The sequence below is a fragment of the Xanthobacter sp. SG618 genome (assembly GCF_012932745.1).
Lineage (GTDB): Bacteria > Pseudomonadota > Alphaproteobacteria > Rhizobiales > Xanthobacteraceae > Xanthobacter > Xanthobacter flavus.
In genome coordinates, this window is the sequence record NZ_JABBHL010000005.1 from 224511 (window position 1) to 337528 (window position 113018).

Here is a 113018-nt window from a genome sequence, read left to right on the forward strand (position 1 = left end):
GGCCTTAACGGCGCCCGATCATTGCGGGATGGCGAAGACCGTCAGCTGACCGCCGAGAGCGGTGTAGTTGCTGAGGGCCGCATAACCGCCCACCGCACCGAGGCCGGCGTTCGGGTCGGTCAGACCGGCCGCGAGGCCGATGCCGGCCCAGCCGCCGACACCCGAGAGCACAGCCACGTACTGCTTGCCCTTGTGGGTGTAGGTCATGACGTTGCCGATGATGCCGGACGGGGTCTTGAACTTGTAGAGTTCCTTGCCCGTCTTGGCGTCGACCGCCTTCAGGTAGCCTTCGAGGGTGCCGTAGAACACCACGCCGCCAGCGGTGGAGAGAGCGCCGGACCACACGGAGAACTGCTCCGGGTTGGACCACACGATCTTACCCTGCTTGGCGTCCCACGCGATGAAGTTGCCCATGCCGCCATGGCTGCCGGGAGCCGGGAACATGGAGAGCGTGGCACCCACATAGGGCTGGCCGGGGGTGTAGCTGACACGGAACGGCTCGTAGTCCATGCACACATGGTTGGTGGGCACGTAGAACAGGCCGGTGTCAGGCGAGAAGGCCGCAGGCTGCTGGTCCTTGGTGCCGAGCGCCGCCGGGCAGATGCCGGTGGTGTTCACATCCTCGCCGTTCTTCTCGGTGGAATACTTGTCCACGACCAGCGGACGACCATAGGTCGGGCTGTTCTTGTCCATGTCCACCTTGGTCGCCCAGTTCACCGCCGGGTCGAACTTCTCGGCCACGAGCAGTTCGCCGGTCTTGCGATCGAGCGTGTAGCCGAAGCCATTACGGTCGAAATGCACCAGCGTCGGGCGGGTCTGTCCGCCGATCTGCTGGTCGGCGAGGATCATCTCGTTGATGCCGTCGAAGTCCCACTGGTCGTGGGGCGTCATCTGATAGACCCACTTGGCGACACCGGTGTCGGCGTCACGGGCGAAGATGGTCATGGACCACTTGTTGTCGCCCGGGCGCTGCTTCGGGTTCCAGGTCGAGGGGTTGCCCGAGCCGTAATAGATCAGGTTCAGCTGCGGGTCGTACGAATACCAGCCCCAGGTGCAGCCGCCGCCGGTCTTCCACTGGTCGCCCTGCCAGGTGGCGAGGGACGAATCCTTGCCCACGGGCTTGCCGAGTGCAGTGGTCTTCTCGTCGAACAGGATCTGGCTGTCCGGGCCGACGGAATAGGCGCGCCACGCCTGCTTGCCGGTGTTGATGTCGTAGGCGGTGACGTGGCACTGCACGCCGAACTCGCCGCCGGAGATGCCCACGAGGACCTTGTCCTTCACCGGCATCACGGTGGCGGTGTTGGTCTCGCCCTTCTTGGGATCGCCGTTCACCACGGACCAGGCCACCTTGCCGGTCTTGGCGTCGAGCGCCACGACCTTGGTGTCGGCCTGATGCAGGAACACCTTGCCGTCGGCATAAGCGAGACCGCGGTTCACCGTATCGCAGCACATCACCGGAATGACGGTGGGATCCTGCTTCGGCTCGTACTTCCAGATGATCTTGCCTTCGTTGTTGAGGTCGAGGGCATAGACGATGTTCGGGAAGGGCGTGTGGACATACATGATGTCGCCCACGACCAGCGGAGAACCCTCATGGCCGCGCAGCACGCCGGTCGAGAACGTCCAGGAGACCTGGAGCTTGTTCACGTTGTCCGTCGTGATCTGCTTGAGCTTGGAATGGCGGGTGTTGGCGTAGTCGCCGGTCTGGAGAACCCACTGGTTGGGGTCCTGGGTAAGCTTGAGAACACTGTCATTCGCGCTGGCGGGCGCGCCGAAAAATGCGGTTGCCGCCGCCGTGGCGGTCAAAACCAAAAGACGTCTCATCCGGGCTTCCTCCGATGGATGCGGGTCCGCCTCCACGCGCATGTGGAGCGGGAAACGCACTGAGCGTTTGTTTTCGCCTTGGGGGACTCCATCTACTTCGGCAGCGTGTCACGACCGGCGTGATGCCCTGAAGCCTTGCGGTGACAAGTGCGTCCCGCAGGCCTGCGAACCAACCCCGCGTTCCCCGCACGGAGCTGTTGAAGCCGAAGCTGTGAGGAACGTAAGCAATGTTTTCGCCCAAGGCAATACGCCAAATGTCCGGTTGACGAGGCGATTTGTACTGCATGCGCGAAGTTGCGTTGGGTAATATTGCGGCGCAGCAATATTCGCACTCGGCGAACCCTCCCGCTTATTCCCACTCGAGTTCGTGGTAGGCGGACGTCGCGTTGCGGGCGTTGAAGTCGTCGAACAGCTTCCAGTCGGGCGCTTCCTCGCGGCCGGCCGCGCGGGCCGCCTCGGCCATGGTGCCGCCGGCCTTGACCGTGGCACGCACGTCGGCGACGAGGCGTTTGAGATAGCGCTCGGTGGGTGCCGCAGCGTCCGGCCAGGGGGCGGAGGCGGGGCCATGGCCCGGCACCACCCGAGCCGCAGGCCGGCGCTTCATCTCCTCCAGGATCGCGATCCAGCCCAGGGCCTTGCCGTCGAGGGCGGGGACGTGGCCAAGGAAGAGGAGATCGCCGAGGAACCACGTGCTCGTCTTTTCGTCGAACACGGTCAGGTCGGTGGCGGTATGGGCCGTCCGCCAAGCTTCGAGGCGCAGCGGGCGCTCCCCGAGATCGATGGTCCGCACCGTGTCCACCGTCTCGTCGGGCAGGATCACCCGCGTGCCCTCGGCCGCCGCCGGCCCGATCAGGCGCTCGGTGGCGGAGAGGTAGGAGGCGGCGCGGGCGGAGAGCGCTTCCGGCAGGTTGTGATGGCCGATGAAGGTCACGCCCGGCCCCACGAACGCGGCATCGCCGAGCACGTGATCCGGGTGCATGTGGGTATTGATGACGTAGCGGATCGGCAGCGCCGTGCGCGCGCGGATGGCCGCCTTCAGCGCCTCCCCCGCTGCCTTGCTGCCGCCGGTGTCGATCACCGCCACCGCATCCCTGCCGATGACGAAGCCGGCATTGCCGACGAAGCCGAGATTCTTCGGCAATGCAAGGGCATAGGGCGCCTGGTGGACGAAAACCCCGGGGGCGACCTCGCTCACGGCGAGCGGCTCCGGCTGCGCTTGCGCCGCTGCCGGAATCGCGCCGGCCAGCAGCACCGCGAGAGCCAGACCTGCGGTGACGCGCTGCACCGTCCGGGGTTCGCAGCCGTGGGCTCCGGAACGCTCCATCTCACCCCTCCCGCAGTAGAGGAAAACGCGCAGCCAGTGCCGCGCGCTCGGCCTCGATCCACGGACCATCGCGCATGGCCCGCGGCAAGGCGAGACACAGCTCCTCGACGACATGGGTGGGCCGAGGCGCCAGCAGCACCACGCGGTCCGCCAGTTCCAGCGCCTCGCGCACATTGTGCGTCACCATGAGCACGCTGGTCCCGCCGTCTGCCGTCAGCGCCACGTAGCGGCGCAGGTCTGCGGCGGCCTGGGCATCAAGGGAGACGAAAGGCTCGTCGAGCACCAGCAGGTCCGGCTCCAGCGCCATGGCGCGCGCCAGCGATACCCGCCGAGCAAGACCGAGGGACAGCTCGCCGGGATAGCGCGCCGCATGGGCCGAGAGGCCGAAGCGCGCGATCAGCGGCGCAAGGTCCATGGCCCGACGCGCCTTCGGCAGCACGAGGCGGATGTTCTCCTCCACCGTGCGCCACGGCAGAAGACGCGGCTCCTGGAAGGCGACTCCGATGGAGAGGTTCGCGGGATCGGGCGTCACCTCGCCCTCGAAAGCGCGGTCGAGCCCGGCGAGGATGCGCAGCGTCGTCGTCTTGCCACAGCCGGAGGGACCGATGAGGCAGACGAATTCGCCGCGCGCGATGGCCAGCGTTATCCCGCGCACGGCCTCCATCTCGGCACCGTCGGGCCGCCGGTATGTCTTGGCGCGGATGACCGCATCAATGAGTGGCGAGGCGCCAGCGTCGGACATGGGCTTCATAGGGCTGCAGAACGCCGTATTCGATGGCCAGCATGACCGACATGAAGGCCAGCGAATAGCCAAGCACGGCGGTCACGTCGAACAGTTGGAAATAGACCGAGATGGCGTAGCCGACGCCGTTGGGGCGCCCGAGCAACTCCACCACGAGCACGATCTTCCACACCAGCGCGAGACCCGAGCGCGCCGCCCCCGCGATGTGCGGCTGCAACTGCGGGATCAGCACGTGGCGCAGCCGGTCCATGGGCGATAGGCGAAAGGCGCTCGCCATCTCGTCGAGTTCCGGGGAGAGCGCGCGGGTGCCCTCGCGCATCAGCACCGCGACGGTGGGAATCTTGTTGAGCGCCACGGCGAGCACCGCCGCCGCCTCGGTGAGGCCGAGCCAGATGTAGCAGAGCACGGTGATGACGAGGGCGGGCGTGTTGAGCAGCACGATCACCCAGGTGTCGAAGGCGGTGTCCAGCCTGCGCGAGCGGCCGAGCGCGACGCCGATGGCGCAGCCGAGCGCCATGGCCACCACGAAAGAGACGACGACCCGCGCAAGCGTGATGGCGATGTTGGAGACAAGATCGCCCCCGCTCGCCTCACGCGCGATGAAGGCGAACACCGCATGCGGCGCCGGAAGAGACCGGCTGTGCGCCAGGGTCGCCGTGATCTCCCACGCCAGCAGCAGCAGGACGAGCGAGGCCGCCCGCGCCGCGGTGCCCGAGGACAAGAGCTTCATCGCGCCGCCGGCGCCTTGAAATAGAGGTCCGCCGGCAGGCGCGTGGCGCTGCCCACCAGCTTCGCGCCGCCGAGCTTCACCAGAACGGCATAGAGCTGCTCTGCCAGCGTCTGCTCCTCGGCGAGCGACAGCCGGGGAATGCCGGCGAGGAAGCCGCGCCGCAGGGCCTCGAAGGTGGCTTCGTCGCCCGCCTGCATCTGCGCCCGCGCCGCCACCCAGCCGGGCCCGGAGCGGGCGGGATCGGCCAGCGCCATCTTGGTGGCGCGGGAGGCGGCGGCAAAGGCGGCGACCGTACCGGGGTTCGCGCGGGCGAAGGCGCCGTCGAACACGTAGCCCACCAGCGTCGGCTCATGGGCGAGGCCGAAGCCCTTCACCATCTCCTCCACGGTGAGCATCTGCCGGAAGCCTTTGGGTTCGAGCCGCGCGGCGAAAGTCCAGTAGATCAGCGCGGCATCAAGATTGCCGGCCTCAAGTTCGGCGGCAAGCAGAGGCGGGGCGGCGAACACCGGCTGCGCGGCGGTCTGGAGATCGAGCCCCGCCTTTTCCTGCGCGGTCGCCTTGAGCATGAGCCAGCTCTTGTCCAGCGGGCCGCCGGCGACGCCCAGCCTCTTGCCCGCGAGGTCCGCGACGGAGCGAATGGGGGAGCCCTTGGGCACCATCACCGCCCCTTCCGAGGAGGAGAAGGGGATGTAGACGAGATCGCGCCCGTCGGCCTTCACCCGTGCCGCCCAGAGCAGGTCGCTGACGATGGCGTCCGCCGCCCCCGCCATGAAGGCGACCCGGCCGGCGTCATTGTTGGCATAGCGGGTGACATCGAGCGTCACGGCGTTGGCGGCATCGAGCCCCAGCGCGCCCATGGCCGCGATTTCCCAGGCGGCCGAGCCGAATTGCAGGATGCCAAGGCGAATGGGCGGCGTTGCTGCGCGCGCAGGAGAGAGCGGCCCGCCGGCAAGCGCCACGGCAGCGCCGGACAGCGCGGCGCCCGAGAGCGCCAGCAGGCAGCGGCGCGTGAGCATGGCCTTCCTCCCGAAATCCTCCAGCCGGCGCCGCGCCTGCGACCCGCCCGATGCGCCGCCACTGTGGCGGCGCCGGGAAGAAGTGTCCATAACGATCTGAAACAAAAGGCTTTTCTGAGAGGAATTTAAGAAGTCGAGCGGGAAAGAGTTCCCGCCTCACACGGGGCGTCGATCCTCGATGGTCTTGGCGTCGGCGGGCAGCGTGCCCGGCGAAAGCACCACGAGCCGGCCGCGTAGCTTGGTGGCGGAGCGGATGTCTTCCAGCAGGGCATCCTGCGAGAGCGCGGCGGCGTCGGCCACCTCGATCTCCAGCGCCATGTCGTCCTGGTCGCCGGCGCGATCCACCACGAGGCGGGCCTTCGCCACGGCGGGATGCTTCTTCACCGCCGCCTGTACCTGTACGGGGTGCACGAACATGCCGCGGATCTTCGTGGTCTGATCGGCACGGCCCATCCAGCCCCGAAGGCGGATGTTGGTGCGCCCGCAGGGGCTCGTGCCCGGCATCACGGCGGAGAGGTCGCCGGTCGCGAAGCGCACGAGGGGATAGTCCGGCTCGAACAGGGTGACGACCACCTCGCCCACCTCGCCCTCGGCCTCCACGGGATCGCCGGTGCCGGGGCGCAGGATTTCCACGAGGCAGCCCTCATCCACGATCATGCCGTCCTCGGCCTCGCTCTCATAGGCGACGAGGCCGAGATCGGCCGTGCCGTAGCATTGGCGGGCGGTGATGCCGGCGGCCTTCAGTTCGGCCCGGTGGGCCGGCAGGAACGCCTCGCCCGACACCAAGGCCTTGGTAAGGGAGGAGATGTCGGTGCCGGTCTCCCGCGCCTTGTCCACGAGGATCTTCAGGAAGGAGGGCGTGCCACCGTAGCCCTGCGGGCGAATGTCGGCGATGGCGCGCAATTGCAGGTCGGTCTGGCCGACGCCGGCCGGCACCACGGCGCAGCCCATCGCATGGGCGCCGCTCTCGATCATCGAGCCGGCGGGGGTCAGGTGATAGGAGAAGGAATTGTGCACGATGTCGCCGGCGCGGAAGCCGGCCGCGAACAGGCCGCGGGCGAAGCGCCAGAAATCGGGGCCGTGGCCCTCCACGTCATAGATAGGGCCGGGCGACATGAAGATGCGCGCGAGCCTGCCGGGCGGCGTCGCGTTGAGCCCGCCGAAGGGGTAGCTCCTCGGCTGGATCTCCAGAAGGTCCGACTTGCGGGTGACGGGCAGCTGCGCCAGCGCCGCCCGCGTGGTGATGGCGGCCGGGTCCACATCCTTGAACAGCGCGGCGAAATAGGGCGCCTTGGCCTTGGCGTGGGCGACCTGCGCGGACAGCGCCTGCATCAGCGCCTGCTCGCGCGCTTCAGGGTCGCGGGTCTCGCTGGCGTCGTAGTGGCGGTTCGGATCGGTCATGGTGTCTTCCTGTCCCGCGCCCTGTCCCTTTTGGTGCCGTCATGGCCGGGCTTGTCCCGGCCATCCACGTCGGACCGCCGGAGAAATGGTTCGTAGTGTTCCCAGCCGCTCCACGTGGATGGCCGGGACAAGCCCGGCCATGACGCAGTGCTATTCAGATCGCGGCGCCCCCCCGCAGGCCTCAGAGCCACCTCTTGCGGCGCTTGAAGCTCTTCAGGTTCTTGAAGCTCTTGCGCTCCTCACCGCCGCCCTGGCCGAGGTAGAATTCCTTCACGTCCTCGTTGGTCGCCAGCATCTCGGCGCTGCCATCGAGCACGATCTTGCCCTGCTCCATGATGTAGCCGTAGTCCGCCACGGAGAGCGCCACGCGCGCGTTCTGCTCCACCAGCAGGATGGTGACGCCGAGATCCTGGTTCAGCTTCTTGATGATGGAGAACACCTCCTTCACCAGAAGCGGCGACAGGCCCATGGAAGGCTCATCCATGAGGATGAGCTTGGGACGGGACATGATGGCGCGGCCGATGGCCAGCATCTGCTGCTCGCCGCCGGAGAGATAGCCGGCGAGGCCGGTGCGCTCCTTGAGGCGGGGGAAGTATTCGTAGACGCGCTCGATGTCGCTCTTCACCTCGTTGTCGCGCCGCGTATAGGCGCCGAGGCGGAGGTTCTCGAGGCAGGTCATGTCGGCGATGATGCGGCGCCCCTCCATCACCTGGAAGATGCCACGGCGGACGATCCTGTCCGGCTCGATGCCGTTGATGCGCTCGCCCATGAAGGTGACGTCGCCGCGTGTGATCTCGCCGTCCTCCGTGCGGAGCAGGCCGGAGATCGCCTTCAGCGTGGTGGACTTGCCGGCGCCGTTGGAGCCAAGCAGGGCGACGATCTGGCCCTTCGGCACCTTCAGGGACAGGCCGCGCAGGACGAGGATGACGTCGTTATAGACCACCTCGATATTGTCCACCGACAGGAGCGGGGGCGCGGTCTCGGCGGCGGGTTCGAACTTCAGTGCGGCCTCGGCCATGGCGGTCTCCGATTCCTTGCCAGACCGTCATCCCCCGGCTTGACCGGGGGATCCACCTCTGAGGCAGGGCCGTCCCTGAAGGACGTTGACCGCTGCGGCGGATGGGTGGATGCCCCGGACGCGCCGGGGCATGACGTCGATCAAACGGGAGGCAGGCGCGCCTGCCTCCGTGACCTCACCAGCCCTGCAGTTCCGTCTTGCGTGGCAGGTCGATGGTGGCAACCTTTTCCAGCTTGATGGCGCCGCTCTTCACCAGATCGGCGACCGAGGCGTCGGTGGGGCCGGTCACGACGGAGCGGTAGAGGTCCACGCGGGTGGTGGGGCGATGGTCGGTGGCGCTCCAGGTGGAGGGATTGCACACGCCGTCCATGCCCTTCGGCACCCAGTCCTTCTTCTGGTACATGCCGTCGCGGATCTTCACGCCGGTCACGCCGCCGTTCTTGTCCGCCCACTCCATGGCTTCCTTCATGTAGAGGGCCGTGCAGATGGCGGAGAGATAGTGCACCGGGCGATAGGCATTGCCCGACGGATCGGAGATCTTGGAAATCTCCTTGGCGGTGGCAAGGCCGGGCGCCGAGCCGTTCCAGGTCACGGCGGTGCGCACCGGGAAGACGACGCCGTTGGCGGCTTCGCCCGCGGCCTTCATGGCATTCTCGTCCATGCCCCACACGTTGCCGAGGAACTGCACGTCCACGCCCGCCGTCTTACACGCCTTCAGCACCGAGATGTTGGAGCCGGCAGTGTTGCCGAGATAGGCGTAATTGGCGCCGGACTGCTTCAGCGTCAGGCACTGGGGCGTGTAGTCACCCGGCGTGAGGGCGAAGGTGATGGGATCGAGCACCTCGAAGCCCAGCGACTTGGCATATTCCGCCGCCGCTTCCTTGGGCGAGTTCGGATAGGGGTGGTTGGCGCCCATGTGCACCCACTTCGGCTTGCCGGGCTTGCCCTTCTTCTTCCAGTCGTCGGCGGCCCACTGCACCATGGCGCGGGCGGCGTCCGAATAGGACGGTCCATAGAAGAAATTGAACGGCGCGGCGCGCTCGCTCTTGGCGTTCACCTTGCCCACGGGATCGGTGAGGGAGGCGGAGTAGGAGCCGGAGTAATAGGGTATCTCTTCCTTCGTCACCATGCCCACGAGGGCTTCGGTGTCGGCGGTGCCCCAGCCCTGGATAGCGACCACCTTGTCGGTGCCCACCCACTTCTTGAAGGCGGCCAGCGCGCGCGGCACCTGGTAGCCGTATTCGTTGAAGTCGGAATTGATCTTCTTGCCGTTCACGCCGCCATTGGCGTTGATCCAGGCGATGGTGTCCTGGATGCCCTGTCCGTAGGGCTGTCCCACGTCCGAGGTGCCGCCGGAATAATCGGCGAGGTGGCCGATGTTGATCGACTGCGCGAGCGCGGGCGTCGCTGCGGCGAGCGCCAGCGCAGAGACGAGGGAAAGGGTCAGTCGCTTCATCTGTGGCTCCTTGGGTTTCCTCTTGCGCCGGGCGGTCTGCGCCGCCTCGGCTCGGGTTTCGTCGGGACCTGAACGCGTCAATAGGAGAAGGGATAGAGCTTCCAGTAGGCCTTGATAAGGCGCCAGCGGTGGGCGAGGCCGTCCGGCTCGAAGATGAGGAAGAGGATGATGGTGAGGCCGATCAGCATCTCGCGCATGTAGGTGATGCCGTCCTTGAGGTGCAGCACCTGGTCGATGACGCTGCCGGAGAGCGCGGACGCGAGCCAGCCGGTCGCCTCCGGCAGCAGCACCATGAACACCGTGCCCATCAGCGAGCCCATGATGGAGCCGAGCCCGCCGATGATGATCATGCCGAGGAACTGGATGGAGAAGAGGATGTCGAGCCCCTCCACCGACATGAAGCCCACATAGTGCGCGTAGAGCGCCCCGCCGATGCCGGCGTAGAAGGACGAGATGCCGAACGCCATGGTGCGATACTTGGTGAGGTTCACGCCCATCATCTCGGCAGAGAGATAATGGTCGCGCACCGCTATCAGCGCCCGCCCGTCGCGGCTGCGCATCAGGTTGGTGGCGCCGATATAGCCGACGACCACGAAGAACAGCACCACGTAGAAATAGCGCGCATCGCCCGAGAGATCGTAGCCGAACAGGGTGAAGGGCGCGGCAATGGCGCCATGGGTGCCGCCGGTGAACCATTCGGCGCGCACGAAGAAGTCCTGCAGGATGAACTGGGCGGCGAGCGTGGCGATGGCGAGGTAGAGCCCCTTCACCCGCGCTGCCGGCAGGCCGAAGATGAGGCCCACCACCGTGGTCCACAGCCCGGCCAGCACGATGGCGAGCGGCACCGGCACGCCCTTGTCGGCGAGGAAGGCTGAGGCGAAGCCGCCGAAGCCGAAGAACACCGCGTGGCCGATGGAGATCTGGCCGGAAAATCCGACGAGGATGTTCAGCCCCAGCGCGGCGATGCCGAGATAGCCGATCTGGATCATCAGGCTCAGCACGTAGCGCGAGGCGAACAGCGGCGTGCAGCACAGGGCCGCGATGGCGAGGATGACGAAGACCAGCGTCAGCCGCGTCTGGAAGATGGTCTGGTCGGCCTTGTAGCTGGTGCGATAATCGCCGCACGGCCGCAGGGAGGTGAGCGCCATGACCTCAGACCCTCTCGATGTCGCGGGTGCCGAACAGCCCGTAGGGCTTGATCATCAGGATGATGATCAGGGCGTAGAAGGGGATGATCTCGTAGAGGTTGCCCCACTTCAGATACTGGCTGTCCACGTATTGCCCGAGGTTTTCCAGCAGGCCGACGATGAGGCCGCCCACCACCGCGCCGAACACGCTGTCGAGGCCGCCGAGGATCACGGCCGGGAACACCTTGATGCCGAAGTAGGAAAGCGCCGACGACACGCCGTTGACGATGCCCACCACCACACCGGCGACCGCCGACACCGCCGCCGAGATGCCCCAGGAGAGCGCGAACACCTGGCGCACCGAGATGCCGAGGGACTGCGCCACCTGCTGGGAGAAGGCGGTGGCGCGCATGGCGAGGCCGAGCCGCGAATATTTAAAGAACCAGGCGAAGCCCGCCATGATCGCGAGGCTGACGCCGGTGGACATGAGATAGGCCGTCTGCACCTGCAGCCCCAGGATATTCACCTGCGCCACCGGGAAGATGGGCGGGAACGGCTGCGCGAAGGTGCCGAACATCCACTTCATCAGCGCCTGGAAGAAAATGGAGAGGCCGATCGTCACCATGATGACCGAGATGATCGGCTCGCCGATGAGCGGGCGCAGCACGATCATCTGCACGGCGATGCCGAACACCATCATGAAGCAGACGGCGATGAGGAAGCCCCAGAAGAAGGGGATGTTCCATGCGGTGAGCAGCCACCAGCAAGTCCAGGCGCCGATGAGCAGGAACTCGCCCTGGGCGAAGTTCACCACCTGCGAGGCCTTGTAGATGAGCACGAAGCACATGCCGACCACGCCATAGAGCGTGCCGATGATGAGCCCGTTGATGATGAGCTGGAGAAGGAGCTGGGATTGCATCAGACGGGCTCCGAAAGAGGCGCAACGTCGCTCCCCTCTCCCCGGGCGGGAAAGGGGCTGGTGATGAGGCGTAAATGGGCAGGCCGGCTGTTGCGGATGTCATCCATTACGCAGCCCTCCTCTTGCCGTCGTCCTTCACCGGCGGCGGGGCGCCGAGGTCGATGACGTCGAGCTTGGTCTTGATGCGCTGGCGGGTGCCGTCCTGGAAGGTGATGGTGGTGTCCACGTCGATCACCTTCTGGCCCTCGTACATGGCGTCGATGATGGTGCCGTAGCGCTCGTTGATGACGCCGCGGCGTACCTTGCGGGTGCGGGTCAGCTCGCCGTCGTCCGCGTCCAGCTCCTTGTAGAGGAGGAGGAAGCGGCCGATGCGCTGCTTCTCGGCGAGCGTGCGGTTCACCCCCTCCACTTCCTTCTTCAGAAGCGCGATGACTTCGGGCCGCGCCGAGAGGTCCGTATAGGTGGTGAAGGAGATGCGGTTCTTCTCCGCCCATTTGGAGACGATGGAGAAGCGGATGCAGATGAGCGCCGCCAGGCTGTCGCGCCCGTCGCCCAGCACCACCGCCTCGGCCACGTAGGGCGAGAACTTCAGCTTGTTCTCGATATATTGCGGCGAGAAGCGATCATTGTGCGAGGTCTTCGCCATGTCGCGGATGCGGTCGATGACGACGAGATGGCCCTTGCCGTTGAAGAAGCCGGCATCGCCCGTGCGCATCCAGCCTTCCTCGGCGAAGGACTTCCTCGTCTCGTCCTCGTTGCGGAAATAGCCGGTGAACATGTTGGCGTGGCGGGTGACCACCTCGCCGAGGCCGTTGGGATCGGGATCATCGATGCGGATCTCGACGCCCTCGAACGGTACGCCCACCGTGTCGAAGTCGACGTCCTTCTCCTTGTGCAGCGTGTAGGCGCCTAGGAGTTCGGTCTGGCCATAGAGCTGGCGCATGGGCACGCCCAGCGCGAGGAAGAAGCGGAAGGTGTCCGGCCCCAGCGCCGCGCCGCCGGTGGCAGCGGACTTGAGGTTGGAGAAGCCGAGGCGGTCCCGCAGCGCGCGGAACAGGATGAAGTCGGCAAGCGGCGAGCGCCGGCCCTCGTCCAGCGCCTTCAGGCCGAGCTTCATGCCCAAGTCGAACATGCCGCGCTTGAGGGCCGACGAATCCATCATGCGCGAGCGCACATCGGCGGCGATCTGCTCCCACACGCGGGGGGCGAACAGCACGAAGGAGGGGCCGATCTCCCGCATGTCGGCCATCAGCGTCTCCTGCTCCTCCACGAAGTTCACCTTCATGCGGGAGATGAGCGCCTGACCGAAGGCGTAGATCTGCTCCATGATCCACGGCATCTGCAGAACACTGACATATTCGTCGGTGGGCAGGCGCGGATCCATGTCCAGATAGGCCCGGCAATGCCTCAGCAGCGCACCGCCGGTGAGCATGGCGAGCTTGGGGTGCGAGGTGGTGCCCGAGGTGGTGCAGAGGATGGCGACGTCGTCGCCCTTGCCGGCATCCACGAGGCGGTCATAGGCGCCGGCATCGCGGGCAGCCACCTCCGCGCCCCTTTTCTCCAGCTCCTTCAGCGAGATGAGGCGCGGATCGTCGTATTTGCGGATGCCGCGCGGGTCGGAATAGACGATATGCCGGACGGTTGGGATCTTCTCGTCAAGCGAGAGAAGCTTGTCGACCTGCTCCTCATCCTCGGCGAAGACCACCGCGACGTCCGCATAAGTGACGAGATAGGCCACCTCGTCGCCCAGCGCATCGCGATAGATGCCGAGGCTCATGCCGCCGATCGCATGGGCGGCGATCTCGCCCATCAGCCATTCCGGCCGGTTGTCGCCGATGAGGCCGATCACGTCACCGCGGGAGACACCCAGCGTGGTGAGCCCGAGGGTCATGTCGCGCACGCGGGTGGCGACATCGCCCCAGGTATAGGAGATCCAGATGCCGAGATCCTTCTCGCGCAGCCACGTCTCGCCGGCATGGGCTTTCGCGTTCAGCCGCAGCAGCTTCGGCAGGGTGTCGTGGACCGTGACGTCCGGATAGGCGGGAATGGGAGCCATGGCGCGCCTCAGCTTTGTCGCATCACGCGGACACGGCGGCGGGCGCCGCCTCTTCGATCTCAAGATCCTCCTCGCCGAGGTAGGCCTTGCGAACATGCGGATCGGCCAACACGGCGGCGGGCTCCCCCTCCACCAGCTTGCGACCGAAATCGAGCACCATCACCCGATGGGAGATGTCCATCACCACGCCCATGTCATGCTCGATCATGATGATCGTCATGCCCCATTCCTCGTTGAGATCGACGATGTAGCGAGCCATGTCCTCCTTCTCCTCGAGATTCATGCCCGCCATGGGCTCGTCGAGGAGAATGAGCTTGGGCTCCAGCGCCACCGCGCGGGCGAGTTCCACGCGCTTGCGAAGCCCGTAGGAGAGGGTGCCGGCGGTGGCCTTGCGCACATGCTGGATATCAAGGAAGTCGATCACTTCCTCCACCTTGCGGCGATGCTCCAGCTCTTCCTTCTGCGCGCCGCCGATCCAGTAGAGCGCACCCGTGAAGAAGTTGTTTTTCAAGAGGTGATGGCGGCCGACCATGATGTTGTCGAGCACGCTCATGTGACTGAACAGCGCGAGGTTCTGGAAGGTGCGGCCGATGCCGATCTCCGCGCGCCGGTTGGGCTTCAGCTTGGTCACGTCCCGACCGTCGAACACCACGCGCCCGTCGCTCGGCGTGTAGCGGCCGGAGATGCAGTTCAGCATGGATGTCTTGCCGGCGCCGTTGGGGCCGATGATGGAGAACAGCTCGCCGGGCCGCACATGGAAGCTCACGTCGGACAGGGCCTTGAGGCCCCCGAAGCGAAGCGAGATGTTCTGCACATCAAGCAGGGCAGACACGCCCGTTGCAGCCCCGGCCGAAGCGGCAGGTAGCGACATGGTCCCCTCCCTATCCCGCATCGCGGGTTTGGCTTCTATGAGCCGCTATCTCATATTATGAGACGCTGATTGACTTCATTATCGAACGACCGATTGAATCTTTCAAGCACCACTTTCTGTGAGGAGAAAAATATTGCCGCCCGTCCGATTTCGTCTCACATAATAAGACATGACAGCGTCTTCCGATCCGGATCCGGGGCCAAAGGGCGCCCAAAGCTTGTCCCGGGCCATCTCGGTCCTGCGGGCGGTCGCGGATGCGCCGCCCCATGGCGCGCGCCTTGCTGATCTGATGGGGGGCACAGGCCTGTCCAAGGCCACGGCCCATCGCCTCGCCGCGGCACTCGTACATGAGGGCCTGCTGGCCTACGACGCGGCGAGCCGCTTCTACACCTTCGGCGCATTCCTGAAGGAGATCGGGCAGCGGGCCGACCCGCCCCAGGGCCCCGGCGCGCTGCCGGCGGATGCGCCGCCCAATCCGAGCCTGTACCAGAGGCCCGAATACTGCGGAAACGCCATATCCCTCGCCCACCTGCTCTGCGACCGCCATCTGCCGGGCAAGCGCGCGCACCCGGCCATGATCCACGAGTCGGTATCGGGCCAGACCTCGGAACTGAGCTTTGGCAGGCTTTCGGACTATTCATCGCGCTTTGCCCGAGTCCTCACATCTGTCGGGATCCGGAAGGGCGACCGCGTCGCCGTCATGCTGCCCAAGGGCGTCGAGCTGATCATTGCAGCCCTCGCAATCTGGCGGGTCGGCGCGGTCTACATGCCGCTCTTTTCCACTTATTCCGCATCGGCGGTGAACGCCCGGCTCGAGGCCGGCGGCGCGAAGGCGATCGTCGCCGATCGCGTGCTGGTCGAGCGTGCCCGAAAGTACATCACATCATCAACTCCGGTCTTTCTCGTGGAAGGAGACCACATCAACCGCATAGAAGGTCGCGTCACCCAGTTCTGGTCGTCGATCTACGAGGCCGAACCGCTGACGGAGGCCACGACCTACGGCGAGAACGACCCGTTCATCATGACCTATTCGGCCAAGGTGGTGGAACCGAGATACGGCCTGCTCACCCCCGTCCGCGCCCTGGCCGAAATCGAGCAATACATGCGCCACGGGCTCGACGTCCGCGACGAGGATGTGTTCTGGAACATGACCGACCAAGGCTGGGAATACGGCGTCTTCTACGGTCTCGTCGGCCCGCTCCTGATCGGCAAATCCATCCTGTTCTGCGATGGGCCGTACGATGTCTCGCAAGGCTATCGCGTCCTGTCGAAGTTCCGCGTCACCAACCTCACCGCCGCGCCGTCACAGATCAAGGCCTGGCGACGGGGCGACCCCGCCGCGGCCTCGCACCGCCTCGCACTGCGGATCGTCACCGTTGGCGGCGAGCCCCTGCCCCAGGACATCATCTCCTGGGTCACGCAGAAGCTCGGCGTGCCGCTGGTGAACCAGTACGGCCATCGCGAAGCGGGCATGATCGTCGGCATGAAGCATGACCCGCATGATCCGCGCTCCCTCAATCGTGTGTCCGTCGGCCGGGTGGCACCCGGCTTCTCCCTCGTCGTCCTCGACGAGGCGGGCACTGAGCTGGGCGTGGGCGCGGAGGGAATACTGGCGATCCACGTTCCACGCTCGCCGCTCTTCTGGTTTCGCGCCTACAGCCAGGACGAAACGGCGACGGAAGCCAGATTTCGGTTCGGCCGCGACTATTACATCACCGGAGATACCGGCCACGTGGATGCGGACGGCTGCGTCCACTACGCTGGAGAAGCGTCCCACGCCATTTCGATGCACAAGGATTGAGAGGTCACGCCTGCAGGGTGGCCATGTCGTCATCTCCCTATCCGGCGCCCCGCGCTGTGCGGCGGACCGGGCGCCTTGTCCGATTTCTCGGCCCGATCGTTTTGCCGGGTTCGTTAAACAATCAAGCGTTCTTTTTTATTGTGGTCAAGCGGCATTTGGTGTCGCAAGATGATCTTGCATCGCGGGGGCGGGGCTCGCACTCTGCCACGCGGATCGCAGCCGGATCGCGCGTTCGCGCAGTCCGCTCGCGCAATGAAGGCACCCGGGCCGGACCTTTGAAGGGCCGGGACATCGAACGTTAAAAGGCAATGGCGCGCACCATCGGTTCCAACGGCGCACGCACCGCCGAAGCCATCCGGCAGGCGGGCGTGAAGCTCATCTACAAGCACGGCTACGAGGCCATGAGCCTGCGTCAGCTGGCGGCCGAGGTGGGCCTGCAGTCCGGCTCGCTCTACAAATATTTCGACAACAAGCAGACCCTGCTGTTCGACATCGTGCGCGACCACATGGAGGATCTGCTGGGCAAGGCCGAGGCGGACCTCGCCGGCATCGAAGACCCGCTGGCGCGCCTCAGGGTCTTCTGCGCCTTCCACCTGCGTTACCACATGACGCGGCTCGCCCACGTCTTCATCGCCAACATGGAAATCCGCAGCCTCGACGAGGCGCATCGCGCGGTCGTGGTCGGCCTGCGCCGGCGCTATGAGGGGCTGCTGGAGGGCATCCTGCGCCAGGGTGCGGCGCAAGGCGTGTTCGAGGTGCGCGAGCCCAAGGTCGCCACCTACGCCATCATCTCCATGCTCACCGGCATCTGCATGTGGTACCTGCCGGGCGGCCGGTTGAGCCAGGACGAGATCGTGGACACCTACACGGCGCTCGTCATCGGCGGCGTCACCGGAGGAGCCCCTCTTCAGCCCCTCGGGGTCCCCGCGGAGCTGCCGGAGCGCGAGAAGCCCGCGCGCAGGCCTGCCTCGGTTGCCAAGGCCGCGCGGACGTGATGGGACGGCGCGCCGTCCATCCAAAATGACCGCGCGAAAGCCCTTGCGCCTCCAATAAAAAAACGTACGATCGTTTCCAAGCCGGCATCGACCGGCGCCGAGGGAGACGCCCGAGCCGCCTTGCGCCCAGCTGCGCGGGCATCGGCGCGCTTTGCCTCCGGCTGCCCCGCTGCCGGTTCGCGAGAGCCGGGCTTCTCGAGGATCGTCGGTCCTTGTGGAGACCGTTTCTCTTGAGGCGAGAGGAGCGTGCGCATCCGGCCGATCATCGGGCCGGTCGGCCGCGCGCCCGGGCATTTGGGGGCGAGAGCGCTCATGGCGATCATCGAGGATGCGGTCGACCGCCGCTCCGACGCATTCCGCCGCAACCGGGAGGCGCTGGAAGCCTCCGTCGCGGAGCTTCGGTCCGTCGTGGAGAAGGTGGCGGAGGGCGGCGGCACCGTCGCCCGCGAGCGGCACCTGAAGCGCGGCAAGCTCCTGCCGCGGGATCGCATCCGCACGCTGCTCGACACCGGCTCGCCCTTCCTGGAGTTCAGCCAGCTCGCCGGCTACGGCATGTATGACGACGAAGTGCCCGCCGCCGGCATCATCACCGGCATCGGCCGCGTCTCGGGCCGCGAATGCGTCATCGTCGCCAACGATGCCACGGTGAAGGGCGGCACCTATTTTCCCATGACGGTGAAGAAGCACCTGCGCGCCCAGCGCGTCGCGCAGGAAAACCACCTGCCGTGCATCTACCTCGTGGATTCGGGCGGCGCGAACCTGCCGAATCAGGATGAGGTTTTCCCCGACCGCGAGCATTTCGGCCGCATCTTCTTCAACCAGGCCAACATGTCGGCGCAGGGCATCCCGCAGATCGCGGTGGTGATGGGCTCCTGCACCGCCGGCGGCGCCTATGTGCCGGCCATGGCCGACCAGTCCATCATGGTGAAGAATCAGGCGACCATCTTCCTCGGCGGCCCGCCGCTGGTGAAGGCGGCCACCGGCGAGGTCGTCACCGCCGAGGAGCTGGGCGGGGCGGACGTCCACACCCGCACCTCCGGCGTCGCCGACCACATGGCGGAGAACGACGCCCATGCGCTCGGCATCGCCCGCTCCATCGTGGCCGACCTCAACACCACCAAGGCCCACTCCCTCGACATCCGCGAGCCGCGCGCGCCGCTCTACGATGCGAAGGAGATCTACGGCATCGTCTCGGCCGACCCGAAGCAGCCCTTCGATGTCCGCCAGATCATCGCCCGCATCGTCGATGCCTCCGAGTTCGACGAGTTCAAGCCGCTCTATGGGCCGACGCTGGTGACGGGCTTCGCCCGCATCTTCGGCTATCCGGTGGGCATCATCGCCAACAACGGCATCCTCTTCTCCGAGAGCGCGCTGAAAGGCGCGCACTTCGTGGAATTGTGCTGCCAGCGCAATATTCCCTTGGTCTTCCTGCAGAACATCACCGGCTTCATGGTGGGGCGGAAGTATGAGGCGGGCGGCATCGCCAAGGACGGGGCGAAGTTCGTCACCGCCGTCTCCTGCGCATCCGTGCCCAAGTTCACGGTGGTGATCGGCAATTCCTTCGGCGCCGGAAACTACGGCATGTGCGGCCGCGCCTTCGATCCGCGCTTCCTGTGGATGTGGCCCAATGCCCGCATCTCGGTGATGGGCGGCGAGCAGGCGGCCAATGTGCTGGCGCAGGTGAAGCGCGACGGCATCGAGGGCCGTGGCGGCAACTGGCCGGCAGAGGAGGAGGAGGCCTTCAAGGCCCCCATCCGCCACCAGTACGAGGTGCAGGGCCATCCCTATTATTCCTCGGCCCGGCTGTGGGACGACGGTGTGATCGACCCCGCCGACACCCGCATGGTGCTGGCCCTCGCTTTGTCCGCCGCCCTCAACGCCCCCGAGCAGGAGACACGCTTCGGCGTGTTCCGCATGTGATGGACGGGCACGAAAGGCGGAACACATGAGCGCCTCCAGCACCGGCCTCACCACAACCATTGAAGATGGCATCGCCATCCTCACCCTCGACCGGCCGGAGGTGCGCAATGCCTTCGATGATGCGCTGATCGCGGCGCTGACCGAGGCGTACGAGGCGGCCATCGCGGACCCCTCGGCCGTCGCCATCCTGCTGCGCGCCAACGGGCCGGTCTTCTGCTCCGGCGGCGACCTCAACTGGATGCGCCGCATGGCCTCCTATTCGCGGGAGGAGAACCTCTCCGATGCCATGGGCCTCGCGAAGCTCATGCGCACCATCGATCTTTCGCCCAAGCCCACCCTCGTGCGCATCCACGGTTCCGCCTTCGCCGGGGCGACCGGGCTCATCGCGTGCAGCGACATCGCAGTGGCGGTGCCGGAGGCGGAATTCGCCGTCACCGAGGTGCGCATCGGCCTCATCCCGGCGGTCATCAGCCCCTATCTGGTGCGCGCCATGGGCGCGCGTCAGGCGCGGCGCTATTTCCTCACCGCCGAGCGGTTTTCCGCCGCAACGGCGCTGGAGCTGGGCCTTGTCCATGAGGTGGTGCCCGCCGGGGAACTGGACGCGGCCATCGCCCGCCATCTGAAAGCGCTGAAGGCGGCGAGCCCCGCCGCGCTCGGCGCCACCAAGGCCCTCGTCGCCGCCGTGGACCGTCCCCTCGACGACGCCGTCATCGCCGACACCGCCCGCCGCATCGCCGACCAGCGCGCCAGCGCCGACGGCCGCGAGGGCGTCACCGCCTTCCTCGAAAAAAGAAAACCCAATTGGGGGGCCGCATGATCCGTCCCATCCGCACCCTGCTCGTCGCCAATCGCGGCGAGATCGCCGTGCGCGTGATGCGCACCGCCAAGGCCCTCGGCCTGCGTACCGTCGCGGTCTATTCGCAGGCCGATGCCGACGCGCTGCACGTGGCGGTGGCGGACGAGGCCTATCCCATCGGCCCGGCGCCGGCGCGCGAAAGCTATCTCAAGATCGACGCCATTCTCGAAGCCGCAAAGAAGAGCGGGGCGGATGCCATCCATCCCGGCTACGGCTTCCTCTCGGAGAACGCCGCCTTCGCCGATGCCTGCGAACAGGCCGGCATCGTCTTCGTCGGCCCGCCGGCCTCGGCCATCCGCGCCATGGGCTCCAAGAGCGCCGCCAAGGCGCTGATGGAGAAGGCGGGCGTGCCGCTTGTGCCCGGCTATCACGGCGAGGATCAGGATGCCGCGCTGCTCGCCCGCGAGGCGGAGCGCATCGGCTTCCCGGTGCTCATCAAGGCCTCGGCCGGCGGTGGCGGCAAGGGCATGAAGGTGGTGCGCGCGGCGGAAGATTTCCCCGAGGCCCTCGCCTCCGCCCAGCGCGAGGCGAAGAGCGCCTTCGGCGACGACAAGGTGCTGGTGGAGAAATATCTCACCACCCCGCGCCACATCGAAGTGCAGGTCTTCGCCGACAGCCACGGCAATTGCGTCTATCTCCACGAGCGCGACTGTTCCATCCAGCGCCGCCACCAGAAGGTGGTGGAGGAGGCCCCCGCCCCCGGCATGACGCCGGAGCGCCGCGCCGCCATGGGCAAGGCGGCGGTGGATGCGGCCAAGGCGGTGGGCTATCGCGGCGCCGGCACAGTGGAGTTCATCGCCGAGGGCGATCATTTCTATTTCATGGAGATGAACACCCGCCTGCAGGTGGAGCATCCGGTGACGGAGGCGATCACCGGGCATGATCTCGTGGCGTGGCAGATCCGCGTCGCGCAGGGCGAGACGCTGCCGCTGACGCAGGAAGATATCCCCCTTCAGGGCCACGCCATCGAGGTGCGCCTCTATGCGGAGGATCCCGCGCGGGACTTCCTGCCCCAGGTGGGCCGGCTGGATCATCTCGTGCTGCCGTCCCACCTCGATCACACGCGGGTGGATACCGGCGTGCGGGCCGGGGATACGGTCTCCATCCATTACGATCCGATGATCGCCAAAATCATCGTCTCCGGCGCCGACCGTCTGGAGGCGGTGCGGCGGCTGGAGGCGGCGCTCGCCGCGACGGAGGTGGTGGGGCTCGCCACCAACCGGGTGTTCCTGAAGGCCATCGCGGCTCATCCGGCGTTTGCGGCGGCCGAGCTCGACACCAATTTCATCGCCCGCCATCAGGACGTGCTGCTGCCCCCGCCGGCGCCGGTGGATGACACGGTGCTGGCACTCGCCGCCCTCTTCGTCCTGAAGGAGGAGGCGCGCCAGTCCGCCGAGACGGTGGATGCGGCCGATCCCTGGTCGCCCTGGGGCCTCGCGCCCGGCTGGCGGCTCAACCGTGACGCCCATGTGGACCTCACCTTCGCCGACCGCGATGAGCGCATCGCCATCCGCGCCCATTTCCGCCCCCACGGCTTCATCCTGGCCCTGCCCGGCGGCGACGTGGCGGTGGAGGGCGAGGCGGAGGCGGACGGCAGCCTGCGCGCCCGCCTCGACGGGGTGGCCCTGTCGGCGCGGGTGATCCGCACCGGCAATCGCCTCACCGTGTTCGTGCGCGGCGGGGAACATGCGGTGGACTTCATCGACCCACGCCTCGCCTCGCAGGCGGCCACCGGCACCGCCGGCCGGCTCGTCGCGCCCATGCCCGGCACCATCATCCGCATCGCGGTGGAGGAAGGGCAGGAGGTGACGAAGGGCGCCGCCCTCGTGGTTGTGGAGGCGATGAAGATGGAGCACACCGTCGCCGCGCCCCGCGACGGAAAGGTCAAGGCGCTGAAATTCGCCGTGGGCGACCTCGTGGACGAGGGCGCCGAGCTTCTGGTTCTGGAGGACGCCTGATGGCCCGCCCCGCTTCCGTTCGTATCGTCGAGGTCGGTCCTCGCGACGGGCTGCAGAACGAACCCGGCATCGTGCCCCTCGACGCCAAGGTGGCGCTCATCGATGCCCTCGCCGATGCCGGGCTGAAGATGATCGAGGCCGGCTCCTTCGTCTCGCCCAAGTGGGTGCCGCAGATGGCCGACACGGCCGAGGTGCTGGGCGCCATCAACCGCCGGGCAGGCGTGCGCTACACCGTGCTGGCGCCCAACCTGAAGGGGCTGGAGCTGGCGCTCGCCTGCGGCATCGAGGAGGTGGCGGTGTTCACCGCAGCCTCGGAGGCCTTCACAAGTAAGAACATCAACTGCACCATCGCCGAGAGCCTGGAGCGCTTCACCCCGCTCATCGATCTCGCCCGCGCGCGCGGCGTGGCGGTGCGCGGCTATGTGAGCTGCGCACTCGGCTGTCCCTATCAAGGCGAGGTGCCGGTGGCGAAGGTGGTAGAGGTGTCGGAAGCCCTCACTGCCATGGGCTGCTACGAGGTCTCGGTGAGCGACACCATCGGCGTCGGCACGCCCGACAAGGCGCAGGCGGTGACCGGCGCCGTGGCCGAGCGCATCGGCCTTGAGCGCACCGCGATCCATTTCCACGACACCTACGGGCAGGCGCTGGCCAATGTGCTGGCCTGCCTCGATATCGGCGTGGCGTCGGTGGATTCGGCCGTGGCGGGGCTCGGCGGCTGTCCCTATGCCAAGGGCGCGTCCGGCAATCTCGCCACCGAGGATCTCGTCTACATGCTCAATGGCCTCGGCATCGAGACCGGCGTCGACCTCGATCGCCTCGCGGCTGCCGGGCGGGCCATCACCGCGGCGCTCGGCCGCACGCCGGCCTCCAAGGTGGCGCAGGCGCTGGCCGCCAAATGTGCGTGAGCCGTGGCCGATGGCGCATGGTGACCTTATCCCGTAACCTTAACGGCGGTTGAAGGGGTCGCTCCGTTGCCTTGACGGGATGCAACCCCTAACTGTCGCAGGTGAAACCGGCGCAGGGTCTGCCGGTCAGTCCGGGATCGCGCTCATGCCCGCGTCCAATGCCGCTTTGACCGTTTCGGGCCGTACCGTGCGGCGGTTCGCTCTGGCAGCCGCCACGCTCGCCGTTTTCGCGGGCACGGCCGATGCTCAGGAGCTGACGCGCCTCTATGCGCCGAAGCCGCCCACCGGCTCGGCCTATGTGCGCGTGGTGGATCTTGCCGCCAGCGGCGCGCCCATCGGCATCGGCAGCGCGGCGGCGGCGCCTGTCCCGGCTGGCGACACCGCCACCATCTACCGCATCGTGAAGGGGGGCGCCCCCCTCGCCGTCAGCCTCGCGGGGAAGACCGCCGAGGGCAGCATCGTGCCGCCCGCCGATGCCTTCTCCACCGTCATCGTCCCGGCCGCCGGGCCGGCGGTGGTGATCGCCGACCCCACCGAGGGCCGCAACGATCTCAAGGCACAGCTGCGCGTCTACAATCTGGTCCCCGGCTGCGCGGCGAGCGTGGTGGTGGCGGATGGTGGCCCCGTCGTGTTCGAGGGCGTCGCCACCAACGACACCCGCCAGCGCGCCATCAACCCCATCGAGGCGGTTCTGGCGGCGAGCTGCGGCGCGGCCGTGTCGCAGCCGCTGAAGCTGCCGCCGCTGAAGGCCGGCGATCATTACAGCCTGTTCCTGCTGCCCGGCGCCAACGGACCGAAGCTGGCCGGCCAGCGCGACGAGACCGAGCCCTATCGCGGTCCGGGCAACTGATCCGGCCCCATGGTTTTCGCTTCCGACAGCTTCCTCTTCCTGTTCCTGCCGGTCTTCCTCATCGTCTATGCGCTGACGCCCGGCATGGCGCGCAACCTCGCCATCCTGGCCTTTTCCTGGCTGTTCTATGCGTGGTGGCGGGCGGACTTCCTGCCGCTCATCGTCTCCATCGCCATCTGGTCGTGGGCGACGGGCCTGTGGATCTCCCGCGCGGAAGGGCGGGCACGGGGCTGGGCTCTCTTCATCGGCATCGTCTGGCCGCTCGCATCCCTCGTCTGGTTCAAATACGCCAACATGCTCGTGCATTCGACCGAGGTGCTCACCGCCTCGGTCTGGGGCTGGCCGGACGTGCTCCTGCCCATCGGGCTTTCGTTCTTCGTGTTCGGCGCCATCTCCTATTCCACGGATGTGTTCCGCGGGACGGTGAAGGCCGAGCCCTCGTTCGTGAACTATGCCACCTACCAGTCCATGTTCGGCCATCTCGTGGCCGGCCCTGTGGTGCGCTACGAATGGGTGGCGCAGCGCCTGAAGGAGCGCACCTTCCACCGGGCCGAATTCATGTTCGGCGTCGAGCGCTTCATGCTCGGCTTCGCCCAGAAGGTGCTGATCGCCGATACGCTGGCCCCCCTGGTGGATGCCGGCTACGCCATCGCCCATCCCACCACGGCGGATGTGCTGCTCGCCGTAACCGGCTACACGCTCCAGCTCTATTTCGACTTCTCCGGCTACAGCGCCATGGCCATCGGCCTCGGCCTCATGGTGGGCCTCAAATTCCCGGAGAATTTCGACAACCCGTATCTGTCCACCTCGCTCTCGGAGTTCTGGCGGCGCTGGCACATTTCGCTGTCGAGCTGGCTGCGGGACTATCTCTACATTTCGCTGGGCGGCAACCGCGGCTCCACCACCCGTGTCTCCACCAACCTCCTCATCACCATGGGGCTCGGCGGCCTGTGGCACGGGGCGAGCTGGACGTTTCTGATCTGGGGCCTGTGGCACGGCTTCGGGCTGATGGTGGGGCGGGTGTGGAAGAATCTCCGCCTGCCGGGGACCGGAGCGTTCGCCGGCCATATCCTCACGCTGGCCTTCGTCATGGTCGGGTGGGCGCTGTTCCGGGCGCAGAGCTGGGCCGAGGCGGGGGTGATCTTCTCCGGCCTCGCCGGCACCAACGGCGTCGCGTTGAGCCCGGCCATGGGTGCGGCCATCCGGCCGGTGGAGATCGCCACCATCGTGCTCGGCATCGGTCTCGTCTATCTGCCGAAGGTCATGCGCATCGACCCGTCCGCGCCCAATCCCGGCCATTGGCTGAGGGCATGGGCGGCGCTGCCCCTGTTCCTGTTCGCCGTGCTGGTGCTGCAGGGGCGCATGGTGGTGCCCTTCCTCTATTTCCAGTTCTGAGGGGGGCCGATGCCGCATCTCGCCCGCACCCTCGCAACTTTCGCCTTTCTCGCGCTGATGCTGACCGGCCTCGGCTTCGTCGCCGTGCATCTCAGGGGTGAGGAGGCGCGCACCGCGCTCGCGGCGGCGGCAACCCGCGAGAATGTCCTCGACGGCCGCTTCACCGCGGTGCTCGACAAGCAGATCACGGCGGCGCTGCCCAAGCTGACGGGGCTGGAGGATGTGGTCTCCGGCCTCGCCTACAAGGTGCTGGGCGATGCCGGCGATCTCGTTCGCGCCGGCTGCCCCGGCTGGCTGTTCTACCGTGAGGAACTGATCGAGACGCCGCAGGGGCGGGCGAATTTCGAGACCCGGCTGAAGATCGCGGCGAAGATCCGCGACCAGTTCGCGGCGCGAAACCTCGCTCTGGTGGTGCTCCCCGTTCCGGACAAGGCGCTTCTGGCGGCGGATCATCTGTGCGGCACCTCTGTCTCCGGCGAAGCGCGCTGGCGGTCGGATGCGTGGTGGGCGCAGAGCCGTGCGCTCGGGCTCGATCAGGTGGAGATTGCCCCGGGATTCCCCGGCGCAGACGGTTTCCTGCGCACCGACACCCACTGGAACGTCGCCGGCGCCAAGCTTGCCGCCGGCCGGGTAGCGGAGGCGATGCGCAAGCGCATCGGTCCGGGCACGCAGAAGATCACCCTTGCGGAGAGCCCGCCCCAAACGCGCGTCGGCGACCTCATGCGGCTCGCCGGGCTGGAACGCACCTGGCGCTGGTCCGGTCCCCAGCCGGACCGGGAGCCGGAAGTGTCGGCCACCATCGCCCGCAGCGGCGGCCTTCTGGATGACGTACCGGGCCCCCAGGTGGTGCTCGCCGGCTCCTCCTTCTCGCGCAATTCCGGCTTCCTCGAATTTCTCCAGGCCGCCTCAGGTTATGAGGTGGCGCAGAAGAGCCGCGACGGCTCCGGCTTTGCCGGCCAGCTTCTCGAACTTCTGATGGACGAGCCGCAGATTCTGGCTGAAACCCGCCTCGTGGTGTGGGAATTCCCCATGCGGGCGCTCACGCGGCCGCTGACGGATGTCGAGCGCCGCTTTCTGGGAGATGCGAAATGACGACGTTTGCCGGCGCTGGACGCGCCTTCACCCGCCGCCGCTTCCTGGCGGGGAGCATGCTGGCGGGCGGCCTGATGGCGGCGGGCATTGTCGGTGCACCGCTGCCGGCCGCGGCACAGAACAGCGGCGTCATCACCGGCAAGGACGGCTGGCTGTTCCCGGGCTGGGAGAGCATCTCCGTTCTCAACCGGGCGGGCATCACCGCAAACGTCGCCCTTCTGCAGGAGACGAAGGCGGCCCTTGCGGCGCGCAACGTGACCCTGATGGTCATGGTCGTGCCCATGAAGGCGCCCTTCTACAAGGAGAAGCTTCCCGACGGGACGACGGTCTCCGCCGATGTCGCCGGCCAGTACGACTTCATCGTCGACCAGCTCCGGAAGGCCGGCATCGACACCGTGGACCTGCGCCCGGCCTTGAAGTCGGTCCAGACGGGCAAGCAGACCAGCTTCTACCGCGCCGACTACCACTGGACCGCCTGGGCCTCCGAGGCGGCGGCGGATGCGGTGGCGCAGGCCATCAAGGCCAAGGTCGGCAAGCTCGCCGGCAGCCCGCCCGGCGACAAGCTCGGCGAATGGGTCACGCAGCGCCATCTCGGCGATCTGGCCCAGCGTTTCCTCACGCCGGATCAGCAGAAGCTGATCGGGCCGGACCTCTATACTGTGCGCACGCCGGCGCCGGCCAAGACATCGCTGGTGGATTCGGCTCCCGCGCCGGTGCACATCATCGGCAACAGCTTTGTGCAGCCCTATCTCGGCTTCCCGCAGAAGCTCTCCAATGCCCTCGACCGGCCGGTCTCGCTCACCTGGAACCCGGGCAATGTCGGCCCGTGGGCGACCTTCCTGCAATATGTGAGCTCGCCCGACTTCGCGAAGAGCCCGCCCCAGGTGCTGCTCTGGCAGTTCAACGAGGGGCCGTTCCACAGCGGGCCGCAGGCGACCGACCAGTGGGACGTGCCCTCCATCATGCCGCCCCAGACCTGGCGCGACCGCATGCTGGCGACGGTGCGGCGATAGGATTTCCGTTAAGGTCTCCTGCCGAAGTGTTAACGGCGCGCGAGGAAAGCCCCCCTCGCGCGCCGTTTCTGTTTACGCTTTGGCAACGAACGGGCCGACAAAGTAAATGATCCGTTTACGGTGCGTGATTATTAACTCTACCCGTTAAGGTTAACTGCGATTTAAGTAATCGCTGCGATGGTAGCCACATGACCACCGCGATTCACTTCCGCACCTGCCCTGCGCCTGCCCTCGACCGGGATCGGAAGAGGCTGCTGCGCGACATCGCTCTCGGCCACCTGCTGGCGACATCGATCGCGGCGCTGACGCTCGCGGCGGGACCGGCATGGGCGCAGTCGCCCCAGCCATCGCAAGCGCCGCAGGCTCAGCAGGCACCGCAGTCTCCGCAGGCGACCCCGGCCCCGCAGCCGCCGGAACTGACCGGAGCGGCGTGGGTGGCGGCCGACCGCGCCTACGCCGCCCAGCGCGAGAAGAGATATGCGGATGCGGTGACCTACGCCCGCGAGGCGCTCAAGCTGCGCCCCGACGTGGCCCGGCTCTGGCTGCTGCTGATGGATGCGCTGGATGCCCAGGGCAAGACCGCCGAAGCAGTCGTCGCCGGCAACGCGGCCATCGCCGCCGGCATCACCGATCAGGCGCTCACGGCCCGGGTTCGCTCCCAGAGCCGCGTGCTGGCGCAGGAGCCCTCGGTCGCCGCCAACAAGGCGCTGGAGGCATCCAATCCGAAGGCCGCCATCGAGCAGGCCCGCAAGGCCGTCGCGCTGGTGCCCGACGATCTCAGCTATCGCGTGCTCCTCGTCTACACCCTGCTGGCCGACGGCCAGCTGGAGGCGGCCGACAAGGCGGCGAGCGAAGCCATCCAGGTGGATCCGCAGTCCTTCCTGCCGCGCACTCTGCGCGGCTATGTCCGCATGCGCCTCGGCAAGGTGGCGGAGGCGGAGCAGGATTTCGATACGGCGCTGAAGGACGAAGTGCTCACCGGGCCCACCGCCCACGATGCGCGCCTCGTTATGGCAGACGCCGCCATTGCCGCCGGCCACCCCCAGCGGGCGATCAAGCTTCTGGAACCGGTGGAGCCCGATGCGGCGGTGCAGGCGCGCCTGCGTGTCGCCCGCGCGCAGGAGCGCAATCCGAAAGTGGTCCCGGCCAACGCGGCCCAGACGTTGCCGGTGCCGTTCCAGAAGTGCATCGACACGCCCTATGGCCCGTCCTGCAGCCTCATCCCGGCCACCACGCCGCCGGGCGGGGGGGTCAGCGACACGCCCGGCTACGACGCCGCGCTCGAGGCCTTCGGCGCCTATCGCGAGGGTAATGACAACCTCTCCGAAGCCCGCATCCGGGAAGCGCTGAAGGAAAATCCCGGCAATGCCCAGTGGCGCCGGCTGCTGATCGATTCGCTTGATCGCTCCAAGAAGTACAAGGAGCTAGATGTCGCCATCCGCGACGCCATCAGCCAGGGCGACAACGACCCCTCCTTGATCGCCCTGCGCGCGGCCAACGACAAGCGCCTCGCCGAGCCGATGGCCGTGCAGGCCATCAAGGACATCGGCCGCGGCAAGGCGACCAATGCCGTCACCTCGGCCCGGCAGGCGGTGGACCGGGCGCCCGATGCGCTCATCTTCCGCATCGTCCTCATCGACGCGCTGATGGCCGCCGGCCAGTTCAAGGACGCCGAGACGGCGGCCTCGGGCGCCGTGGCGGACAATCCGAACGAGCCGCTGCCGCACATCCTGCGCGCCTGGCTGCTGCAGAAGACCGGCCAGCGCGCGGAGGCCGTGCAAGAGTTCGACACCGTCCTCAACAGCAACCTCCTGACCGATCTCGAGGAGCTGAACTACCGGCTGATCGCGGCCAATGCGGCCATGGCGGCCGGCCAGCCCGAGCAGGCGCTGAAGGCGCTGGAGCCGCTGGACGCGGGCAAGAACAAGGAGGTCGGCGTCCTGCGCAAGCAGGCGGAGACGCAGGTGAAGGCGCCGAACGCCGCCAAGCCGTCCCTCCAGCAGCCGGCGGTTCTGTGTCAGCCGACGAGCTATGGCGTCATCTGCTCGGTGTTCGCCAATCCGCAGATGCAGGCACCGGGCGTCGCCGGCCTCAATCCCGGCTCCCCCGGCTATGCCGCCGCCAGCGCCGCCTATGCCGCGTTCGGCCGCAAGGACTATGCGACCGCCATCGCCGAGGCGCGCCGCGCGGTGGATGCCGAGCCCGGCAACCGCAATTACCAGACGCTGCTCCTCAACGCTTTGTCATCGGCCGGCCGCTACAGCGAGGCCGAGGCGGTGGCCAACCGGCTGCTGGCGGCGAGCCCGCGCGATGCCACCCTGCTGGTGCAGCGGGCCAACCTGCGCATGCAGGCCAAGGACTTCTCCGGGGCCGTCGCCGACTACAAGGCGGCGCTCGGCTCGCCCAACCTGCCGCCGGCCCAGGTGCGCATCGTGCGCCTCGGCCTCGCCGATGCGGCCCTGTCCGCCAAGCAGCCGGAAGTCGCGATCTGGGCGCTCCAGCCCTACGCCAACGAGGACAGCTACGAGGTTCAGGCGCGGCTCGGCTTCGCCTCCCTCGCCCTCGACGACAAGGAAGGCGCCCTTGCCGCCTTCACCCGCGCTGCGGCCCGGGCGCGCACTTCGCAGGAGCGGATGGCGATGCTCTCCGCCCGCATCGGCGTGCTCTCCCAGCTCGGCCGCAAGGACGAGGCGCGGGCGCTGTTCCAGAACGCCTACAACAGCGGCGCCCTGCGCGGCATGAAGGCGGTGGACCTCGCGGTTCTGGCGAGCCAGGCGGGCGACGACGAACTCGCCTACGAGTATTTCTCAGAGGCGAACAGCCGCTGGCGGCTGCGCGGCACCAACCTCATCAATGCCGCCTACAATGCGCGGCGCACCTATCACAATGCGGAGGCGGTCGATTACTTCAAGTCGGCCATCGACGAGGCGCGCGAAGGCAAGCTTCAGCTCGACCCGCAATATCTCTTCGGCCTGAGGCGCGAGGTGGCCGAGCTGACGCGCACCTGGGGCGCCTATGCCTCGGTGAGCTACGGCCCGGTGGGCGTGGCGCCCGGGTCCTACCTCGTCCCGCAGACATCGAACGGCGCCAACCACACGGTGGGCACGGGCGGCGAAATCTACTGGCGCCCGCCCGGAATCGGTTATCGCGACGGCTCGATCTTCGAGCTGTTCGTGCGCGGGTTCGGCACAGTCTATGCGGACAATGGCGGGGCCACAGGCTTCGACACCATCCAGGGCTCCGTCGGCGCGCGCTGGAAGCCGTTCTCGACCGAGAACCTGGTGTTCGAAATCTCCTACCTCTTCCCCGTCGGCCAGTTCTCCCGCAACGATCTTATGCTGCGCGCCGCCTATTCCAAGGCGGAGGGTACGGATCTTCGGGTGGACGTGGACAATTGGCGGGCCTGGCAGATCTATGCCGACTACAATTACTTCGTGAGCCAGCCGCAGACGGTGGCCACCTTCGAAGGCCGCTACGGCCAGGCCTTCCGGATGGACGCCATCTCCGACCATCTGGTGCTGTGGCCCTACATCGCCATCGGCGGCGGCTACGACACCGCCTATGCGACGCCGTTCGCCATGGGCATCGGTCCGGGCATCACCGCCCGCTACTGGTTCAACGAGGACGAATACACCGCTCCGCGCTCCTACCTCGACTTCACGCTCCAGTATCGCTGGAAGCTTGCGGGCGACGACCGGGCCCAGGGCATCTTCGCCGGCGCCTTCCTCTCCTACTGAGCGGGGACGGCGGAACAAGCGCGTGAGGGAACAAGGGCTTGCGCCACATCAAGGCGCAGGCCGGAAGCCGGCGGCATGGTCGCTGGCATGACCTGCCCCGATACGAACACCCTTCTCGCCCGCTACGGGCAGCCGGTGCCGCGCTACACCAGCTACCCCACCGCGCCGCACTTCTCCCCCGAGGTCGATGCCGCGACCTACGCCCGCTGGCTCAAGGAGCTGCGGCCGGACGGAACGGTCTCGGTCTATATCCACGTTCCGTTCTGCGCCGAGCTTTGCCTCTATTGCGGCTGCCAGACCGCGGTGGCGCGCAGCCGCACCCCTGTGAAGGCCTATGCCGACCGGCTCGTGGACGAAATCGGCCTCGTCGCCCGCCACCTGCCGGGACGGATGAAGCTGAGCCATCTGCATTTCGGCGGCGGCACGCCCACCATGCTGGCGGATGAGGACTTCGCCGCGATCATGCTGGCCCTGCGCGATGTCTTCGCCTTCGCCGACGATGCCGAGATCGCCATCGAGATCGATCCGCGGGTGATGGATGCCGACAAGGTGGCGGTGCTGGCCCGCGAGGGCTTCAACCGCGCCAGCCTCGGCGTGCAGGATTTCGACCCGCAGGTGCAGGAGGCCATCGGCCGCCACCAGTCGCTGGAGGAGACGCAGGCGGTCGCCGACGCGCTGCGTGCGGCGGGCATCGACGCGCTGAACCTCGATCTCATGTACGGCCTGCCGCATCAGGATCAGGCCTCCGTGCGGCGGACGGTGGAAGCGGCGCTGGCGCTCGATCCCGACCGCATCGCCGTGTTCGGCTACGCCCATGTGCCGTGGATGAAGAAGCATCAGGCGCTCATCCCCGAGCACGCCTTGCCCGGCCCCGCCGAGCGGCTCGCCCAGGCGGAACTGGTGGCCGGTATCCTCGCGGGCCACGGTTATCGGGCGGTTGGGCTGGACCATTTCGCCAAGGCCGGCGACCCCATGGCCCAGCGCGCGGCGGACGGCTCGCTCAAGCGCAATTTCCAGGGCTACACCACAGACGACGCGCCGGTGCTCATCGGCTTCGGCGCCTCGGCCATCGGGGCGCTGCCCCAGGGCTATGTGCAGAATCTCGCCGCCACGCCCCAGTGGCACAAGGCGGTGGAGGCCGGCGCGCTCCCCATCGCCCGCGGCATCGCGGTGAGCGACGAGGACCGGCTGCGGCGCCATGTCATCGAGCGCCTCATGTGCGACCTCGCGGTCGATCTCGATGCCGCCTGCCAGAGCTTCGGCTTCCCGCCGGAGACGTTCGCGGACGAGATCGAAGCGCTGGAACCCCTGATGGCCGACGGGTTGGCGATGCGGCGCGGCGCAATAGTTGAAGTGCCGGAGGCGGCGCGCCCGTTTACCCGGGTGGTTTGCGCCGTATTCGACGCGCGCCTCGTGGCCAGCCGGGCGGCGGCGCCGGAAAAGAAGCGGCACGCGGCCGCCGTCTAGGCTGAGCTCCCCGGCCGGGACAGCTCGGCCGGGACACCAACGGCCAACACACCGGAACGCACGGGCACAAAAGAAAAGGCCCGCCGAGGCCAGGGGCCGGAGCGGGCCTAAGGGGGAACGCTGCTAATCGGAGAGAGCGCAGCGTGCCGGGGGAAGAGTCAGGAATTCAGGCGCTTCAGCGTCGCACCGTCACGCAGCACCACGCGGCGCGAGGACGGCAGGGCGATGGCGGAAATCTCTTCGAGATGGGTCAGGGTGCGCGACACGGTCTCGATGGTGAGGCCGAGGAAGTCCGCGATGTCCTGACGCGACATGGGCAGCGTCACCTCGACCCCGTTCGGACCCTGGCCCGCGCCAGCGCGCTCGGCCATGTCGAGGAGGAAGGTGGCGACCCGCTCCTGAGCGGTCTTGCGGCCGAGGACGAGGAGGTGATCCTGGGCGCGGCCAAGCTCGGCCGCGGTCAGCGCCCACAAGGCATGGGCGAGTTCCGCGTCGTCGGAGGCGCGGGAGAACAGGATCGAGCGCTTCACCCGCACGATCTTGCATTCGCTCACCGCCTCGGCGGAGAAGCGATGACGTCCGGTCATCTCCCAGCCGAACACGTCGCCGGGGAGGCAGAAGGTCTCGATCTGGCGCCGGCCGTCGCCGAGCAGCTTGCAGATGCGCACGGCACCGGACAGAACGATGTAGAGATTTTCGGCCGGCTGATCCTCGCCGAAGATTTCGGCGTTGCGGGCGTAGCTCGCAACCACTCCGAGGCGCGCGACCACTTCAGTGGGGGTTCGCGTGTCAGCCTCCTCGGTCCAGCGATGGGCGGGCCGTGCAGAAGACAGGGGCTCGGCGAAAGACTTGCTGTCGTAAGCCCGGGGCTGGGCGTAGGTCTTGTGGGCGATCGCTGCTGCGGGGCTCGGCATCGGTTGACCCTTCCATCGGAGTTGAGAAAGGGATAACCGGCGGAACGCACGGGAAAAATTCGGATCGAACACTTAAGTCGGTCCCCTTAGGTACTATTACGTAGCGGCGGGACGTCGCATAAAGTGACGGGCGGTATGGCATTGGCGGCGGCGGAGGGGCCTGTGGCGCACAGGAACAAGCAGATGCTCGGCGATGCCGCGCGCGGCGCTGCCGCGGCGCTCGTCGCCCTTCTGCTTTGCCGTCTCGCCGGGCTTCATCCGCTGAGCGGCGAAGCGCTGCTGCTGCAGCTCGCGGTCATCATCCTGGTATCCGGACGCGGCCTCGTGGCCGGCGGTGCGGCGGTGGCCGTGGCATTTGCCGGCGGCGTCGCGCTGCGCGGTCTTTCCAGCATCGATGCGCGGCTTGATCTGGCGGCGCCGGCCCTGTTCCTCGCGGTGGGGCTCGGCATCGCGGTGCTCGGCGAGCGCCTGCGCCGCACCCGCCTCGACGCGGCGGCGCGCGATCGCGATTTGCTGGCCCGCGAGGCGCACCTCTCTTCCATTCTCGACACCGTGCCGGATGCCATGGTGGTGATCGACGAGCGCGGTCTCATGCGCTCCTTCTCCACCGCGGCGGAACGCCTGTTCGGCTACACCGCGGCCGAGGCGGTGGGGCAGAATGTCTCGGTGCTCATGCCCTCGCCCCATCGCGAGGGGCATGACGGCTACATCGCGCGCTATCTTGCCACAGGCGAGCGGCGGATCATCGGCATCGGCCGCGTGGTGGTGGGCGAGCGCAAGGACGGCAGCACCTTTCCCATGGAGCTGGCGGTGGGCGAGATGCGCTCCACCTCGGAGCGGTTCTTCACCGGATTCATCCGCGACCTCACCGAACGGCAGCAGACCGAAGCGCGCCTTCAGGAACTGCAGGCCGAGCTGGTCCACATCTCCCGCCTCACCGCCATGGGCGAGATGGCCTCGACGCTGGCCCACGAACTCAATCAGCCACTGTCCGCAATCGCCAACTACATCAAGGGCTCGCGCCGTCTTCTCGACAGCGGCGCGGTGCGGGTGGAGCTGTTGCAGGGGGCGCTGGAAAAGGCGGGCGAGCAGGCCCTGCGCGCCGGCCAGATCATCCGCCGCCTCAGGGATTTCGTCTCCCGCGGCGAGAGCGAGCGGCGGGTGGAGAGCCTCGCCAAGCTGGTGGAGGAGGCGAGCGCCCTTGCTTTGGTCGGGGCGAAGGAGCACGGCATCCAGGTGCGCTTCCTCTATGATCCCAAATGCGACCTCGTTCTGGCCGACAAGGTTCAGGTCCAGCAGGTCCTGCTGAACTTGATGCGCAACGCCCTGGAGGCAATGATGGAGACACCGCGTCGCCAGCTTCTGGTCCGGACGGAGGCGGTAGAGGACGACATGGTGATGATCAGCGTCTCGGATACCGGGCACGGCATCTCAGCGGAGATGGGCGCGCAGCTGTTCACGCCGTTCGTGACCACCAAGCGGCACGGCATGGGCGTGGGGCTTTCCATCTCGCGCACCATCATCGAGGCACATGGGGGCCGCATCTGGGCCGAGCCCAACCCCGGCGGCGGCGCCGTATTCCGTTTCACCCTCCGCGCCGTGGGCGATGCGGAGGCGGTGCATGATTGAGCAGGAGACAGCGGTGATCCACGTCATCGACGACGACGATGCGGTGCGCGAATCCCTCGCCTTCCTGCTCTCGACCGCCGGCCACGTGGTGCACGAGCACGCATCCGCCCGCCTGTTCGTGGAGGCGGGGCTGCCCGCCGCCGACCCGGCCACGAGCTGCATCATCACCGACGTGCGCATGCCGGGCATGACTGGCATCGATCTGCTCCAGCATCTGAAGGACAAGGGCTCCAGCGTCCCGGTCATCGTCATGACCGGCCACGGCGACGTGCCGCTGGCGGTGGAGGCCATGAAGCTCGGCGCCGCCGATTTCCTGGAGAAGCCGTTCGACGACGTGGCGATCCTCGACACCGTGAAGTCCGCGCTCGACCGCCGCCAGAAGACCAGCCAGCACGATGCCATGCGCGAGCAGGTGGTGGACCGCATCGGCGGCCTGTCCCAGCGCGAGCGGCAGGTGCTGGAGTGTCTGGTGGCCGGACAGGCCAACAAAACCATCGCCTACGAACTCGGCATCAGCCCCCGAACGGTGGAGGTCTACCGGGCCAACGTGATGACCAAGATGAAGGCGCAGAGCCTGTCGGAACTGGTGCGCATGGCGCTGCTCGCCGGCATCGCGCCGCGTCCGACCTGACCAAGGTACCGTCCCCGCGGTATCTCCCACTGCTCCTTGGCGCGCTTGATCTAACGCAAGGCCCCGGAGCCCCCTCCCAAAGTAGGTTATGACGCACCGACCACGCGGACCCGCGAACGGGTCGTGGGAGAACCGTTGGGATGATGGCGTTGGAAGAGCCGCCCGCGTTCGTCGTCCATATCGTCGACGATGACCCGGCGGTCTGCAGTTCACTGAAATTCGCCCTGGAGGTGGACGGCTTCAACGTGCAGACCTATGCGCGCTCTGAAGATGTGCTCGCGGCCGACCTCTCCTGCGGAGGTTGCATGATTGTGGACTACAATCTGCCGGGGATCAACGGCCTCGACCTGCTGCGGGAACTCGACCGGCGCCACGTCCATCTCCCGGCCTTCCTCATCACCAGCAACCCGGCCCTGCATGTGCGTCGGCGCGCTACCGACCAGGGCGTCGCGATCATCGAGAAGCCGCTCCTCGGCAACCAGCTGGCCGAGGCGGTGCGCGACAGCTTCGTGCGCTCCCGCCCCTGCTGAGACGAATTCGCCTTCCCCACCTGCCCCGTTTTCCCTAGCGTTACCGACGGACCGCCGCGCCGAACCTTTGGCCGGGGTCCGAAGCATCGAGGCCGCCATGACCACGCGCAATCTCGACGCCCTCTTCCATCCCCGTGCCATTGCCCTGGTGGGCGCCAGCAACCGCACCGGCACGGTCGGCGCGCTCGCCGCGCGCAACCTGTTCGAGGCGGGGTTCGAGGGGCCCATCCTCTCCGTCAACCCGAAGGAGCGGGCCATCCGCTCCTCACTCAACTACGCTTCGGTGGCGGACCTGCCGATCCCGGTGGACCTCGCCGTCGTCGCCGCGCCGCCCGACGAGGTGCCGCGCGTGATCTCGCAACTCGGCGAGAAGGGCTGCCGCGCCGCCGTGGTGCTTCCGGCCGGTTATGGCCCGGGCGAGCAGTTCGAGGGCGCGGAGCAGCGGCAGGCTCTGCTGGATGCGGCGCGCCCGCACCTCCTGCGCATCATCGGCCCCAACGGCCTCGGCTTCATCTCCACCCGCGCCCACGTCAATGCCAGCATCGCCCATCTGATGCCGGCCAAGGGCGACGTGGCCTTCGTCAGCCAGTCCGACACCATGACCGCGGCGGTGCTCGACTGGGCCCACGCCCGCGGCTTCGGCTTTTCCCACGTGGCGGCACTGGGCGAGAAGGCCGACGTGGATTTCGGCGACCTGCTGGACTATCTCGCCCTCGACAACACCACCCGCGCCATCCTGCTCTATGTCGAGAGCATCGCCGACGCCCGCAAGTTCATGTCGGCCGGGCGGATCGCGGCCCGCGCCAAGCCGGTCATCGTCATCAAGGCGGGGCGCAGCGTGGCGGGCGCGCAGGCCGCCTTGTCCCACACCGGCGTCCTCGCCGGCAGCGACCTCGTGTTCGACGCCGCGCTGCGGCGCGCCGGCATGCTGCGCGTCCACGAGATGCGTGAACTGTTCGAGGCGGTGACGACGCTCTCCGCCGGCATCCGCCTCGCCGGCGAGCGTCTCGCCATCCTCACCAATGGCGGCGGCGCAGGCGTGGTGGCGGTGGATGCGCTGGAAGGCAGCGCCGGCCGGCTCGGCACCCTCCTTCCGGCGACGGTGGAAGCCCTCGACAAGGCCCTGCCCCGCACCTGGTCGCGCTCCAATCCCGTGGATATCCAGGCGGATGCGGACGGCGCACGCTACGGCGCCGCCTTGAAGGCGCTTCTCGCCGACAAGGGCTCTGACGCCGTGCTGGTGCTGCACGCGCCCAACGCCCTCTCCGACAGCAGCGCCGCCGCCGACGGGGTGATGGCGGTGCTGGAGACGCGCCCGCGCGCGCCCGTGCTCACCTGCTGGCTGGGCGAGAGCGCCGCCGCCAGTGCCCGCCGCCGTTTCGCCGGCCGCCGCATTCCCACCTACGACACGCCGGACGAGGCGGTCCGCGCCTTCGGCCATCTGGTGGCCTACCAGCGCAACCAGACGCTCCTGATGGAGACCCCGCCCGCGCGCTCCTTCGACGAGCCCGACCGCCCCGCCGCCCGGCGGCTGGTGGAGGGGGTTCTCGCCGCCGGCCGCTCCGCTTTGACCGAGGTGGAAGCGAAGGCGGTGCTCGCCGCCTATGACATCCCGGTGGTGGACACCCGCATCGCCACCAGCCCAGAGGAGGCCGGGCGCCTCGCGCAGGACATCGGCTTCCCGGTGGTGGTGAAGGTGCTGTCCCACGATCTCACCCACAAGTCGGACGTGGGCGGCGTGCGGCTGGATTTGCGCACCTCCGCGGCCGTCGAGGACGCCTGCCGGGCCATCATCGCCTCGGTCGCGGAGAAGCGCCCCGGCGCCCGCGTCGAGGGCTTCACGGTGCAGGCGATGATCCGCCGCCCCAATGCCCAGGAGCTGATCGCCGGCATCGGCTATGACAAGACCTTCGGCCCGGTGGTGCTGTTCGGACAGGGCGGCACGGCGGTGGAGGTCATCGGCGACCGGGCGGTGGCGCTGCCGCCGCTCAACGGGGTGCTGGCCCGCGAAATGATCGAGCGCACGCGGGTGGCGAAGCTGCTCGCCGGCTATCGCGACCATCCGCCCGCCGACATGAATGCGGTGGCCGGCACGCTGGTGAAGGTAGCGGAGTTGCTCGCCGACCTGCCTCAGATCGCCGAGCTGGACATCAACCCGCTGCTCGCCGACGAGCACGGCGTCCTTGCCCTCGACGCCCGCATCGTGGTGCATCCGACGCGGGTGGAAGGCACCGACCGCTTCGCCATCAAGCCCTTCCCGTCCGACCTGTCGAAGACGCTGGAGCTGACCGATGGCTCGACCGTGGCGCTGCGCCCGATCCGGCCGGAGGACGAGCCCGGCCTGGTGGATGTGGTGCACCGCTCCGATCCGCAGGACGTGCGGATGCGCTTCCTCGGCTCGGTGAAGGACTTCCCGCACCTGATGGCGGCTCGCCTGTCGCAGATCGACTACGACCGCGAGATGGCCTTCGTGGCGCAGGAGGACAATGGCGACATTTGTGGCGTGGTGCGCATCATCGCGGACCCCGATAATGACGCCGCCGAATACGCGATCATGGTTCGGTCGGATTTCAAGGGCAAAGGCCTCGGCTTCCAACTGATGAGCGAAATTCTCGCCCATGCCAGGAAGCGGGGACTGCGGCAGGTATTCGGAGACGTCATGCGCGAGAACGGCCCCATGCTGCGCCTCGCCGAGGATCTCGGCTTCAAGGCAACGCCGGGCAGCGACGATCCCTCGGTGATGCGGGTCGTGCTCAACCTTGACGTGCCATCGGTCGCAGGTGTTCAAATACCAGAGGAAGCTTGACGACTGTGAACCTTACGGCGATATCCCTATTGCCACCGCTCGGGGGAGGCCCCACGATGCCGGCGGTTTCCGAGCTCGGACAACCGGCGACACAGAGCGCTGGAGGGGTTCGGGGGAGGAAAAGATGCGCCGGAGGCCGCCCGGCCACCCTCGTGGTGGCAGGGAACGGGAACGCCGTCGCCATGAGCGGCAAGAGTGAATCGTGAGCGATGCCAATGAAGTAGCGCGAGGCCCCTGGCAATCGGAATATCTTGCGCTGCATGATCCCGTAACCAGCCTGCCGAACCGCCTACTGATGATGGAGTTCCTCGCCGGCGCGCTCAGCTCGCCGCAGGAAGGCCGGCGCACGCTTGCGGTGTTTGCGCTCGACATCGATAATTTCCGCCAGCTCAACGAGATGTACGGGCTCGCCTCCGGCGACCTGATCCTCGCCGAGACCGCGCGCCGGTTGCGCCGCTGTGTGCGCGACAACGATCTCGTCGCCCGCGTCGGCGCCGATGAGTTCATTCTGGTCGCCACCGGCCTCGCCGATTCGAAGGCCGTGGACGGGCTCCACCGCCGGTTGCAGGCGGCACTGAGCGTGCCGGTGGCGCTGCCTTCCGGCGCCGTCGCCTATCCGCAGGCCGACATGGGCATCGCGCTCGCGCCTCTGGATGCCCACGAGCCCGACAGCCTGATTCATTGCGCCGAACTCGCCCTCAACCGCGCGAAAGAGGAGGGGCCGGGCGCCTGCTGCTATTTCGCGGCCGACATGAACGACGAGATGGCCGGGCGCCGGACGCTGGAAGGCGACCTGAGGCGTGCCATCGTATCCGATGAATTCGTGCTGCTGTTCCAGCCGCGCTGCGACGCGCGCACGCTGGAACTGCTCGGCGTCGAGGCGCTGATCCGCTGGGACCACCCCCAGCTCGGCCGCCTCGCCCCCGACGAGTTCGTGCCCATCGCCGAGAAGAGCGGGCTGGTGATCCCGCTCGGCGAATGGGTGCTGCGCAAGGCCTGCGACACCATCTCCCGCCTGCCCGAGCTGAACGTCTCGGTGAACGTCTCCGTGGTCCAGTTCCGCAACGGCGAACTCGTGGGCACGGTGGAATCCGCGCTCCGGGCCACCAGCCTGCCGGCCCACCGGCTGGAGCTGGAGATCACCGAGAGCGTGCTGATCGAGAACACCGACAAGGCCCTCGACATCCTCGAAGGGCTGAAGAAGCTCGGCGTCCGGCTGTCCATGGACGATTTCGGCACCGGCTATTCCTCGCTCGGCTATCTGCGCACCTTCCCGTTCGACGCGCTCAAGATCGACCGCCGCTTCGTCGGCGACCTCGACCAGAGCAAGGGGGCACTCGCCATCGTCCAGGCCATCCTCGGCCTCGGCCGGGCGCTCGGGATGCAGGTGGTGGCGGAAGGCGTGGAGACGGAAAGCCAGCTCGCCGTCCTCAAGGCCGATTCCTGCGACGAGGTGCAGGGCTTCTATCTCGGCCGGCCCATGACGGAAGAGGCGCTGCGCGCCTATATCGCCGAGCGGCGGCTGGCGAGCTGAGCGTCTTTCCCCTGTCAGGCTGCGTACGGACGGCGCGCTGAGCCGCCGCCCGGCGCAGGCCTCCTGCAAGCCAGCCTCTCAGGACGCGGGCGGCCCCCGCCTTTCACCCCGCCCCCGCCCGCGCTAGGCTCCCGTCGTCGCAACGGAAATCGCCTGCCGCATGTGGTCCCGCCTCTATTGGCTCGCCGTCGGCGGCCCCCTTGCTGCCGGCCTTCTGGTGATGGGGGCCGATCCCGCGCCCTTGCAGGACCTGCGCAACGGCCTGTTCGACCTCTACCAGCGCGCCGCCCCTCGCCCCTACGACCCTGATCTGCCGGTGCGGGTGGTGGACGTGGACGACGTCTCCCTCGCCCGCGTGGGCCAGTGGCCCTGGCCGCGCACCACCATCGCCGCGCTGACGCAGAAGCTCGCCGGCCTCGGCGCGGCGGCCATCGCCTTCGACATGGTGTTTTCCGAGCCGGACCGGCTCGATCCTGCCGCCGTGGTGAAGCTGTTGCCCGCCGAGGCCCGCGCCCCGGCCGAAGCCGCCCTCGCCGGCCGCGACAGCTCCGACCATCAACTCGCCGCGGCGCTGGCCGCCAGCCCCTCGGTCCTCGGCGCCATCCTCACCCACGGCAGAGGCGGTGCCTATGCTGAGAAATGGGGCATGGCCAGCGCGGGCGACGATCCGCGCGCGTTCGTGCCGCGCTTCTCCGGCGCGGTCGCGCCCTTGCCGGAGCTGGCCGCCGCGGCCCGCGGCATCGGCGCGCTGAACTGGCTGCCCGACCGTGATCAGGTGGTGCGGCGGGTCCCCATCCTCCTCGGCCTCGACGGAAAGCTGGTGCCGAGCCTGTCGGCGGAAGCGCTGCGCGTGGCGCAGGGCGCGTCCACCTATGTGGTGCGCGCCTCCAATGCCAGCGGCGACCAGGCCTTCGGCACCAAATCCGGCATCACGGCGGTGAAGATCGGCGCCCTCGATGTGGCGACCGATGCCGCGGGCGAGGTGCGGGTGCGCTTCACCGCCACTGATCCCCGACGCTTCCTCTCGGCCGCCGACGTGCTGGACGGCAAGGTTCCGCCCGCCGAGGTGGAGGGGCGCATCATCCTCGTCGGCTCCAGCGCGCCGGGGCTGATGGACACCCGCGCGACGCCCCTCGATGCGGCGGTGCCCGGCGTGGAGATCCAGGCGCAGCTCATCGAGCACATCATCGCCGGCGCCCGCCTCGTGCGGCCGGACTGGGCGCGCGGGGCCGAGATCGTGCTTACCGGCCTGCTTGGGCTCCTGCTGGCGCTGGCATTGCCCCGCGTTTCCGCGCCCATTGCCGGGGTGCTTGGCCTCGCCGTCGTGGCGGCGCTTGGCGCAGGCGCCTGGCTGGCCTTCACCCGCTTCGACCTGCTGCTCGACCCCATGGGGCCGGGGGCTGCGGTGCTCGGCATCTACGGCATGGGCGTGCTCGCCCTCTATCGCGACGAGCAGCGACAGAAGAAATGGGTGCGCTCGGTGTTCGGCCGTTTCGTCTCGCCCAAGGTCGTGGAGCGGCTCGCGGAAAACCCGGAACGCCTCGTGCTGGGCGGCGAGACGCGCGAGATCACCATCCTGTTCTGCGACCTGCGCGACTTCACCTCCTTGTCCGAGACCATGGACGCGCAGGCCCTCACCCGCTTCATGAACGCCTATCTCACGCCCATGACGGAGGTGGTGCTCGCCCATGGCGGCACCATCGACAAATATATCGGCGACGCCATCATGGCCTTCTGGAATGCGCCGGTGGACGACGCCGCCCACGCCCGCAACGCCGCGCTCTGCGCTCTCGCCATGTCCGCCCGGCTGGAAGCGCTGAACGAGGAGTGGCGCCGCGCGGCGGAAGCGCAGGGGCGGCCATGGCACCCCGTGCGCTGCGGCGTCGGGCTCGCCACCGGGCCGTGCTGCGTGGGCAATCTCGGCTCGGCGCAGCGTCTCGAATATTCCTGCCTTGGCGACGACGTGAACCTCGCCTCCCGCATCGAGGGTGCCACCAAGTCCATGCGGGTGGACATTCTGGTCTCGGAGGCGACGCACGAGGCGGCGGGCGACCTCGCCTTCCTCGAAGCCGACCTCCTCATGCTCAAGGGCAAATCCAAGGCGAGCCAGCTCTATCTCCTTGCCGGCGGCCCGGATTTCTCGCGGTCTGAGGCCTTCTCCCGACTGGAAGAGCGGCACGGCGCGCTGATGGCAGCGTACGGTGCCGGAAGCTTCGGAGAGGCGGCGGCCCTCGCCGAGGCGCTGGCGGCGAGCGCGCCGGCGCGACTAGCTCGCTTCTACGGCCTCTATGCCGAGAGGTGCCGGGGTGCGGCGAACCCCACGGACACCCACGCCGCCTCCGCCTGAAGAGCCCGGCCCACCGGCCTTGCCCCTTGCCAACACGCTATGGGGCCTGCAGAAAAGTCGTGATGAGCGGCGCGGATTCCCCCAAGGGTGGAACGATCCCGGCGACGCGGGAGACGCTCCCGCGCGACGTGCTCACCTATCTCTGGCGCGCCGAGCCGCTGTCCCATATCAAGCTGTTCGCCCTCGTCCTCCTGCTGCTGCCGTTCAACTATGCGTCGCTGGAACTGCCGCGGCTCATCGTCAACGGCGTCACCGACTCCATCGGCGGGACGGTGCCCAAGCTGTTCGACTTCGACCTCACCTGGCCGGACTTCCTCGGCGGTGGGGTGATCCTCGATCTCACCGGCTTCGAGGTCTCGGCCTTCGGGCTGCTCGCCGGGCTCGCGGCGCTGCTGTTCGCGCTGCAGCTCATCCAGCAGCACATCACCCGCCTGATCGAGATGGCGAAGGCCCGGCTCGGCGAGCGCATCCTCGTCGGGCTGCGCCGCCAGCTGTTCGACATCATCCAGCGCCTGCGCCCCGAGGCGCCGATGAAGAGCAAGGCGATGGAAGTGGGCAACATGCTGCGGTTCGAGGTGGGGCCGATCTCCCCCTTCGCCGGCATGGCCTTCGCCCAGCCCCTGAAGTCCGCCGGCCTCATCGGCTCGGCGACTTTGCTCATCTTCACCCAGAACGCGACCCTGGGCGGCTGCGCCATCGGCATCCTCGCCCTCAACTACGTGCTGCTCGGCATCCAGCGGCGCGACAACGCCACCAAGCTGCAAATCTACCAGCGCGAGGCGGTGGCGCTGGGCAAGAGGGTGATGGCGGGCATCGACCGGCTGCCGCTGGTCCATGGCTTCGCCACCAGCCCCTGGGAACGCGCGGCGGTGGACGGACGGCTGGCCGTGGTGTCCGAGGCGAGCCTCGACCTCAAGCGGCAGAACTTCACCGACCGGGTGCTGAACCTCCTGATGTCGGACGTGCCGACGCTGGTGTTCTATTTCGTCGGCGGCTGGCTGGCGCTGACCGGGGCCATCAATATCGGCCAGCTGGTGGCCGTGGTCGCGGCCTATGGCCAGATCCCCGAACCGCTGAAAGAGCTGATCGAGTGGGACGAAAAGCGCGTCGTCGCCCAGGTGCGCTACGACTTCGCCCGCTACTATCTCGAAACGCAGGAAGTCTGGCCCAAGGGCTCGCAGGACGACACGGGCTGGGAGGGGCTCCCCTTCGACGGCGGGTTGAAGATCGCCGACCTCGGCGTGGTGGACCCGGCCGGCAGCCTGCTCCTCGATGGGGTGAGTCTTGAGGTGCCGGCCGGCACCGCGGTGGCGCTCAAGGGGCCGGACGCCGGCGGCAAGCATGCGGTGGCGCGGGTCTGCGGCCGCGCCATTTCGCTCTACAGCGGATCGGTGCGCATCGGTGGGCACGACCTTTCGAGCGTGCCCGAATCCGTCATCGGCCGACACGTCGCCTATGCCGGCGGCGATCCCATCGTGCTCAACGCGTCCCTGCGCGACAACATGCTGTGTGCGCTGGAGCGCCGCCCCGGCCGGCCCGCCCCCGGCGCCACCGAGCCCGAGCCCGCCGGCCTCGACGATGCAGCCCAGCTCGACCGGGCGATCCTCGGCGCCTTGGGCCTTGCCGGGCTCGGCGATCTCGTGGTGCGGCTCGGCCTCGAACGCCGTCTCGATCCCGAGGCCAGCCCGGCGCTGGCGGAGCGCATCGTGACCGCCCGCGCCGCCGTCACCGATGCCATCTCCCGCCGCCAGCAGGAAACGGGGCGGGTGCTGATCGAGCCGTTCCGCTTCGCCGCCTTCAACCGCTTCATGACGCTGGCGGAGAACATCCTGTTCGCGGCGCCGCTGAACGACACACGCGGTGCCGCCTCGCTCCTCTCCGACCCCGGCCTGATGCCCGAGCTGGAACGGCTCGGCGTCGCCGACGATCTCACCGCCCTCGGCCTCAGCGCCCTGCGCACCCTCGCCGAGCTCGCCGGAGGGCAGGACGCCATCGCGGACATCGACACCAAGGGCCTGCTGCGCGCGGAGGAGATGACCGCCGCGCGCACCCTCCTCGCCCATGCCGGCACCGGCGTCGGGTTGGCAGCGGACGAGCGGGCCCTGCTGCTGCGCGTCGCCGGACGCTACTGCGAGCCGCGCCACCGCTTCGGCCTCATCGATGAGGACTGGCAGCAGCGAGCGCTCGGCACCCGCGCGCAGCTCGCCCACCTGAAGGAGGTGTCCGGCATACCCCTCGCCCGCTACCAGCCGGACAGCTACTGCCGGGCGCTGACCATGCGCGACAACCTGCTGTTCGGCCGCATCGCCGCCGACCGCGCTGGCGCCGCCGCCACGGTGGACGATCTGGTGCGCGAATGCCTGAAACAGGACGGCTTCATCGCCCAGGTGGAGCGCCTGAGCCTCGACGTGGCGCTGGGCGAGGGCGGCCTGCCCCTCTCGGCCGCCGAGCGGGGAAAGCTGACCCTCGCCCGATGCCTCGTGGCGGAGCCCGATCTGCTCATCATCGACGACGCTCTGGCCCCGCTGGCGCCGTCCGAGCAGAGCCGGCTGATCGAGACGGTGCTCGCCCGCCGCGAAGGGCGTACGACGCTGGTGGTGCTCGATTCCGCCGAGCCGCTCGAACTGTTCGCACAGGTCATCGTGCTCGCCCACGGGCAGGTGGAGCGCATCGAGGGGGCGGCGGAGCTGTCCGCCAACGGGACATGAGGGGACGATAAGGATCAGGTCATGAGCATTGAAGACGAGGCCCGCGTCCTCTCCCGCATCCCCATGTTCCGCGATCTGGAGCCGAGCCAGCTCAGGCTGCTCGCCTTCTCCGCGACGCGGCTCGACGTGGCGCCGGGGGACGTGCTGTTCCATCAGGGCGAGGCGCCCGACGCCGCCTATGTCATCCTCGACGGCACCGCCGTCATCGAGGTGACGGCCGGCGGCACCACCCATGAGATTACCCGCCTCACCAAGGATACCGTGGTGGGCGAGATGGGCGTGCTCACCGGCGAGGCGCGCAGCGCCACGGTGCGTGCCGGCGCGCCCATGAGCGTGCTGCGCATGGACTCGGACCTGTTCCTCGCGCTGCTGGACAAAACACCCTCCCTCGCCCGCTCCGTGCTGCGCGACCTCGCGCTGCGCCTTCAGGAGACGACGCGGGCGCTGGTGAAGGCGCGGGGCTGACCGCGCCCCGGCGGCGTCTCGCAAACCCCTGAGCCGGATCAATTTTTGACCGTCCCGCCGACGCTCTCATCCCTTGCGTACCGCAAGGTAAGACGCCACCATGGAACACCCAATCAGAAGGTCCATGGGGGGTACACATGAGAATGGTGAAAGCCGTGGTGGGTCTCGCGCTGGCCCTCAGCCTCGCCGCCTGCTTCGAGGGCAAGCCGGGCCCGGCCGGCCCCGCTGGAGCTGCGGGCGCGCAGGGGCCCGCCGGCGTTGCCGGTCCAGCCGGCCCGGCCGGGGCGCCTGGTCCGGCTGGCCCCGCAGGTCCGGCCGGTCCGCAGGGCGCGCAAGGTCCGATCGGCCCGACCGGTGCCGCCGGTGCCGCGGGCTCGGCCAACATCACGCTCCGCGCTTCGGCATGTCCCGAGGCCGGCTGCCTCGCCTCCTGCGAGACCGGCGAGAGCGTCATCGGCGGCTATTGCGTGAACGTGGACCGCGGCATGCAGCACATCGCCGTCTTCTCGGCCCGCGGCGACAAGACCGAGGTGGAATGCCTTCATCCGGTGAAGCAGGTGGTGGCGGTCTGCCTCAAGCCGTGAGAGCGGGACGCCGCCCTCTCAGCCACGGCGCCGGAGAATCTTGAGGCGCCCCAGCAGCTCGGCCACCGCTTCCTGCGGCAGGTGGCCGATCTCGCGGGCGAGCAGATTGGCCAGCTCGGTGGCCTGCGGCGACAGATCGGCGGTATCCACCACCACCCGCGGCTGCGACAGCTCGGCGAGGCGCTGGAGATCCTCCGCCTCGTCCCAGATCACGTTGAAATAGGCGATGATGCGCTGGGTGAGCGCCCAGGTGGGCTTGCCGCGCTTGCCCGTCTCCAAAGCGGACAGATAGGTGGGCGTCACGCCGATGGCCCGCGCCATCTCGGTGAGGGTCACGCCGCGTTGGGCGCGCAGGTCGCGCACCCGGCGTCCGAAGGGCGTCATGCCGGGGTCCTTGTGGTTCCACCCATTTTCGTGGTGCGGCGGCGGGCCGGAGGGCCGCGCCCCGCACATCAAACCGGATAGCCCCATCACGAGCGGCAAGTCCATGGGCAAGCTTGGGGGAAAGCCTGCCGGCAAACGAAAACGGCGGCGCAGGGCGCCGCCGTTCGTTCACACATCGATCCTGTGGGGATGTCAGGTCCAGCTGCTGTCGTCGCCGCCGCCGTCATCCCAGCCGGCTTCGTCACCGGCATCGTCATAGCCGGTGTCTTCGGGCCCGGCTTCCTCATAGCCCGCTTCTTGTTGGCTCGAGCCGTTCCAGAAATTGTCGGTGCCGGCGTTCTGCCCGCCCAAAGCCGCCTGGGCGTCCTGGCCGAGATTGCCGGTGCCGGGGGTTTCGGGCTTGCCGAGATCGGCCGCCGCCGCGTGAGCCACCGCACCGCCACCGCCGGTCATCATGTTCTTGATGCCGTCATAGAGCAGCGCGCCGCCGGCGACACCCGCCGCTGTGGCGAGCGCACCCTGCAGGAAGCCGCCGCCGCTGCGCTGCGGCTGGGGCGCGGCCTGCTGGGCCCACGGTCCGCCCTGTTGGCCGTAACCACCCTGCTGGGGGTAGCCCTGCTGCGGATACCCGCCCTGCTGGGCGTAACCCTGCTGTCCATAGCCCGCCTGCTGGCCGTAGCCGGACGGCAGGCCCATGGGCTGACCCGGTTGCTGCTGGGTCGCAGACTGGCCCCAGGGCTGGCCCGAAGAAGGCTGGCCCGAATAAGGCTGGCCCGAATACTGACCACCCTCCCGCGCGCCAGCGGATGGAACGGAGGAGCGCCCGCCACCGAACAGGCCGCCCAGGAAGCCGCCGGACGAGCCGGACGAACGCTGCTGCACTTCGGCCGCGCGGGCCTCGGCATCGGCGAGCTGGGCCTCCAGATCCTGCACGCGGCCATAGGCCTGCTGCAGGGCATGCTCCTGCACCAGAACGCTCTGGGCGAGGGCATAGGTGGCGTGGGGTGCCTCGGCGACGCGGCGCGCGATCAGCGCCTCGGCCTCCGCATCGCGCGGCTGGCTGGCAACACTGCGCATGCGATCGAACAGGCCGTCGATCAGGGCACGTTCCTCGGGGGTCATTTCCGCCTCCGGTGAGTGGATGGCTGGGATATGAGCAGACGAGCATGGCCGGGGAAGGGCTCCCCGCATGAAATTTTTGTAACGCCGCGGTAGCGGAGCAGGGTCACTCCGCCGCGTCTGCCGGGGTGCCGCTCTTGGCCACGTCGGCCCCGCCGCCGATGCCGAAGCGCTTCTCCACATAGGCCTCCACCATCTGGCGGAACTCTTCCTGGATGTTGGCGCCGCGCAGGGTCGCGACCTTCTTGCCGTCGATGAAGACGGGGGCGGAGGGCGTCTCGCCGGTGCCGGGCAGCGAGATGCCGATATCGGCATGCTTGGATTCGCCCGGCCCGTTCACGATGCAGCCCATGACCGCCACATTCAGCGTCTCGACGCCGGGATATTGCGCCTTCCAGACCGGCATCCGGGTGCGGATCATGTCCTGCACCGACTGGGCCAGCTCCTGGAAGACCGTGGAGGTGGTGCGGCCGCAGCCGGGGCAGGCGGCCACCAGCGGCACGAAGGTGCGCAGGCCCATGGTCTGCAGGATTTCCTGCGCCACCTGCACCTCACGGGTGCGGTCGCCATTGGGCTCGGGGGTCAGCGACACGCGGATGGTGTCGCCAATGCCCTGCTGGAGCACCACGCCCATGGCCGCCGTGGAGGCGACGATGCCCTTCGATCCCATGCCCGCCTCGGTGAGACCGAGATGGAGCGCATAGTCCGAGCGGCGCGCCAGCTCGGAATAAACCGCGATCAGGTCCTGCACAGCCGACACCTTGGCGGAGAGGATGATGCGGTTGCGGCCGAGGCCGATCTCTTCCGCCAGCGCCGCCGAGAGCAGCGCCGAACGCACCAGCGCCTCGCGCGTCACCGCCCGCGCTTCGGCGGGCCGGGGCAGGCGGGCATTCTCGTCCATCAGCCGGGTCAGCAATTCGCCGTCCAGCGACCCCCAGTTGGCGCCGATGCGCACCGGCTTGTCATGCCTGATGGCGGTTTCGACGATGGCGGCGAACTGCCGGTCCTTCTTGTCGCCGAAGCCCACATTGCCGGGATTGATGCGGTATTTGGCCAGAGCTTCCGCGCAGGCCGGATGATCGGCCAGGAGCTTGTGGCCGATATAATGGAAATCGCCCACGAGGGGCACGTCGATGCCCTGCGCCAGCAGCTTCTCATAGATGTGCGGCACGGCGGCCGCCGCCTCGTCGCGATCCACCGTGATGCGCACGATCTCGGAACCGGCGCGGGCGAGCGCCGCGACCTGACGCACGGTGCCGGCGATGTCGGCCGTATCGGTGTTGGTCATGGACTGGACCACCACCGGCGCGCCGCCGCCGACCATCACCCGGCCGACAGGAACGCCCACCGTGGCGTGCCGGCGGGCAGGCCCGGCCTCGAGCAGCTCGACGGGAACCACGGGCGCGGCGCTGGTGAGGGTTTCGGCGCTGGTCATGGGTCTGGTCCTCGAACGACGGGCGATCCGCAGGTGTACGGCGCCGGGGCAGGCGTGGACCGCATTACGGACGTCGATGCGGCCGGGTTTCGAGTAGGCCGGGGGCGGGAAAGAATCAACCGCCAGCGGTTTCCTTGGCCGCGCCCTTGGTCACGGGCGCAGGGGCAGCGGATGCCGCCTCGCGGCAATGGGCGCAGGTGCCTGCCACTTCCAGCACCCGCTGGCGCGGCTCAAACCCTGCGGCCCGCGCCGCCCAGGCGAGATCGCGGCCGATGGCATGGGAGCCCACCTCCCGCGTCAGGCCGCAGCGCTCGCAGATGAGGAAGACCACCACGTCGGTATCATCGTGGGTATGGGCGCAGACGAGGTAGGCGTTGCGGCTTTCGATCCGGTGGGCGAGCCCCTCCGCCACCAGGAAATCGAGCACGCGGTAAACGGACATGGGCGGAGCCGGATCACCCGCATCGGAGAGCTTCTGCACGATCTCGTAGGCACCGAGCGGAACGTGGCTCTCCGCCAGCGCCTTCATGACGTTGCGGCGCAGCGGCGTCATGCGCAGGCCCTTGCGCGCGCAGCATTCCTCCACGCGCGACATGGCGCCTGCCACGCATTGGCCGTGGTCGTGGTCCTTGGTATGGGCGTCGGTGCGGGTCACCCTGCAAATCTAGTGGATGTCACCCGGTTTCGCCACGGGTCCGGCGCGCGAAGGGAAGGGGAAGACCGGGCAGCCGCATTGCACCGCACCGGACGGCGTTGCAATCTGCCGCCGGCAGGCGCCCTCGGGGACGCCTGCGCGTGACGCCAGCGTCACACCGTTCCGCTACACCGTGCCGCCGGCTCCGCAGGGGCCGTGCCGCCTTTTCGGGGAATAGCCATGCTCAAGGGGAAGGTCGCCGTCGTCACCGGGTCCACCAGCGGAATCGGGCTCGCCTATGCCCGGGCCTTCGCCAAGGAAGGTGTGAACGTCGTCATCAACGGCCTCGGCGACGCCGCCGCCATCGAGAAGGAGCGGTCCGCCATCGAGAGCGAGTTCGGCGTGAAGGCGCTCTATTCGCCGGCCAACATGCTGAAGGCGGACGAGATCGCGGACATGGTGAAGCTCGCCGAGACCGAGCTCGGCGCCTGCGACATCCTCGTGAACAATGCCGGCATCCAGCACGTGGCGCCGATCGAGGAATTCCCGATCGACACCTGGAACACCATCATCGCCATCAACCTGTCGGCGGCCTTCTTCGCCATGCGCGCAGCCATTCCCGGCATGAAGGCGCGCAAATGGGGCCGCATCATCAACACCGCGTCGGCCCACGCGCTGGTCGCCTCGCCCTTCAAGTCGGCCTACGTCTCGGCCAAGCACGGCATCGCCGGCCTCACCAAGACCGCCGCACTCGAGACCGCGACCTTCGGCATCACCGTGAACGCCATCTGCCCCGGCTACGTCTGGACGCCCCTCGTGGAGAAGCAGATCCCGGACACCGCCAAGGCGCGCGGCATGACCGAGGAAGAGGTGAAGAAGAACGTGCTTCTCGCCGCCCAGCCCACCAAGGAGTTCGTGACGGTGGAGGAAGTGGCGGCGCTGGCCGTGTTCCTCGCCTCCGACAACGCCCGCTCGATCACCGGCTCCATGCAGCAGATCGACGGCGGCTGGGTGGCGGAGTGACGCCGGGGCTCCGGCCATGACGCGACGCGACGGCGTGAAGCCGATCAGCCTCGCGCTCCAGGGGGGAGGCGCCCACGGCGCCTTCACCTGGGGTGTGCTGGATCGTCTGCTGCAGGACGAGCGCATCGCCATCGCCGGCATCACCGGAACCAGCGCAGGCGCCATGAACGCGGTGGTGCTCGCCGCCGGCCTCGCCAAGGGCGACCCGGAGGAGGCGCGCCACGCCCTCGCGCAGTTCTGGAAGGACGTGTCCCGGGACGGGCGCATGTCGCCCATCCAGCGCTCGGCCTTCGACCGGCTCATGGGCAACTGGTCGCTGGCCAAGAACCCGGTCTATCTCGCCTTCGAGGTGGCCTCGCGTTTCCTGTCGCCGTACGACTTCAATCCGCTCAACATCAATCCGCTGCGCGAGATTCTCGAGGCCCATGTGGACTTCGAGGCCATCCGCCAGGCGCAGGTGAAGGTGTTCATCTCCGCCACCAACGTCCATACCGGCCGCGCCCGCATCTTCGGGCATGAGGAGATGACGGCGGACGCGGTGATGGCCTCCGCCTGCCTGCCCTTCCTGTTCCAGGCGGTGGAGATCGACGGCGTGCCCTATTGGGACGGCGGCTACATGGGCAACCCGCCGCTCTTCCCGCTTTACGAGATGGCGGACGCCGACGACATCCTGCTGGTCCAGATCAATCCGGTGGTGCGCGACACGACGCCCCGCACCGCCAGCGAAATCCAGAACCGCATCAACGAGATCACCTTCAACGCCTCGCTGCTCGCCCAGCTGCGCGCCATCGACAATGCGGCCAAGCTGATCGAGCAGGGGCTCATCAGCCGCTGGACACTCGGCGGCTCGCCCTTCCGACGGGTGCGGCTGCACCGCATCGGCGGCGAGCACCAGCTGGCGGCGCTCGACGCCACCTCCAAGCTCAATGCGGAATGGTCTTTCCTCCAGCACCTGCGCGACCTCGGCCGGGCGGCGGCGGAGAGCTTCCTGTCCGAGCATTTCGACGACCTCGGCCGCCGCTCGACGCTGGATCTCAGGCTGGAACTGGCGGATTGAGACAGGCCCGCCGGAGCGGGCCTGCCGAAGCCATCGTCAGCCGCGCGAGTCCTTCTTGGCCTGCGCCACCGCCACGAACTTGGTCACGCGGCCAGCCTCGCCGGAAGCGGAGCCGATGCGCTGCAGCCGCGTGCGCTCCTTGACCGTCATGCCGGTATTGGGGCGCGGCAGGTTCGCCGGGCGCTTGGCGCGCTTGGAATCGCGCTTCAACTCCAATGCCTTGTGCGCATTCTCCACCAGCTCGGCCCGGGCCGCCTGGGTGCGGCGGCGCGTCTGCTCGCGGCGGGCGCGGGTGAGCGCATCGGTGAGCACGGAGGCCTTCTGGCGGTTGCCGGAATCGGCCTTCTCGAACGTCACCTCGCCGCGTCCACCCTTGCCGCGCAGGGCCCGCCGCTGGTTGTTGGCGATGGTGAGGGCGCGGTCCCGGCGCTCGCGCAATTGGGCCACGAGGTCATTCACCTCGCCGTCGCCGAGCGCGGTCACCACAGGCTGGCGGGACTTCTCCACCAGCTCCAGTTCCGAATCCGTGAGAAGGCGGCGTTCCGTCTTGCGGGGATGGGCCATGGGGCGGATCTCCTTCTTGTTTTCCGACCCTTATGGCTACGCCGCCGATTATGTGGATTGTGAGACTGCCGCAGGATCGCCAGCCATGAACGAGACACCCGTCCTTGACCCCGCGGGGCCGCGTGGCGCCACGGATTGCGTGGTGATCGTCGCCGACATCACCCGCCTTGCCACTGACGCCATCGTGAACGCCGCCAACGCCTCCCTGCTCGGGGGCGGCGGCGTCGATGGCGCCATCCACCGGGCCGCCGGGCCGGAGCTCGTCGCCCATTGCCGGACGCTGGGCGGCTGTCCCACCGGCGAGGCGCGCCTCACCCCTGGCTTCCGGCTGCCGGCCCGCCATGTCATCCACACCGTCGGCCCCGTCTGGCGCGGCGGCGGCGCGGGCGAGGATGCGCTGCTCGTCTCCTGCTACAGGGAAAGCCTTCGGCTCGCCGACGAAGCCGGCCTCACCTCCATTGCCTTTCCCGCCATCTCCACGGGCATCTATGGATTTCCGCCCGAGCGCGCCGCCCCACTGGCGGTCGGCGCCGTCCTCGCCCATCTTGGAGGCCCCGGCAGCGTGACCCGCGTGGTTTTCTGCTGCTTCTCGCAAGGCTCCGCCGACCTTCATCATGACGCCCTCCGCGCCCACGGCATCGAAACCCGCCCCTGACACCGGGCGGGATCTCCCCCTCCTCCACCGCGACGGGCTGATGCTCATCATCGACAAGCCCTATGGTCTGCCGGTCCATGCCGGGCCGAAGGGCGGGGAGACGCTGGCCGATCATCTCGATGCTTTGCGCTTCGGCCTGCCCCGCGCGCCGGAGCTGGCGCACCGGCTGGACAAGGACACCTCCGGCTGCCTCGTGCTCGGCCGCCACGGCAAGGCGCTGGCGCAGCTTGGGAAACTCTTCGCCAGCGGCGCCGTGGGGAAGACCTATGTGGCCGTCACCCTTGGCGCCCCGGCGGCGGAGGCGGGGCGGATCGACCAGCCGCTGGCCAAGCGGTCGCCGCATCGCGGCTGGTGGATGCAGGCGGTGCCCAAGGGATCGCCGGGCGCACAGGAGGCGATCACCGATTTCCAGGTGCTGCACCGGACGGGCGACCTCGCGGTCATCGCGCTATCGCCGGTGACGGGGCGCACCCACCAGTTGCGCGCGCACCTCTCCCATCTCGGCACGCCCATCCTCGGCGATGCCATCTATGGCGGCGCCTCGCGCCTCCCGGGCGGACCGAAGCTGCATCTGCACTCCCGCCGCGTCGTCGTGCCCCTCAAGGCGGGCGCGCCGCCGGTGGATGTGAGCGCCCCTTTGCCGCCGCATATGTGCGAGACGCTTTCCCTCCTCGGCCTCGATCCGGTTGCCGTGGGCGCCGCCGCCGATCAGGTCGCCTTCGCCAAGCTCGGGACGCCTGAGAGCAAGGCCTGACCCATTTGTGAAGCGGGTTCCGCTAGGGCAATCTGGCCCGGAACTTGCTGCGTGTTAAGCTGGCTGACGAAGGGCAGGAAAGGGAGAGGGTGTGAGCGCATCTCGCGACGGAAAGCTCCCGCGCAGGCCCCAGGACCGCACGCCGGAAGAGACCGCGCGTGACCTGCTTGAGCGCGCCATCGGCCGCGCCCGCTACGCCGTGTTCTGGGAACGGGCGTGGCCCGCGTTCGCCCGCGTCGGCGTTCCGCTGGCCCTGTTCCTTGCCGTTTCCTTCGCCGGCGTGTGGGTGTCGGCACCGGTGTGGGCGCGGATCCTCGGCGTCGTGCTGTTCGCGCTCGCCATCCTGCTCGCCGCCCGCCCGCTGCTCGCCTTGCGCTGGCCGAGCCGGGAAGAGGCGGTGGCGCGCCTCGATGCTCGGAGCGCCCTCGCCCACCGTCCCGCCACCGCCATTTCCGACAGCCTCGCCACCCGCCCGGACGATCCGGTCGGCGCCGCCTTGTGGCGCGCGCACCTTGCCCGCGCCCTCGCGGCCGCCCGTTCGCTGAAGGCCGGCACGCCTTCACCGGGTCTCGCGCGGCTCGATCCGCGCGCCGTTCGTGCGCTGGCGGTGCTGGCGCTGGCGGCCACCATCTTCATGGCGCCCGGGCAACATCTCTCCCGCATCGGCGCGGCCTTCGACTGGAAGACCATCGTCCCGCCCCCGCCCTACCGGCTCGATGCCTGGATCGATCCCCCCGCTTATACCGGCCGGCCGCCCGTGGTGCTGCCGGGCCTGCGCTCGGACGATCCCACCTCCCTCAACGCCGCCGCTTTGCAGGTTCCGGTGGGCAGCACGTTGGTGGTGCGCGGCTCCGGCATCGACACCGCCGCCATCAAGCTCGACGGCGGCATCGCCGAGGCGAAGCCGGAGGCCGATGCGCCGACGACGACCGGCGAAAAGCGCTACGTGATCCGCGAGGATTCCGACGTCACCTTCCTCGGCCCCGACCAGCGCCGCCTTGCATGGCATTTCAAGGTGCTGGCGGACCAGAAGCCCACCATCAGCTTCGCCAAGGATCCGCAGACCGGCCAGCGCAACGCGCTGGTGCTGTCCTACCGGATGGAGGACGATTACGGGGTGAAGGAAGCCGATGCGCTGTTCACGCCCCTGCCGCCCGAGCAGCCGCTCTTCCCTCGCCCCGGCGCATCGCCGCGCAAGATGGCGCAGCCGCTGATCCCGCCGCCCGACTTCAAGCTGACCCTGCCCGCCGGCGGGCGCACCGGCGCGGCGCAGACCACCAAGGATCTCGTCGCCCATCCGTGGGCCGGCGCCCGCGTGGAGGTCCAGCTCAAGGCCCGCGACGAGGCGGGCAACGAGGGCGTCAGCGACACCAAGGTGGTGCGGCTGCCCGCGCGCGCCTTCTCGAAGCCTCTCGCCAAGGCGCTCATCGACGAGCGCCGCCGCCTCACCTTCGACGCCAGCAACCGCCGCCGGCTGGTCACGGTGCTGGAAGGCCTCACCATCGCCCCCGCCCAGTTCGCCCCGAGCGCGAGCGAATATCTCGGCCTGCGCACCGCGCTGGCGCGCGCCAAGAATGCCCGCAACGACGACGATCTCAGGGCGCTGGTGGATTATCTCTGGGAAGTGGCGGTGCTGATCGAAGACGGCACCCTCTCCGATGCCGAGCGCGAGCTGCGGGCCGCCCAGGAAGCGCTGCGCGAGGCGCTGGAGCGGGGCGCCAGCGACGAGGAGATCAAGCGCCTCACGCAGGATTTGCGCGCGGCCATGGAAAAGATGATGCGCCAGCTGGCGGAGCAAGCGCGCCGCGACAGCGGCACCGACGCCCGCCCGCTCGATCCCAACACCCGCATCGTCCGTCCGCAGGACCTGCAGAAGATGCTGGACCGCATCGAGAATCTCGCCCGCTCCGGCAACAAGGACGCGGCCCGCGAGCTGCTCGACCAGCTCCAGGCCATGATGGAGAACATGCGCCCCGGCAGCCGTCAGGCCGGCCGCCAGCAACAGGGCCAGCAGCAGCAGAGCGAAATCGGCAAGATGATCCAGGAGCAGCAACGCCTGCGCGACCGCACCTGGCGCCAGAACCGGGAAGGCCAGCAGGGCCAACAGGGTCAGCAAGGGCAACGCGGCCAGCAGGGGCAGCAGGGCCAGGGTCAGCAAGGCCAGCAGGGTCAGGGACAGCAGCCCGGCGAGAACGGCTTCTCGGACTTGCAGCAAGGCCAGCAGGAGCTGCGCAAGCGCCTCGGCCGCATGCTCGACCAGATGCGCCGCATGCAGGAAGGCCAGCAGGGACAGGGCCAAGGTCAACAGGGCCAGAACGGCGAAGGCGGGGAAGGCGACGCCATGGGCCGGGCCGGCGAGGCCATGGGCCGGGCGGAGCAGGCCATGCGCGAGGCGGAGGAAGCCCTCGGCCGCGGCGAGGGCCAGGGCGCGCTCGACGCCGAGGGCCGCGCCCTCCAGTCGCTCCGGCAGGGTGCCCAGGCCATGGCCGAGGCGCAGCGCGGCCAGCAGGAGGGGCAGGGCCCCGGTGGCCCGGGCGAGGAAAGCGCCCAGCGCACCGATCCCCTCGGCCGCCCCCTGCGCAGCCAGGACTATGGCGACGATTTCACCGTGAAGGTGCCGGACGAGGTGGACGCCCAGCGCGCCCGTCGCGTGCTGGAAGAGCTGCGGCGCCGGCTGGAGCAGCCGGAGCGTCCGCAGATCGAGCTCGATTATTTGGAGCGCCTGCTGCGCGGGCTGAACTGAGGCAGGGTCGGAGGCGTCAGCCCTCGACCGGTTCAACCTTCAGTGTCGCGCCATCGGCACCGGTGACGCGCACGTCGCGGCCGGCGGCGACATCCGGGCCTTCCACGCGCCACACCGTGTCGTCGATGCGCACCCGCCCGACCCCGCCGAGGATCGGCGCATCGAGCGTGAAGACCCGGCCCACGAAGCCTTCCGGGCGGCGGTTCAGGAACGGCCGGTCGGAGGCCTTGCCCGGGGCCGGGGTAACGCGGCGGCCAACCAGCACCGCCACCACCGCCAGCGCCGCGAACACCAGCACTTCCACCTGCCACGCGAGCGCCACCGTGTAGGCGATGGCGCCGGTGACCAACGCCGCGAGCCCGAGCCACAGAAGGAAGGCCCCCGGCGCCGCGATCTCCGCCACCAGCAACACACCGCCGAGGACGAACCACGCCCAGGGACCGAGATGGGAGAGAAGGGGCATGGGCTCAGCCCTCTCGCGGCTGCATGGTCGCGGGGCCGGTGGGACGCCGGCCGGGTGAACGGGGCGCGGGCGCGCCCTCCGTCCCGAACGCGCCCTTGGCGATCTCGCCGATGCCGGCCAGGGACGAGAGCAGCGCCGTGCCCTCATAGGGCATCAGCACCACCTTCTGGTTCGGCGCAGCACCCATAGTCTCGAACGCCTTCACGTACTTCTCGGCGATGTAATAGTTGAGCGCCGCCGGATCGCCGTTCGCCACCGCGACGGACAGCATCTCGGTGGCCTTGGCGTCCGCCTGAGCGAGCCGCTCGCGCGCCTCGGCGTCGCGGAAGGCGGCCTCGCGGCGGCCTTCGGCCTGCAGGATCTGGCCCTGCTTCTGGCCCTCCGCCTTGAGGATTTCCGACTGGCGCAGGCCCTCGGCCTCGAGGATCACGGCGCGCTTCTCGCGTTCGGCCTTCATCTGGCGGCCCATGGCGTTCACGAGGTCGGCGGGCGGCACGATGTCCTTGATCTCGATGCGCGTCATCTTGATGCCCCAGGGCGAGCAGGCCGCATCCACCACCGTCAGCAGGCGCACGTTGATCTCGTCGCGGTGGGACAAGAGCTGGTCGAGGTCCATGGAGCCCATGACGGTGCGGATGTTGGTCATGGTCAGCGCGAGGATGGCCGCGTCGAGCCGAGCGACCTCGTAGCTGGCGCGGGCGGCGTCGAAGACCTGGAAGAACACCACGCCGTCCACCGTCACGGTGGCATTATCCTTGGTGATGACCTCCTGGCTCGGAACGTCGATCACCTGCTCCATCACGTTCACGCGGTTGCCGATGCGGTCGATGAACGGGACGATGAGGTTGAGGCCGGGCATCAGCGTCTTGGTGTACCGGCGGAAGCGCTCCACCGTGTACTGGTAGCCCTGCGGCACCGTCTTCACGCCGGAGAAGACCACCGCCACGGCCAGCACCAGCAGCACCAGCACGAACAGGTTGGGACCGATCTCGATCATGGGACGCCCCTCAGCCGGCCCCCTGCGGCCGGTGGCGCATATGGCCACGGGGAAGGGGGCGGCGGCAAGGCGACGGCAGCAAGCAGACGGAACGGAAGGGGAAGACCGGGCCCGATCCGATTCGCGCGCGATTCGTTCGCGCGATGTTCCGGTTTGCCCCGGGTCGACGTCCCGTTTCGGGACAGCTCCGCCCATGCCGTTTCGTTGACGGCCCATGTCAGCCCATGATAACCCATAAGCACCCATGAACAGGATGGACGGCTTCTGCCGTCACGCGGGCCGCCTTGAACGGCGCCCGTTGCAACACGAGGGCACCCGGGCGCCATGGACCGCTTCGTGTCCACCTACACGATGCGCCTCGACGCCAAGGGCCGGGTCTCCATCCCCGCGCCCTACCGCATGGTGCTGACCAAGGACGGCGCGGACGGCCTCTATTGCCATCCGAGCCTTGCGGAACCGGCGCTGGATGCCGGCGGCAACCGTCTGGTCGGCGAGATCGACACGCTGATCGACAGCTACCCGCCCTATTCCGAGGCGCGCGAGGAGCTGGCCGCCGCCCTCTACGGCACCAGCGAGACGCTGCGCATCGATCCGGAGGGCCGGGTGGTGCTGACGGAGACGTTGAAGGCCCATGCGGCGATCACCGACCAGGTGGCGTTCGTCGGGCTAGGACACAAGTTCCGGATCTGGGAACCGGAGCGGCTGAAGGCACATCTCGCGGAGGCCACCCGACGGGTGCGCGAGTTGCGCCAGGCCATCGGCTCCCGAGCGGAGAACACGCGGAGCGAACGGACATGACGACGGGCCACGGGGTCGGCCCCGCCGACGCCGCTGGCGGACCGGCCCGTCATCTGCCGGTGATGCTTCGCGAGGTTCTCGCGCACCTCGCGCCGAAGGACGCCGGCCATTATGTGGACGGCACCTTCGGCGCGGGAGGTTACACCTCCGCCATCCTCGGCGCGGCGGACTGCCGGGTGCTCGCCATCGACCGCGACCCCACGGCCATCGCCGCCGGACAGACGCTGGTCGAAGCCAGCGGCCAGCGCCTCCTCCTCGTCCATGACCGCTTCTCCCGGCTCGACGAGATCGCGGCCGAGCAGGATTTCATGCCCCTCGACGGGGTGGTGCTCGACATCGGCGTCTCCTCCATGCAGCTGGACGAGGCGGATCGCGGCTTCTCCTTCCGCCGCGACGGGCCGCTCGACATGCGCATGGGCGGCGACGGGCTCTCCGCGGCCGACCTCTGCGCCACGCTGGACGACGTCCGCCTCGCCCACATCATCTGGACCTTCGGCGAGGAGCGGCATTCGCGCGCCATCGCCAAGGCCATCGTGAAGGCGCGGGAAGAAGCGCCCATCACCCGCACGGCGCAGCTGGCCGAGATCGTGTCGCGCGTGGTGTGGGCGAAGCCCGGCGAGATGCATCCCGCCACCCGCACCTTCCAGGCACTGCGCATCGCCGTGAACGAGGAATTGTCGGAGCTGGTGGAGGCGCTTGCCGCCGCCGAACGGGCGCTCCGGCCGGGGGGACGCCTCGTGGTCGTCACCTTCCATTCCCTCGAGGACAGGATCGTTAAGACTTTTCTGTCACACCGGGCTAAGGCACCGTCCGCCTCGCGCCACCAGCCGCAAGCGGAAGGGCCGGAGCCCTCCTTCCGCCTCGTGGCGAAAGGAGCCGTAGAGCCCGGTCCCGACGAAGTGGCAGGCAACCCGCGCTCAAGGTCCGCGAAACTTCGCGCGGCCGAGCGCACGGACGCCCCGGCGCATCCGGGCGGTGACTTGATGGGGCTGCTTCCGCCCCCATCACCGCAACGCCACGGGCGGAGACGCTAGTCGAGATGTTTCGGGTCGCCAATGCCGTGATGATCGTCGCGCTTCTGGTGACCGCCGCGGTGGTCTACCAGCTCAAGGTCTCGTCCACCGCCGAGGCCGAGCGGCTCGCCACCCTGCGCACCCAGATTCGCAAGGAGCGCGATTCCATCGCGCTGATGCGCGCGGAATGGGCGCGCCGCACCTCGCCCATCTACATCCAGGGCCTCGCCGAGCGGCATCTCGACATGAAGCGGCTCGATGTCGATTCGATTTCCAGCCTCGACGACCTGCCCGCCAAGCCCGCCTCCGGCGGCGATGGCATCGGCGGCATGATCGAGGCGCTGGTGGACGCCCCCCTCGTCACCTCCTCGGCCGGCTCCAAGCCGTCGGCCTCGACCACCGCACCCACCAGCTCGGGCGGCGCCACCGTGCCGGCGACCTCGGCGCTGCGCCCGGCCAATGCGCCGGTGTCGAAGCCGGCCGCGAGCGCGTCCGCCGCGCCCCGTCCCCCGGCGGCACGCCCCCTGCCCCCCATGCAGCCGGCACCGGCCGCTGCCGCACCGGCGCCCGCCCCGCCCCCGGAGCCCACCAATCCCCTCGAAAAGCTCTCCGGATTCCTGGCCGGTTTCCGCTGACGAGGTCCGAAATGGCTGATCTGTCTTCCATCTCCGCCCGCCTCGCCCGCTTGTGGGCCGGCATCGTCGCCACCGTCGGCCCCGTGCTCCGGGATGCCGACGCCGCCTGCGCAGTGCTGCTCGATCGTCTTGGTGCCGGCAGCAAGGCCGCTGGCCGTGCCACCGCCCGCGGCTCCGCGCGGGCTGCCCTCGCAAGCTGGAACGTGCTGTGGCCGTTCACGGTGCGGCTCGGATATCTCGCCTGGCGCGGCGTCCGCCACGTGGTGCGCGGCCTGTTCGGCCTCGACCGTGGAGATCCCGATACCGTGGCGCGGGGCCGCATCCGGCTGGTGATGCTCGCCTTCTGCTGCCTGTTCGTCGCCATCGCGGTGCAGCTCTCCCACCTCGCCATGACCGCGGACGGCGGCGGCGGGCGCGGGCGCGGCTCGGATGCCGTGGCCTCCGCGCGGCCGGACATCATCGACCGCAACGGCGACATCGTCGCCATCGACGTGAAGTCGCCATCCCTGTTCGCCGAGCCGCGCCGCCTCATCGATCCCGACGAGGCGCTGGAAGGCCTGCTCAAGGTGCTGCCCGATCTCGATGTCGAGGAAGCCCGCAAGCGCCTGAATTCCGGCAAGGGCTTCGCCTGGCTGAAGCGCGAGATCACGCCGGCGCAGATGCGCGCCATCCACCGCCTCGGCTTTCCCGGCATCGGCTTCCTGAAGGAAAACCGCCGCATCTATCCCGACGGCCCGATCATCTCCCACGTGATGGGCGGGGTGAACGTGGACAATCAGGGCATTTCCGGCATCGAGAAGTGGATCGACAGCCGCGGCCTCGCCGAACTCCACCTCGCGGGCTTCGCCACCGACCGGCAGCAGGAGCCGGTGCAGCTCTCCATGGACGTGCGCGTGCAGCACGCCGTGCGCGACGAACTGGTGAAGGCGAAGAACAAGTTCCAGGCCCTGCACGCCATGGCCGTCGTGACCGAGGTGAACACCGGCGAGATCATCTCGCTGGTGTCGATCCCCGACTTCGACCCCAACACATCCGGCAACCCCAAGGACGACGCCTATCTCAACCGGCTCACCACCGGCGTCTACGAGATGGGCTCCACCTTCAAGGCGCTGTCCTTCGCCATGGCGCTCGATTCGGGCAAGATCGGCCTGAACTCGACCTTCGATGCCCGCGGCGCGCTGCATTTCGGCAAGTTCGCCATCCACGACTACCACGCCGAGAATCGTGTCCTCACCGTGCCGGAGATCTTCCTCGTCTCGTCCAACGTGGGCACGGCGAAGATGGTGCTCTCCCTCGGGGTGGAGGCGCACAAGGCGTTCCTGAAGAAGATGGGCCAGCTCGACCGGCTCAAGACAGAGCTTCCGGAAAGCTCCGAGCCCATCGTGCCGAAGCGCTGGGGCGAACTGAACTCGGCCACCATCGCCTTCGGCCACGGCCTCTCCGTCGCCCCGCTGCAGGCGGTGATGGCGGTGAATTCCATGGTCAATGGCGGCTTCCTCATCCCGCCGACCTTCATCAAGCGGACGCCGGAAGAAGCGCAGAAGGTCGCGGTGCGCGTGCTGAAGCCCGAGACCTCGGACAAGATGCGCTACATCATGCGCCTCAACGCCGAGAAGGGCACCGCCACCAAGGCCGAAGTGCCCGGCTTCCTGGTTGGCGGCAAGACGGGCACCGCCGAGAAGGTGGTGAACGGGCGCTACGCCAAGAACAAGCTGCTCACCTCGTTCACCGCCGTCTTCCCGATGGACAAGCCGCGCTACCTCGTCCTCGTGATGTTCGACGAACCGAAGGCGACCTCCGAGACGTACGGCTTCGCCACCTCGGGCTGGAACGCTGCGCCCACCGCCGGCAAGATCGTTGAGCGCATCGCCCCCATGCTCAACATCGCGCCGCGCCAGAACCTGCCAAATGCGGAGCAGCTGCTGCGCATGCCGCTCAAGGTCGCCGACCGCAATTGATGTCACCGCTGCGGGAGCACGTTACCGCCACCGCAGCGACAGCCCGCGCGGGGTGACAACCGGGGCGGGCGAATGCCAAAAAGGGGTCCGATGACCACACATTCCCTCGGACAGCTCCTCGACGGCCACGCCCGCATCCTGACGCCCGACGGCGCCGAGGAGCCGATCACCGGCCTGTCCTCCGACAGCCGCCGCATCACGCCCGGCGACCTGTTCGTCGCCATTCCCGGCACCCATGCGGACGGCACGCGCTTCATCGCCGACGCCATCGCGCGCGGCGCCGCCGCCGTCCTGATGGAGCCGACCGCCCCGGCCCCCATCCTGCCGCCGCAGGTCGCCCTCGCCTTCACGCTGGACGCCCGGCGCTCCCTCTCGCTCGCCGCCGCGCGCGTCTATCCGCGCCAGCCGCAGACCATCGCCGCCATAACGGGGACCGCAGGCAAGACCTCCGTCGCCTTCTTCCTGCGGCAGATCTGGGAGCGGCTCGGCCATCGCGCGGCGTATCTCGGCACCATCGGGCTGGTGAAGCCGGACGGCGCCACCTATGCCAGCCTCACCACGCCCGACCCGGTGGAACTGCACGCCACCCTCGATGCGCTCGCGGGAGAGGGCGTCACCCACATGGCGCTCGAGGCCTCCTCCCACGGCCTCGACCAGAAGCGGCTCGACGGCGTGCGCCTCTCCGCCGGCGGCTTCACCAATCTCGGCCGCGACCATCTCGACTATCACCCGACGATGGACGCCTACTTCCGCGCCAAGCTTCGCCTCTTCACCGAGGTGATGCCGCTGGACGCCGCCGCCGTGACCGTTACCTCCGCCCCCTTCGCCGCGACCGCGCTGGCCTGGGCGCACACGCGCGGCCTCAGGCTCCTGCCCATCGGCGAGGGACGGGCGGATGGCATCGACGTCGCCGCCGCGACGGGTTCACCAGCGGGGCAGAAGGTGATGTTCGCGGACGGGACCAGCGCGGTGGTGCCGCTGGTCGGGCGCTTCCAGCTGGACAATGCCCTGCTGGCCGCCGGCCTTGCCATCGCCTGCGGTGCCGACCGCGCCGAGGCATTCGCCGCCCTCGCCCACCTCAAGGGTGTTCCGGGCCGGCTGGAGCGCATCGGCGACGACCCGCGCCGGCCGGTGTTCGTGGACTACGCCCACAAGCCCGAGGCTTTGGCCACCGTCCTCGATACCCTGCGCGCGGCCATCCCCGGCCGGCTCGTGGTGGTGGTCGGCTGTGGCGGCGACCGCGACCGGGGCAAGCGGCCCATCATGGGTGCCATCGCCGCGATGAAGGCGGACACGGTGATCGTCACCGACGACAACCCGCGCAGCGAGGATCCGGCGGCGATTCGCGCAGAGGTACTGGAAGGTGCGCGCGGCGCCGGCATCGGCAATGTGCGCGAGATCGGCGACCGCGCGGAAGCCATCCGCGCCGGGGTCGGCCTCATCGAAAGCGGGGATGCGCTGCTCGTTGCCGGCAAGGGTCACGAAACCGGCCAAATCATCGGCGACCGGACATATCCATTCTCGGATGCGGCGGAAGTCCTCGCCGCCCTCAAGGAGGTGGCGGCATGAATTCGGGCACGGGTATGGGCGAAACGGAAGGCCGGGTTCTCCACACCGTCGCGGAAATGGCGGCGGCCATGGGGGCGGAGGTCCGCGGCACGCCGCGCGATGCCACCGGCATCTCCATCGACAGCCGCTCGCTCGCGCCCGGCGACACCTTCTTCGCCATCGCCGGCGAGAACAGCGACGGCCACGCTTATGTAAGCAAGGCGCTGGAGGCCGGCGCCTCGGCGTGCGTGGTGGCGCGCGAAAAGCTGGACCAATTCCCCACCGACGCCCCCCTCCTGGTGGTGGACGACGTGCTCGCCGCCCTGACCGACCTTGCGCGCGCCAGCCGTGCGCGCTCCCTGGCCGGCATCGTCGCGGTGACAGGATCGGTGGGCAAGACCACCACCAAGGAGGCGCTGCGCATCGCGCTTGGCGCCGATGGCGAGACCCACGCCTCGGCCGCCTCCTACAACAATCACTGGGGCGTGCCCCTCTCCCTCGCCCGGCTGCCGCGCGAGGCGCGTTACGGCGTGTTCGAGATCGGGATGAACCATCCCGGCGAAATCACGCCCCTGGTGAAGCTGGTGCGCCCGCAGGTCGCCATCATCACCACCGTGGAGCCGGTTCACATCGCCCAGTTCTCCGGGATCGAGGAGATCGCCGACGCCAAGGCGGAGATCTTCCAGGGGCTGGAGCCGGGCGGCGCCGTGGTGCTGAACCTCGACAATCCCCTCTTCCCCCGGCTCAAGGCCGCCGCCGAGGCGCTGGGCATCGACCGCATCATCACCTTCGGCGAGACCGCCGGGGCCGACGTGCGGCTGAAGGAGGCGGCGCTGCAATCCTACTGCTCGGTGGGGGTGGCGGACGTGATGGGCACGCCGGTGACCTTCAAGGTGGGCATGCCCGGCCGCCACATCGTGCAGAACATGCTGGCGGTGCTCGCCGCGGCGAAGCTCGTCGGCGCCGATCTCGCGCTGGTCGGCCTCGCCCTCTCCCGCATGAAGGCGCCTCCCGGCCGCGGCGTCGCCCTGCGCCTGCAAGTGAAGGGCGGACAGGCGACGCTGCTGGACGAGAGCTACAACGCCAATCCCGCCTCCATGCGCGCCGCCCTCGACGTCCTCAGCCGCACCCCGGTGGGTCCGCGCGGCCGCCGCATCGCGGTGCTCGGCGACATGCTGGAGCTCGGCCCCGACGGCGAGGCCCATCACGCCGAGCTGGCCGAGGCGATCCGCACGGCCAAGATCGATCAGGTCTTCTGCTGCGGGCCGCAGATGCACGCGCTCTGGCAGGCCCTGCCTTCCGAGCGGCGGGGCGGTTATGCGATCCACGCCTCCCACCTCGAGCCCATGGTGGCGTCCGCCATCCGGGGCGGTGACACGTTGATGGTCAAGGGTTCCAACGGCAGCCGCATGGGACCGCTGGTCAAGAGCCTCGCCGAGCGCTTCCGCGCCGCCGAGGATGCGCTGCTCGAAGGATAGAATTCAGATGCTCCAGTGGCTTACCGAACTCCACCAGTCCTTCACAGCCTTTAACGTCTTCCGCTACATCACCTTCCGCACCGGCGGCGCCGTGATCACGGCGCTGCTGTTCGTGTTCCTGTTCGGCCCGGCCATGATCTCCATGCTGCGGCTGAAGCAGGGCAAGGGCCAGCCCATCCGCACCGACGGGCCGCAATCGCACCTGCTCACCAAGAAGGGCACGCCCACCATGGGCGGGCTGATGATCCTCGCCGGCATCACAGTGGCGACGCTGCTATGGGCGAATCTCTTCAACTTCTACGTCTGGGTGGTGCTGCTGGTGATGCTCGGCTTCGGCATGATCGGCTTTTATGACGATTATCTCAAAGTCACCAAGCAGACCCACAATGGCCTGTCCGGCAAGGCGCGCCTCGCCATCGAGGCGGTGATCTCCGGCGTCGCCGTGGTGGTCATCATGACCATGGGCAAGTCGGGCCTCTCCACCTCCGTGGCTTTCCCCTTCTTCAAGGATCTGCTGCTCAATCTCGGCGTCTTCTTCGCCATCTTCGGCATGTTCGTCATCGTCGCGGCCGGCAATGCGGTGAACCTCACCGATGGTCTCGACGGCCTCGCCATCGTGCCGGTGATGATCGCGGCCGGCACCTTCGGCCTCATCGCCTATCTCTCCGGCAACGTGCGCTTCGCCGATTACCTGCAGATCCACTACGTCGCCGGCGTCGGCGAGCTGGCGGTGGTCTGCGGCGCGGTGATGGGGGCCGGCCTCGGCTTCCTCTGGTTCAACGCCCCGCCCGCCCAGGTCTTCATGGGCGACACCGGCTCGCTGGCGCTGGGCGGCCTGCTCGGCACGGTCGCGGTGGCCACCAAGCACGAGATCGTGCTCGCGGTAGTCGGCGGCCTGTTCGTTCTGGAGGCGGTCTCGGTGATCGTGCAGGTGGCCTCGTTCAAGCTCACCGGCAAGCGGGTGTTCAAGATGGCGCCCATCCACCACCATTTCGAGCAGCTCGGCTGGACCGAGCCGCAGGTGGTGATCCGCTTCTGGATCGTCGCGGTCGTGCTGGCGCTGGCGGGCCTCGCGACGCTCAAGCTGCGGTGAGGGCTTCCATCTCACACTAAAAGAAGGCCCGCTGGAGCGATCCGCGGGCCTTTTTCACGACATGACGCCGAAAGACGTCACCGCCCGCACGTATTGATGCCCAGCAGCGGATAGGCCGGGCAGAAGCGGAAGGCGGCGGTGAGCAGCATCACCACGCCCACGGCGCCGATCAGCCAGGCCCAGTTGCCGAGTCCGCCCAGCGCCGGCACGGAGGGCGCCACGAACGGCACCAGGATCAGCACGACCCCGGCGACGAAGCGCAGCACGCGATCAAATCCACCCACGTTCGCAACCATCTCGTTCTCCCAATTCCAGCCTGCAAGTGCAGCGGAGACATCGGCGGGGCAAATCCGGCGCGGCAGGCCCCGGCGCCCCCGTCCCCTACATTCAATAATATGAATGTCGGATCAGGCAAGCAGGGGATTTCCCTTAAGGCGACCTCATCGGGAAATCTGCCTGCGAAAGGGGTTCGCACTTTTTCGCATCATGCTCTAGACGGAAACCCGGACTGCATTGCCGCAACGGACGATTTTACCGCCATGATCCCCGTCACCGTCTTCAAGGATGCAACCGTCGCCCTTTTCGGGCTGGGTGGCTCGGGCCTTGCCACCGCAGAGGCGCTCAAGGCCGGCGGCGCCACCGTCGTCGCCTATGACGATTCAGAGGCCTCGCGCCGCAAGGCCGGAGAGGCCGGCATCCTCGTCCAGGATCTCCACGACATCGACTGGACCATCGTCCAGGCACTCGTGCTCGCCCCGGGCGTGCCGCTGACCCACCCCGAGCCGCACTGGTCGGTGAAGCTGGCGCAGGCGGCGGGCGTCGAGATCATCGGCGACATCGAGCTGTTTTGCCGCGAGCGGCAGGCGATTGCGCGCCGCTCGCCGTTCGTCGCCATCACCGGCACCAACGGCAAGTCCACCACCACGGCGCTCATCACCCACATCCTGCGCGTCGCCGGCCGCGACGTGCAGATGGGCGGCAATATCGGCACCGCCATCCTCTCCCTCGCCCCGCCGAAGCCCGGCCGGGTGCATGTGGTGGAGTGCTCCTCCTACCAGATCGACCTTGCCCCCGGCCTCGACCCCTCCGTGGGCGTGATGCTCAACATCACCCCGGACCATCTCGACCGACACGGCACCATCGAGAACTACGCCGCGGTGAAGGAACGCCTCGTCACCGGCGTCGAGCAGACCGGCACCGCCGTGGTCGGCGTGGACGACGATTTCTCCGCCGCCATGGCCGACCGGGCGGAGCGCGCCGGCAAGCATGTGGTGCGCATCTCGGTCAGGCGTCCCCTGCCCGACGGCATCTGGCGCGAAGGCGAGACGCTCGTGGTGTCCGAAGGCGGCGCCGAGGTGTTCCGCCTGCCGCTGGGCGGCATCGGCTCGCTGCGCGGGGCGCACAATGCGCAGAATGCCGCCGCCGCCTATGCCGCGTGCCGCGCGCTCGGCGTCGCGCCGGAGGTCATCGCGGTGGCCATGAAGCGCTTCCCCGGCCTTGCCCACCGCATGGAAGAGGTGGGCAACAAGGGCAAGGTGCTGTTCGTCAACGATTCCAAGGCGACCAATGCGGATGCCGCCGAGCGGGCGCTGACGAGCTTCACCGACATCTTCTGGATTGCCGGCGGCAAGCCCAAGGCCGGCGGCATCGCGCCACTCGCCCCCTTCTTCGACCATATCGCCAAGGCCTATCTCATCGGCGAGGCGGCGCAGGAATTCGCCGCGATGCTGGCGGACAAGGTGCCGCACGAGATCGTCGGCACCCTCGACAAGGCGGTGGAAGCCGCCGCACGGGACGCCGAAGCCGCCGGGCGCGCGGATGCGGTGGTGCTGCTCTCGCCGGCCTGCGCCAGCTTCGACCAGTATCCCAATTTCGAGGTGCGCGGCGACGCCTTCCGCACGCTGGTGCAGGCGCTGCCGGGCATCGAGGCCCGCACCCGGTCCACCACGCCGGTCGCCCAGAAGGAGCCGCCCAAGGGCAGTGGCCATCCGCACGGCACCCCCCATGGCAACCCCCACGGCGGCGGACACCCCCATGGCATGGGCGGACATCCCGGCGGTCACCCCGGGGGCCATCCCGGCAAGGGGCATCCCTGACCCCCGCCCCGGCTTCGTCCGCCGCCCCGAAATCCGCCCGGAACCGGCGGCCGGCCTTGTGATTCAAGGTCTTCCGTGGCATTTGTGCGCCGCACAATGGAGAGATCGATGGCCGAGACCGGCACCCGTACGCCCCTGCACGCCCCGCCGCTGGTGGAAGGCCTCTCCGCATTCGCGGGGGACTACGACCTGATCCTCTGCGACGTCTGGGGCGTGCTGCACAACGGCGTCGCCGCCTTTCCCGCCGCCTGCGAGGCGCTGACGAAGGTGCGGGCGGGCGGCGCCACGGTGGTGCTGGTCTCCAACGCGCCGCGTCCCAACCGCTTCATCATGGGCATGCTGGACGGCCTCGGCGTGCCGCGCACCGCCTATGACGCCATCGTCACCTCCGGCGACGTGACGCGCGACATGCTGGAGGCGCGGCCGGGTGCCCGCGTCTACCACCTCGGCCCCGCGCGGGACGTGGGCACGTTCGACGGGCTGGACCTCACCCTCAGCGGCCTTGAAGAAGCGGACCTTGTGGTCTGCACCGGCCTCCTCGACGACGACGTGGAGACCCCGGAGGATTATGCCGACGCCCTCGCCGCCATGAAGGCCCGGGAGCTGCCGTTCATCTGCGCCAATCCCGACCTCGTGGTGGAGCGCGGCGACAAGCTGATCTTCTGCGCCGGCGCCATCGCTCAGGCCTATGAGCAGATCGGCGGCAAGGCCTTTTGGTGCGGCAAGCCCTACCGGCCCATCTACGACACCGCCTTCGCCCGCGCCGAGGTGATCCGCGGCGAGGCGGTGGAGCGTTCCCGCGTGCTCGGCATCGGCGATGCGCTGCGCACCGACATCGCCGGCGCCAACGATGCGGGTTTCGACAGCCTGTTCATCTCCGGCGGCATCCATGCGCAGGAGCTGAAGTCCATCGACGGCGCCGTTCCCGACACCGAATCCCTCGCCGACCTCTTCACCGGCCACGCCCATCCGCGCGGCGTCATGCCCCGTCTCGCCTGGTAGCGGCGACCGGGCGACATTCGGTTCCTTGAATTTGCCCGCGGTTTGACCGATCTCGAAGGCCGAATATCCTGTCCCGGTGCCATCGAGGTTCCGGGCATCCCGCCGAACACCAAGGCAAGGCTTGCGCCCGCCGATGACCGTGTCCCTTCCCCCCGATTTCGTGCTGGTCCGCGGCCCCGAGCCCCTGCCGCCGACGCTGGCGCGGCCCGTCATCGCCATCGGCAATTTCGACGGCGTGCATCGCGGCCATCAGGCGGTGTTCGCCGCGGCCCGCGCCATGGCGGCTGAGGCGGGAGGGCCGGCGCTGGCGCTCACCTTCGAGCCACACCCGCGCACCTTCTTCAACCCCGCCACGGCCCCCTTCCGCCTGACGCCGGCGATGGAAAAGCTGCGCCATATCGCCGAAAGCGGCCTTCAGGGCGCCATCGTGCTCGACTTCGACGCCGCCCTCGCCGCCATGGAAGCCGAGGACTTCGTGCGCGAGGTCCTGGTGGATCGCTATGGCGTCGCCGGCGTGGCGGTGGGCTTCGATTTCCATTTCGGACGCCAGCGCGCCGGGTCTCCCGCCTTCCTCAAGGAGGCGGGCGAGCGGCACGGCTTCGCGGTGACCGTGGTCGAGCCCATGCGCGATGAGAACGACGCGATTTCCTCCACCGCCGTGCGCCGGGCGCTGGCTTCGGGGCAGGTGGGCCATGCCGCCCACATGCTGGGGCGCCCCTTCGCGGTGACGGCGGAGGTGATCCACGGTGACAAGCGGGGCCGCACCATCGGTTTTCCCACCGCCAATCTCGCCTTGCCGCAGGATCTGGAGCTGGCCTTCGGCATCTATGCGGTGCGTGCCGTGACGCCCGCTGGCCGGTTCGATGGCGTGGCGAACTATGGCCGGCGCCCCACCTTCGACAATGGCCGGGCGCTGCTGGAAGTCCACCTGTTCGATTTTTCCGGCGATCTCTATGGCCGGTCCATCGAAGTGGAATTCCACGCTTATATCCGGCCGGAGCTGAAGTTCGAGGGCATCGACGCGCTGGTCGCGCAGATCAGGGCCGACGCGCAGCAGGCACGAGAGGTTCTGGCACGCGAGGTCTGACGGATCGCTGGGTTAAGTTAGCCACACCTTAACCGGCTGGTCCCATTCTGGAGCGGATGACGAAGTCCGCCAGAAAAGACCGCAAAGCCGTGCCACCCGCTCCTGCCGCCCCCCCGGAAGACCGCCGCTCGCCCTTCATCCGGCTTGCCGACCTCCTCGCGGGGATCGAGCCGGGTCGCCAGCCGCTGAGCGCCGCCGTGGGCGAGCCGCAGCACGCCATGCCGGATTTCGTCGGCCCGGTTCTCACCAACAATCTTGCCGGTTTCGGTCGCTACCCGCGCGCCGAGGGCACGCCCACCTTCCGCGCCGCCGCCGCCCGCTGGCTGGCGCAGCGCTACAAGCTGGCGAAGCCGCTCGATGCCGACCGCGAAGTGCTGGCGCTGAACGGCTCCCGCGAGGGCCTGTTCTCTGCCGCCATCGTGGCGCAGCGCCTTGCCGACCCGGCCAAGGGCGCCAATGGCAAGCCGGCCATGCTGCTGCCCAACCCCTTCTATGCCGCCTACGCCGCGGGCGCGGAAGCCGCCGGCTGCGAGGCCGTGGTGATGCCGACCACGAAGGAGAGCGGCTGGCTGCCGGACCTCGACGCCCTCGATCCGGACCTGTTGAAGAGGACGGTGGCCATCTACATCGCCTCCCCCGCTAATCCGCAGGGCGCCATCGCCTCCGCCGACTATCTCGGCAAGGCGCTGGAGCTGGCGCGGCGCAACGGCGCCTTCCTGTTCTCGGACGAGTGCTATTCGGAAATCTATCTGGGCGCGGAAAAGCCGGCCGGCATCCTTGAGGTGGCCGGCACCGACCTGACCCGCGTCGTGGCGTTCAACTCCCTGTCCAAGCGCTCGTCCCTGCCGGGGCTGCGCTGCGGCTTCTGCGCCGGCGATCCCGCCTTCCTGAAGGATTTCCTCGCCTTCCGCTGGGTCGCCGCGCCGCAGGTGCCGGAGCCCTTGCAGGCGGTCGCCGTGGCCGCGCTGGAGGACGAGGCCCACGTCGCCCTCTCCCGCGACCTCTATGCCGCGAAGTTCGACCTCGCCGACCGGATGCTCGCCGGCCGCTTCGGCTATGAGCGCCCCGGCGGCGGCTTCTTCCTCTGGCTCGACGTGTCCCACCTTGCCGACGACCACCTCACCGGTGGCGAGGCGGCGGCGGTGAAGCTGTGGCGCGAGCAGGGCCTGCGCACGGTGCCGGGGGGCTATCTGGCCCGCCGCGACCTCACCGGGGCCAACCCCTCCGCCGGATTCCTGCGCGTCGCGCTGGTCCAGGATCTGCCCACCTGCGAGGAGGTGCTGAAGCGCCTCGTCGCGGCCCTCTGAAGGGAGCCGCGCCCATGCCCATGGCCCGCCGACGCCCGAAGGCTGCCGCCACCGCCGATGCCGTCATCAACAGCCGGATGGATGCGCCTCACCACCACATGCCGCGCATCGAACTGATCCCCGAGAGCATCCGCCTCGTGGTGCGCCGGCGCGGGCGGGAGATTGTCGGCACCGGACTGATCCTCGCGACGCTGATCTCCTTCGTCGCGCTCGGCACCTGGTCCGCGGCGGATCCGAGCCTGTCGAACGCCACCCATGCGCCGGTCACCAACCTGCTGGGGCGGCCGGGCGCGATCATCGCCGATCTGCTGGTCCAGTTGTTCGGCCTCGCCGCGCTCGCCGTGCTGCTGCCGCCGCTCTATGCCGGCTGGCGGCTCGTGACGCATCGCCCGTTCGCGCGCGAACGCCTGCGCATCACCTGCTGGCTCATCGGGGTGCTGGGCGCCACCGCATTCCTCGGCGCCATCCCGCAGCCGGACCACTGGCCGGGCCTCACCGGCCTCGGCGGCGCTTTGGGCGATCTGTTTCCCCGCGCCTTCGGCGTGATGCGCGGCGGCGCCCTCGCCGCCCTCGATTCGATGCTGATCGGCGCGGCCGGGCTCGCCATCGGCGCCGCCGGCCTGTTCTTCGCCCTGAGCGGCGGCCGGCGCACGCCCCTGAAGCTTGCCCCCGCCTCCGAGCTGCCGGGCGAGGTGGGTGACGAGGACGAGGAGGACGACGGCACCGCCGTTTCCCTGGGCGCCCTCACCCACACCTTCCTGTCGTGGAAGGCCCGCCTCTCCGGTGCCGGGCTCGCCCGCCGCGCCATGCCCGCCCCCGCCGCTTCGGCCGGCCCAGCGGAAGGCGCAGGCCAACGCCAGGAACCGCGCCTGGAGGGTGCCGGCGCGCCCGCGCCCCACGACGTCCCCGATGCCTCGCTGGATGCTGCCTCTGAGAGCCCCGCTGCCCGCCGCCGCGCGGCCCGGCGCGGTGGCCGCCGCGCCGGCTACCAGCATCCCTCCCTCGAATTGCTGACACCCGCGCCCCCCGCCAGGGCCCCGGCCATGAGCCCGGAAGCCTTGTCCGAGACCGCCCGCGAGCTGGAGGCGACCCTTCAGGACTTCGGCGTGCGCGGCGAGATCGGCCAGGTGCGCCCCGGCCCGGTGGTGACACTCTACGAGCTGGAGCCGGCGCCGGGCATCAAGTCGTCCCGCGTCATCGGCCTCGCCGACGACATCGCCCGCTCCATGAGCGCCATCTCCGCCCGCGTCGCCGTGGTACCGGGCCGCAACGCCATCGGGATCGAGCTGCCCAACCAGAAGCGCGACAAGGTGCTGCTGCGCGAGCTGATCGCCACCAAGGATTTCGGCGACACCGGGCACAAGCTCGCCATCGCGCTGGGCAAGACCATCGGCGGCGATCCGGTGATCGTCGATCTCGCGCGGATGCCTCACTTGCTGGTGGCCGGCACCACCGGCTCCGGCAAGTCGGTGGCCATCAATACCATGATCCTGAGCCTGCTTTACCGGCTGAAGCCGGAACAGTGCCGGCTCATCATGGTCGATCCCAAGATGCTGGAGCTCTCCGTCTATGACGGCATCCCCCATCTTCTTGCCCCGGTCGTCACCGATCCGAAGAAGGCGGTGGTGGCGCTGAAGTGGGCGGTGAAGGAGATGGAAGACCGCTACAAGAAGATGTCCAAGCTCGGCGTGCGCAACATCGACGGCTTCAACGCCCGGGTGAAGGACGCCAGCGAGAAGGGCGAATCCATCGCCCGCACGGTGCAGACCGGCTTCGACCACGAGACCGGCGAAGCCATCTACGAGCGCGAGGAGATGAACCTCGAGCCCCTGCCCTACATCGTCGTCATCGTCGACGAGATGGCCGACCTGATGCTGGTCGCCGGCAAGGACATCGAGGGCGCCATCCAGCGTCTCGCCCAGATGGCGCGTGCCGCCGGCATCCATCTGGTGATGGCGACGCAGCGCCCGTCCGTGGACGTGATCACCGGCACCATCAAGGCGAACTTCCCTACCCGGATCTCCTTCCAGGTGACCTCGAAGATCGACAGCCGCACCATCCTCGGCGAGATGGGCGCCGAGCAGCTGCTGGGCCAGGGCGACATGCTCTACATGGCCGGCGGCGGTCGCATCAGCCGCGTCCACGGCCCCTTCGTCTCCGACGAGGAGGTGGAGAGCGTGGTGAAACACCTCAAGGCCCAGGGCGCCCCCGCTTATGTGGAGGCGGTGACCGCCGAGGATGCGGAGGACGAGGACGGCGACGGCGCGGTGTTCGACAAGAGCGGCATGGGCGATGAGGGGATGGACCTCTATTCGCAGGCGGTGGCGGTGGTGATGCGGGATCGCAAATGCTCCACCTCCTATATCCAGCGCCGGCTCCAGATCGGCTATAATCGCGCTGCTTCGCTGGTCGAGCGCATGGAGAAAGAGGGCCTTGTCGGCTCGCCCAACCACGCCGGCAAGCGCGAGATCCTGCTGCCCGAGCAGGCAGCCGAATGAGCGTGCTGCGTCATTGTCCCGCCTGAACGGTTGCCGGTTCCGGTTGCAGCTTCGGCCTAACCGGAACAGAAGCGGCGCTGGGCGGTTTTCCCAGGCATCGGCAAGGCCACAGGTTCGCCATAGCCCGGCCGCAAGTTGCGTATTAGACCCCTGTCCATCCGATCAGCCCGCGCGGGACGGGATCGGAGCGTCGGGAATGACCTTCCTGCCAGCGACACGCCCCGCGCCAGAGATGCTCATGATGCTCATCCGCTCCGCCGCCACCCGCTTTGCCCGCAGCGCCCAGCGCGAGACCCTCGTCCCGTCGGCGAAGGTGCGCCGCGTGGGCGCCGCCGGTCTGCTGCTGGCGCTGGGATTGGCTGCGGCCGGCCCGGCCGTCGCGCAAACGGTGCAGCCCCCCGCCGACCTCCTGCGCATACAGGGCCAGAAGGCCGGCCAGGCCGCACCGGCCGTGGCACAGCCGGCGGACGGGCGTGCGCCGAAGGCAACCGTGGACCGCATCACCAACTACTTCAATTCGGTGCAGTCGATGACTGGCACCTTTACCCAGATCGACCCGGACGGCTCCAAGCGCACGGGCGACTTCTACATGCAGAAGCCCGGCCGCGTGCGCTTCGAATACGACGCGCCGAGCCCGGTGGAGCTGATTTCCAATGGTCAGTCGGTGGCGGTCCGTGATCGGAATCTGAATACGCAGGACATCACGCCTTTGTCGCAGACGCCGCTGCGCTTCCTGCTCGCGGAGCGCATCGACCTTGGGGCGGAGCCGCATGTGACGGGCATCTTCCAGGACGACCGCTTCGTGACGGTGGTGATGCAGGAGACCGTGCCCATGTTCGGCACCTACCGGCTGCTCATCCTATTCGATGCCAAGACCTCGGCCCTGAAGCAGTGGGTCGTTACCGACCCGCAGGGCTATGACACGCAGGTGTCGCTGTCGAACGTCCAGGTGAACAAGCGCCCCGACCCCAAGCTGTTCGTCATCAATTTCGAGCGGATGCTGCAGTAAAAGCTGGGGACGACTGCCCGTCCGCCGATCACATCTGCGTGCGTGCGCGGATGGCGGCGGAAAGGGTTCCCTCGTCGAGATAATCGAGTTCACCGCCCACGGGCACACCCTGTGCGAGGCGCGTGACGCGGGCACCGGTGTCGCGCAAGACATCGGTGAGGTAATGGGCCGTTGTCTGCCCGTCCACCGTGGCGCCAAGCGCCAGGATCACTTCCGAGACCTCCTGGTCGTGCACCCGCGTGACGAGGCTCGCGATGTTGAGATCGTCAGGCCCGACCCCGTCCAGCGGCGACAGAACGCCTCCCAGCACGTGATAGCGGGCATTGAGGACGCCGGCGCGCTCGAGCGCCCAGAGATCGCCCACGTCCGCCACCACCACCAGCGTGCGCGCATCCCGCGTCGGGTCGGTGCAGACGGTGCAGGGATCGGTCACGTCCACATTACCGCACGTGCGGCAGGTGACGATCTTGCCGATCGCGTCGCCCAGCGCCGTCGCCAGCGGCGCCATCAGCGCCTCTCGCTTCTTGATGAGATGCAGCGCCACCCGGCGCGCCGAACGCGGGCCGAGGCCGGGCAGCCGGGCCAGAAGCTGGATCAGACGCTCGATTTCGGGGCCGGCAACGGCGCGTGGCATGGCATCCTCGTCCCCGCATGGCGGGAGCGCTGGGCGTCCGGCGCCGCTCGGGAGAAACGTGCCGAACCGTAGACCTGAAGCCGCCCCCGGGCGGGTGGCGGATCAAGCCCCACCTAACGCGGTTCGGCCCGGTGCGCCAGCGTAAACGGAAGGGCCTCGGGCTCACGCTACCGACAAGCTCAAGACCGCTGTTCGTTTCGCCCAAGCAGCTCGAGGCGGGGGCGCGACGTGAGGGAAACCTCTGCCGCCGCCGCACTCGAAAGTTGTACAAATCGGAGCATGTACTTGTTGCTGCCGCCGTAGAAGAACACAGCGCGGCGGCCTCCACCTAGTATCTCCCCGGCTACGGACGCACTGCCTTGATGGCCGGCGAACCGGGAACACTTCCAGGGTCCGATGTTTTCATCTGTCGGCCCATCGATTCGCTGATCTGCCAAGGATCATCTCACACGGATGAACCCGCTACGGCGCCTCCGAGACAGCCGCAAACCCGCTCTACTGCTGGTTTTCGAAGAACTTTTCAGACCCGATTGTATTTATAAGACGAGGTGATATAGATTAACCGTGAAACTAAGTCAGCCGATGCGGCGTCAGCCCCGGCGGAGCATGTGTCCGAGGCTCATCGTGACCCGGTCGCAGACCAACCGCTCCCCGCATTGCCCGCTCGCCATAGCGAAGAACAGAAAGGGACTCCCGTGAGCGACTCCGCGTCCAATACTCCATCGCCGAGCTTCATCGACTTCACTGCGGACATCGTTGCCGCGTATGTGAGCAACAACAGCGTCGCGGCCACCGAGCTTCCCGGTCTTATCGAGTCCGTCTACCGCGCCCTCGGCCAGCTCGGCACCCCGGCCGCCCCGCAGGTGGAAGAGCAGAAGCCGGCCGTCCCGCTCAAGAAGTCGGTGACGCCCGAATACATCGTCTGCCTGGAAGACGGGAAGAAGTTCAAGTCTCTGAAGCGGCACCTGCGCACCAGCTACGGGATGACCCCCGAGGCTTACCGCGAAAAGTGGGGTCTCCCGAAGGATTATCCCATGGTCGCCCCGGCCTATGCTGCGGCCCGCTCCGAGCTCGCCAAGAACATGGGCCTCGGCCAGACCCGCAAGAAGGCGCCCGCCGCCCCTGCGAAGAAGACCACCCGTCGCAAGGCCGCTGCCTGATTAATCGAGATTTGGCCGCGTTCTCCCAAGAAGACGCGGCCAGGATCTCAACGAAGCAAGGCCGGGCAGATGCCCGGCCTTTTTCTTTGCCCAATGCTGTAAACGTCAGTCCAGACCGAGCTTCCGGCAGATCTCGTCGAGCTGGTCGAGGCTCGCATAGCGGATGCGCAGCTCACCCGCCTCGCCCTTGCCTTCGAGGCTCACGGCCAGGCCCAGCGCATCAGCCAGCCGCTTCTCCAGCGCACGGGTGTCGGCGCTCTTGCGCTCGGGGGCAGAGGCGGGCGCACCGCGTCCCGCGACCGGGGCTGGGAGCGTCTTCGCCTTGGAGAGGGCTTCCACATCGCGCACCGTCAGGCCCTTGGCGATGACCTCACGGGCCACCTTCTCGGGATCGGAGACGGCGAGAAGGGCCCGCGCGTGGCCGGCGCTGAGCCGCCCCTCCGCCAGATGCCCCTTCACGGCTTCCGGCAGCTTCAGCAGCCGCAGCGTGTTGGCGATGTGGCTGCGGCTCTTGCCGATGACCTTGGAAAGCTCGTTCTGGTTGTATTCGAACTCGTCCATCAGGGCTTCATAGCCCTGCGCCTCTTCCACCGGATTGAGGTCGGCGCGCTGGACGTTCTCGATGATCGCGATTTCGAGCGCCTCGCGATCGCTGAGGTCCAGCACCACCACCGGCACCTCGTGCAGGCTCGCCCGCTGGGCGGCCCGCCAGCGGCGTTCGCCGGCGACGATCTCGAAGCTGTCGGACCCCTTCAGCGGCCGCACCACGATGGGCTGGATGATGCCCTTCTCGCGGATGGAGGCAGTGAGATCCTCCAGCCCCTCCTCCAGGAAGGCGCGGCGCGGGTTGCGCGGGTTCGCCTTCACCTGCTCGATGGGCACGCGGCGGGGCCCGCCCCGGGTGCCTGAGCTGCGCGTCGGCGCCGCCTGCGGCTCGCCCATCTCGCCGATCAGCGCGGCAAGCCCCCGCCCCAGCCGGGAGCGCTGTTCATCCGCCATCTTCGTCCGGTCCCTCTGGTCTTCCCTCAGGCCGCCGCCGCTGCCCGTGCCGCACGCTCGCGCTGGATCACCTCCGACGCGAGCCGCAAATAAGCCTGTGACCCCAAGCACTTGAGATCGTATAGCAGAACCGGCTTGCCATAAGAGGGCGCTTCCGAGACGCGCACGTTCCGGGGAATGATGGTCTCATAGACCTTGTCCCCCATGAACTGCCGCACGTCCTGCACCACCTGCTCAGACAGGTTGTTGCGCCCGTCATACATGGTCAGCACGATGCCGTGGATGGTGAGGCTAGGGTTCAGACCCACCCGCACTTGCTCCACGGTCTTCATCAGCTGAGAGAGGCCTTCCAGCGCGAAGAACTCGCACTGCAGCGGCACCACGATCGCGTCCGCCGCCGCCATGGCGTTGACGGTGAGGAGCGACAGGGACGGGGGGCAATCCACCAGCACATAGGAAAAGCGCGGCGCCTCGGGATCGGCCGCGAGTGCCCGGAGGGCGTCGCGCAGGCGATAGGCGCGATCGCGCTCGGCGGCGATCTCCAGCTCCAGCCCGGACAGATCGAGGGTGGAGGGCGCCACATAGAGCTGCGGAACCCCCGTCGGCATCACCGTCTCACGCATGGTGGCTTCACCCACCAGCACGTCGTAGGTGGAGACGTTGCGGGAGCGGCGATCGATGCCGAGGCCCGTGGAGGCGTTGCCCTGGGGGTCGAGGTCCACCACCAACACGGTCTCGCCGATGGCCGCCAGCGCGGTGCCGAGATTGATCGCTGTCGTGGTCTTGCCCACGCCGCCCTTCTGGTTGGCGAGCGCCAGCACGCGCGGCGCGCCGGCCGGCAGGGAAAGATCGGCTCCCGAGGAATAATCAGCCTGGCTCATGGCCCGTGGTCCCCTTGGATCTGGTTCCGCGGGGCGTGACCCCACGGATGAGAACGTCCACCCGGTGGCGTCGGCCCGATGGGGCGCGCCTTCCGGGCGGGGTGGCTATTTGCTGCTGCGCCTTGCGCTCCTCACGAGAAGAACCCGCGCCTCTCGGTCGCTGACGCTGGCGCGAAGATCGCAATCGAGTGTCCAGCCTTTACGGGCTTCGGTCAATTCGCGTTCGGCGTCGCGGCCCTTGGGAAACACACCAAGCGCACCGGCGGAAAGGAACGGCTCGGCCAGCTCCAGAAGCTTGGGGAGGGGCGCCAGCGCACGCGCGGACACCACCTGTGTTCCCGGCGCAAGTGTCTGCGCAACCTGCTCGATTCGCTGGGCGTGGACCCGCAGCGGCAGCTCCGCAACCCGCGCCGCCTCGCGCAGGAAGGCGGACTTGCGGGTGTCGCTCTCCACCAGATGGACATCCGCGCCCGGCCGATCCGCCAGAACGGCGGCAATCACGAGACCGGGGAATCCGCCGCCGGACCCCAGATCCACCCACCGCGCGACGTCCGCCGGAACATGGTTAATCAATTGCAGCGAATCAGCGATGTGCCGGCTCCACACCTCCGGCAGCGTCGCGGGCGCAACGAGATTGATGGTTTTCTGCCATTTGCGCAGCAGCTCGGCGATGAGGTCGAGGCGGCGGAATGTTTCACGTGAAACCAGCCCCTCGACCGTTGCGCGCACCGCGTCGTCGCCTCCCGCGCCAGTCCCCTTCATCGGCGCGCCTCCATCCCCGTGATCCACAGCTTGAACGAACCGATCATGCGGGGCGCCCGCCCGCCCGACGCGCATGGGTGGCGATGAGCGCGAGCGCAGCCGGGGTCATTCCTTCCATGCGCCCTGCCTGTCCCACGGTGCGCGGGCGCACCCGCTCCAGCTTCTGCTTCAGTTCGTTGGAGAGCCCCGGCAGATCGGCATAGGACAGCTCTTCGGGCAGGGAGAGCGCCTCGTCCTTCCGCAGCGTGTGAATGTCCGCCGCCTGCCGCTCCAGATAGACCGCATACTTCGCGTCGATCTCGACCTGCTCGGCAATGGCGGTCGGCAGCGCGGAGAGTTCCGGCCAGATCATCGCGAGCCGCGCCATATCGATGTCGGGGTAGGCGAGAAGGTCGAAGGCACTGCGGCGCTGGCCGTCGCGGTTCAAGGCAAGGCCGTGTCGCGCCCCTTCCGTCGGCGTGAGCGACAGGCTGCGGGTGAGGGCGCGTGCCCCCTCCAGCGCCTCTGTGCGCGTATGGAAATGCGCCAGCCGCTCGGTCCCGACCAGACCCAGCGCATCACCGCGCGCGGTCAGCCGCTGGTCGGCATTGTCGGCCCGCAGGGTCAGACGATATTCGGCGCGCGAGGTGAACATGCGATAGGGCTCGCTGACGCCGCGCGTCACGAGGTCGTCCACCATCACGCCCAAATAGGCCTCGGCCCGATCGAGCACGATCCCGTCCGACCCGCCCGCGCGCCGGGCGGCATTGAGGCCGGCGAGCAGCCCCTGCGCGGCGGCTTCCTCATATCCCGTGGTGCCGTTGATCTGCCCCGCGAGGAAGAGACCCGCCACACGCTTGGTCTCCAGGGTCGGAGCAAGCTCGCGCGGGTCCACATGGTCATACTCGATGGCGTAGCCCGGCCGCAGCACCGCCACCTGCTCCAGACCGGGGATGGTGCGCAGGAAGGCGAGCTGCACGTCGGCCGGCAGGGAGGTGGATAGGCCATTAGGATAGACGGTGGGATCGTCCAGCCCCTCCGGCTCGAGGAAGATCTGGTGGCCGTCGCGATCACCGAAGCGGACGATCTTGTCCTCGATGGAGGGGCAATAGCGCGGCCCGGTGCTGCCGATGCGCCCGGAATACATGGCCGAGCGGGAGAGGTTCTGCCGGATCAGCTCGTGGGTCGCGTCGGTGGTGCGGGTGATGCCGCATTCCACCTGCGGATTGGGGAGGCGCGTGGTGAGCGCGGAGAAGGGCTCGGGCGGATCGTCGCCGGCCTGCATTTCAAGGCTGGCCCAATCGATGGTGCGGCCATCGAGCCTGGCCGGGGTGCCGGTCTTGAGACGGCCGAGCGCGAAGCCGAGACGCGAGAGGGCAGGGGAGAGGCCAAGCGCGGGCTTCTCGCCCATGCGCCCGGCGGGATAGCTCTCCTCGCCCAGATGGATCAGTCCGTTCAGGAAGGTGCCCGTGGTGAGCACGACCGCGCCGCAGGCGAGCTCCCGGCCGTCGGCGAGACGCAGCCCCACCACGCGGCCGTCCTTCACGAGGAGATCGTCGGCCTCGCCCTCGACGACTTCCAGCCCCGGCTGCTCGGCGAGAGCCTGCTGCATGGCGCGGGCATAGAGCTTGCGGTCCGCCTGCGCGCGCGGCCCCCGCACGGCAGGTCCCTTGCGTCGGTTGAGCACACGAAACTGGATGCCGCCCTGATCCGCAACCCGGCCCATCAATCCATCCAGCGCATCGATCTCGCGCACCAGATGGCCCTTGCCCAGTCCGCCGATGGCGGGATTGCAAGACATGGCGCCGATGGTGGCCTGCGCGTGGGTGACGAGCGCCGTGCGCGCGCCGACCCGCGCCGCGGCGGCGGCGGCTTCGCATCCGGCATGTCCGCCGCCCACGACGAGGACATCGAAGGCGAGCGGGTGGGGCGTTCCGTTCATGATGGTCCGGGACAGAGGGATATTGCCCCTCTGGAAACGCCCCTTCTTGGGCGCCGTCAAGGCTGGGCAGAATGTTTCACGTGAAACACGCCGGCCCGGCGCTCATTTGCCGATGCAGAAGGTGCTGAAGAGGCGATCGAGCACGTCCTCCACATCCACCCGGCCGATGGTCTGGTCGAGGGCCCGCACCGCGAGACGGACATCCTCGGCCCGAAGTTCCTCGTGTTCGCCATGCGCGCCCATGGCCCGCTCCAGATGGCGGGCCGCATCTTCAAGGGCGAGGCGCTGGCGTTCCCGCGTCACCAGTGCCGGCTCGCGGCCGCAGAGCACCTCGGCCCGCGCCGCGATGGCGGCGACCACATCCTCGATACCCTCCCCGGTGACGGTGGAAAGGCCGATGAAGCCATCGGGCACAGTCCCGCCCTGGTCGATCTTCGTCCGCACGCAGATGGCAGCGGCGAAGGCGGCGGGCCGCGAAGTCCCCTCGTCGCTGAGCCAGAGCACCGCATCCGCGACCTCAGCACGGGCGAGCGCCCGGCGCACGCCTTCGGCTTCCACGGCGTCGGCCGTCTCGCGCAGGCCGGCCGTGTCGAGCAGCGTGACCGCCTGTCCGGCAAGTTCCAGGTGCACCTCCAGCACGTCGCGGGTGGTGCCCGCGACCGGGGAGACGATGGCGGCATCACGCCCGGCGAGGCGATTCAGCAGGGAGGATTTTCCCGCATTGGGTGGGCCGGCGATGGCCACCACAAGTCCATCCCGCACCCGCTCGCCTCGCTCCGCATCCGCCAGCGCCGCAAACAATTCGCGATGGAGACCGCCAATGATGTCCAGCGCTGGCCGGGCCACATCCTCCGCGACGTCCGCCTCGTCGGAAAAGTCGATGCCCGCTTCCAGAAGGGCGAGGGCTGAGACCAGCCCCTCCCGCCATCCCGTCACGCGGCGGGACAGCGTGCCCGAGGCAAGCGCCATTGCCTGCCGCCGCTGCGCCTCGGTCTCGGCAGCGATGAGATCGGCGAGGCCCTCCACCTCGGCGAGGTCCAGCTTGCCGTTGGCGTGGGCACGCCGGGTGAACTCACCGGCGTCCGCCGGGCGGAGGCCGGGAAGCGAGCCGAGCGCACGCAGCACCGCGGCCACCACCGCGCGCCCGCCGTGGAGATGCAGCTCCACCACATCCTCCCCCGTGGCGCTGGCCGGACCGGGGAAGAAGAGCACCAGTCCGCGATCCAACTCCTCGCCCGTTGCGGGATGATGCAGGGCCGTATAGCGGGCCATGCGCGGCGGGGGCAGGGTGCCTGAGAGCGCCAACGCCGCAACGCCGGCCTCCTGCCCGGAGAGGCGGAGCACGGCGACGCCGGCCGGCAGACGCCCGGACGACAGAGCGAAGATGGTGTCGCTGGCGGTTTCACCGGGCATGGCTTGATCCTCCAGGCGAGTGGCTGCGGATTTGCACGGCGCCCCGGACCAGACGCCCCGCACCCCGTTTCTTCGCCTGAACCTTTATCCTGCGATCACGTTGCCTTCAAAGCCGGCCAAAGCCGAAGGATTTCCGACATGAGCCTCAATCGCCTGTCCCGCGAGACGAGCCCCTATCTGCTCCAGCACAAGGACAATCCGGTGCATTGGTGGCCCTGGGGGGAAGAAGCGTTCGTGGAGGCGAAAACGACCGGCAAGCCCATCCTCCTCTCGATCGGCTATGCGGCCTGCCACTGGTGCCACGTGATGGCGCACGAGAGCTTCGAGGATCCCGAGATCGCGGCGCTGATGAACGCCCTGTTCGTGAACATCAAGGTGGACCGGGAGGAGCGGCCGGACGTGGACCAGATCTACATGTCCGCGCTCCAGCAACTCGGGCAGAGCGGCGGGTGGCCGCTCACCATGTTCCTCGATCCGGAAGGCCGGCCATTCTGGGGCGGCACCTATTTTCCACCCAAGGCGAGCTATGGCCGGCCCGGCTTCACCGAAGTGCTGCAGCAGGTCTCCTCCGTGTTCTCCGAGAGCCCGGAGAAGGTGGAGAAGAACACGCAGGCGATCCTCGCCCGGCTCAAGAAGGCGGCCCAGCCGACGGAGGGCGTCGCCATCAGCATCGACGATCTCGACGATGCCGCCCGGCGCCTCGTGCCGTTGATCGATCCGGTGCATGGCGGCCTGAAGGGGGCACCGAAATTCCCGCAATCGGGCCTGCTCGAACTCCTCTGGCGCGCCGGCACCCGCAATCGCGACGATGCCATGACGGCGCTCGTCGCGCTCACCCTCAACCGCATGTGCGAGGGCGGCATCTACGATCATCTCGGCGGCGGCTTCGCCCGCTACTCGGTGGACGAGATCTGGTTCGTCCCGCACTTCGAGAAGATGCTCTACGACAACGCCTTGCTGCTGGAGCTGCTGGCACTGGCCTATGCCGACACCGGCGACGCGCTCTTCCTGCAACGGGCCCGCGAGACCGTGGGATGGCTGAAGCGGGAGATGCTGGCCCGCTCCGGCGCCTTCACGGCGAGCCTCGATGCCGATTCGGAAGGCCATGAGGGGCGCTTCTACGTCTGGTCTCTGGCGGAGATCGAAGAGGTGCTGGAGGCCGAGGATGCAGCGTTCTTCGCACGCATCTACGACGTGACGAAGGCCGGCAACTGGGAGGAAGGAAACATCCTCAACCGCACCGATGCCGGGGTGGTTTCGGCCGAGGACGAGGCGCGGCTCGTTCCCCTGCGCGAAAAGCTGCTCACGCGGCGGGCGGGGCGGGTGCGGCCGGGGCGGGACGACAAGGTGCTGGCCGACTGGAATGGCCTGATGATCGCCGCGCTCGCCCGCACCGGCGCCTTCCTGGGCGAAGAGGAATGGGTCGGTCTCGCGCGCACGGCCTTCGGCGCGGTGACTGCGCATATGGTGAAGGACGGCCGGCTCGCCCATTCCTGGTGCGGGGACAAGATGGTGATGCCGGGCCTTGCCTCCGACCTCGCAGCCATGGCCCGCGCGGGCATCGCGCTGGCCGAGGCGACGGGGGACAAGGCGCCCTTCCGGCTGGCGGCCACCTTCCTCGATGCGCTGGAAAAGCACCATCTGGACCCCGCGACGGGGACCTATTTCCTCACCGCGGATGACGGGGACAGCCTCATCGTGCGGCCCTCCGCGACCCATGATGAAGCCGTGCCGAACTACAATGCGGTCGCCGCCGACGCCCTCATCCGGCTCGCCGCCCTCACCGGCGACGACAGCCTGCGTACGCGCGCCGACCGCATCCTCGCCGGCCTGTCGGGAGCGGCGGCGCGCAACGTGCTCGCCCATGGCGCCACGCTGAACGCCATCGCCACGCGCCTCGGCCTCGCCGAGATCGTCACCACCGGTGTGAAAGGGGAAGCGTTGGCCCAGGCTGGGCTCAAGGTCCCGTTCCCCCTCCGGGTCGTGGTGCGCGCCGAAGGGGTGGCGGCGCCTGTCGGGAGCGTCACCGCAGCCCGGATCGCGTCCGCGCCGGAGGGGGGAGCGGCCTTCGTGTGCGTCGGCGAGCGCTGTTCACTGCCCGTGACCGAGCTCGAAGGGATCAAGGCGGCAGTAACGGCGATTTTGGCCTGAAATCGGCTTTATGACCCGGCGGCGGGAAATGACCCCCTCTGAAATCGCTTCAGAGAGTCGCCAGAGGCCGACAGAAAACGGATGACCGATGAACCGGGGGAGCGGGCGTTTCGCCGCCAGCGGCCTTCCCAATCGATCAACTTTTGATTGAATTTCGATTGTAATGCGAATCTGAGGATGCAGGAGGATGCGAGCGGGCAGTCAGCTCGCCGTCTTCTCCTCCGCGGGCGCTTCGGCATATTTCAGCCAGATCGCCTTCTCACCGAGAGCCGCGACGAAGGCGGCATGGGCCTCTGATTCGGCGGAGCTGATTCGCGGGGGCAGGGGAACGGGACGCGGATGCGCCGCGCGCGCCTCGACCACGAGGCGGGGCGCCTCCGTGGTCTCCTCCACGAGACCGATGAGGCTCGCCTGCCGCCCTCCGAGCAGCTCGCTATAAACCTCGGCCAGAAGTTCGGCGTCGAGCAACGCGCCATGCTTCACCCGGCGCGACGAATCGATGCCGTAGCGGTTCATCAGGTCGTCGAGACGGTTGCCGCCGCCGGGATGTTTGCGGCGCGCGAGCGCCAGCGTGTCCACCACCCGGTCGCGCGCGATGGTCGGGCGGCCGAGGCGCTCCAGCTCGGCATTCAGGAAGCCGATGTCGAACGCCGCATTGTGGATGACCAAAGTATCTTCCTGGATGAATTCCAGGAATTCGTCAGCAACTTGAGAAAAGATCGGCTTGTCGGATAGAAATTCCGCCGACAGGCCATGCACGTTGAACGCCTCCTGCGGCATGTCCCGCTGGGGGTTGATATAGACGTGGAAGACGTTGCCGGTGAGGATGCGGTTGACCATCTCGACGCAGCCGATTTCCACCAGCCGGTCGCCACCATAGGCCTCGAGGCCCGTAGTCTCGGTGTCGAGCACGATCTCGCGCATAGTATCCCCTCAACCCTTCCGGCCGCGGCCCGGCCCGGCCAGCGCGCGCACAATCCCTGCGACCTGATGTTCGGCGGCGGCAAAGCCGCGCCCGGTATCGATGACGAAGTGCGCGCGGCGGCGCTTCTCGGCGTCCGGCATCTGCTTGGCGAGAATGGTCTCGAATTTCTCTTCCGTCATGCCCTCGCGGCCGAGCACGCGTTCGCGCTGCACAGCTTTCGACGCGCTGACCACAGCCACCGCATGGACGCGCCTGTCGCCGCCCGTCTCGAACAGAAGCGGAATGTCCAGAACCGCCAGGCGTGCTCCGCTCTCCCGAGCCTTCGCGAGGAAGTCCGCTTCAGCCTCACGGACGAGGGGATGAACGATGGCTTCCAGCCGCTTCATGGCCGACGCATCGCCGAGCACGCGGGCGCCCAGCGCCGCACGATCAATGACGCCGTCACGGGTCACGCCCGGAAAGGCCGCCTCCACCGGCGCCACCGCCGCGCCCCGATAGAGGGCGTGGACCGACGCATCGGCATCATGCACCGGCACGCCCAGCGCCCGGAACATCCGCGCGGTGGCTGACTTGCCCATGCCGATGGATCCGGTGAGGCCGAGCACCCACATCTCTCAGGCCTCCAGCTGCCCCTTGGCGCGAAGGTCTTCCACCAGAACCGCCCGCAGCTCCGGCGTCACTTCGGGCGTCACGCCGAACCAGCGGCGGAAGCCGGGCACGCCCTGGTGCAGCAGCATGCCCAGCCCATCCACGGTGCGGAAGCCCGCCGCGGAGGACGCCTTCAGAAGCGGCGTCATCAGCGGCACGTAAACGATGTCGCTCACCACCGCCTCCTGACGCAGCCGCGTGAGATCGAGCGTCAGCGGGTCCGATCCCTTCATGCCCAGCGAGGTGCAGTTCACGAGGATGTCCGCCTCACCCATCACCTCGGCGATGCGGTCGAAGGCAAGCGGGCGCACGCGCGGCCCGAAGAGGGACGCCACCGTCTCGGCGCGCTCCAGCGTGCGATTGGCCAGCACCACCCGGTCGAAGCCTCGCCCCACCAGCGCATGAACCACGGCGCGCGAGGCACCGCCGGCGCCAACCACCAGAGCGCAGTTTCGCGCGCCGTCCCAGCCGGGAGCGGAGGCATCAAGATTGGCGACGAAGCCATAGCCGTCGGTGCTCGCCCCATGGAGCTTGCCGCCGTCCAGCCAGAGGGTGTTGGCCGCGCCCAAGGCGGCGGCGCTTTCGTCCGCCTCGTCGAGAACGGAGAAGGCGATCTCCTTGTTGGGCAGCGTGACATTGCAGCCGGCATAGCCGCGCGCGGCAAGGCTCCGGTAGAAATCCGCCGCCATCTCGGGCGGCACCTCCTCGCGCTCATAGGCACCGTCGATGCCATAGGCCTTCAGCCAATAGCCGTGCAGCAGCGGCGAGCGGGAATAGGTGACGGGCTGGCCGGTGACGCAGGCCCGAACCGTCATGGCAGCAGCCCCTGTTCGCGGAAGAAGGGCAGAAGCTGCAGCAGCGGCAGGCCGAGAATGGTGAAGTGGTCTCCATCCACGCGGGTGAAGAGATGCACCCCCACCGATTCCAGCTGATAGGCGCCGACCGAGGTCAGTACACGGGGACCGGCGGCGGCGAGATAGGACGCCAGCGTCTCCTCGGTGAGCGGGCGCATGGTGAGGAAGGCGCTCACCACCGTGTCGAACAGCACCACGCCATCGCTCGCCACCGCAACGGCGGAATGGAGCGCGTGCGTCTGCCCAGCAAGCTCGAACAGCTGGTTGCGGGCAGCCTCCACCGAGGCGGGCTTGTGGTAGATCTTCGGCCCCAGCGCCAAGGTCTGGTCGGCGCCCAGCACCAGGCGTCCCGGGGCGGCCTTCGATCCCGACAGCGCCTTGGCTCGCGCGAGCATGAGGGCAATGCCGGCCGGGTCCGTGTCACCGGCCGCCTCCTGAAGGGCGCGCTCGTCCACATCAGCGGCCACGGTTTCCACGGGCACGCCCGCATGCACGAGAAGGGTCAATCGGGTCGCGCTCTTGGACGCGAGCACGAGCGGCTGTTCGCCACGCCACACGATCGTCTCTCCTCTGTTGCGCTGCCGTCAGAAAATGACGCACTGCGCTGATCTCATGCCTTTGCCCGCGATGCAAACCGAAGCGCAGCCCAATCGGGCGCCACGCCTCAGGTTTCGGCGGTCTCAGGTTTCAGCGATGGAGCGGCGGCGGTGGTCGCTGTAGAGGCTGAGGATGTTGGCCGCCGTCTCCTCGATGGAGCGGCGCGTGACATCGATGAGCGGCCATCCGTTGCGCGCGCACAGCCGGCGGGAGAAGGCCAGCTCCTCGGAAACCGCCTCGCGATCCGTATAGGTGGATGATCCCGTCTCCACCGCATTGAGCCCCAGCAGCCGGTTCTGGCGGATCTCGACGATGCGCTCCGGGCTGGCGACAAGGCCCACCACCAGCGGCTTCTTCAGTTTCTCGATGTTCGGCGGCAGAGGGACGTTGGGCACGAGGGGAATGTTCGCCGCCTTGATCCCGCGATTGGCGAGATAGATGGAGGTCGGCGTCTTGGACGTGCGCGACACGCCGAGCAGCACCACGTCGGCATGCTCGAGGTCTTCGGTGAGATGCCCGTCATCATGCATGACAGTGAAGTTGAGGGCGTCGATGCGCTTGAAATAGCTCGCATCCAGCGCGTGCTGGCCACCCACGCGCGGCGTCGGCTCGCCGCCGAGATAGGACTGGAACAGGCGCACCACCGGCGCCATCACGGAGAGATGCGGCAGGCCCAGCTCTTCGCAGCGCGAGCGCAGGCGGCCGCGGATGTCCTTGTCCACCAGGGTGAACAGGACGATGCCGGGATTGGCCTCCACCTCGATCAGCACCCGTTCCAGCTGCTTCATGGAACGAACCAGCGGATAGACGTGTTCGATGGGCAGCACGTTCGCATATTGCGCACTGGCCGCCCGGCCAACGTTGATCAGGGTTTCGCCCGTGGCGTCCGACACGAGGTGGAGGTGGAAATAGGCCTCGCTCGGCTTCGACTGAGTCACTTGTCCACCGCTCCTGTGGAAGGCTGTTGAGGAAGGCACGCGCTTTGGCCCCTTGCAAGGGCGGCCTCTGGATAAGTCCAAAATCCATCCACACGATCACCCTGCGGGAGAGATTCCAGTCCCGCCCTGTGCGTCGATGTGGACGGGGTTCCGCAGGGGGTGCGTTAATCCTTTGTTTACCGGCCTTTCGCCGGCTTCGCATTCGCGGCAAGTCGCATGTCGGCTATGGGTTCGGCTGTGGATCGGTTGTCGACGAGCCGGCAACTGGTTAATCAACCGTTAAGACAACAAAGACTCTCTCATTTAAAAATATCTCTCTTTGATTGAAGGGACGGGATGGACCGCTCTCCAGCCACGCGATCGCGCTTCCTCTCGGTTCTCGACGGCACGGTCCAGGACCCCCCTCCGCTCTGGATGATGCGTCAGGCCGGACGCTATCTGCCGGAGTATCGCGCCGTACGGGCGCAGGCCGGCGACTTCCTGACCCTGTGCTACACGCCAAGCCTTGCCGCCGAGGTGACGCTCCAGCCCATCCGCCGCTACGGTTTTGACGCGGCCATCATCTTCTCGGACATCCTCGTCATTCCCAACGCGCTCGGCACGGGCTTGAGGTTCGAGGCCGGCGAAGGTCCGCGCCTGACCCCGGTGGCGGATCGCGCGGCGCTGTCCGCCCTCTCGGATACGCTTGATTCCGCCAAGGTCGGTCCGGTCTACGAGGCGATCGCCGACGTGCGGGCAAAGCTCTCTGCCGAAACGGCGCTGATCGGCTTCTGCGGCGCGCCGTGGACGGTGGCGACCTACATGGTGGCGGGGCAGGGCACGGACGATCAGGCGCCGGCGCGCCTCCTCGCCTTGCGCGAGCCGGAGCTGTTCCAGGAGCTGATCGACCGGCTGGTGGAAGCCTCCATCACCCATCTGTCGGGGCAGGTGGAAGCGGGCGCCGACGCGGTGCAGATCTTCGACACCTGGGCCGGGGTGCTGGACCCCGCCTCGTTCGAGCGTTGGTGCGCCGAACCCCTGCGCCGCATCGTCGCGGGGCTCAAGGCGAAGCATCCCTATGTCCGGATCATCGCCTTTCCGAAGGGTGCGACCCTCGAGGCGCTGGAAGCGATATCCGATGCCGGCATCGACGCCATCGGCCTGGACTGGTCCGCCGATCGCCGCGCCGCGCGGCAGCGGCTCTCCGACACCGTGGCGCTCCAGGGCAATCTCGACCCGCTGCGGCTGATCGCCGGTGGTTCGGCGTTGGAGGAGGAAGTGGAGCGCATCCGCGCCGATTTCGACGGGGTGCGCCACATCTTCAACCTCGGCCACGGCATCCGGCCGGAAACGCCGCTGGAGCATGTGGAAAAGTTCGTCGAGGCCGTCCGCCGCGCCCGCTGAACGGGACAGATGAGGCTTTTGTTTCAATGCTCTATGAGTGGATCAAGGCGCTGCATGTCATCGCCGTCATCGCGTGGATGGCGGGAATGCTCTACCTGCCGCGCCTGATGGTCTACCACTGCGCGGCCGAGGTGGGTTCGGTGCAGTCGGAGACCTTCAAGGTCATGGAACGGCGGCTGCTCAAGGCCATCATCAACCCGGCGATGATCGTCACCTGGCTCGCCGGCCTGTGGCTGGTCTATGAGGGCGGCTGGTACAAGGCCGGCTGGTTTCACGCCAAGTTCGCGCTGGTTCTGGCCATGTCCGCTATGCACGGATTTCTCGTGCGCTGGGTGCGCGAATTCGCCGAGGACCGCAACAAACGGCCGGCACGCTTCTACCGCATCGCCAACGAGGTCCCGACGCTGCTGATGATCGGCATCGTCATTCTGGTGGTGGTCAAACCGTTTTGATCCGACCCACGCCTTTAGGGGGACTTGCGCACCCCTGAAGGCACGCCTATCTTGCCGGTGCTTTCCCAAACGCAGGCGAACGCGCTTCCTTTCGGTCCGGCATCCGCTCATGGCGTCGTCTTGAAGACGCTGTCCTGGTGGAGCCGTCTTGGTCCGGCCGGCGCGTCAGGCGGCGAGCTGCGTGCCCCCGGCTTCCCCTGAAGACCTGCGATCCCGTCCTTCCCTCCACCAGCCGACCCCGATCCTGACCGATCGGCACCCGGCCCCCCAATACCCATCGAGGCTTTCCCTTATGCGGGAAGTGAAACTTCAAGACCTCAAGTCCAAGACCCCCGTCGAGCTCCTCGCCTTCGCCGAGGAGAATGAGGTGGAAAACGCAAGCACGCTCCGCAAGCAGGAGCTGATGTTCGCGATCCTCAAGCAGCTGGCCGCCACCGAGACGGAGATCATTGGCGAGGGCGTCGTCGAGGTCCTGCAGGATGGATTTGCCTTCCTGCGCTCTCCCGAGGCCAATTATCTGCCCGGTCCGGACGACATCTACGTTTCCCCCTCCCAGATCCGCCGCTTCGGCCTGCGCACCGGCGACACGGTCGAGGGACAGATCCGTTCTCCCAAGGAGGGCGAACGGTATTTCGCGCTGCTCAAGGTCAACACGATCAATTTCGAGGACCCCGAGAAGTCGCGGCACAAAATCAATTTCGACAATCTGACGCCGCTCTATCCCGACGAGCGGCTGAAGCTCGAGCACGATGAGCCGACCGGCAGCAAGAAAGACTTCTCGCCGCGCATCATCGACATCGTGGCGCCCATCGGCAAAGGCCAGCGTGGCCTGATCGTGGCGCCGCCCCGCACCGGCAAGACGGTGCTGTTGCAGAACATCGCCAAGTCCATCACCGCCAACCATCCGGAGTGCTTCCTGATCGTGCTGCTCATCGACGAGCGGCCCGAGGAAGTGACCGACATGCAGCGCTCGGTGAAGGGCGAGGTGGTCTCCTCCACCTTCGACGAGCCGGCCGTGCGCCACGTCCAGGTGGCCGAGATGGTCATCGAGAAGGCCAAGCGCCTGGTCGAACATGGCCGTGACGTAGTGATCCTGCTGGATTCCATCACCCGCCTCGGCCGCGCCTACAACACCGTGGTGCCGTCCTCCGGCAAGGTGCTGACCGGCGGTGTGGACGCCAACGCCCTCCAGCGGCCCAAGCGCTTCTTCGGCGCTGCGCGCAACATCGAGGAAGGCGGCTCCCTCACCATCATCGCGACCGCCCTCATCGAGACCGGCTCGCGCATGGACGAGGTGATCTTCGAGGAGTTCAAGGGCACCGGCAATTCGGAGGTCATCCTCGACCGCAAGGTCTCCGACAAGCGCGTGTTCCCGGCCATCGACATCACCCGGTCCGGCACCCGCAAGGAAGAGCTGCTGGTTCCCGCCGACACGCTCAAGAAGATGTACGTCCTGCGCCGCATCCTGAATCCGATGGGCACGGTCGACGCCATCGAGTTCCTGCTCGACAAGCTGCGTCAGACGAAGACCAACCAGGACTTCTTCGACTCCATGAACACCTGAGCGCTCGTCCGCGAGCGCTCATCCTCCTGACCTGGCCGGGCCATCCCCGGCCGGGTTCTCCCGGGAACGAATGGCCAACAGCGCCCGGCGCGTGATTCGCGCGCCTTTCGTTCCGTTCCCGTTCGGTGAAGCTGGAGCGGGGCGTGTCAATTCGGGACGATCCCGGATAGCTCCCTTCCCGTTTCGCGGCGTCCTCCCTATCTTGAGAGAAACCGGCGGGTTTTCCCCGCGCCGTTTCTTTTGAGGATTGGCCATGTTCATCCAGACGGAAACCACGCCGAACCCGGCGACCCTGAAGTTCCTGCCTGGCCGTTCGGTGCTGGGCGAGGGCACGCTCGACCTGCGCTCGGCCGAGGACGCCGATCTCTCCCCACTTGCCCAGCGCCTGTTCGACGTGCGCGGCGTGTCGGCGGTGATGCTCGGCTCGGACTTCGTGACCGTGACCAAGGCCGACAGCGAGTGGCCCCAGATCAAGCCGGCCATCCTCGGCGCCATCATGGAACACTTCATGTCCGGCGCCCCGGTGCTGTCCGAGGGCGTGAAGCCGGACGTCAGCGACGGCGACGAGTTCTTCGATGCAAAGGACGGCGAGATCGTCGCCACCATCAAGGAGCTGCTGGAGACCCGCGTGCGCCCGGCGGTCGCCAATGACGGTGGCGACATCACCTTCCGCGGCTTCGAGGATGGCGTGGTGTTCCTCAACATGAAGGGCTCCTGCTCGGGCTGCCCCTCCTCGACGGCCACGCTCAAGAACGGCATCGAGAATCTGTTGAAGCATTTCGTGCCGGAAGTGGCGGAAGTCCGGGCCGTCTGACCACGCCGTCCCGGTTTGGCGGTATTCGGGAACGGTGCCATTAACCTTTCCCGAAAGTGAGCGTGCCGGGCCGCTTCCCCCCGCCACGGTTTCGGTTGATCGTGGCGGCGATCGGGGTGCCCGCGTTCATGTATGTCCTCGCCATAGACACGGCGCTTGCCGCCTGCTCCGCCGCGGTGCTCGACACCGAGACGGACAGCATCGTCTCGGGCGATTCGCTGCTCATGGAGCGCGGACATGCGGAGACGCTGATCCCCTTGGTGGAGCAGGTGATGAGCTCCGCGGGGATCGATTTCGAGCACCTCGCCCGCATTGCCGTCACGGTGGGACCCGGCAGCTTCACCGGACTTCGGGTGGGCCTTTCCGCTGCCCGCGGCTTCGGGCTGACCGCCAATCGGCCGGTGGTGGGCGTGACGACGCTGGCCGCCCTCGCGGCGCCCTACCTCGCCCATGACGATGCCGTTCCGGTGGTGTCCGCCATCGATGCCCGCCACGGCCATGTGTTTCTCCAGATGTTCGGCGTCGGCGGGCGCACTCTGATCGCCCCGCGCATCACCAGCGTGCGGGAGGCGGCGCGCTCGGTGGCCATCGGTGCGGTGCGGATCGTCGGTTCGGGGGCGAATCTCGTGGCCGATGCATGGCCGCCGGCGGAAAAGTTGCCCGAACTGATCGACGATACGCCGGCCCCCGACGTCGCCTGGGTCGCCCGGCTCGGTTCGGTCGCCGATCCCGAAGCGGCCGAGCCGCGCCCGCTCTACCTGCGGCCCCCCGATGCCAAGCCGCAGGACAAGGCCCGCATCGCCCGCCGATGAAGCGCCTGTTCGATCGCCTGTTTCCGCCCCGTCCGCCGCTGCTGCGGGCAGCCACGGCGGCGGACATCCCCCATCTTGCGGCCATCCATGCCCGCGCTTTCGCTCGGGGCTGGGGGGCCGACGAGTTCGAGCGGCTGCTCGCCGACCGTGCCGTCCGTGCCCATGTGGCCACGCACGGGCCGCGCAAGCCGCCGGTGGGCTTCGTCCTGTCCCACTGCGTGACTCCCGAATCGGAAATCCTGACCGTCGCCGTCGTCACCGACCGCCGTCGCAAGGGCATCGGCCGGGCGCTGGTGGCTTTCCACCTGGCCCGCCTCGCGGCTGAAGGCGTCTCAACCTCTTTCCTGGAGGTGGAGGAAGGCAATGCGGCCGCCCGCACGCTTTATGCGCGCCTTGGCTATGGCGAGGTGGGTCGTCGCCGTGGCTATTATGCGGGCGGCGCCGACGCGCTGCTGCTGCGCCGCGACTTTTGAGCTTCGGCAAGCCTTTGTCCGCCCCCTTGCGGCGCGGAAGCGGCGGCGCGATAAGGCAGGGGAATGTCCCTGGGTCGTCGCGGAGGTCCCGCTTGAGCGGAAAGATCAGCCTCATTGAGGAAGCCTGCCTCGCCAAGGGCATGCGGATGACCGAGCAGCGCAGGGTCATCGCCCGCGTGCTGTCCGGCGCGCAGGATCATCCCGACGTGGAAGAGCTGCACCGCCGGGCCGTGGCCATCGACGACAACATCTCCATCTCCACGGTCTATCGCACCGTGAAGATGCTGGAGGATGCCGGCATCATCGAGCGCCACGATTTCGGCGACGGCCGGGCCCGCTATGAGCAGATGCCCGACGAGCACCACGACCACCTGATCGATCTCAGGTCCGGTCAGGTCATCGAATTCCGCTCCGAGGAGATCGAGGCGCTGCAGGAGCAGATCGCCCGCCAGCTCGGCTTCAAGCTCCGTGGCCACCGCCTCGAGCTCTATGCTGTGCCGCTCGACGAGGACGAGAAGCAGTGACGCCTCCCGGCGGGCGACCGTCGGCGCCTGCTTCCAGCGACGGTCAGTTGTTGCCGCCCCTCGGGCCGGAGCAGCCGGCTTTGTCGCGCTTGATGGACCGCCTGCGGCTCGCCGGCGTGCTCAGCATGGTCGGCGCGGTGACGCTGGTCGGCATTCCCCTTCAGTGGGTCTCGCTGAAGCTCGGACTTGATGCCCGTCGCCATATCCCCCGGCTCTATCACCGCATCCTGCTGCGGCTCATCGGTGTGCGGGTCCATGTGCGCGGCACACCGGCTGCGGATCGCCCCCTGCTGATCCTCGCCAATCACGCCTCCTGGCTCGACATCCCGGTGGTCGGCTCGCTCACGCCTTTGTTCTTCGTGGCGAAGAGCGAGGTGTCCGGCTGGCCGCTCATCGGCCTCCTCGCCAAATTCCAGCGCACCGTCTTCGTCGATCGCCAGCGCCGCCATGCCACCGGTGCGGTGAACCGGGAGATTGCCGATCGCCTCGCTGACGGCGACCCCGTGGTGCTGTTCGCCGAGGGCACGTCGAGCGACGGCAACCGCGTGCTGCCATTCCGCACTGCTTTGGTGGGCGCCGCGCGCGAGGCTTTCGCCGCCGGGGCGGAGGTGGTGGTCCAGCCCCTTGCCGTGTCCTATGTGCGCCTGCAGGGCCTGCCCATGGGCCGCAGCCATCGGCCCGTGGCGGCGTGGTTCGGCGATATGGAGTTGGCGCCGCACCTGATGGACGTGCTGCGCCATGGCGCCATCGATGTGGAAGTCACCTTCGGCGCGCCGGTGCGGCTCGATGCCGCCCACGACCGCAAGAGCGTGACGCGCGAAAGCGAGGCGACGGTACGCCGGCTCTGCGCCCGCGCCCTCGCCGGCCGATCGCAGGATGAGGACCGACCGAACCCCTTGCCGGACGCCGGCACCTCCGGCATCAAACGGTCATGATCTCGCTTGCCGCCATCGGCTTCGGCTATTGCGCCCGGCACCTCTTGGCCGAGGACCGCGCCGCATTTGGCCGCGTCATCGGTACGTCGCGGGAACCGGCGCGCCTCTCCACCTTTCCGCCCGACGTGGAGGGGTTCGCCTTCGATGGCAGGACGCTCGGGGCCGGTCTCACGGCGGCTCTGGGCGAGGTCCAGATCCTGCTGGCGTCCGCTCCACCGGACGATCGGGGCGATCCCATCCTGTGCTGCGTTGCGGAAACGCTGGCTGGCGGCCGCCTGCGGCAGGTGATCTATCTCACCACCCTCGGTGTCTACGGCAACCACGACGGTGGCTGGGTGGACGAGGCGACCCCGCCACGCGCGGGCAGCGCGCGCCTTGAACGGCGGCTGAAGGCGGAAGCGGACTGGCAAGCCTTCGGCCGCGCGCACGGCGTCCGCGTGGCGGTATTGCGCCTTGCCGGTATCTACGGACCCGGCCGCAACGCGCTGGTTCAGCTGCGCGCGGGCGAGGCCCGGCGCATCGACAAGCCGGGGCAGGTGTTCAACCGCATCCATGTGGATGACATCGTCTGCACCATCCGCGCCGTGATCGCGCACCGTTACGACGGCATCATCAACGTCACCGACGACCTACCCGCCCCGCCCGGCGATCCCATCGCCTACGCCGCGGAATTGCTGGGGATGGAGCCGCCGCCGGCGATTCCCTTCGATGAGGCTGCGCGGGAGATGAGCCCCATGGCGCTCTCCTTCTGGTCCGGCAACAAGCGCGTCGGCAATGCCCGGCTCAAGGAAGAGCTCGGGGTGACGCTGCGCTATCCCACCTATCGCGAGGGGCTGTCCGCGCTCTACGCGGCGGGCGAATGAACGCCGGTTTTAGCGCCGCACGAAGGTGAGGTAGGTCGGCACGCGGCCCTGCGCGATGGCCTTGGCCTCGTATCGCGTCCCCGGCCAGAACGGATAGGGCTTGCGCCAGTCGTCGGCCCGCTGCGCCGTCCAGGTGAAAGCGCCGTGCGCGCGCACATGGGCAAGGGTCCAGCCCACATAATGCGGCACGTCGGAGGCGAAGCGGAACACCCCGCCGGGGCGGATAACGCGAGCCAGCCGGTCGAGATTGTCGGGCCGCACGAAGCGCCGCTTCCAATGCCGCTTCTTGGGCCAGGGATCGGGATAGAAGAGATCCACGCCCTCGAAACTCGCTGTGGGCAGCCGGTCCAGCAGCAGTGCCGCGTCCAGATCGAACACGCGCACATTGGCGAGGCTGCGGGCGTCGAGATCCACCAGCATCCGCGCGAGGCCGTTGAGAAAGGGCTCCGCACCGATGAAGCCCATGTCGGGACGTCGGGCCGCGTGGTCGATCAGGTGCTCGCCGCAGCCGCAGCCGATCTCCAGCCAGTATCCCGCTCTCGGTTCGGGAAACAGGTTCGCCGGGACGGAGGCCGCGTCCAGATCGAGCTTGTAGCGCGGCAGCAGATGCGTGAGGGCGTCTTGCTGCAGCCCCCGCAGCGTTTTGCCGATGCGCCGGCCATAGAAGGCGCCCCGCGCCTCGAACTCCGTGGCGGCGGAGGGGAGGCTCGCGGACTGGCTTTGGTGTTCGCTCGGCTGCTGGCTCATGGGGGTCATGCTGAAAAAGGCACCGGCCGGACTGCAGGGCAATCCGGCCGGTGGGTCAACACAGATGGGTCAAGGTACGAAGGTGGCAGCCCCTGAGGGCTCAGGCCACCGCAGCCTTGAGCGCGCCCACGAGGTCGGTCTTCTCCCAGGAGAAGCCGCCGTCCGCTTCCGGCGCGCGGCCGAAATGGCCGTAGGCTGCAGTGCGGGCATAGATGGGCTTGGTGAGGCCGAGATGCTCGCGGATGCCGCGGGGGCGCAGGTTCATCACCTCGCGCAGCACCTTTTCAAGCTTCGCCTCGTCCACCTTGCCGGTGCCATGCAGGTCCACATAGACCGCCAGCGGATCGGACACGCCGATGGCGTAGGCAAGCTGGATGGTGGCGCGGTCGGCGAGATCGGCGGCGACCACGTTCTTCGCGAGGTAGCGCGCGGCATAGGCGGCCGAACGGTCCACCTTGGTAGGGTCCTTGCCGGAGAAGGCGCCGCCGCCGTGGGGGGCCGCGCCGCCGTAGGTATCCACGATGATCTTGCGGCCGGTGAGGCCGCAGTCACCATCGGGGCCGCCGATGACGAACTTGCCGGTGGGGTTGACGTGCCACACCGTGGCGTCCGTCACCCAGCCGTCCGGCAAGGTCTTCTTGATATAGGGCTCGACGATGGACTTCACGTCATGGGACGAGAGGTTCTCGTCCAGGTGCTGGGTGGACAGCACGATCTGGGTGACGCCCACCGGCTTGCCGTTCTCGTACTGAACGGTGACCTGGCTCTTGGCGTCAGGGCCGAGCGCGTGGGTCTCGCCGGAATGGCGGGCTTCCGCCAGCACTTTGAGGATCTTGTGGGCGTAATAGATGGGAGCGGGCATCAGCTCCGGGGTCTCGCGCACGGCATAGCCGAACATGATGCCCTGGTCGCCGGCGCCCTCATCCTTGTTGCCGGCGATGTCCACGCCCTGGGCGATGTCCGCCGACTGCGCGTGCAGCAGCACGTCGATGTCGGCGTTTTCCCAGTGGAAGCCGGCCTGCTCGTAGCCGATGTCCCGGATGGCGAGACGCGCGGCGTGGGAGAGGAGGTCCTTGGTGATGGACGACGGACCACGGGTCTCGCCGGCGATCACCACCTTGTTGGTCGTGGCGAGCGTCTCGCACGCGACGCGAACCTGGCTCGGGTCCCAGCCTTCGGCCTCCGCGGTGCGGAAGAAGGTGTCGACCACCTCGTCGGAAATCCGGTCACAGACCTTGTCCGGATGACCTTCGGAAACAGATTCGCTCGTGAAAAGATACGATTGACGCGCCATATGACGGCCCCTGTTACGCCCGCGCCACGGTGCGGCCGCCCTTTCTGGCAACGCAGCGGCGGGCGGTCAAGGTCGTCAGTGCGAAAACGTTCGCCAAAACGAACGCTTCACGCCTCGGTCTCACCGGCGATGGCGATCACCAGATCGACGATGCGTCGGCGCACGCGGGCGTCGGTAATGCGCATGAAGTTCCGGGTGAGCGTCAGTCCGTCAGAGGTGGCGAGGAAGTCGGAGACGTAGGCCGGGGACTGTTCCTCGGAAAAGCCTTCGCCTTCGGGGCCAACGGTGGGAGCGCCTTCGAAGAAGAAGGCGACGGGAACACCCAGCACCGTCGAGATCTGCTGGAGCCGGCTCGCGCCGATGCGATTCGTGCCCTTCTCGTACTTCTGGATCTGCTGGAAGGTGATACCGAGATGCTCGCCCAGCTTCTCCTGGCTCATTCCCACCATCATCCGCCGCATGCGGACACGTGAGCCAACGTGCTTATCAATAGGGTTCGGCGCCTTCTTGACCATGGTCTCTCCGGCTATGTCGGAAAAGATTACTCGATACTTCGCATCGCGAAGGCTGCCCTGATTGCCGGCGAACATAGGCATACAATCGGAATGCGTCGATCAACCTTTGCGTGTAATGCAACCGCAAAGCGGTACGGAAGCAAGGGCAAGGGCCGTCGCCAGAAGCGCGAAGATGACGGTACCGCCAAGCTTGGCTGCAACGGAAACCGTTTGCAGCGGCTTTGGAAGGGGGCCGTCCACCAGACCCTCGAGTCCGAGGCCGTGTGATGCGACAATACGTCCCAAGGGATCAACGATGGCAGAGATCCCCGTGTTCGCGGCGCGCACCAGCGGAAGTCCTTCTTCCACAGCACGCATACGGGCCTGCGCGAAATGCTGGTAGGGACCCGGGGTCAGGCCAAACCACGCGTCATTCGTGAGATTGAGCAACCAGGCGGGCCGTGGACCCTGGGGAACTACCTTTCCGGGAAAGATAATTTCGTAACATACAAGCGGAGAGGCGAGCGGCAGTCCGGGGATCTGGAGCGCGCGGAATGCCGCACCGGAAGAGAAACCACCTCGCACACGCGTAAGTTGTTCTATGCCCAGAGCCTCCAGCTCCGCCTGGAACGGCAGGTACTCGCCGAACGGGACGAGATGCACCTTGTCGGTGTTCTCAAGGACCCGTCCGCGATGATCCATCACCCTGATGGAATTGAAGAAAGGTGATCTCTGGCCGGGTGGGGGGAAGTCGTAGCGCACCGCGCCCGTCACCAGCGTGACGTTGGGCGGCAGAACGGCGGCAATGGCCTCCGCCGCCCAAGGTTCGCGCTCATAGATGAAAGGAAAGGACGATTCCGGCCAGATCAGAACGGTGACGTCGGCGAGCCCGCCAGGATAGGTCTCGCTCTTCTTCGCACTCAGCGCGAGATAGTCTTTGAGGATCTGCTCGCGCCGGTCGTAAGCGAACTTCTTGTCCTGCGAGAGGTTCGGCTGCATCACCCGGAGCGCGACGCCGGGCACCGTCTCGAGCGGTGTCACCGAGAGCCGGTAGCCGCCCCACAGCGCCGTCCCCGCGATGACCACGGCCGCGGCGCCCACGGCCGCGAAACTGCGGCGATTGGGGTTGAGCAGCAGCACCGGCGTGGACAGCAGGAGCACGCAGAAGAAGGTGAGGCCCCACACGCCGATCACAGATGCGGCCTGCATCAGCAGCAGATCGTCGGAGACCGCATAACCGTAGGTGTTCCAGGGAAAGCCGGTGAGCACATGGCCGCGCAGCCACTCCGCCAGCGTCAGGCCGAAGGTGAACGCGAACAGCCTGAGGCCCCCCTTGGACCACAGGAGCCGCGCGACCGCCGTTCCGAACGCTGTGAACAGGGCCAGCCCGGCGGGCATGGCGACCACCGCGACGGGCAGCAGCCAGCCGAACACGTCCGCCTCCACCAGGAAGGCGGCGCCGATCCACCAGAGGGACGCGAGGAAATAGCCGAAGCCGAACCACCAGCCGACTCCCGCGGCCCCAAGGAGACGGGTCTTGAGATCGCCCCGGCAGCCGTCGAGCAGCAGTACGAGGACCGGGAAACTCAGCGCCAGCACCGGCCAGAGATCGAACGGCGGCATGGCGAGGGCGCCGACCGCCCCCGCCGTCCAGGCGACGAAGCGCCGGCGCCAGCCGGTGAGGAAGCGCAGCATCAGGATGCGCCCGCGCCACGACAGGTCTGACACGGGTGCGCCGCGCCGGGGGGCGACCTTGGAGGGGAAAGCCACGCGAAAGATCAGGCGTCTGGGAGGGTGTGCCCGGCGGCGGTGCCGTCGAGATCCCGGGGCGGGATGATGCGCAGCTTCTTCAGCCGGCGCGGATCGGCTTCCACCACGTCCACGTCGAAGCCGCCCGGCAGGGAAATCACCTCGCCGGATTTCGGCACCCGCGAGGCGATGCGCACCACGAGGCCGCCGACGCTGTCGACTTCCTCCATCGCTTCTTCCGAAGCGAATCCGGTGCCGAGCACCTCGACCGCCGCCTCCAGCGGCGTGCGGGCATCGGCGAGATAGCTGCCGTCGGGCTGGCGGGTGAGCAGCGTCTCGGCCGCCTCGTCGTGCTCGTCCTCGATCTCGCCGACGATTTCCTCCACCACATCCTCGATGGAGACGAGGCCGTCCGTGCCGCCGTATTCGTCGATGACGAGGGCGAGATGGGTGCGTGCCGCCTGCATGGAGACGAGCAGGTCCACCGCCGGCATGGACGGCGGCACGTAGAGGATGCGGCGGATGAGGCCGGCGGTCTCCAGCGTGGCGTCGAGATTGACCTTGCCCAGGTCGATCTTGCCGGAAGCGGAGGCGAGGTCGCCCGCGAGGAAGGCGATGAGATCCCGGATGTGGACCATGCCCACGGGGTCATCCAGCGTGTCGTCATAGACGACGAGCCGGGAATGGCCGACGGTGACGAACAGCTTCAGCAGCTCGCCCAGCGGCGCGTCCTTGCGCACGGCGACGATCTCGGCGCGGGGCACCATGATGTCGCCGATGCCCACTTCCCGCAGGTGCAGGATGTTGCGCAGCATCTTGCGCTCGGATGGGGTGAACTCCCCCTCCTCCTCGGGTGTCTCCGCCGCGGCGAGCACCTCCACGAGGTCGGTGCGCAGGGAGCCGTGCGGGCGGAACGTGCCGAGGAGGGCACGCAATCGATCGAGAAAACTTTGGGGCTCCGAAGAGCTGGTCTCGGTCGGTTGGTCAATGTTGGACATGTTCGTTATCAAGCCGCCTGCACGTCAGTCCTGGGGCAGGCCATAGGGATCAGCGATCCCCAGGCCCGCGAGGATGTCGCGCTCGAGCGCCTCCATTTCCTCTGCTTCGTTATCTTCGAGATGGTCGTAGCCCATGAGGTGCAACGTTCCGTGCACCACCAGATGGGCGAGATGATCGGCCGGCGCCTTGCCCTCAGTCTCGGCTTCGCGGCTGAGCGTCTCCAGCGCGACGATGATGTCGCCGAGAGGCTGGGGGGCGTCGATGTCGTCGGGCAGGTCCGGCTGGGGGAAGGACAGGACGTTGGTCGCCTTGTCCATGTCCCGCCAGTCGCGGTTGAGCACGCGGATGCGCGCGTCGTCGGTGAGGGTAATGGCCACCTCGCACGGCTCGGGCACGTCCTCGGCGCAGGCGGCCAGCGCCGCCCGGCAGGCCCGGATGGCGACGGCCTCGGCGTCCGCGATGACGGACCAGCCTTCGGCCTCGACCGCGACGTCGATGTCCGCGTCGATCTCGGTAACCTGCGCGACGGGGGCGGGCGCGGCCATGGCTCAGCTCCCGGCCTTGCCGGCGAGGCGGGCCGAGGCCGCCTCGATCTTGGCCGCGTCGAGCCTCTCGTAGGCGGAGACGATGCGCTGCACCAGCTCGTGGCGCACCACGTCCTCGGCCTTGAAATGGCAGATGCCGACGCCCTCGACGCCCTCCAGCAGCCGCACGGCTTCCGCAAGGCCGGACACCTGCCCGCCGGGCAGGTCGGTCTGGCTCGGGTCGCCGGTGACGATCATGTGGGAGTTCTCGCCCAGGCGGGTGAGGAACATCTTCATCTGCATGGAGGTGGCGTTCTGCGCCTCGTCCAGGATCACGGCGGCGTTGGAGAGGGTGCGGCCGCGCATGAAGGCGAGCGGCGCGATCTCGATCTCGCCGGACTGCAGCGCCCGCTCCACGAAGGGGCGATCCATGAGGTCATAGAGCGCGTCGTAGATGGGGCGCAGATAGGGGTCCACCTTCTCCTTCATGTCGCCGGGCAGGAAGCCGAGGCGCTCGCCGGCCTCGACGGCCGGGCGGGAGAGGATGATCTTGTCCACCATCCGCCGCTCCAGCAGATGGACGGCGTAGGCCACCGCGAGCCAGGTCTTGCCGGTGCCGGCGGGGCCGTTGCCGAACACCAAAGTGTGCCGCTTCAGCGCGCGGATATAGGCGTCCTGCGCGGCGGTGCGGGCGCGCACCGGTCGGCGTCGCAGATGGATCTCGTCGAAAGACTGGCGCTGCTCGGCCGGGTCGAAGTCGAACAGCGAGCCCTGCGAGGTGACCTCGCGGATGGCACCGTCCACGTCGCCCTGGCTGATGTCGCGACCCTTGCGCAGCGCCTCGTACAGGTGCTCCAGCACGGCGCGGGCCTGCTCGCAGGCATCGCGCGCGCCTTCCAGCGTCACGTGGTTGCCGCGCGAATCCGCCTTCACCCCCAGCTTTCGCTCGATGAGGGCGAGATTGCGGCCGTAATGGCCGAACAGCTGGGTCGCGAGCCGGTTGTCGTCGAAGGCCAGCACCACATGGGCGGCCGGAGGCTCGTCCGGATCGGCCCAGGGGGCCGTCACCGCCGCACGGGCGGGACCGGGGGAAGCCTGCGGCGCGGAGGCCGCCAGGGGACGATCACGGTTGTCGCTGCCGGATCTGCGCAAGCTCAGGCCTCCATGGCCGCAAGCGGCCGGGACAAAGCGGGGGAAAGGGGTGTCTCGGCGGGAACGCCGGCGAGGCTGTTCGGGCCGACATCGGTGATGGTGACGGTGAGAAGCTCGCCGATGCCGGCGGGCGGATCGTTCACCACCACGCTCTGAAGGTAAGGCGAGCGGCCGATGAGCTGGCCCGGCTGGCGGCCGGGCTTTTCCAGCAGGATATCGAAGGTGCGGCCACGGCAGGCGGCGTCGAAGGCCGACTTGGAGGCTTCCAGCAGCTTCTGCAGCTCGGCGAGGCGTTCGGTCTTCACCTCTTCCGCCACCTGCGCGTCATGCTCGGCTGCGGGCGTGCCGGGGCGGGAACTGTATTTGAAGGAATAGGCGCTGGCGAAGCCCACTTCACGCACCAGGTCGAGCGTGTCCTCGAAGTCGCGGTCCGTCTCGCCCGGGAAGCCAACGATGAAGTCGGAGGAGAGGGCGAGGTCCGGCCGCGCGTCGCGCATCTTCTCGATGAGCGAGAGGAACAGGTCGCGGCCGTGCTTGCGGTTCATGGCCGCGAGAATGCGGTCGGAGCCGGACTGCACGGGCAGGTGCAGATAGGGCATCAGCTGCGGCAGGTCGCGGTGGGCGGCGATGAGGTCGTCACCCATGTCGCGCGGATGGGAGGTAGTGTAGCGCAGCCGCGCCAGCCCCTTCATCTCGGCGAGGCGCTCCATGAGCCGCGCGAGGCTCCACACCTTGCCGTCCGGCCCCTCGCCATGGAAGGCGTTGACGTTCTGGCCGATGAGGGTGATCTCGCGCACGCCCTGATCGAGGAGGCGGGCGGCCTCGTCGAGAATCTTCGTCACCGGGCGGGAGACCTCGGCGCCGCGGGTGTAGGGCACCACGCAGAAGGTGCAGAACTTGTCGCAGCCCTCCTGCACCGTCACGAAGGCTGCCGGCCCGCGGGAGCGGGTGGCGGCGCGGGTGGGTGCAGGCAGGTGATCGAACTTGTCCTCGGCGGGAAATTCGGTGTCCACCACCCGCTTGCCGGCCTTCGCCTCGGCCAGAAGCTCGGGCAGGCGATGGTAGCTCTGGGGGCCGACCACCACGTCCACCACCGGCGCGCGGCGCATGATTTCCGCGCCTTCGGCCTGGGCGACGCAGCCGGCGACGGCGATCATGGTGTCGGAGCCGGCTTCCTGCTTCTGCTTCCTGAGGCGCCCGAGCTCGGAATAGACCTTCTCGGCGGCCTTCTCGCGGATATGGCAGGTGTTCAGGATCACAAGGTCGGCCTCGGCCGGGTCCTGCGTCTCCACGAAGCCCTCGCGTGCCAGAGTATCCGCCATACGATGGGAATCGTAGACGTTCATCTGGCAGCCGAAGGACTTCACATAAAGCTTGCGGGGCTCGTGCATGTCGCCTGTTCTGTCGCCGTCGATCTTCGCGTGTGGGCGCGACGCGATCGTGACGCCAGCTCTTGTCGCCCCCTTCATGGTCCCGTGAGCCTTTGATCCTACCGGCAAACCTGGCCGATGGAAACAGCGGCGGGTCTCACGCCCCGGAAGTAACTGCGATCCACTCGTTTGATACCCCGGTATCCGTCTCCGCCGAGCCCCGCTCGGCCGCCAGACGAGCGACCATCGAAGGGTCCGCCAGCCGCCCCAGCGCCCACACCGCAGCACCTCTTACCACAGCGGATTCATCCGCCAGACGCGCCTCCACCAGCGGCAGCAGCGCGGCATCCCCGGAATTGCCAATGGCGATCAGCACATTGCGCACGAACCGGTCACGCCCCACCCGCTTAATCGGGCTTTTCGGGAATCGGGCGCGGAAGGCGGCGTCGTCCAATGCCACCAGTTCCGCCAACGGCGGGGCATCGTTCTCCGCCCGCGCGGCGAGTTTCGCTTCCTGGCCCATTTGCGCGAACTTGTTCCAGGGGCAGGCGGCGAGGCAGTCGTCGCAGCCATAGATGCGGTTGCCCATGAGCGGGCGCAGCTCGGCCGGGATCGGCCCCTTGTGCTCGATGGTGAGGTAGGAGATGCAGCGCCGCGCATCGATGACATAGGGCGCGGGAAACGCCGCGGTCGGGCAGGCATCGAGACAGGCGCGGCAGGAGCCGCAATGGTCTTTCTCCGGCGCGTCCGGCTTAAGCTCCAATGTCGTCGCGATGGCGCCGAGGAACAGCCAGGAGCCGAACTCCCGCGAGACGAGATTGGTGTGCCGCCCCTGCCAGCCCAGCCCCGCCGCGGCGGCGAGCGGCTTCTCCATGAGCGGCGCGGTATCCACGAACACCTTCACATCCGCAGTGACGCCGCGCCGGCCGGCCTCCGCCAGCAGCGCGCGGGCGACGCGCTTGAGCTTCGGCTTGATGATGTCGTGATAGTCCTCGGCCCGCGCATAGACCGAGATGGCGCCTGCACTTTTCTGCGCGAGTACCGCGCGGGGATCTTCGGAAGGGCCGTAGTTAAGGCCGAGCAGGATGACGCTGCGCATGTCCGGCCACAGCGTTCGGGGATCGGCGCGGCGGTCCAGCGTCTCGGCCATCCAGCCCATGTCGCCGTATGCGCCATCGGCGACCCAGGTGCGGAGCCGTTCCCCGGCGGGCGCACCAGCCTCGGGCCGGGCGATGCCGACGGCATCGAACCCTTCCTCATGGGCGAGGCGGCGGACGATCTCCTCCAGCCCGCCCGCGTCGGTCAGAAATCGAGGTCCGCGTAGGTCTTGGAGGGGGGCATTCCCGGGATGCTCTCGGTGAGCAGGGCGCGGAAGGTCGGGCGCGACTTGATCCGCGCGTACCAGTCCCTCGCGTGCTCGTCCTCGTCCCACGGTACATCGCCCAGATAATCGGCCACCGAGAGATGCGCGGCGGCGGCAAGGTCGGCCTGGCTTAGCCTCTCGCCGGCGAGCCATTTGCGCGCCTTGGCCAGCCAGCCGATGTATTTTAGATGATATCGCAGATTGGCGCGCGCCATGCGCAGCGAGGTGGCATCCGGCGAACCGCCGCCCTGCTCGCGCGACATGTAGCGCTTGTGGATGCGCTCGCGCACCAGCGGCTCGGTCGATTCGACATACATCTTCTCGTTGAACCACTGGGTCAGCCGGCGCACCTCCACGCGGCCGGCCGGGTCCTCCGGAAGAAGCCGGTGGGTGCCGAGGGCGAGACCCCGGGTCTCATCGAGATATTCGGCGATGATGAAGGCGCCCGGCACCGAGGCCGCCATCTCCTCCACGATCACCGGCGTCTCCCCCGACGGATTGAGCGCCAGGAAGCCCGGCCGTCGCTCCCACACGCGCTCCTCCACCAGCTCCGGCTCCAGGCCGTACTCGGCGAGCAGCAGGCGGACGAATCGGGAATGGGGGCAAAAGGGATGATGATGCAGATACATGGGCCGATTTCGCCGGGGGTCGAAGGGAGGGGGCGAGGCACCCGGCGTCCCATATGATTAGGGGCCGAACCTTTCCGATTGGTTCCTCGCTGCTGCACCGCGGGCCGGGCATCGTTTGCGCTGGCATTTCGCAGTTCAATCATGGTGATCGAAGGGTTAACGATGCCGCGAGGGCTTTTGCCGCCTGCCCTTGAGGTATTTTCCGGGTTGTTGCGATGCGGCCACAGCGTGGCTGGAAACGCGCGGCGGCCACAGAGGCAGCCCTGCCGCAGGGGCGCGCCACGTTGCACCCGCGAAGGCAAGCGGAGAGGATGGCGCCTGTCTTGCTCCCGCCTCCCGGATTTTCTCACCCATGACTCTCGGCGATATGCTCGAAGCGCTCGTCCTCGGCCTACTGGAAGGGCTGACGGAATTCATCCCCGTCTCGTCCACTGCCCATATCCTGCTTGCCGGGCACTTCCTCGGCTTCGAGAGCAACGGCCACACCTTCGAGGTGCTGATCCAGCTCGGCGCCGTGCTCGCCATCCTCACCGTCTATTTCCAGCGCTTCCTGCGCGTCGCCCAGCAACTGCCCACAAATCCGGGCGCGCGGCGCTTCGTCATCGGCGTGCTCATCGCCTTCCTGCCGGCGGCGGTGATCGGCGCCGCGGCGCACGGCTTCATCAAGAGCGTGCTGTTCGAGACACCCGCGCTCATCTGCGGCACACTCATCTTCGGCGGCATCATCCTGCTGTTCATCGACAAGGTGGTGCCGCAGCCGCGCTACAACAACGCCATGGGCCTGCCCTGGCACGTCGCGCTCATCATCGGCTTCTTCCAGTGCCTCGCCATGATCCCGGGCATGTCGCGCTCCGGCTCGACCATCGTCGGCGCCATGCTGATGGGCGTGGACAAGCGGGCGGCGGCGGAATTTTCCTTCTTCCTCGCCTTGCCCACCATGTTCGGCGCGTTCGCCTACGACCTCTTCAAGAACCGCAACAACCTCTCGATGGACGATGGCCTGCTCATCGTCATCGGCTTCGTGGCGGCGTTCTGCGCGGCGGTGGTGGTGGTGAAGTCGCTGCTCGATTTCGTGTCGAAGCACGGCTATGCGCCGTTCGGCTGGTGGCGCATCGCGGTGGGCATCGCCGGCCTCATCGGCCTCGCACTGGTCGGCTGAGCCGCCCTCAGAAGTCGGTGGCGATGCCGCCGACTTCCCAATCGCCGTAACGCACCGGCTCCGGGCCGTCGCGGCCGTTGATCTCCTTCGGCCGGTCCTTCAGCGCGGCGTCCATGGCCGCCCGCCGGGCCTCGGCTTCGGCCAGCGCACGCTTCGCCGCCTCGCTCAGGGGCTTGCGCGGCTCTGTCTTGTCCTCGTCCATGGTCCCGTCTCCAAACTCGTCGCGAGGCATCCTCCGGTTGAAGACCGGCCTACCTCACCCGTCCGCATCCTTGCACCCGCGGCGGAAAGCGTGCTAGCAGCGCCGCGCTTTCCGGTCGTGCCCGCGGGGCCGGCCCAACACCCCATGGATGGAGATGCGCATGGCCTCGCAGAATGGCGGCCCCAACCCGAATGCGGCGCCGTCGCTGAACGTGCTCGCGCAGTATATCAAGGATTTCTCCTTCGAGAATCCGAACGCGCCGCGCTCCCTCGCCGCTCCCCCGGCCCAGCCCGACGTCAGCATCCAGATCCATGTCAACGCCAAGCCGGGCGGCAACGGTGAGTTCGAGGTCGAGCTGAAGATCGACGGCGGCGCGAGCGTCGAGGGCAACACCCTGTTCGCCTTCGAGCTGGTCTATGCCGGCGTGTTCCGCATCCTCAACATTCCCGAGCAGAGCCTGCAGCCGGTGGTGCTCATCGAGTGCCCGCGCCTGCTCTTCCCGTTCGCCCGCCAGATCATCGCCGACGCGGTGCGCAACGGCGGCTTCCCGCCCCTGATGATCGATCCGGTGGACTTCGCCGCGCTCTATCAGCAGCGCCTGCAGGCGGAAGCCGAGCGTCTCCAGGCCGGCCAGGCCTGAGCCTCGCGCTGACCTGATCTTCGACAGAGCCCGCCGCCGCAGCGCCAGACGCCTGCGGCGGCGGGCTTTTTCTTTTCCGCCCCATTTTCTGACGGCGGCGTTTTGCCCGTGTCTCCTCCATGTGGCAGGCTCCGCCGCGCCGGAGCGCGACCAATGTGGCGCGCCACAGGCGGGAGGCAGGCCGGCGGGGCGATGCGATCCATCCGTTTCAAGCTGGCCGCGCTGGCGGGCGCTACGGCGATTCTCGCGGTGCTTGCGGGCGTCAGCGTGCTGATCGCCCTGCGCGCCGTGGACGGGGCGCTTGAGGCGGCAGTCTCCGCCCAGCAGCGCCTCGACGTGCTGACCGAGATCTCGGCCCGCCTCTCCGACTTCGGCCTCGCCGCCATCGCCGCCACCGAGAGCCCCACCGCGAGCGCCGGACGGCTTGAGGACGCGCGCTCCCGCGTCTCGGCCCTGCTTGAGGCGTCCACCGTGAAGGCGGTGCAGGCGGCTCCCGATGCATCGAGCGGCCTGAGGCCGCAGGAACGCCTGCTGGCCCGTCTCAGGGCGGACTTCATCTCCCTCGACCGGCAGATCACCGCCGCGACCCGTGACCCGGACACCATGCGCCGGGGCGACCGGGTGCGTGGCTCCCTCAACGCCTTCGCCGCCTCGGCCGGCCCGACGCTTTCCCTGCTGGTGGAAAGCGAGCGCCGCGGGGTCACGGCTGCGCGGGAGGAGGCGGTTGCGCTGGCGGACCGGCTGCGGATCGGCGCGGTGGCCATCGCGCTCGCGGTGTTCGCCGCGGCACTGGTGCTGTATCGCGCGCTGGCCCAGCCGCTGCTCGGCCGGCTGAAGGAGATCGACCGGGCGGCCGCAGCCATCGGCCGCGGCGACCTGTCTGCCCGGCTCGCCATCGGTCAGCGCGATGAACTCGGCGTCCTGATGGCCCGCTTCAACCGCATGGCCGCCCTGCTGGCGCGCCGCGAACGGAAAGTGGCTCAGGACCGGGCGGAGCTGGAAAAGACCATCGCCGATCGCACCGCGGATCTCACCGAGGCCAACGCGCGTCTCGGCGCCATCGATGCCTCCCGGCGCCGCTTCTTCACCGATGTGAGCCACGAACTGCGCACCCCGCTCACCGTCATCATCGGCGAATGCGACGTCACTCAGCGCGCTCCGGCCATACCGGAGACGCTGAGCCGCTCGGTGCTGACCACCATCCGCAAGCGCGCCGGCATGCTCCACCGCCGGGTGGAGGACATGTTGCGGGTCGCCCGCTCCGAGAGTGGTGAGATCGAGCTGGTGTTCCAGGACACGCCCCTCGCCCCCCTCCTGGCCGATGCCGTGGCAGGGCTGGAGCCGGTGGCGCGGCGGCAGAGCGTGGCTTTGGTGCTCCACGCACCGGAGCCGGGGCTCCTCGTGCATGCGGATCGCGAATGGCTGCGGCAGGTGGTGGAAGGGCTCATCGACAACGCCCTGCGCCATGGCCGGCCGCTCACCCGCGTCACGGTTTCGGTCGACCACGGCGCGGACGCGGAAGCACAAGCGGTCGACATCGTCAGCATCACCGACGACGGGTGCGGCATTCCGCCCGAGGCCCGGACCCGCCTGTTCGAGCGGTTCGCGCGGGGCGGGCCGCTTGGCGGCGCCGAGGGTTTCGGCCTCGGGCTCGCTCTCGCCGATTGGGTGGTGACGCGGCACGGCGGACGTATCACACTGGAGGACGGGGAGAAGGGCGGCACCCGGGTGGCGATCGCGCTGCCGCAGGCCGCTGCAGCCGCGCCGAGCGAGCCCGCAGCCGAGTCCGGCCCGACCGTGTGACCGGCCGGCCGGCGCATCGGCATTCCCCGCCCCTATCCCGCGGGCCGCCAGATGGCCCAGGACCGCCCGAACGGGCACAGGAGGAACCATGAACATCCTGGTGGTGGAAGACGACAGCGATATCGGCGCCATGCTGAGCCGCGGCCTCTCCGCCGAGGGGTTCGACGTGACCGTGGTGGGACGGGCCGACGAGGCCCTCGAGACGGCGCGCCAGTACAATCCCTGCGCCGTGGTGCTCGACATGATGCTGCCGGACGGCTCCGGCATCGACGTGTGCCGGGCGCTGCGCAGCGCTGGCCATTCCGGCCCCATCCTGTTCCTCAGCGCCAAGGACGAGGTCCACGATCGCGCCGAAGGCCTCGGCGCCGGGGCGGACGACTACATCGTCAAGCCGTTCGTGTTCGGCGAGTTGGTGGCGCGGCTGCGCACCCATCTCCTGCATCGCCTCGGCGAAAGCCATGCGGACCGCGTCATGGCGGGCCGGCTGGTGCTCGATCCCTCCACCCGCACCGCGAAGTTCGGCGAAGTGCATGTCCGCCTCACCGAGCGCGAGGCCGATCTTCTGGCGCTGCTCATGGCCAGTCCCAACCGTCCCATCGCTCGGGGCGAGATCTTCGACCGGCTCTGGGCCAGCCAGGGCGGCGCGTCGCTCAACGTGGTGGACGTCTATGTGGGCTACCTGCGCACCAAGCTTGCGCCGGTGGGGCGCGCCGGCGGCCCCCAGGTCGCGACTGTGCGGGGGCGCGGCTTCATGCTCGACCTCTCCGCACCGTCAGCTCACTGATGATCTCTAGAAGTATTGCAATGCAGCAAAAGATTTCACTTGCGGGAACCGATTCGGCTGCCAATATTTGAATCCGTTGTAGCGAAAAACCTCGCTACTTCAATTTCTTATGATCTTCTTATGAGGGTTGTGAGAGAACTCAGGAGGAAACCATCATGCGCTGGAACAAGCCCCAGGTTTGCGAAGTCTGCGTCGGCATGGAAGTCACCGCTTACCTGCCGGCCGATTTCTGATCGACCCAGGTCGGGAGCCGCGAACGATTGGCAGGAGCGTCCGTCGCATCATGCAGGTGATCGTTCTCGGTTCAGCGGCCGGCGGCGGCGTTCCCCAGTGGAACTGCCGCTGTCCGGTGTGCCAACTGGCATGGAAGGGTGATCCACGGGTCACGCCCCGAACCCAGTCGAGCATCGCCGTCTCGGAGGACGGCGCCTCGTG

Annotated in this window: 99 protein-coding genes (1 of these 99 only partly in view); 56 read left to right on the plus strand and 43 right to left on the minus strand. The window is 68.2% G+C overall.

Features of this window, described 5'->3' with window-relative positions:
- Positions 1 to 18: 18 nt before the first annotated feature.
- The 12 genes from xoxF5 to FHT36_RS15625 all read right to left on the minus strand — a co-directional run bounded on the left by xoxF5 (position 19) and on the right by FHT36_RS15625 (position 14484).
- On the minus strand, positions 19 to 1824 hold the full coding sequence (xoxF5, locus tag FHT36_RS15570) for a lanthanide-dependent methanol dehydrogenase XoxF5 (protein WP_169123404.1): 1806 nt from the start codon (positions 1822 to 1824) through the stop codon (positions 19 to 21).
- 349 nt (positions 1825 to 2173) lie between these two features.
- Positions 2174 to 3148 carry a quinoprotein relay system zinc metallohydrolase 2 gene (locus FHT36_RS15575; RefSeq protein ID WP_169123405.1) on the minus strand — a complete coding sequence of 325 codons (975 nt, stop codon included), beginning with the start codon at positions 3146 to 3148 and terminating at the stop codon, positions 2174 to 2176.
- Between the two features lies 1 nt (position 3149).
- Positions 3150 to 3890: an ABC transporter ATP-binding protein gene (locus FHT36_RS15580; protein WP_169123406.1), complete on the minus strand. Its 741-nt coding sequence runs from the start codon at positions 3888 to 3890 to the stop codon at positions 3150 to 3152.
- Positions 3859 to 4620, minus strand: coding sequence for an ABC transporter permease (locus FHT36_RS15585; RefSeq protein WP_169123407.1), 762 nt, complete (start codon positions 4618 to 4620; stop codon positions 3859 to 3861). Before FHT36_RS15585 ends, FHT36_RS15580 begins: the two co-directional genes overlap by 32 nt.
- The gene (locus FHT36_RS15590; protein ID WP_169123408.1) at positions 4617 to 5636 is read right to left on the minus strand and encodes an ABC transporter substrate-binding protein; all 1020 of its coding nucleotides are present in this window, start codon (positions 5634 to 5636) and stop codon (positions 4617 to 4619) included. The genes FHT36_RS15585 and FHT36_RS15590 overlap by 4 nt, the downstream gene beginning before the upstream one ends.
- Positions 5637 to 5792: 156 nt before the next feature.
- A complete protein-coding gene (locus FHT36_RS15595; protein WP_169123409.1) occupies positions 5793 to 7037 on the minus strand; it encodes a phenylacetate--CoA ligase family protein in 1245 nt (414 codons plus the stop codon).
- A 181-nt stretch (positions 7038 to 7218) separates the two neighbouring features.
- Positions 7219 to 8055 (minus strand): ABC transporter ATP-binding protein, encoded by an 837-nt coding sequence (locus tag FHT36_RS15600; protein ID WP_169123410.1) that lies wholly within the window; start codon positions 8053 to 8055, stop codon positions 7219 to 7221.
- Between the two features lie 175 nt (positions 8056 to 8230).
- Positions 8231 to 9511: an ABC transporter substrate-binding protein gene (locus FHT36_RS15605; RefSeq protein WP_169123411.1), complete on the minus strand. Its 1281-nt coding sequence runs from the start codon at positions 9509 to 9511 to the stop codon at positions 8231 to 8233.
- A gap of 77 nt (positions 9512 to 9588) precedes the next feature.
- On the minus strand, positions 9589 to 10659 hold the full coding sequence (locus FHT36_RS15610; RefSeq protein WP_169123412.1) for a branched-chain amino acid ABC transporter permease: 1071 nt from the start codon (positions 10657 to 10659) through the stop codon (positions 9589 to 9591).
- Positions 10660 to 10663: 4 nt separating this feature from the next.
- Positions 10664 to 11557, minus strand: coding sequence for a branched-chain amino acid ABC transporter permease (locus tag FHT36_RS15615; RefSeq protein WP_024276586.1), 894 nt, complete (start codon positions 11555 to 11557; stop codon positions 10664 to 10666).
- A gap of 106 nt (positions 11558 to 11663) precedes the next feature.
- On the minus strand, positions 11664 to 13613 hold the full coding sequence (locus tag FHT36_RS15620; protein WP_169123413.1) for a long-chain fatty acid--CoA ligase: 1950 nt from the start codon (positions 13611 to 13613) through the stop codon (positions 11664 to 11666).
- 22 nt (positions 13614 to 13635) lie between these two features.
- A complete protein-coding gene (locus FHT36_RS15625) occupies positions 13636 to 14484 on the minus strand; it encodes an ABC transporter ATP-binding protein (protein WP_210257791.1) in 849 nt (282 codons plus the stop codon).
- Between the two features lie 217 nt (positions 14485 to 14701).
- Here FHT36_RS15625 and FHT36_RS15630 point away from each other — a divergent pair, with 217 nt between their 5' ends.
- The 12 genes from FHT36_RS15630 to hemN all read left to right on the plus strand — a co-directional run bounded on the left by FHT36_RS15630 (position 14702) and on the right by hemN (position 32473).
- A complete protein-coding gene (locus FHT36_RS15630) occupies positions 14702 to 16285 on the plus strand; it encodes an AMP-binding protein (RefSeq protein WP_210257792.1) in 1584 nt (527 codons plus the stop codon).
- Positions 16286 to 16593: 308 nt separating this feature from the next.
- Positions 16594 to 17280 carry a TetR/AcrR family transcriptional regulator gene (locus FHT36_RS15635; protein WP_169123415.1) on the plus strand — a complete coding sequence of 229 codons (687 nt, stop codon included), beginning with the start codon at positions 16594 to 16596 and terminating at the stop codon, positions 17278 to 17280.
- A gap of 312 nt (positions 17281 to 17592) precedes the next feature.
- Positions 17593 to 19200: a carboxyl transferase domain-containing protein gene (locus tag FHT36_RS15640; RefSeq protein WP_169123416.1), complete on the plus strand. Its 1608-nt coding sequence runs from the start codon at positions 17593 to 17595 to the stop codon at positions 19198 to 19200.
- A 25-nt stretch (positions 19201 to 19225) separates the two neighbouring features.
- On the plus strand, positions 19226 to 20017 hold the full coding sequence (locus FHT36_RS15645; RefSeq protein ID WP_169123417.1) for an enoyl-CoA hydratase/isomerase family protein: 792 nt from the start codon (positions 19226 to 19228) through the stop codon (positions 20015 to 20017).
- Positions 20014 to 22014, plus strand: a complete 2001-nt coding sequence (locus FHT36_RS15650) for an acetyl/propionyl/methylcrotonyl-CoA carboxylase subunit alpha (RefSeq protein WP_169123418.1) — start codon at positions 20014 to 20016, stop codon at positions 22012 to 22014. Before FHT36_RS15645 ends, FHT36_RS15650 begins: the two co-directional genes overlap by 4 nt.
- Complete coding sequence (locus tag FHT36_RS15655; RefSeq protein ID WP_169123419.1) at positions 22014 to 22919, plus strand: hydroxymethylglutaryl-CoA lyase; 906 nt, start codon at positions 22014 to 22016, stop codon at positions 22917 to 22919. The genes FHT36_RS15650 and FHT36_RS15655 overlap by 1 nt, the downstream gene beginning before the upstream one ends.
- Before the next feature lie 145 nt (positions 22920 to 23064).
- Positions 23065 to 23769, plus strand: a complete 705-nt coding sequence (locus FHT36_RS15660) for an alginate O-acetyltransferase AlgF (RefSeq protein WP_169123420.1) — start codon at positions 23065 to 23067, stop codon at positions 23767 to 23769.
- Positions 23770 to 23778: 9 nt separating this feature from the next.
- The gene (locus FHT36_RS15665; RefSeq protein WP_169123421.1) at positions 23779 to 25164 is read left to right on the plus strand and encodes an MBOAT family protein; all 1386 of its coding nucleotides are present in this window, start codon (positions 23779 to 23781) and stop codon (positions 25162 to 25164) included.
- Positions 25165 to 25173: 9 nt separating this feature from the next.
- The gene (locus tag FHT36_RS15670; protein WP_169123422.1) at positions 25174 to 26256 is read left to right on the plus strand and encodes an alginate O-acetyltransferase AlgX-related protein; all 1083 of its coding nucleotides are present in this window, start codon (positions 25174 to 25176) and stop codon (positions 26254 to 26256) included.
- Positions 26253 to 27269 carry an alginate O-acetyltransferase AlgX-related protein gene (locus tag FHT36_RS15675; protein WP_169123423.1) on the plus strand — a complete coding sequence of 339 codons (1017 nt, stop codon included), beginning with the start codon at positions 26253 to 26255 and terminating at the stop codon, positions 27267 to 27269. The genes FHT36_RS15670 and FHT36_RS15675 overlap by 4 nt, the downstream gene beginning before the upstream one ends.
- A 188-nt stretch (positions 27270 to 27457) precedes the next feature.
- Positions 27458 to 31006, plus strand: coding sequence for a bacteriophage N4 adsorption protein A (locus FHT36_RS15680; protein WP_169123424.1), 3549 nt, complete (start codon positions 27458 to 27460; stop codon positions 31004 to 31006).
- Positions 31007 to 31081: 75 nt separating this feature from the next.
- On the plus strand, positions 31082 to 32473 hold the full coding sequence (gene hemN / locus FHT36_RS15685; protein ID WP_246702256.1) for an oxygen-independent coproporphyrinogen III oxidase: 1392 nt from the start codon (positions 31082 to 31084) through the stop codon (positions 32471 to 32473).
- Positions 32474 to 32631: 158 nt separating this feature from the next.
- Here the strand turns inward: hemN and FHT36_RS15690 are convergent, their stop codons facing one another.
- Entirely contained in the window at positions 32632 to 33387 is a 756-nt protein-coding gene (locus FHT36_RS15690; protein ID WP_169123425.1) for a helix-turn-helix domain-containing protein, read from the minus strand.
- A 183-nt stretch (positions 33388 to 33570) separates the two neighbouring features.
- Between FHT36_RS15690 and FHT36_RS15695 the strand changes: the two genes are divergently transcribed.
- The 9 genes from FHT36_RS15695 (at position 33571) to FHT36_RS15735 (ending at position 46621) form a co-directional block, all read left to right on the plus strand.
- Positions 33571 to 35016, plus strand: a complete 1446-nt coding sequence (locus tag FHT36_RS15695; protein ID WP_246702271.1) for a sensor histidine kinase — start codon at positions 33571 to 33573, stop codon at positions 35014 to 35016.
- Positions 35009 to 35647: a response regulator FixJ gene (gene fixJ, locus FHT36_RS15700; protein WP_169123426.1), complete on the plus strand. Its 639-nt coding sequence runs from the start codon at positions 35009 to 35011 to the stop codon at positions 35645 to 35647. The genes FHT36_RS15695 and fixJ overlap by 8 nt, the downstream gene beginning before the upstream one ends.
- A gap of 140 nt (positions 35648 to 35787) precedes the next feature.
- Positions 35788 to 36177 (plus strand): response regulator transcription factor, encoded by a 390-nt coding sequence (locus tag FHT36_RS15705; protein ID WP_169123427.1) that lies wholly within the window; start codon positions 35788 to 35790, stop codon positions 36175 to 36177.
- Between the two features lie 97 nt (positions 36178 to 36274).
- On the plus strand, positions 36275 to 38983 hold the full coding sequence (locus FHT36_RS15710; RefSeq protein WP_169123428.1) for a bifunctional acetate--CoA ligase family protein/GNAT family N-acetyltransferase: 2709 nt from the start codon (positions 36275 to 36277) through the stop codon (positions 38981 to 38983).
- Positions 38984 to 39185: 202 nt separating this feature from the next.
- A complete protein-coding gene (locus FHT36_RS15715) occupies positions 39186 to 40517 on the plus strand; it encodes a bifunctional diguanylate cyclase/phosphodiesterase (RefSeq protein WP_169123429.1) in 1332 nt (443 codons plus the stop codon).
- Positions 40518 to 40677: 160 nt separating this feature from the next.
- Positions 40678 to 42864 carry an adenylate/guanylate cyclase domain-containing protein gene (locus FHT36_RS15720; RefSeq protein WP_169123430.1) on the plus strand — a complete coding sequence of 729 codons (2187 nt, stop codon included), beginning with the start codon at positions 40678 to 40680 and terminating at the stop codon, positions 42862 to 42864.
- A gap of 62 nt (positions 42865 to 42926) precedes the next feature.
- Complete coding sequence (locus FHT36_RS15725; RefSeq protein WP_169123431.1) at positions 42927 to 45572, plus strand: ABC transporter ATP-binding protein/permease; 2646 nt, start codon at positions 42927 to 42929, stop codon at positions 45570 to 45572.
- Between the two features lie 21 nt (positions 45573 to 45593).
- Positions 45594 to 46037 (plus strand): Crp/Fnr family transcriptional regulator, encoded by a 444-nt coding sequence (locus FHT36_RS15730; RefSeq protein ID WP_169123432.1) that lies wholly within the window; start codon positions 45594 to 45596, stop codon positions 46035 to 46037.
- Positions 46038 to 46174: 137 nt separating this feature from the next.
- Positions 46175 to 46621 (plus strand): hypothetical protein, encoded by a 447-nt coding sequence (locus tag FHT36_RS15735; protein WP_169123433.1) that lies wholly within the window; start codon positions 46175 to 46177, stop codon positions 46619 to 46621.
- A gap of 18 nt (positions 46622 to 46639) precedes the next feature.
- On the opposite strand, the gene FHT36_RS15740 is transcribed toward FHT36_RS15735, so the two are convergent.
- The 4 genes from FHT36_RS15740 to FHT36_RS15755 form a co-directional block, all read right to left on the minus strand.
- Positions 46640 to 47005: a helix-turn-helix domain-containing protein gene (locus FHT36_RS15740; protein ID WP_024276561.1), complete on the minus strand. Its 366-nt coding sequence runs from the start codon at positions 47003 to 47005 to the stop codon at positions 46640 to 46642.
- Between the two features lie 192 nt (positions 47006 to 47197).
- The gene (locus FHT36_RS15745) at positions 47198 to 48127 is read right to left on the minus strand and encodes a DUF2076 domain-containing protein (protein WP_169123434.1); all 930 of its coding nucleotides are present in this window, start codon (positions 48125 to 48127) and stop codon (positions 47198 to 47200) included.
- A 103-nt stretch (positions 48128 to 48230) separates the two neighbouring features.
- Positions 48231 to 49559: a flavodoxin-dependent (E)-4-hydroxy-3-methylbut-2-enyl-diphosphate synthase gene (gene ispG / locus FHT36_RS15750; RefSeq protein ID WP_246702257.1), complete on the minus strand. Its 1329-nt coding sequence runs from the start codon at positions 49557 to 49559 to the stop codon at positions 48231 to 48233.
- 115 nt (positions 49560 to 49674) lie between these two features.
- On the minus strand, positions 49675 to 50154 hold the full coding sequence (locus FHT36_RS15755) for a Fur family transcriptional regulator (RefSeq protein ID WP_169123551.1): 480 nt from the start codon (positions 50152 to 50154) through the stop codon (positions 49675 to 49677).
- A 279-nt stretch (positions 50155 to 50433) separates the two neighbouring features.
- On the opposite strand from FHT36_RS15755, the gene FHT36_RS15760 reads away from it, so the two are divergent.
- Both FHT36_RS15760 and FHT36_RS15765 read left to right on the plus strand, forming a co-directional pair.
- Positions 50434 to 51216: a 3-hydroxybutyrate dehydrogenase gene (locus FHT36_RS15760; protein ID WP_169123435.1), complete on the plus strand. Its 783-nt coding sequence runs from the start codon at positions 50434 to 50436 to the stop codon at positions 51214 to 51216.
- A 16-nt stretch (positions 51217 to 51232) separates the two neighbouring features.
- Complete coding sequence (locus FHT36_RS15765; RefSeq protein ID WP_169123436.1) at positions 51233 to 52273, plus strand: patatin-like phospholipase family protein; 1041 nt, start codon at positions 51233 to 51235, stop codon at positions 52271 to 52273.
- Positions 52274 to 52309: 36 nt separating this feature from the next.
- On the opposite strand, the gene FHT36_RS15770 is transcribed toward FHT36_RS15765, so the two are convergent.
- Entirely contained in the window at positions 52310 to 52837 is a 528-nt protein-coding gene (locus FHT36_RS15770; protein WP_169123437.1) for a hypothetical protein, read from the minus strand.
- An 85-nt stretch (positions 52838 to 52922) separates the two neighbouring features.
- Here FHT36_RS15770 and FHT36_RS15775 point away from each other — a divergent pair, with 85 nt between their 5' ends.
- The 3 genes from FHT36_RS15775 to FHT36_RS15785 all read left to right on the plus strand — a co-directional run bounded on the left by FHT36_RS15775 (position 52923) and on the right by FHT36_RS15785 (position 56989).
- Entirely contained in the window at positions 52923 to 53492 is a 570-nt protein-coding gene (locus tag FHT36_RS15775) for an O-acetyl-ADP-ribose deacetylase (protein ID WP_169123438.1), read from the plus strand.
- On the plus strand, positions 53452 to 54246 hold the full coding sequence (locus FHT36_RS15780; protein ID WP_169123439.1) for an RluA family pseudouridine synthase: 795 nt from the start codon (positions 53452 to 53454) through the stop codon (positions 54244 to 54246). The genes FHT36_RS15775 and FHT36_RS15780 overlap by 41 nt, the downstream gene beginning before the upstream one ends.
- A gap of 91 nt (positions 54247 to 54337) precedes the next feature.
- Positions 54338 to 56989 carry a TIGR02302 family protein gene (locus FHT36_RS15785; protein WP_169123440.1) on the plus strand — a complete coding sequence of 884 codons (2652 nt, stop codon included), beginning with the start codon at positions 54338 to 54340 and terminating at the stop codon, positions 56987 to 56989.
- 16 nt (positions 56990 to 57005) lie between these two features.
- On the opposite strand, the gene FHT36_RS15790 is transcribed toward FHT36_RS15785, so the two are convergent.
- Positions 57006 to 57452 (minus strand): NfeD family protein, encoded by a 447-nt coding sequence (locus FHT36_RS15790; RefSeq protein WP_169123441.1) that lies wholly within the window; start codon positions 57450 to 57452, stop codon positions 57006 to 57008.
- Between the two features lie 4 nt (positions 57453 to 57456).
- Positions 57457 to 58449, minus strand: a complete 993-nt coding sequence (locus FHT36_RS15795; protein ID WP_169123442.1) for an SPFH domain-containing protein — start codon at positions 58447 to 58449, stop codon at positions 57457 to 57459.
- 324 nt (positions 58450 to 58773) lie between these two features.
- On the opposite strand from FHT36_RS15795, the gene FHT36_RS15800 reads away from it, so the two are divergent.
- The 7 genes from FHT36_RS15800 to mraY all read left to right on the plus strand — a co-directional run bounded on the left by FHT36_RS15800 (position 58774) and on the right by mraY (position 66972).
- Positions 58774 to 59247: a division/cell wall cluster transcriptional repressor MraZ gene (locus FHT36_RS15800; RefSeq protein ID WP_169123443.1), complete on the plus strand. Its 474-nt coding sequence runs from the start codon at positions 58774 to 58776 to the stop codon at positions 59245 to 59247.
- On the plus strand, positions 59244 to 60281 hold the full coding sequence (rsmH, locus tag FHT36_RS15805) for a 16S rRNA (cytosine(1402)-N(4))-methyltransferase RsmH (RefSeq protein WP_169123444.1): 1038 nt from the start codon (positions 59244 to 59246) through the stop codon (positions 60279 to 60281). Before FHT36_RS15800 ends, rsmH begins: the two co-directional genes overlap by 4 nt.
- Before the next feature lie 5 nt (positions 60282 to 60286).
- Positions 60287 to 60895, plus strand: coding sequence for a hypothetical protein (locus tag FHT36_RS15810; protein WP_169123445.1), 609 nt, complete (start codon positions 60287 to 60289; stop codon positions 60893 to 60895).
- Between the two features lie 11 nt (positions 60896 to 60906).
- Entirely contained in the window at positions 60907 to 62853 is a 1947-nt protein-coding gene (locus FHT36_RS15815) for a penicillin-binding protein 2 (RefSeq protein ID WP_246702258.1), read from the plus strand.
- 90 nt (positions 62854 to 62943) lie between these two features.
- A complete protein-coding gene (locus tag FHT36_RS15820) occupies positions 62944 to 64422 on the plus strand; it encodes a UDP-N-acetylmuramoyl-L-alanyl-D-glutamate--2,6-diaminopimelate ligase (RefSeq protein ID WP_169123446.1) in 1479 nt (492 codons plus the stop codon).
- A complete protein-coding gene (locus tag FHT36_RS15825) occupies positions 64419 to 65879 on the plus strand; it encodes a UDP-N-acetylmuramoylalanyl-D-glutamyl-2,6-diaminopimelate--D-alanyl-D-alanine ligase (RefSeq protein WP_407077080.1) in 1461 nt (486 codons plus the stop codon). The genes FHT36_RS15820 and FHT36_RS15825 overlap by 4 nt, the downstream gene beginning before the upstream one ends.
- 7 nt (positions 65880 to 65886) lie before the next feature.
- Positions 65887 to 66972 (plus strand): phospho-N-acetylmuramoyl-pentapeptide-transferase, encoded by a 1086-nt coding sequence (mraY, locus tag FHT36_RS15830; protein WP_169123447.1) that lies wholly within the window; start codon positions 65887 to 65889, stop codon positions 66970 to 66972.
- Between the two features lie 77 nt (positions 66973 to 67049).
- On the opposite strand, the gene FHT36_RS15835 is transcribed toward mraY, so the two are convergent.
- Positions 67050 to 67268, minus strand: coding sequence for a DUF2892 domain-containing protein (locus FHT36_RS15835; RefSeq protein WP_169123448.1), 219 nt, complete (start codon positions 67266 to 67268; stop codon positions 67050 to 67052).
- A 243-nt stretch (positions 67269 to 67511) separates the two neighbouring features.
- Here FHT36_RS15835 and murD point away from each other — a divergent pair, with 243 nt between their 5' ends.
- The 6 genes from murD (at position 67512) to FHT36_RS15865 (ending at position 75971) form a co-directional block, all read left to right on the plus strand.
- Positions 67512 to 69068, plus strand: a complete 1557-nt coding sequence (gene murD, locus FHT36_RS15840; RefSeq protein WP_169123449.1) for a UDP-N-acetylmuramoyl-L-alanine--D-glutamate ligase — start codon at positions 67512 to 67514, stop codon at positions 69066 to 69068.
- Between the two features lie 108 nt (positions 69069 to 69176).
- Positions 69177 to 70070, plus strand: a complete 894-nt coding sequence (locus tag FHT36_RS15845; protein ID WP_169123450.1) for a TIGR01459 family HAD-type hydrolase — start codon at positions 69177 to 69179, stop codon at positions 70068 to 70070.
- Positions 70071 to 70203: 133 nt separating this feature from the next.
- Entirely contained in the window at positions 70204 to 71157 is a 954-nt protein-coding gene (locus FHT36_RS15850) for a bifunctional riboflavin kinase/FAD synthetase (RefSeq protein WP_169123451.1), read from the plus strand.
- Between the two features lie 56 nt (positions 71158 to 71213).
- Positions 71214 to 72464, plus strand: a complete 1251-nt coding sequence (locus FHT36_RS15855; protein WP_169123452.1) for an aminotransferase class I/II-fold pyridoxal phosphate-dependent enzyme — start codon at positions 71214 to 71216, stop codon at positions 72462 to 72464.
- A gap of 14 nt (positions 72465 to 72478) precedes the next feature.
- Entirely contained in the window at positions 72479 to 74962 is a 2484-nt protein-coding gene (locus FHT36_RS15860) for a DNA translocase FtsK (RefSeq protein ID WP_210257794.1), read from the plus strand.
- A gap of 196 nt (positions 74963 to 75158) precedes the next feature.
- A complete protein-coding gene (locus tag FHT36_RS15865; protein WP_246702259.1) occupies positions 75159 to 75971 on the plus strand; it encodes an outer-membrane lipoprotein carrier protein LolA in 813 nt (270 codons plus the stop codon).
- 28 nt (positions 75972 to 75999) lie between these two features.
- Here the strand turns inward: FHT36_RS15865 and recR are convergent, their stop codons facing one another.
- Positions 76000 to 76605 (minus strand): recombination mediator RecR, encoded by a 606-nt coding sequence (gene recR, locus FHT36_RS15870; RefSeq protein WP_169123453.1) that lies wholly within the window; start codon positions 76603 to 76605, stop codon positions 76000 to 76002.
- A gap of 695 nt (positions 76606 to 77300) precedes the next feature.
- Here recR and FHT36_RS15875 point away from each other — a divergent pair.
- Positions 77301 to 77765, plus strand: a complete 465-nt coding sequence (locus FHT36_RS15875; RefSeq protein WP_169123454.1) for a MucR family transcriptional regulator — start codon at positions 77301 to 77303, stop codon at positions 77763 to 77765.
- 105 nt (positions 77766 to 77870) lie between these two features.
- On the opposite strand, the gene FHT36_RS15880 is transcribed toward FHT36_RS15875, so the two are convergent.
- The 5 genes from FHT36_RS15880 to mnmE all read right to left on the minus strand — a co-directional run bounded on the left by FHT36_RS15880 (position 77871) and on the right by mnmE (position 83741).
- Positions 77871 to 78764 (minus strand): ParB/RepB/Spo0J family partition protein, encoded by an 894-nt coding sequence (locus FHT36_RS15880; protein WP_169123455.1) that lies wholly within the window; start codon positions 78762 to 78764, stop codon positions 77871 to 77873.
- A 26-nt stretch (positions 78765 to 78790) separates the two neighbouring features.
- On the minus strand, positions 78791 to 79645 hold the full coding sequence (locus FHT36_RS15885) for a ParA family protein (RefSeq protein WP_024281439.1): 855 nt from the start codon (positions 79643 to 79645) through the stop codon (positions 78791 to 78793).
- Between the two features lie 105 nt (positions 79646 to 79750).
- Positions 79751 to 80407, minus strand: a complete 657-nt coding sequence (gene rsmG, locus FHT36_RS15890; RefSeq protein ID WP_169123456.1) for a 16S rRNA (guanine(527)-N(7))-methyltransferase RsmG — start codon at positions 80405 to 80407, stop codon at positions 79751 to 79753.
- A 43-nt stretch (positions 80408 to 80450) separates the two neighbouring features.
- A complete protein-coding gene (gene mnmG, locus FHT36_RS15895; protein ID WP_169123457.1) occupies positions 80451 to 82328 on the minus strand; it encodes a tRNA uridine-5-carboxymethylaminomethyl(34) synthesis enzyme MnmG in 1878 nt (625 codons plus the stop codon).
- A gap of 102 nt (positions 82329 to 82430) precedes the next feature.
- Positions 82431 to 83741 carry a tRNA uridine-5-carboxymethylaminomethyl(34) synthesis GTPase MnmE gene (gene mnmE / locus FHT36_RS15900; protein WP_169123458.1) on the minus strand — a complete coding sequence of 437 codons (1311 nt, stop codon included), beginning with the start codon at positions 83739 to 83741 and terminating at the stop codon, positions 82431 to 82433.
- A 138-nt stretch (positions 83742 to 83879) separates the two neighbouring features.
- Between mnmE and FHT36_RS15905 the strand changes: the two genes are divergently transcribed.
- Entirely contained in the window at positions 83880 to 85892 is a 2013-nt protein-coding gene (locus tag FHT36_RS15905) for a thioredoxin domain-containing protein (protein WP_169123459.1), read from the plus strand.
- A gap of 201 nt (positions 85893 to 86093) precedes the next feature.
- On the opposite strand, the gene dnaQ is transcribed toward FHT36_RS15905, so the two are convergent.
- The 5 genes from dnaQ to FHT36_RS15930 all read right to left on the minus strand — a co-directional run bounded on the left by dnaQ (position 86094) and on the right by FHT36_RS15930 (position 89854).
- Entirely contained in the window at positions 86094 to 86816 is a 723-nt protein-coding gene (dnaQ, locus tag FHT36_RS15910) for a DNA polymerase III subunit epsilon (RefSeq protein ID WP_169123460.1), read from the minus strand.
- 9 nt (positions 86817 to 86825) lie between these two features.
- The gene (coaE, locus tag FHT36_RS15915; protein ID WP_169123461.1) at positions 86826 to 87428 is read right to left on the minus strand and encodes a dephospho-CoA kinase; all 603 of its coding nucleotides are present in this window, start codon (positions 87426 to 87428) and stop codon (positions 86826 to 86828) included.
- 3 nt (positions 87429 to 87431) lie between these two features.
- Positions 87432 to 88280 carry a shikimate dehydrogenase gene (locus FHT36_RS15920; RefSeq protein ID WP_169123462.1) on the minus strand — a complete coding sequence of 283 codons (849 nt, stop codon included), beginning with the start codon at positions 88278 to 88280 and terminating at the stop codon, positions 87432 to 87434.
- A complete protein-coding gene (locus tag FHT36_RS15925) occupies positions 88277 to 88876 on the minus strand; it encodes a Maf family protein (protein ID WP_169123463.1) in 600 nt (199 codons plus the stop codon). Before FHT36_RS15925 ends, FHT36_RS15920 begins: the two co-directional genes overlap by 4 nt.
- Before the next feature lie 123 nt (positions 88877 to 88999).
- Complete coding sequence (locus FHT36_RS15930) at positions 89000 to 89854, minus strand: pyruvate, water dikinase regulatory protein (protein WP_169123464.1); 855 nt, start codon at positions 89852 to 89854, stop codon at positions 89000 to 89002.
- 336 nt (positions 89855 to 90190) lie between these two features.
- On the opposite strand from FHT36_RS15930, the gene hemE reads away from it, so the two are divergent.
- From hemE to FHT36_RS15975, 9 genes are all read left to right on the plus strand, one after another.
- The gene (gene hemE, locus FHT36_RS15935) at positions 90191 to 91237 is read left to right on the plus strand and encodes a uroporphyrinogen decarboxylase (protein ID WP_169123465.1); all 1047 of its coding nucleotides are present in this window, start codon (positions 90191 to 90193) and stop codon (positions 91235 to 91237) included.
- A 26-nt stretch (positions 91238 to 91263) separates the two neighbouring features.
- Positions 91264 to 91689 (plus strand): protoporphyrinogen oxidase HemJ, encoded by a 426-nt coding sequence (gene hemJ / locus FHT36_RS15940; protein ID WP_169123466.1) that lies wholly within the window; start codon positions 91264 to 91266, stop codon positions 91687 to 91689.
- Between the two features lie 292 nt (positions 91690 to 91981).
- On the plus strand, positions 91982 to 93253 hold the full coding sequence (rho, locus tag FHT36_RS15945) for a transcription termination factor Rho (RefSeq protein WP_024281427.1): 1272 nt from the start codon (positions 91982 to 91984) through the stop codon (positions 93251 to 93253).
- Between the two features lie 253 nt (positions 93254 to 93506).
- Positions 93507 to 94067 carry a NifU family protein gene (locus tag FHT36_RS15950; RefSeq protein ID WP_169123467.1) on the plus strand — a complete coding sequence of 187 codons (561 nt, stop codon included), beginning with the start codon at positions 93507 to 93509 and terminating at the stop codon, positions 94065 to 94067.
- A gap of 128 nt (positions 94068 to 94195) precedes the next feature.
- Complete coding sequence (gene tsaB / locus FHT36_RS15955) at positions 94196 to 94879, plus strand: tRNA (adenosine(37)-N6)-threonylcarbamoyltransferase complex dimerization subunit type 1 TsaB (protein WP_169123556.1); 684 nt, start codon at positions 94196 to 94198, stop codon at positions 94877 to 94879.
- The gene (locus FHT36_RS15960; RefSeq protein WP_169123468.1) at positions 94876 to 95352 is read left to right on the plus strand and encodes a GNAT family N-acetyltransferase; all 477 of its coding nucleotides are present in this window, start codon (positions 94876 to 94878) and stop codon (positions 95350 to 95352) included. Before tsaB ends, FHT36_RS15960 begins: the two co-directional genes overlap by 4 nt.
- A gap of 140 nt (positions 95353 to 95492) precedes the next feature.
- A complete protein-coding gene (locus FHT36_RS15965; RefSeq protein WP_229646849.1) occupies positions 95493 to 95876 on the plus strand; it encodes a transcriptional repressor in 384 nt (127 codons plus the stop codon).
- An 80-nt stretch (positions 95877 to 95956) separates the two neighbouring features.
- The gene (locus FHT36_RS15970; protein ID WP_246702260.1) at positions 95957 to 96811 is read left to right on the plus strand and encodes a 1-acyl-sn-glycerol-3-phosphate acyltransferase; all 855 of its coding nucleotides are present in this window, start codon (positions 95957 to 95959) and stop codon (positions 96809 to 96811) included.
- Positions 96808 to 97674 (plus strand): NAD-dependent epimerase/dehydratase family protein, encoded by an 867-nt coding sequence (locus tag FHT36_RS15975; RefSeq protein ID WP_169123470.1) that lies wholly within the window; start codon positions 96808 to 96810, stop codon positions 97672 to 97674. Before FHT36_RS15970 ends, FHT36_RS15975 begins: the two co-directional genes overlap by 4 nt.
- 9 nt (positions 97675 to 97683) lie before the next feature.
- Here the strand turns inward: FHT36_RS15975 and FHT36_RS15980 are convergent, their stop codons facing one another.
- The 10 genes from FHT36_RS15980 to FHT36_RS16025 form a co-directional block, all read right to left on the minus strand.
- Positions 97684 to 98421 (minus strand): tRNA (guanosine(46)-N(7))-methyltransferase TrmB, encoded by a 738-nt coding sequence (locus FHT36_RS15980; protein WP_169123471.1) that lies wholly within the window; start codon positions 98419 to 98421, stop codon positions 97684 to 97686.
- Positions 98422 to 98521: 100 nt separating this feature from the next.
- Positions 98522 to 99715, minus strand: coding sequence for a methionine adenosyltransferase (gene metK / locus FHT36_RS15985; protein ID WP_169123472.1), 1194 nt, complete (start codon positions 99713 to 99715; stop codon positions 98522 to 98524).
- A gap of 107 nt (positions 99716 to 99822) precedes the next feature.
- The gene (locus FHT36_RS15990) at positions 99823 to 100230 is read right to left on the minus strand and encodes a helix-turn-helix domain-containing protein (RefSeq protein ID WP_169123473.1); all 408 of its coding nucleotides are present in this window, start codon (positions 100228 to 100230) and stop codon (positions 99823 to 99825) included.
- Positions 100231 to 100329: 99 nt separating this feature from the next.
- A complete protein-coding gene (gene lnt / locus FHT36_RS15995) occupies positions 100330 to 101904 on the minus strand; it encodes an apolipoprotein N-acyltransferase (protein WP_169123474.1) in 1575 nt (524 codons plus the stop codon).
- Positions 101905 to 101987: 83 nt separating this feature from the next.
- Positions 101988 to 102956 carry a hemolysin family protein gene (locus FHT36_RS16000; RefSeq protein ID WP_169123475.1) on the minus strand — a complete coding sequence of 323 codons (969 nt, stop codon included), beginning with the start codon at positions 102954 to 102956 and terminating at the stop codon, positions 101988 to 101990.
- A gap of 24 nt (positions 102957 to 102980) precedes the next feature.
- Positions 102981 to 103502, minus strand: coding sequence for an rRNA maturation RNase YbeY (gene ybeY, locus FHT36_RS16005; RefSeq protein ID WP_169123476.1), 522 nt, complete (start codon positions 103500 to 103502; stop codon positions 102981 to 102983).
- Between the two features lie 3 nt (positions 103503 to 103505).
- Positions 103506 to 104549: a PhoH family protein gene (locus FHT36_RS16010; RefSeq protein ID WP_169123558.1), complete on the minus strand. Its 1044-nt coding sequence runs from the start codon at positions 104547 to 104549 to the stop codon at positions 103506 to 103508.
- 86 nt (positions 104550 to 104635) lie between these two features.
- Positions 104636 to 106024: a tRNA (N6-isopentenyl adenosine(37)-C2)-methylthiotransferase MiaB gene (gene miaB, locus FHT36_RS16015; protein WP_169123477.1), complete on the minus strand. Its 1389-nt coding sequence runs from the start codon at positions 106022 to 106024 to the stop codon at positions 104636 to 104638.
- A 136-nt stretch (positions 106025 to 106160) separates the two neighbouring features.
- Entirely contained in the window at positions 106161 to 107309 is a 1149-nt protein-coding gene (queG, locus tag FHT36_RS16020; RefSeq protein WP_169123559.1) for a tRNA epoxyqueuosine(34) reductase QueG, read from the minus strand.
- Entirely contained in the window at positions 107306 to 107995 is a 690-nt protein-coding gene (locus FHT36_RS16025) for a glutathione S-transferase family protein (protein ID WP_169123478.1), read from the minus strand. The genes queG and FHT36_RS16025 overlap by 4 nt, the downstream gene beginning before the upstream one ends.
- A gap of 352 nt (positions 107996 to 108347) precedes the next feature.
- On the opposite strand from FHT36_RS16025, the gene FHT36_RS16030 reads away from it, so the two are divergent.
- Positions 108348 to 109154: an undecaprenyl-diphosphate phosphatase gene (locus tag FHT36_RS16030; RefSeq protein WP_169123479.1), complete on the plus strand. Its 807-nt coding sequence runs from the start codon at positions 108348 to 108350 to the stop codon at positions 109152 to 109154.
- Between the two features lie 7 nt (positions 109155 to 109161).
- On the opposite strand, the gene FHT36_RS16035 is transcribed toward FHT36_RS16030, so the two are convergent.
- Entirely contained in the window at positions 109162 to 109356 is a 195-nt protein-coding gene (locus FHT36_RS16035) for a DUF1674 domain-containing protein (RefSeq protein WP_169123480.1), read from the minus strand.
- 160 nt (positions 109357 to 109516) lie between these two features.
- Here FHT36_RS16035 and secB point away from each other — a divergent pair, with 160 nt between their 5' ends.
- The 5 genes from secB to pqqB form a co-directional block, all read left to right on the plus strand.
- Positions 109517 to 109996 (plus strand): protein-export chaperone SecB, encoded by a 480-nt coding sequence (gene secB / locus FHT36_RS16040; RefSeq protein WP_168458696.1) that lies wholly within the window; start codon positions 109517 to 109519, stop codon positions 109994 to 109996.
- A gap of 192 nt (positions 109997 to 110188) precedes the next feature.
- Positions 110189 to 111799 (plus strand): HAMP domain-containing sensor histidine kinase, encoded by a 1611-nt coding sequence (locus FHT36_RS16045; protein WP_169123481.1) that lies wholly within the window; start codon positions 110189 to 110191, stop codon positions 111797 to 111799.
- 88 nt (positions 111800 to 111887) lie between these two features.
- Positions 111888 to 112583, plus strand: a complete 696-nt coding sequence (locus FHT36_RS16050) for a response regulator transcription factor (protein ID WP_168458698.1) — start codon at positions 111888 to 111890, stop codon at positions 112581 to 112583.
- Between the two features lie 155 nt (positions 112584 to 112738).
- Positions 112739 to 112816, plus strand: a complete 78-nt coding sequence (gene pqqA, locus FHT36_RS24940; protein WP_081437156.1) for a pyrroloquinoline quinone precursor peptide PqqA — start codon at positions 112739 to 112741, stop codon at positions 112814 to 112816.
- 50 nt (positions 112817 to 112866) lie between these two features.
- Positions 112867 to 113018, plus strand: partial view of a pyrroloquinoline quinone biosynthesis protein PqqB gene (gene pqqB, locus FHT36_RS16060; protein WP_169123482.1) — the start only. The gene runs 748 nt beyond the window's last position; only the first 152 of its 900 coding nucleotides appear in the window; the start codon lies at positions 112867 to 112869; the stop codon falls past the right edge of the window.

What these genes read in the sequence shown, in the direction of transcription:
- FHT36_RS15740 (WP_024276561.1), bottom strand. Translation starts at nt 47,005, where the DNA reads ATGACGCCCTTCGGACGCCGGGTGCGCGACCTGCGCGCCCAACGCGGC.
- fixJ (WP_169123426.1), top strand. Translation starts at nt 35,009, where the DNA reads ATGATTGAGCAGGAGACAGCGGTGATCCACGTCATCGACGACGACGAT.
- hemJ (WP_169123466.1), top strand. Translation starts at nt 91,264, where the DNA reads ATGCTCTATGAGTGGATCAAGGCGCTGCATGTCATCGCCGTCATCGCG.
- FHT36_RS16025 (WP_169123478.1), bottom strand. Translation starts at nt 107,995, where the DNA reads ATGTATCTGCATCATCATCCCTTTTGCCCCCATTCCCGATTCGTCCGC.
- FHT36_RS15760 (WP_169123435.1), top strand. Translation starts at nt 50,434, where the DNA reads ATGCTCAAGGGGAAGGTCGCCGTCGTCACCGGGTCCACCAGCGGAATC.
- FHT36_RS15820 (WP_169123446.1), top strand. Translation starts at nt 62,944, where the DNA reads ATGACCACACATTCCCTCGGACAGCTCCTCGACGGCCACGCCCGCATC.
- FHT36_RS15605 (WP_169123411.1), bottom strand. Translation starts at nt 9,511, where the DNA reads ATGAAGCGACTGACCCTTTCCCTCGTCTCTGCGCTGGCGCTCGCCGCA.
- FHT36_RS15965 (WP_229646849.1), top strand. Translation starts at nt 95,493, where the DNA reads ATGCGGATGACCGAGCAGCGCAGGGTCATCGCCCGCGTGCTGTCCGGC.
- rsmG (WP_169123456.1), bottom strand. Translation starts at nt 80,407, where the DNA reads ATGAAGGGGACTGGCGCGGGAGGCGACGACGCGGTGCGCGCAACGGTC.
- FHT36_RS16050 (WP_168458698.1), top strand. Translation starts at nt 111,888, where the DNA reads ATGAACATCCTGGTGGTGGAAGACGACAGCGATATCGGCGCCATGCTG.
- FHT36_RS15790 (WP_169123441.1), bottom strand. Translation starts at nt 57,452, where the DNA reads ATGCCCCTTCTCTCCCATCTCGGTCCCTGGGCGTGGTTCGTCCTCGGC.
- FHT36_RS15800 (WP_169123443.1), top strand. Translation starts at nt 58,774, where the DNA reads ATGGACCGCTTCGTGTCCACCTACACGATGCGCCTCGACGCCAAGGGC.
- FHT36_RS15585 (WP_169123407.1), bottom strand. Translation starts at nt 4,620, where the DNA reads ATGAAGCTCTTGTCCTCGGGCACCGCGGCGCGGGCGGCCTCGCTCGTC.
- mnmE (WP_169123458.1), bottom strand. Translation starts at nt 83,741, where the DNA reads ATGCCCGGTGAAACCGCCAGCGACACCATCTTCGCTCTGTCGTCCGGG.
- FHT36_RS15725 (WP_169123431.1), top strand. Translation starts at nt 42,927, where the DNA reads ATGAGCGGCGCGGATTCCCCCAAGGGTGGAACGATCCCGGCGACGCGG.
- rho (WP_024281427.1), top strand. Translation starts at nt 91,982, where the DNA reads ATGCGGGAAGTGAAACTTCAAGACCTCAAGTCCAAGACCCCCGTCGAG.
- FHT36_RS15650 (WP_169123418.1), top strand. Translation starts at nt 20,014, where the DNA reads ATGATCCGTCCCATCCGCACCCTGCTCGTCGCCAATCGCGGCGAGATC.
- FHT36_RS15615 (WP_024276586.1), bottom strand. Translation starts at nt 11,557, where the DNA reads ATGCAATCCCAGCTCCTTCTCCAGCTCATCATCAACGGGCTCATCATC.
- FHT36_RS15575 (WP_169123405.1), bottom strand. Translation starts at nt 3,148, where the DNA reads ATGGAGCGTTCCGGAGCCCACGGCTGCGAACCCCGGACGGTGCAGCGC.
- rsmH (WP_169123444.1), top strand. Translation starts at nt 59,244, where the DNA reads ATGACGACGGGCCACGGGGTCGGCCCCGCCGACGCCGCTGGCGGACCG.
- ispG (WP_246702257.1), bottom strand. Translation starts at nt 49,559, where the DNA reads ATGACCAGCGCCGAAACCCTCACCAGCGCCGCGCCCGTGGTTCCCGTC.
- FHT36_RS15920 (WP_169123462.1), bottom strand. Translation starts at nt 88,280, where the DNA reads ATGACGGTTCGGGCCTGCGTCACCGGCCAGCCCGTCACCTATTCCCGC.
- FHT36_RS15780 (WP_169123439.1), top strand. Translation starts at nt 53,452, where the DNA reads ATGACGCCCTCCGCGCCCACGGCATCGAAACCCGCCCCTGACACCGGG.
- FHT36_RS15640 (WP_169123416.1), top strand. Translation starts at nt 17,593, where the DNA reads ATGGCGATCATCGAGGATGCGGTCGACCGCCGCTCCGACGCATTCCGC.
- coaE (WP_169123461.1), bottom strand. Translation starts at nt 87,428, where the DNA reads ATGTGGGTGCTCGGCCTCACCGGATCCATCGGCATGGGCAAGTCAGCC.
- FHT36_RS15815 (WP_246702258.1), top strand. Translation starts at nt 60,907, where the DNA reads ATGGCTGATCTGTCTTCCATCTCCGCCCGCCTCGCCCGCTTGTGGGCC.
- FHT36_RS15610 (WP_169123412.1), bottom strand. Translation starts at nt 10,659, where the DNA reads ATGGCGCTCACCTCCCTGCGGCCGTGCGGCGATTATCGCACCAGCTAC.
- secB (WP_168458696.1), top strand. Translation starts at nt 109,517, where the DNA reads ATGGCCTCGCAGAATGGCGGCCCCAACCCGAATGCGGCGCCGTCGCTG.
- FHT36_RS15590 (WP_169123408.1), bottom strand. Translation starts at nt 5,636, where the DNA reads ATGCTCACGCGCCGCTGCCTGCTGGCGCTCTCGGGCGCCGCGCTGTCC.
- FHT36_RS15695 (WP_246702271.1), top strand. Translation starts at nt 33,571, where the DNA reads ATGCTCGGCGATGCCGCGCGCGGCGCTGCCGCGGCGCTCGTCGCCCTT.
- metK (WP_169123472.1), bottom strand. Translation starts at nt 99,715, where the DNA reads ATGGCGCGTCAATCGTATCTTTTCACGAGCGAATCTGTTTCCGAAGGT.
- FHT36_RS15865 (WP_246702259.1), top strand. Translation starts at nt 75,159, where the DNA reads ATGACCTTCCTGCCAGCGACACGCCCCGCGCCAGAGATGCTCATGATG.
- FHT36_RS15980 (WP_169123471.1), bottom strand. Translation starts at nt 98,421, where the DNA reads ATGAGCCAGCAGCCGAGCGAACACCAAAGCCAGTCCGCGAGCCTCCCC.
- pqqA (WP_081437156.1), top strand. Translation starts at nt 112,739, where the DNA reads ATGCGCTGGAACAAGCCCCAGGTTTGCGAAGTCTGCGTCGGCATGGAA.
- FHT36_RS16030 (WP_169123479.1), top strand. Translation starts at nt 108,348, where the DNA reads ATGACTCTCGGCGATATGCTCGAAGCGCTCGTCCTCGGCCTACTGGAA.
- FHT36_RS15845 (WP_169123450.1), top strand. Translation starts at nt 69,177, where the DNA reads ATGGCCGAGACCGGCACCCGTACGCCCCTGCACGCCCCGCCGCTGGTG.
- FHT36_RS16045 (WP_169123481.1), top strand. Translation starts at nt 110,189, where the DNA reads ATGCGATCCATCCGTTTCAAGCTGGCCGCGCTGGCGGGCGCTACGGCG.
- FHT36_RS15655 (WP_169123419.1), top strand. Translation starts at nt 22,014, where the DNA reads ATGGCCCGCCCCGCTTCCGTTCGTATCGTCGAGGTCGGTCCTCGCGAC.
- mnmG (WP_169123457.1), bottom strand. Translation starts at nt 82,328, where the DNA reads ATGAACGGAACGCCCCACCCGCTCGCCTTCGATGTCCTCGTCGTGGGC.
- hemE (WP_169123465.1), top strand. Translation starts at nt 90,191, where the DNA reads ATGGACCGCTCTCCAGCCACGCGATCGCGCTTCCTCTCGGTTCTCGAC.
- FHT36_RS15855 (WP_169123452.1), top strand. Translation starts at nt 71,214, where the DNA reads ATGACGAAGTCCGCCAGAAAAGACCGCAAAGCCGTGCCACCCGCTCCT.
- FHT36_RS15645 (WP_169123417.1), top strand. Translation starts at nt 19,226, where the DNA reads ATGAGCGCCTCCAGCACCGGCCTCACCACAACCATTGAAGATGGCATC.
- FHT36_RS15665 (WP_169123421.1), top strand. Translation starts at nt 23,779, where the DNA reads ATGGTTTTCGCTTCCGACAGCTTCCTCTTCCTGTTCCTGCCGGTCTTC.
- ybeY (WP_169123476.1), bottom strand. Translation starts at nt 103,502, where the DNA reads ATGGCCGCGCCCGCCCCCGTCGCGCAGGTTACCGAGATCGACGCGGAC.
- FHT36_RS15580 (WP_169123406.1), bottom strand. Translation starts at nt 3,890, where the DNA reads ATGTCCGACGCTGGCGCCTCGCCACTCATTGATGCGGTCATCCGCGCC.
- FHT36_RS15735 (WP_169123433.1), top strand. Translation starts at nt 46,175, where the DNA reads ATGAGAATGGTGAAAGCCGTGGTGGGTCTCGCGCTGGCCCTCAGCCTC.
- recR (WP_169123453.1), bottom strand. Translation starts at nt 76,605, where the DNA reads ATGCCACGCGCCGTTGCCGGCCCCGAAATCGAGCGTCTGATCCAGCTT.
- murD (WP_169123449.1), top strand. Translation starts at nt 67,512, where the DNA reads ATGATCCCCGTCACCGTCTTCAAGGATGCAACCGTCGCCCTTTTCGGG.
- FHT36_RS15670 (WP_169123422.1), top strand. Translation starts at nt 25,174, where the DNA reads ATGCCGCATCTCGCCCGCACCCTCGCAACTTTCGCCTTTCTCGCGCTG.
- FHT36_RS15690 (WP_169123425.1), bottom strand. Translation starts at nt 33,387, where the DNA reads ATGCCGAGCCCCGCAGCAGCGATCGCCCACAAGACCTACGCCCAGCCC.
- tsaB (WP_169123556.1), top strand. Translation starts at nt 94,196, where the DNA reads ATGTATGTCCTCGCCATAGACACGGCGCTTGCCGCCTGCTCCGCCGCG.
- FHT36_RS15600 (WP_169123410.1), bottom strand. Translation starts at nt 8,055, where the DNA reads ATGGCCGAGGCCGCACTGAAGTTCGAACCCGCCGCCGAGACCGCGCCC.
- FHT36_RS15710 (WP_169123428.1), top strand. Translation starts at nt 36,275, where the DNA reads ATGACCACGCGCAATCTCGACGCCCTCTTCCATCCCCGTGCCATTGCC.
- FHT36_RS15770 (WP_169123437.1), bottom strand. Translation starts at nt 52,837, where the DNA reads ATGGCCCATCCCCGCAAGACGGAACGCCGCCTTCTCACGGATTCGGAA.
- FHT36_RS15675 (WP_169123423.1), top strand. Translation starts at nt 26,253, where the DNA reads ATGACGACGTTTGCCGGCGCTGGACGCGCCTTCACCCGCCGCCGCTTC.
- FHT36_RS16035 (WP_169123480.1), bottom strand. Translation starts at nt 109,356, where the DNA reads ATGGACGAGGACAAGACAGAGCCGCGCAAGCCCCTGAGCGAGGCGGCG.
- FHT36_RS15635 (WP_169123415.1), top strand. Translation starts at nt 16,594, where the DNA reads ATGGCGCGCACCATCGGTTCCAACGGCGCACGCACCGCCGAAGCCATC.
- miaB (WP_169123477.1), bottom strand. Translation starts at nt 106,024, where the DNA reads ATGCACGAGCCCCGCAAGCTTTATGTGAAGTCCTTCGGCTGCCAGATG.
- FHT36_RS15810 (WP_169123445.1), top strand. Translation starts at nt 60,287, where the DNA reads ATGTTTCGGGTCGCCAATGCCGTGATGATCGTCGCGCTTCTGGTGACC.
- xoxF5 (WP_169123404.1), bottom strand. Translation starts at nt 1,824, where the DNA reads ATGAGACGTCTTTTGGTTTTGACCGCCACGGCGGCGGCAACCGCATTT.
- FHT36_RS15885 (WP_024281439.1), bottom strand. Translation starts at nt 79,645, where the DNA reads ATGAGCCAGGCTGATTATTCCTCGGGAGCCGATCTTTCCCTGCCGGCC.
- FHT36_RS15860 (WP_210257794.1), top strand. Translation starts at nt 72,479, where the DNA reads ATGCCCATGGCCCGCCGACGCCCGAAGGCTGCCGCCACCGCCGATGCC.
- FHT36_RS15975 (WP_169123470.1), top strand. Translation starts at nt 96,808, where the DNA reads ATGATCTCGCTTGCCGCCATCGGCTTCGGCTATTGCGCCCGGCACCTC.
- FHT36_RS15705 (WP_169123427.1), top strand. Translation starts at nt 35,788, where the DNA reads ATGATGGCGTTGGAAGAGCCGCCCGCGTTCGTCGTCCATATCGTCGAC.
- FHT36_RS15755 (WP_169123551.1), bottom strand. Translation starts at nt 50,154, where the DNA reads ATGTCGCGCGTGGAGGAATGCTGCGCGCGCAAGGGCCTGCGCATGACG.
- FHT36_RS15765 (WP_169123436.1), top strand. Translation starts at nt 51,233, where the DNA reads ATGACGCGACGCGACGGCGTGAAGCCGATCAGCCTCGCGCTCCAGGGG.
- FHT36_RS15905 (WP_169123459.1), top strand. Translation starts at nt 83,880, where the DNA reads ATGAGCCTCAATCGCCTGTCCCGCGAGACGAGCCCCTATCTGCTCCAG.
- hemN (WP_246702256.1), top strand. Translation starts at nt 31,082, where the DNA reads ATGGTCGCTGGCATGACCTGCCCCGATACGAACACCCTTCTCGCCCGC.
- FHT36_RS15950 (WP_169123467.1), top strand. Translation starts at nt 93,507, where the DNA reads ATGTTCATCCAGACGGAAACCACGCCGAACCCGGCGACCCTGAAGTTC.
- FHT36_RS15825 (WP_407077080.1), top strand. Translation starts at nt 64,419, where the DNA reads ATGAATTCGGGCACGGGTATGGGCGAAACGGAAGGCCGGGTTCTCCAC.
- FHT36_RS15595 (WP_169123409.1), bottom strand. Translation starts at nt 7,037, where the DNA reads ATGACCGATCCGAACCGCCACTACGACGCCAGCGAGACCCGCGACCCT.
- FHT36_RS15660 (WP_169123420.1), top strand. Translation starts at nt 23,065, where the DNA reads ATGCCCGCGTCCAATGCCGCTTTGACCGTTTCGGGCCGTACCGTGCGG.
- FHT36_RS15620 (WP_169123413.1), bottom strand. Translation starts at nt 13,613, where the DNA reads ATGGCTCCCATTCCCGCCTATCCGGACGTCACGGTCCACGACACCCTG.
- dnaQ (WP_169123460.1), bottom strand. Translation starts at nt 86,816, where the DNA reads ATGCGCGAGATCGTGCTCGACACCGAGACTACGGGCCTCGAGGCCTAT.
- FHT36_RS15775 (WP_169123438.1), top strand. Translation starts at nt 52,923, where the DNA reads ATGAACGAGACACCCGTCCTTGACCCCGCGGGGCCGCGTGGCGCCACG.
- FHT36_RS15720 (WP_169123430.1), top strand. Translation starts at nt 40,678, where the DNA reads ATGTGGTCCCGCCTCTATTGGCTCGCCGTCGGCGGCCCCCTTGCTGCC.
- FHT36_RS15730 (WP_169123432.1), top strand. Translation starts at nt 45,594, where the DNA reads ATGAGCATTGAAGACGAGGCCCGCGTCCTCTCCCGCATCCCCATGTTC.
- FHT36_RS15745 (WP_169123434.1), bottom strand. Translation starts at nt 48,127, where the DNA reads ATGACCCCCGAGGAACGTGCCCTGATCGACGGCCTGTTCGATCGCATG.
- mraY (WP_169123447.1), top strand. Translation starts at nt 65,887, where the DNA reads ATGCTCCAGTGGCTTACCGAACTCCACCAGTCCTTCACAGCCTTTAAC.
- FHT36_RS15880 (WP_169123455.1), bottom strand. Translation starts at nt 78,764, where the DNA reads ATGGCGGATGAACAGCGCTCCCGGCTGGGGCGGGGGCTTGCCGCGCTG.
- FHT36_RS15795 (WP_169123442.1), bottom strand. Translation starts at nt 58,449, where the DNA reads ATGATCGAGATCGGTCCCAACCTGTTCGTGCTGGTGCTGCTGGTGCTG.
- FHT36_RS15990 (WP_169123473.1), bottom strand. Translation starts at nt 100,230, where the DNA reads ATGGTCAAGAAGGCGCCGAACCCTATTGATAAGCACGTTGGCTCACGT.
- FHT36_RS15625 (WP_210257791.1), bottom strand. Translation starts at nt 14,484, where the DNA reads ATGTCGCTACCTGCCGCTTCGGCCGGGGCTGCAACGGGCGTGTCTGCC.
- FHT36_RS15850 (WP_169123451.1), top strand. Translation starts at nt 70,204, where the DNA reads ATGACCGTGTCCCTTCCCCCCGATTTCGTGCTGGTCCGCGGCCCCGAG.
- lnt (WP_169123474.1), bottom strand. Translation starts at nt 101,904, where the DNA reads ATGCTGCGCTTCCTCACCGGCTGGCGCCGGCGCTTCGTCGCCTGGACG.
- FHT36_RS15835 (WP_169123448.1), bottom strand. Translation starts at nt 67,268, where the DNA reads ATGGTTGCGAACGTGGGTGGATTTGATCGCGTGCTGCGCTTCGTCGCC.
- FHT36_RS15680 (WP_169123424.1), top strand. Translation starts at nt 27,458, where the DNA reads ATGACCACCGCGATTCACTTCCGCACCTGCCCTGCGCCTGCCCTCGAC.
- FHT36_RS16000 (WP_169123475.1), bottom strand. Translation starts at nt 102,956, where the DNA reads ATGTCCAACATTGACCAACCGACCGAGACCAGCTCTTCGGAGCCCCAA.
- FHT36_RS15960 (WP_169123468.1), top strand. Translation starts at nt 94,876, where the DNA reads ATGAAGCGCCTGTTCGATCGCCTGTTTCCGCCCCGTCCGCCGCTGCTG.